We start from the raw sequence: 115,343 nt of genomic DNA on the forward strand, positions 1-115,343 counted from the left end.
GATGGGACGATCAGGAAATAGTAGTGTGCTGTATAGTTCCACGGTGATCCATAATCTTCGAAATATCTGCACCAACCGTTTACTTTCTTTATCCTTTACCGTTCCGATGGGACGACTCATGGGTAGCCAATTGTTTAATTGGCGTTTTCGTTCCATAGGAACGTTTGGTGATTAATCGATCATATCATTACCGCCCTGGCTACCTAAACCACTGCCCGTTGCAGGCGATTGGAACGGAGGCCGATTTTCCTTCAAAATTGGCAGGAGGGAAAGCGGGGCTGAAGATACCAAGTGCTCAGAACCGCTCATTTTCTAAACCTGAAAATCAATAAATATTCCCATTGTGCTGTCAATTTTTATCAAATTGACCGACAACGCATCAAAAAGCGATCGAATTGCTAAATATTTTCTACATTTGCCCCATCATTAGGGGTGCCTTGTTTGAATAAACACAAAAACAGGCTGAGATCATACCCATTTTATAGGTGAAAGGTAGAAGGCAAAAGGTAAAGGGTAAAACCCTAAGCCCTAAACCCTAAACCTCTTAGCCTTATAAATGCACCTGATCCGGGTAATGCCGGCGTAGGGATTGGAGTTATGGAAGTTTAACTGAAATCGGGGAAACCCCTTTTTCCGATGGGTTTAGCTAAAAACAATCAGATTGAAAAATTTACTTTTTGCAGCACTTGTTGCAATGTTGCCTTTCTTAGCATCGGCACAAATTTCTGTTACCGGTAAAGTAACAGATCAAAACCAGCAGGCCCTTCCAGGTGCTACGGTTAAATTGAGAAATCAAAAAACGGCTGTAGTTAGCGACGCGAATGGGAACTACACGATCACAAATTTAAATAATGGAAAATATACCATTGTGGTGAGTTATGTAGGTTACAAAACAACCGAAAAAACGATTGAGCTTAATCAGAATACGACAGCAGATTTTAGCCTTTCGCCCCAAAATTTCCTGGCTGATGAAGTGGTGGTTAGCGCAACAAGGGCGTCTAAAAATTCGGCAACTACTTTTCGGAACTTAGATAAGGCCGAACTTGCGAAGAACAATTTAGGACAGGATCTTCCATACTTATTAAACCAAACGCCTTCCGTTGTGGTGAGTTCTGATGGAGGAACAGGAATTGGTTATACTGGAATGAGGATCCGCGGTAGCGATGCGACCCGGATTAATGTAACCTTAAACGGAATCCCATTAAATGATGCGGAGAGTCAGGGAAGTTTTTTTATCAACCTGCCAGATTTGGCATCATCCGTTGATAACATACAGATCCAACGTGGGGTAGGTACCTCAACAAATGGAGCGGGTGCATTTGGCGGAAGTTTAAACATTCAGACCACTACGCGCAGAGATTCTGCCTATGCCGAACTGAACAATACTTATGGCTCTTACAATACCTGGAAAAATACGGTTAGTGTGGGTACAGGTTTAATCAATAATAAATTCACCTTTGATGGCCGCTTATCGCGGATCAAATCTGATGGTTATGTAGACCGTGCATCATCGGATCTAAAATCTTTCTTTTTTTCTGGTGCTTACTACGGTAAAAAAGACATTCTCCGCGCCAATGTTTTTAGTGGGACAGAAAAAACATACCAGGCCTGGAATGGCATTGGTGAGGTAACGCTTGATACCAATCGCAGGCATAACGATTTCACCTACGATAACCAAACCGATAATTATCAGCAAGATCATTATCAATTGTTCTATACCAGAAATTTAACCGATAAACTGGTTGCCAACGCGGCACTTCATTACACTTACGGAAGAGGTTACTATGAGGAGTTTGTTGCGGGTGATAGTTTGAAATTTTATAACATAAATCCTGTGGTGGTTGGGACTGAGCGGAAAGAAATCTCTGATATTGTGCGCCGGTTATGGCTGGATAATGATTTTTATGGCGTAACCTATTCTTTAAACTATACACCAAAAAACAACCTGAATTTTGCTTTGGGAGGTGCCTATAACGAATATAAGGGCAAGCATTTTGACGAGGTGATTTGGGCACAGTTTGCCAATTACGATGGAAGTGGGTCTATCCGTCACCGATACAACGATAACGATGCTTTCAAATCTGATTTCAATATTTTTGGAAGGGCAAATTACCAGATCGATCAATTTAGTTTATTTGCCGACCTTCAATACAGACGGGTTTATTATTCTTATTTTGGACTAGATCCGGATGGAACGCCAGCGCAACAAAATGCAGCATTAAATTTTTTCAATCCAAAAGCAGGTTTAACCTATAATTTTAACGAAAAGAGCAATATTTATGCCTCGGTTGCTGTTGGTAACAAAGAACCAAACAGAAACGATTTTACCGATTCAGACATCAACAGCAGGCCTAAACCCGAACATTTAACGGATGTTGAAGCTGGTTACCGTACCCAATTTTCAACTGTTTCTTTTGGTCTAAATGGTTTTGCCATGTTTTATAAAGATCAACTGATCAATACCGGAAAATTAAATGATGTTGGCGGACAAACACGCCAAAATGTTCCGGATAGCTACCGTGCAGGTGTAGAGTTTGATGGGAAATGGCAGATTCTTAAAAACCTTTCCTGGGCTGCAACGGCAACTTTAAGCAGAAACAAAATTAAAAATTTTGAAGAGTACATCTATGATGAAGATCCTAAAGCAGTTAATCCGGTAGTGGTTAATCAGTACAAGAATACCACCATTGCTTTTTCGCCTTCAATTATTGCTTCCAGCGAGATCAATTACAACGTATTGAAAAATGCAAGTGTTGCGCTGTTGACTAAATACGTAGGTAAACAGCACCTTGATAATACATCAGCAGATAGCCGTACCCTGTCGAGTTTCTTTGTTAACGATATCCGTTTAAGTTATAATACATCATTTGCTGCTGTAAAAAATGTTGGATTGAGTTTGCTGATCAATAATGTGTTTAGCACCTTATACGAAAGTAATGGTGGCACATATCCATACCTTTTTAATGGCGATTTAAGTCGTTCAAATTATTATTACCCACAGGCAACCCGCAACTTTTTATTAAGTTTGAATGTGAAATTTTAATCTGTTATTCAGAGTTGACAACTTTGCTAAGCAACCAGCCTGCAAAGTTGTCAACTCGAATTCCTAAAGCTAAAAAAGGATCGTCATTGCATCTCACGTTTGCAATGACGATTTTGTTTATATTGCCCTCCTAAAACCTTAAAATCCTTTAATCTTAATAATCCTGGCCCACGGCAGTCATGAAATACATCGAGAAACTTCAGTACATCACGCACGATATCCCTCATTTAAGCCATATCGAGCAGGCACAGCTGGCTTGCGAGGCGGGCGCCAAGTGGATTCAATACCACTGTTTGAGCAAAACCGATGAAGCACTCTTACAGGATATTAATGCCATAGCAGAAATTTGTGATGATTGGGGTACCACCTTAATTGTGACCGATCATGTGCATTTAAATGGAAAGGCCGACATACAGGGTTTTCACATCGAAGATATGGATGCCGATTTTATTGCGCTGCGCAAACGGGTTGGTAACGACATTACCCTAGGTGGCTCGGCCAATACCATCGAAAATTTAATCAGACTTTCAAATGAAGGCGCCGATTATGCAGGATTTGGCCCATATGCAGTAAGCGAAACCAAACCAAATAATTATATTCTTCTAGGAATCGAAGGTTATCAAAATGCCATAAGAGAATTGAAAAATCAAAATATCGATCTCCCTGTACTGGCTGTGGGTGGCATTAAAACCTACGATGTTGAAGCACTGATGCAAAGCGGTATGTATGGAATTGCCGTTTCTGGAGCGATCAATTTTGCAGAGGACCCAATAGAAACCTATCAGGATTTTTACAACTTAGTTAAAGAAAGTGCTGTTAATTAACATTTTATAATTTGAAGCCCGTTGGATATTTTATAGTTTTGGGATAAAACCCTAACGAACATGTCCGAAAACGCTCTTCAACCCAACACCCCCTGGAATATCTATAAAAAAATCGCTTTCAGATTTTTCTTTCTTTTACTGCCGCTCTTTATCATCCTGAACAATAACGGGGCTTTCCCTTTTGTCTCGGGCTTATTACAATTGCCAGGTTTGGTGCTGCACGATTTAATTCCATGGTTTTCCAAACATATTATCCATTACAATTACGACTTTACAATCACCACGAACGGCAGTGGTGATACCTCTTACGATTGGGTACTATTGCTTTTTATGTTTTTCATTTCGGTAATCGGCTGTATCATTTGGTCGGTATTCGACCGCAAGCGTAAAAGCTACAATACCGCATATTATTGGCTAGTAGTACTGGTGAGGTTTTACCTGGCCTTTACTTTAATGTTATATGGTTTAATAAAAGTAATCAAACTCCAATTTCCTGATCCATCGTTAAACAGGCTTTTACAACCTTTTGGCGATGCTTCACCTATGGGCCTGGCATGGACATTTCTGGGCTTTTCGAAAGGATACAATACTTTTATGGGCATTGTAGAAGTTTCTGCTGTTTTGTTATTGTTCCGCAGAACTGTAGTAGTAGGCGCCTTTTTATCGCTGGCGGCAACTGCACACGTGATGTCGATGAATTATTTTTTCGATGTCCCCGTAAAATTACTCTCTACCGCGCTTGTAGTGATGAGCCTTTTTATTCTGGCCCCTCATTTCTTAACACTGTACCGTTTCTTCATCAAATATGAAAGTCAGCAGCTCAATAAAATGTACCGCCCTACTTTTAAAAAGCGTTGGCTTTATATTTCGGCCTATAGCTTGAAATATCTCTATATCACCGCCGGGATTGTGTCTATGCTGTATACCTTTAACCAACAAACCAAAACCTATGGCAGTGCGGCACCCAAACCCTTTTTATATGGCATTTATAACGTAGAAGACATGCGGCTTAAAGACAAAACATTGCCACCGTTAACTACCGACAGTATCCGTTGGAAACAAATGGTGATCAGTTACACCGGTTATGCGAGGATAAAAAAGATGAACGATAGTACCGTTAATTTTACTACTGTTTTTGATCAGAAAAAGAAAGTACTGATATTAAAATCTACCGCTAAAGATTCATCAAAATATGTGTTAAACTACCATGTTATCAGAAAAGATAGGCTCGTTTTCTCTGGCTTGAGCGAGAAAGATTCGATATCAGTAAGCTTTAAACGAAAAGACCTGAAAGATTTTAGACTCATTAACAGGGGATTCCATTGGGTAAGTGAATATCCTTACAACCGTTAATCATTTTACCCGGTTCTGATTCTTGATGTATTTTACTTAATGCGAAATTTATATATTCGCAGTATGTCTTCACACCATATTGTAAAAGAAAAACAAGAGCCAGCTTTATATATAGATGAGCTGGGAAATTTTAACGAGGAGTTATTGGGCCAACTGTTAGAATGGAGCCCTACACTTTTGGTGAACGGGGAAAATTATGATAAAATATTTTCCTTAGGCTTAAAGGTAGATGTACTGGTAAATGGGAGTGGACAAGAAACGCAGGAGGATACAAAAGTGATCCAGGGCCCTGTTGATGCTTTAATGGTGGCAATCAATTATCTGTATGAAGAAAAATATCCTGCGGTAAATGTGATTGCAAGGAAATTCGATCTCGAAAAATTTGCAGGATTTGAAGACCAGATCAACCTGGTGGTATTTACAGAAAAGGCCAAACACTATCCGATTAAATCGGGATTTTCGGTTTGGAAACCTGCCGGAAGCGAGTTCCTTATCCATGGCAACCGATATATGGAGGTAACCAACCTGATGCAGAATGAAGATGAAATTTTTATCGTAGTGAAAGATGGATTTGTAGAATTCACCTTTTCAGGACAACCAATTTATATTAGTGAGCCGATATGATTACCCTTAGAAAAGCAAAAGAAGAAGATATAGAAATTATCAGGGATATTGCGGCCGCCACCTGGCCTTCAACCTATCTTGATATTATAGGGCAGGCACAGATTGATTACATGCTGGATAAGATGTACAACAAAGGCGAACTGTTAAAACAATTTATGGAAGGACATATCTTCCTGATTGCCGAAGATGGTGAAAAGCAGTATGGCTTTGCAGGCTACTCCATTGTTGGGCACGACGAACGCATTTACAAATTACACAAGCTTTATGTATTGCCAACCGCACATGGTAAAGGTGTTGGCAAAATCCTGATCAACGAGGTTTTTAACCAGGTAAAGGATGCCGGAGGTAGCGCTTTACAGTTGAATGTGAACAAACACAATAATGCCAAAGATTTCTACCTCAAAGGAGGCTTTACCATAAAAGAATCGGTAAAACTCGATATCGGTGAAGGATATTTTATGGACGATTACGTGATGGAATATAAGTTTTAAGATTTATAACTATTCGTTCGCAAAGATTCTGGACAGCAGGTCGTATAAGACGGGACATAAGCTTCTTAAAAATTTGTCATCCTGAGCCTGTCGAAGGACCCGCCTAAATATATTGTAAGGTGTTTCGACAGGCTCAACATGACAGATCCTAACTGATTTGTCTCTTTTTTTACTTCTAATTCTTCATCCTTCCCTGCTCTGCTTCAGTACCCGTAGAGCGGCGGCGTGCAGGTTTAATCTCATTTTTACCAAAACGGTAGGTAAAACTGAGCCTCCCTACCTGACTTTCATTTTTCTGGCGCACCTCATAAGTTAAGCCGGAATAGATACTCGATAAATTCGTTTTATACGTGTTAAACACATCCGATAAGGCAAATTTCAAGCTCGCTTTTTTATTAAATAATGCTTTGCTTAAACCTGCATCAATGGAGTAGCGTGGTCTGATTGAAAAAGTACCATAATCAAGTGGCGACTCATAGCTGCCGCTCAGTTCTGCAGTAAATCCACTTACAATGGTAAAGGTTTGTTGCGTTTTAAACTGGAAAGATGTTTTCCCTGTCTTTAAGGCTCTCCCAGCTAAATCGGGTGCCTCAAAACTCAGGTAAAAAACATTTAAGTTGTTATTGGTCTGCCACCATTTGGTAATCTGGATAGGTACGTTCAAGTTGGCATTATAACTGATATTTTTGGCAAGATTGGCATTGGTTTGATACAAGGCTTTTTGAGCAGTATCGGGTAAAAGCACCTCCGTTATTACATCATTAACCCTGCTATAACCTATTGAAAGCATATATTTTTGCATTAAGGTATAACTCAATTCGAAATTATTGGTGTACTGTGGGTTCAAAAATGGGTTACCTTTATTATAGGTATACTGATCTAGATAATAGATAAAGGGGTTTAAAGCATCATAACTCGGACGATCTATCCTTCTACTATAGGAGAAACCCAATTGGTTGTTTTTAGAAAGCGTTTGTTGCACAAACAATGTTGGAAAGAAGTCCCAGTAACTCCGTTCAACCACTGTATTTGTCGTAATTAAATTCCCTTTGGAGTTGGTTTGCTCCACCCTTAAACCAATCTGCACGCTTGTATTTTTAAACTGTTTATTTAAATTGGTATAGGCGGCGTTTACATTTTCATCGTAAATGAACTGGTTACTGCGGTTTACATCATTCCGCCAGGTATTGCTTACAAATTCTTCAGCCTGAAGGTCGTTATCGGTTTTAACCCAGCTGCTTTTCACACCTGCTTCCAGTTTAACCGTTTTACTCAAAGCAACATTATAATCCACCTTAAAAGCTTTAATATCGATGATAGAAGGTGTATTGTTTCTGGTGTAAACTATTGGGCGGATCCTTTCGCCATTAGGGAACAGGTAATCATTATCGTATTTTGAACCATCGTTTCCATTGTATCTTGAATAATCAACATCGGCCGAAATTTCTGAACCAGCAGTATCCAAAACCGATTTATAGTTTAAATTATAAGAAAGATTGTTGTACTTATTGGTTTGCAAGGTATTCGAAACCAACATGGAATCTACCTTTTGAAAAGATGGGCCGATTAAGGTATTGTTTACCGAAGCTTCCGTTCCATGATTAAAGTAACCGTTTACCAAAACACCGATGGTATTTTTCTTATCGATAAAATAATCTAAGCCGACTTTAAAATTGTTGTTATTTTGTTTCCTGAGGCTGGAGCCCACCTGCATAAAATAGGTATCAGCAGTTTTACCGTTAGAAATCCGGTCGATATCAATCTGGTTCTCGCGTTCGTTCTTTCCATAATTGTAGTTCCCAAAAAGGTTTAATTTTTGTGTTCTATGGTTTAAGCTTAAACCTGCATTGCCCCTAAAATTTTTACCATAACCAGCCATTCCGTTTACACTGCCATTGGTTCCGCCATTTTTACTTTTCTTGGTTTTAATATTGATGATGCCCGAATTACCAGCAGCATCGTATTTTGAAGAAGGATTGGTAATCAGCTCTATGCTTTCGATGTCTGAACTTTGCATGTTACGGAGTAAATTCGCCACATCGGCACTGCTCATGTAGGTCTGTTTTCCATCCAATTGAATCAGCACGCCCTGTTTACCCATCATCGAAATATTATCGTTCTGATCTACTGTTACGCCTGGCGCTTTTTGCAAAACTTCCAGTGCGGTAGAGCCGCTCATGATCGAACTGCTTGAAACATTCATCACCACCCTATCCATTTTTCTTTCGATTAATGGTTTGGTAACCGCTACATTTACCTCTTTTAAGTTTTGCGTGCTTGCAGCAAGTTGTGCCGTTCCGAAATCTATTTTCTGGTTGTCTTCTGTTAAAACAATTGTTTTACTTTTAAGCGTTTTATAACCCATATTACTGGCTTTGTAATAATAGCTTCCTTTAGTGGGAACATTAAAACTGAATGTTCCGGTAGGATCGGTAAATGCCGTTTTAACCACGCTCGAATCGGATGCTTTGAACAATACAACCGTAACATAATCTGCAGGTTTTTTGCTTTCATCTAAAATTACACCACTGATATTGGGTTTAGGGGTGGTTTGTGCAAAAACAGTTGTAGCGGTTAAAAAGAAACAAAGGATAAGGGATATTCTGTATAAATTTTTCATTGGGATGTTTTATAATTTTAAAAAATTGGGCAAAAAAAATTCTATTGCGCATCATGCACGCTATCTATTAAATTGCTTGCTTATTTTAAAGTTTAGCCCAGAAACGAAAGGTTTCCGTTTGTTTAGTTGAAAATAAGACGACCGCTTTTTGAAAAGGTTACAAGGATTTTGAAAAAGTTGAGCATTTTTAGTTTGGAATTGCGAGTTATCGCCTTAAATCCTCAGTCGAAGTCAGTAATTTAGCACCTATTATTCTTTGACGCACTAGATGTGGCCCTGAGTTGAATTTATCTATAAAATCAATACAAATAACATTAGACATAAGTCCAAAACTATCCAAAAAAGAGGTGTTTTGGCTAACTGCAGGCAGGCAAGGTCGGCCCCGGCTCACCAAATAAAGGCCAAAAGCAGGCTCTGGCTTTACCTTTTAGGTAAGCAAAAGGTAGAGAATAGGTAACCAATAGGTAGAGAATAGGTAACCAATAGGTAGAGAATAGGTAAGCAAAGGGTTAACTTGGTACCTAGAAAGGGTAAACAAAAGGTACATGTGCCCAATATATTTCAAGTAAATTAACCGATTAACCAGTTTAAACAATTAACCCTTATCTAACGCAAAAAGCCACGAATCAACAAGTTTAACACCTGCAAGCCCGTGGCCTTAAATTCCTAAATCAGGAAATATTATTTTACACCAAGTACATCAACACCCTGTTCGAAAACAACATCTACCGGAATATTCTTTTTAGTTAACCTATCCAGATCTGTTTGAAGTTCGGGATGGATAACCGCTTTATCTTTTTGCGCCTTTTCTACTGCAACTTTATCGCCATTGCCCTGTAGGGTAATAATGAATGCACTTAAATCGTTCATTGCAGTAGCAAATTTTTCGAAGTTAACTTTGTAAGTACCTTTAGCTGTACGTTCAAAAGCGCCTTTCTCCTGAAAGTAATTGAAACATTGCATATTGGCTTTTCCATGTGCTTCAGAAACACCAAAGCGTACAGAGCGTAAAATGCCGGCCATAAATGTGGTATAATAATCTTTTATATCACCTTTTAATTCTCCTTTTTTAAGCAAACCAGTTACCATATACAAGCCTAAAATATCTGCTTTACCTTCTTCTAACCAGCTGTATTGTTCTTTTAATGCTGCACGCACAAAACCCTTTCCGGTGATGGTTTTTTTAATACCCAAACCATGCGCCACTTCGTGGAACATTACATTGGCAAAAAAAGCATCAAATTTAATGTACTGTTGCTGATCGGCATCTATTAATTCTTTTGAAATTGGTACCAAAATCTTATCAAATTTAGCCTGCATGGCATTTTTCAGTTGTGAGCGGCGGGTACCTTTTTCCTGCTGGATTTTTTCGTCGTTAGGAAGGTTAACGGCAATGGTTTTCGATCCCGCATTACAGTCTCCCGCATAATAAACCACATTATAAGCATTTAACTCCGAATCAGTTCCCGGAGTTTCGCTTTTATATTTTGCCGCAACGGGTAAGTTTTTTTGTAGTTCCGGGAGCATTTTTACATACTTGGCCAAACGCTTGCTCCATTCTTTATCTTTAATTAAAACGTAAGCTTCGTAACTGGTTCGGGCATTAAAAAGTTTATCCTCATAATTTTCTATCGGGCCGATAATAATATCCAAACCGTTGGTTTTCATATCCAACCATGCATAATCACTTGCCGTAAAATTATCCGTTACCAATGCATCAGCCCTTAAATTCAGGTATTTTTTTAAGCCTTTATCGTCAGCAATTAATGCGGCCTGTTTCAACAATGAACTTACTTTTTGTAGTTCGGAAGCGAATAAAACATGGTAAGGCACAGTAAATAACTTACCAGTGCTATCTTTCTGAACAACAGAATAGGCGCCAAATTTATCTGTTAGATCTGATTTTTCAATCGCCTCTTTAGTAATCCCATAAGGATAAAAAGATGCCCCTTCTGGTTTAGCGCCAACGCCCTCCACAAAAGCTTTGTCGTTATTTAACCTGTCCCATGGACCATAGTTAATAGTAACAAAATCGCGTGTTTTTTCATCTTTAATGGTGGCCAGCAAACTGTCTCTTTGTGGATAGGCCTGTTTCCAGTAAAGCTCATCCATAATTTCAGCCGCCTGAATCAACAAAGGCAAAACTTTGCGGTCATTAATACTCAGCTGATTGATATTGGTGGTGAGTTTAACCTTTTCGTAAATGGGCAAACGTTGTGCAACGTAATTGGTTAAACTATCATTTTTTATTACGACAGCCTTTTCACCGGCAGGTTTATTATTACCTGTACAAGATGCCAATGAGCCAACTGAAATTGCCAGGGCAGATAATAATAGGGATGATTTGTATAAATTCTTCATTATTAAAGTATATCGGTGCTAAATTAGCAAAATTTGAAAGCTTTGTATAAAGTTTGATGCATTGGGTGAAGTTTCACATAACTTTGTAACTTCAACTTGCTAACAATTCATGCCCATGTTATTTCCCAAATTATCAAATTCATTATCTGTTTCCGCTCTTTCACTTTTACTCATTTTATCTGCCTGTGGTAGCAGCAAGTATGCTGCAACCGAAAAAATCTATAAAGAAAAGGCAAAAGATTTTTCTAAAATAATAGGCACAACACCTCCCGTTGGTCAACTTTACGATTCATTAGAAGCAACAAATCAAAGCTGGGTTGGTTCTGTAAATTTTGGGATACGTAAACCAAATTTTGTAGTGATTCACCATACCGCACAGGATAGCCTGGCACAAACGATCAAAACATTTTTCTCTACCAAAGCAGGCACCAGTGCACATTACGTAATTAGCCGCGACGGGAAAGTGGTACACATGGTGAACGATTATCTGCGTGCAAACCATGCAGGCATAAGCAAATGGGGGAAAGATACCGACCTCAATTCTTCCTCTATCGGGATTGAACTGGATAATAATGGATTAACAGACCCCTGGCCTGATGCACAGATTAACAGTTTGATTAAATTATTGACTACTTTAAAGAAAACTTACAACATCCCAACAGCAAATTTTATTGGTCATGCCGATATTGCCCCAAAACGCAAAAATGACCCGAAAAACTTTCCCTGGAAAAAACTGGCAGATAAAGGTTTCGGTTATTGGTATGAGGATGTGCTAAAAAACCCACCAGTAGATTTCAATACAGAAATGGCCTTAAAATATATGGGTTACGATACAAGTAATCTTGCTGCAGCAATTACCGCTTTTAAGATCCACTTTATCCAGAGCGATATTACATCAACCTTAACGCCTGTAGATGTTTTGGTATTGTATAATGTGTATACGAAATATTAGAAAACAGGAAAAATATAAGATTGATAAGCGAATCAATCTTTATATTAACTTACAGCCCGGCATGTAACGCCAATCAAAAGGTTAACATCTATTTTGATGCTTCCGCAATAGCCCTCTCCAAAATTTCGTCGCGACCTTCTCTAATCCCTTTTATCGTCTGCTCCACAGCAATATTGGGTTTAATGCCAATGCCGTGATGCTGGGAGCCATCATGTTTTAGCACTTTCATCCCTGTAAACCACATGCTGTACCCTCCTGGCAAATTAATAAAATTAATGTTTCCGTTGGTGCCTGCAGTTGGCTGCCCGATTATTGTTGCCAGTTTATAATGCTCAATAAAACTCATATAACTTTCTGCATAACTGATGGCTTGCCCATCGATCAGAAAAAATATTTTAGCATCTAAATGTGGCGACTTCGCTTTTAATCCCCATTTCTCCTCTTGGTAACCAGTAATTTTCTCTTGATCTGGATAAATAATTTGCGGAATCTGCATCCATTTGGATGAGGTATCATCCTTAACCATGAGGTATTCGATTAACCCTGAATTATCCGTAGGATAGCCCCTCAGGTCGCAGATAATTGCTTTGCTCTTTTGCAGTAGCGGTAATGCATTATTAATCATTTTCATTTTTGCATTACTAATGCTGATGTAGGTAATATCATTCCCAAGCGATTTGATGGTATCTTGTTTCGGGGAAAACGAATAATATGTTGAAGCATATAAATTTCTTGAAAGTTTGACTTCCTCCCCTCGGGCCAATACCAGATTGAAAGGCGTGTTTTTCTCTCCCATTAGCGATTCTGTTTGGGCGCGATAATTTAAATAGCCAACTGTAGCTGCAGAAATATAACTATTAACCTTACTAAAATAGCTTTTGGCATCTTCACCGTTTATTTTTTCCACCACATCACCTATTTTCAATTTTGAGGTCGAATCCATTACTTTGGTAATTACCAAATTACCATCCAGCCATTTCCAGGCAAGTTGAGGCATATATTGGTTCTTGTTATTTGTACTGGACCATACACTGATATGGCCATCCTTTAATTTGGCGGTTAGTTTTTTTAGTGTATTGGTGTAATCCTGATCATTTTTATCCTGGTAACATTCATTTAATGCCAGGCTCAGGTCATTCGCCCAATCCGTTTTGGCAATATCGAAATATGGAAAAAAGTGCTGAAAAATGTTCCATGCATTGATGGTATTACCTAACCTAAAATACAAATCTGATCCATTCAGCAAGTAACCGGCATTGTTAATTTTCGCCAGTACAGGCGTTGTTTTCAAAGAATCTAGAACCGGGAAGGTATTTTTTTTTGTCCCGTAAACTGCAAGTGGAACAATTATTTTTAAACCTTTACCTATTGGCTTTTCAACATACTCGCCAAATGCAGCATGTTTTTCAAATGGTTTTTCATTTACAATCTGGACTTTTTCGGCATCTGCCGGACCTGTTAACGACAGGTACTTATTTCCATTTGCTTCATGTACAATAAAAGAATATTTACTTTTTTGATCGGAAGCACTTCCTGTACTAAAAGAGATCGATTTTGGTTCATTATCTACAGTTTCCGATTCAAAATTGGCGCTATAGATTTCATTTCCTTCAACTTTTACAGAAAGATCATCAATTAAAAAAGTACCTAGTCCAGATAGGAATGCGCCAAATACGATCTTTTCGGCTCCATCGTCAATTTTACCTTTAATGGTAAAGGTATTCCATTCTTTATCCCTTATCGGACGGCTATCCATATTATCAAAAAAGCCAAACTTACCGCTGGCCTTATCTACCCTAAACCAAAAGTGGCCATCGCCGCTGCCGCTTACCATTTTTGCCCTTCCGGTTAACTCAAAGGTTTTGCCCCCAATTTCCTTTGCATTTCTTTGTGCAGAAACATTACCAAAACCTTTAAACGTTGACTTGAAAATCTGTGGGCGGTTGGTTCGCGCACTTTTATATAGGGTGGGTTGATCTCTTACCAAACCAACACCTAAATGCTGCCAGGTAACCAGTTCATAGCCGTTTAAATCTTTTGGCGTCAATAATTTTGGATTGAAATTAAAAGTTTCCGAGGCATTTTTAATCTGTACTCCAGGCATCAGTTGTTTGATCAATCCGTTCAGACTGTCTCTTAGTTCGCCAGATGTTTTGCAGTTTTCGACCTGTTTAGCACCATAGATAGCGAATTTATCCCAATCAATTTTTGCCGCATCATCACCGGGATAAAAATATTTTATGTATCCGTAAAATTTAGCAAAGGCAATTTCATTTTCAACTTGCTGTGGTGTTTGTGCAAGTACGCCAAGAGATAAAAAGCAGAGAGCGGTAAATAGAATGTTTTTCATAATCAGTTTTTTATAAAACTAGTAAACATCTAACACTCCAATTGTTAAAAAATGCAAAAAGCGACTTTTTAGGGTCGCTTCTTTAAAAATGTATTGTTTAATTATTTTAGTTCGGTTTCTTAAAAGTATCCTTTAAAGTGACCGTTCTGTTGAAAACCAATTTATCGGCCGTAGAATCCCGATCTAAACAGAAATAACCTTTTCTGATAAACTGATAACGACCTTCTAAATCTGCATCGGCCAAAGCGGGTTCGATATAAACGTTAGGTAAAACCGTCAAACTTTCAGGATTCAGATAATCTTTAAAATCGCCTTCTTCCGCATCAGGGGTTTCTGACGTAAATAAACGATCATATAGACGGATTTCGGCAGTTTTAGCATGCGGCGCACTCACCCAATGGATGGTTCCCTTCACATTTACGCCACTTGTATCGTTTCCGCTTTTTGATTCTGGGATATAGGTACAACGGATTTCAGTAACGTTTCCATTTTCATCTTTAACAAAATCTTCGCACTTCACAATATAAGCGAATTTCAAACGCACCATTGCACCAGGCGCCAAACGGAACCATTTTTTTGCAGGTACTTCCATAAAATCTTCACGCTCGATCCAAAGTTCGTTGCTGAAGGGAATCACGCGAGTGCCACCACCATCTTCTGCCTCTGGATTATTTTCGCCAATTAAATCTTCTGTACCTTTTTCGTAGTTCGTAATCACCAATTTAATCGGATCCAGAACCGCCATTACACGGTTAGCCGTTTTATTTAAATCTTCACGGATACAGAATTCCAATAAACTGAGCTCGATTAAATTTTCGCGTTTGGCAATACCGATACGCTCACAAAACTCGCGCACGCTTTTTGGCGTAAAACCTCTTCTACGTAAACCACTTATTGTTGGCATACGCGGATCGTCCCATCCGTTTACTAAATTTTCATTAACCAATTGCAACAGCTTACGTTTACTCATTACCGTACTGGTCAGATTCAAACGTGCAAATTCATATTGTTTAGAAGGAAAAATCTCTAATTTTTCGATAAACCAATCGTATAGTTCGCGGTGCGAAACATACTCTAAAGTACAGATCGAGTGTGTGATGTTTTCAATACTGTCGCTTTGTCCGTGGGCAAAATCGTACATCGGGTAGATGCACCATTTATTGCCTGTACGGTGATGTTCAGCATGTTTAATGCGGTAGATAATCGGATCGCGCATCAACATATTAGGACTGGCCATGTCGATTTTGGCCCTTAAAATATAAGCCCCGTCAGCAAATTCACCATTTTTCATTCTCGTAAAAATGTCTAAATTTTCTGCAACGCTACGGTTACGGTATTCGCTATCCTGTCCGGGTTCAGTTGGTGTACCTTTTAAGGCTGCAATTTCATCTGCAGAACTTTCATCAACGTAAGCAAGGCCTTTTTCGATCAGTTTAACGGCAAAACCATACAAGTCATCAAAATAATCTGATGCATATAATTCATTTTTCCAGTTAAAACCCAACCATTTTATATCTTCCTGCTGGCTATTCACATATTCCGTTTTTTCCGTTACCGGGTTGGTATCATCAAAACGCAGATTGGTATAACCGCCGTATTTTTGTGTTAGTCCGAAATTTAAGCATATTGCTTTTGCGTGGCCGATGTGCAGATAACCGTTAGGCTCAGGCGGAAAACGCGTAACCAAAGTTTCATACTTACCACTATTTAAGTCGTTCTCAACAATCTCTTCAATAAAGTTCAATGACTTCTCTTCACTCATAAAAACCTGTAAATTAGGAATGCAAATGTAAAAAGATTGAGCGGATTTATACAATGATTATAGGTTTATTAGCCTATGGTTGATCGTTAATAGCCCAGAACTTCATTATAATACGATGAAAAGATTAATACGATAGTAATGTAAGCTAAATCGCTGCCGAAAACAACAGCTATAAACAATGAGCCATCAACCATCATCAACATCTATCCTATTTCTCAATTACCTAATAAATTCAATACATTTACATCAACTTAATATTCACTATGAGCAAAGTATTAAACCGGCCCATACGCGTTTTGGTGGCTAAAGTTGGATTAGATGGTCACGATAGAGGGGCCAAGGTAATTGCAACTTCTCTACGCGATGCAGGTATGGAAGTAATTTATACCGGCTTGCGCCAAACACCAGAAATGGTGGTAAACACCGCACTTCAGGAAGATGTTGATGCCATCGGGATTTCTATCCTTTCGGGTGCACACATGACCGTTTTCCCTAAAATTATTCATTTTATGAAAGAAAAACAGATGGACGATGTGTTGTTAACCGGTGGGGGGATTATTCCGGAAAGAGATCGGTTAAAACTTGCTGAAATGGGCGTTGGGGAATTATTCCCGCCCGGCACAACCATGGCCAGTATTGTAGAATATATTCAGAATTGGGTTACAGAAAACAGAAATTTTTAAAGCTATGGCATATCAGAATTTAATATCAGAAGTAAAAGAAAACATTTTATATCTTACCATCAATCGTGAAAAATCGTTAAATGCTTTAAATAGAGATACTTTGGCAGAACTGGCGGATGCCATTGCTTTTGCTGGAAAAACCGACGAAGTAAGAGGTGTTATTTTAACCGGCGCCGGAGAAAAAGCTTTTGTGGCTGGTGCCGATATTAAAGAGTTTTCTGATTATAGTGGTAAACAGGGAGAGGAATTGGCTAAACATGGCCAAGATCTGGTTTTTAATGCCATCGAAAATTCCCCAAAACCATTTATTGCGGCAATTAACGGCTTTGCCCTGGGCGGCGGACTGGAACTTGCCATGGCCTGTCATATGCGCATTGCATCAGACAATGCGAAGCTAGGCCTACCTGAAGTTACCTTAGGACTCATTCCAGGATATGGCGGTACACAACGTTTAACGCAGCTGGTTGGAAAAGGCAAAGCGATAGAAATGATTACTACAGCAAACATGATTACAGCTACAGATGCTGAAAAAATAGGCCTCGTGAATTATGTTGTTCCACAAACAGACCTCATCGGCAAAGCACAGGAGATCCTAAACGTAATTAAGCAACGGGCACCTTTAGCCGTTTCGGCCGCCATAAAATCGGTCATTGCATCGGTAAATAACAATAATGGCTATGCTACGGAAATTGAAGCCTTTGGTAAAAGTTTTGAAACTGCCGATTTTAAGGAAGGTGTAAGCGCATTTGTTGAAAAAAGAAAAGCAATATTTTCAGGCAAATAGCGGCCACGTAGTATTAATTCTATTTCTTTAGTATTAAAAAATAGAAAATATTTTTCATTATAGTATTTTTTGAGTAATTATGTATGATCTAAAATGCTTATTTCAATCATTTTGACTCATCCCACTTAATTATTCGGGGTTCTTTTTAGGGTTAAAGATCCTATTAATGAAAAACAAGATACTGATAATCGACGATGAAATAAATATCGGCTTATTGCTTTCTAAATTTTTAACTAAAAATGGTTTTGAGGTATTAAATAGTACCACAGGCATTGCCGCACTAGAAATTCTGAATAAAGAAAAGTTCGATCTGATTTTATGCGACTACCGTTTGGGTGATACAGATGGTAAAGAAATTTTAGCGTACATAAAAGAAAACCACCCTGCAACAGGCGTTATTATTATCACCGGTTATTCGGATATTAAGCTTGCTGTCGAACTCATAAAACTTGGTGCTTACGACTATATTGTTAAGCCCTTATATCCTGATGAGATATTAAATACGATTAATAAAGCGTTGGAAACCCCACAAATAAAAAGTACCGGCAACAAAAACGAAACGGTTGATTTATTTCCTCAATCTCAATATATTAATGGCAAGAGTAGTGCCTCAAGAAATCTTTTAATCCAGATTAACTTAATTGCTCCTACAAATTATAGTATTATTATAACCGGAAAAAGTGGTACAGGAAAAGAATGTGTAGCTAAAGCCATCCATTTAAACAGTTTACGCAAAGCCGGAAGCTTTGTTGCGATGGATTGTGGCTCTTTAACAAAAGAATTGGCTGCAAGTGAATTTTTCGGACATGAAAAAGGGGCTTTCACCGGTGCGTTATCTACAAAAATAGGGCACTTCTAACAGGCCAATGGCGGAACATTATTTCTTGATGAAGTGGGTAATTTATCCTACGAGATTCAGGCTATTTTGTTGAGGGCAGTTCAGGAGCGAAAAATTAAACGGATCGGCAGTACAAGGGAGATTGATTTGGATGTCAGGATTATTATCGCAACGAATGCAAATTTGACAGACTGTATACAAAAGGGAACATTTAGGGAAGATTTATATCACCGCTTTAATGAATTTTCTATCCATGTGCCTTCTCTAAAAGATAGAGGTAAGGATGTGCTCACGTTTGCAATTTTTTTTCTAACAGAAACAAATGAAGAGTTAAATAAAAACATTAAATCTTTTTCTAAGGAAGTTAAAAATAGTTTCTTAAATTACGACTGGCCTGGTAATGTACGCGAGCTCAGGAATGTAATTAGGCGGGTTGCCCTACTTACAAAGGGGAATCAGATTGAAGCCAATGTTTTACCTTTTGAGTTAGAAACAGCTCATTATTCAAAAAACCAACATCGGGAAAAAAAACTGCCCCAACCTAAAACCAAACCTGGCAATAAACCAAAACACTTAAAAAGTACCACTCAGGAGGCTGAGTATCTGACTATTTTAAGCGTTCTGAAAGAGGTTAATTTTAATAAAACCAAGGCTGCAAAAATTTTAAATATCGACAGAAAAACACTTTATAATAAAATCAAAGTGATCAAATTTGGTGAGGAGACATAAATTAAAAATTACTGCAAACAAAATCGGTCATTTTAGCATTTAAAGTATATCCCCAATGATCTAAATAACATGTCAGTATTCTCCTATAAACAGCGTAATAACATCAACCTTGTGATTATTATTGCGCTTGGGGTATTAATAGCCTACTCTTTGCAAGGTATTTTTAGCGCCATTTTAAGCACTTTGGTGCTGTATACCATTATGCGTCCGGCCTATATTCATTTCGCCGAAAATAAAGGGTGGAATAAAAGGCTTGTCGCCATTTTGCTGATTAGCGTAAGCATTATTCTAATTGTACTGCCATTTTATGCACTAAGTAGCATGGTGATCAGCAAAATATCAGAACTAAGGAGCAATGAGATCTTTTTTAAAAATCTGTTGGTGAAATTACAGCATCTGGTTCCCGTTAAAATCAATCAGGAGCTTATTCAAGACGGTTTAAACCGTATAGGTAATTGGGCTACGCAATTGTTCCCCTCGCTCATATCAAGTGCTGTAAATATTGTATTGAGTTTGTTGGTGATGTACTTTTTACTCTACTTTATGTTGATTGAGCGGAAGAAATTCGAATTTTCGCTGGTAAAATATGCCCCTTTTAGAGAACAGAATGCGCTACGTTTTGGCGATGAAATGAAAAATACCACCTATGCAAATGTTTTGGGCCAGGGATTGATCTGTTTGGTACAAGGATCGCTGGTAAGTCTTTCATTTTATGTACTGGGCTACAAAGATCCAATTTTTTGGGGTGTAATAACCACTTTTATTTCATTTGTACCTGTTTTGGGCCCACCCGTAGTTTTTGTTCCGGCGGCCATTTTACAAATTGCAAATGGCAATAACTTTGCTGGCTGGGCCATGCTTATTTTCGGTTTTGTGGTCATTATTAACATCGATAATGTACTGAGGTTTATCATTGCGAAAAAAGTTGGCAACATTCACCCTATAATTACAGTAATTGGCGTAATTATTGGTATTCCTTTATTTGGAATATTGGGACTTGTTTTTGGTCCGTTATTATTATCTTATTTTATATTGCTCGTTAAAATTTATGAGACGAGTACGCTTGCATCAGAAAGATTGGAAAGAATTAAAACAAATACTGAGCATAGCGAGTTATAAATATAGCTTAACAATAAAATAATGTAGTAGTTTTATACTGTAATAATTGTTAAACCCCTTAAAATACATAATTATGAACGATAACTCAAAAGTTGTAGTTGCGCTTTTAGCAGGATTAGCTGCAGGTGCTGCGCTAGGAATTTTATTCGCACCAGATAAAGGTGATGAAACACGCGATAAATTAAGCCAATCTTTAAAAGATTTGGGCGATTCTATCAAAGATAAAGCTGCAGACGAAATTAATAACCTTGCCAGTTTAAAAGATAAAGTGGTAAGCTCAATCAAAACAAAATTAAGAAGCGTAGAAGAAGAATATAGCGACGACGTAGAGCACGCTTAATCAATAAATTGTATAGCCGGGTATTTTGCCCGGTTAAACCTCATCTGAATTATGCAGGAAAATAAAGATAAAAGTATTGAAGATCTGGTAGATGATGCGAAAGGCTTTTTGGAAGCCCGCGTTGAATATACCAGGCTTTATCTAGTAGAAAAAGTATCGAAAATTTTTGCCGATTTAGTAACCAGCACGGCAGTTATTGTCTGTTTTATCCTGGCCTTTTTATTTGGCTCGGTAACATTGGCACTTTACCTATCGGATGTTTTGGGCAGTTATGCCGGAGGCTTTGGCTGTGTTTCTTTGTTCTATATCCTTTTGGCCATAATCGTTTATTTAACCAAAGATAAGTACATCGAGAAAGCAATTATTAATGTTGCCATTAGAAAATACTTTGATAAACTTGCAGATAAGGAGGAAGATGAAAAGGTATAAAGACATCCGTAACCTGGAAGACCTGCAGGCTAAAAAACTAGAACTTAAGGTGGAGTATACGCTTAAGCAGAATATGCTTAAATCTGATGCAAAAACTTATTTCCACCAATTTACATTGGGGGCATTGATTAAAAGATATGCCACACCAAGTAATTTGTTTAAGGCCGACGACAAGTTAAATATTAGCGGCACAGCAATGTCATTACTCTTACCCATGTTTATGAATAAAACCATATTCAGGGGTGCGGGCTTTTTAACCAAAGCTGCCGTTGGTTTAATCTCAGGTAAAGTTGGTAAATCGCTGGATGCCGAACATCTTTCAGCTATTTTTAATTCGGTGAAAGGCTGGTTCGGTAAAAAGAAAGAGAAAAAAGACAAAAAATTTATCGATTATGGCATTCCGCCGGATAGCGAAACGTATTAGTTTTTAGTTCAATGGTCCACTAGCTATTGGTTCATTCGTTAGCAAGGTGACAAAAATCAAAAGCCTCAGGATTTTAAATCCTGAGGCTTTCTTATTAAAAGATTATAGTACACTTGTATATGGGAAGCGCTATATAGACATCCAGTCCAATGAACCAATGACCACTGAACTAATGAACCTATAAATCCGTCTTAATTTTAAGTTCTTTCAACTGTTTATCATCAATCGTACTAGGGCTATCAATCATTACATCCCTGCCTGAATTATTTTTAGGGAAGGCAATTACATCACGGATTGAATCCAAACCAGCAAAAATTGAGGTTAAACGGTCGAAACCGAATGCAATACCACCATGTGGCGGTGCACCAAATTCGAAAGCATCCATCAAAAAGCCGAACTGTTTTTGCGCTTCTTCAGCACTGAAGCCTAAATGTTTAAACATTAATGCCTGTAATGACCTATCGTGGATACGGATTGATCCACCACCAACTTCGGTTCCATTGATTACCATATCGTAAGCATTAGCACGTACATTTTTAGGATCGGTATCCAATAATGCAATATCTTCCGGTTTTGGCGAAGTGAACGGATGGTGCATGGCATGGTAACGTTCGGTTTCTTCATCCCATTCTAAAAGCGGGAAATCCAATACCCAAAGTGCAGAAAATGTATTCTTATCACGCAAGCCTAAACGGTTACCCATTTCTAAACGAAGTTCGTTTAACTGTTTACGCACTTTATCGGTAGAACCTGCTAAAACCAACAATAAATCGCCTTTTTCTGTTGCAAAAGCCTCGCTCCATTGTTTAAGGTCTTCTTCGTTGAAGAATTTATCAACAGAAGATTTAACGCTTCCATCTTCGTTATGGCGGGCATAAATCAAACCTGTAGCACCAATCTGCGGACGTTTGATAAAATCGGTTAATTCATCTAATTGTTTACGTGTATAACTTGCAGCACCTTTTGCATTGATACCCACAATCAATTCAGCATTATCAAAAACAGGGAAACCCTTTCCTTTTACCAAATCGTTAAGCTCTACAAACTGCATGTCAAAACGGGTATCGGGTTTATCAGATCCATATAAACGCATTGCATCAGCATATTGCATGCGCGGCACTTCTGGCAGATCGTAATTACGTACTTCTTTAAATAAAGTGCGGATTAAACCTTCAAAAGTATTTAATATATCTTCTTGTTCGATGAACGACATTTCGCAGTCGATCTGGGTAAACTCAGGCTGACGGTCGGCTCTTAAATCTTCATCTCTAAAACATTTTACAATCTGGAAATAACGGTCGAAACCGGATACCATTAACAATTGTTTGAAAGTTTGCGGCGATTGCGGCAAAGCATAAAACTCACCTTCGTTCATGCGGCTAGGCACTACGAAATCTCTTGCACCTTCAGGTGTTGATTTGATTAAAACGGGTGTTTCTACCTCGATAAAATCCAAAGCATCTAAATAACGGCGAACCGATTGTGCCATTTTATGACGTAAAACCAGGTTATTGCGAACCGGATTACGGCGCAAATCCAAATAGCGGTACTTCATGCGCAACTCATCACCACCATCGGTTTCATCGTCGATCATGAAAGGAGGCAATTTTGCAGCATTTAAAATCTCCAGACCAGAAATTTTTATCTCTACATCACCGGTTGCCATTTTTGGGTTTTTGTTGCTTCTTTCTACAACGGTACCAATGGCTTTAATTACAAACTCACGGCCCAACGAACGTGCGGCTTCGCAAAGTTCGCGGTTATCATCCATGTTAAAAACCAACTGAGTAATACCATAACGATCGCGGATGTCGATAAACGTCATACCGCCCAAATCTCTTGATTTCTGTACCCAACCACATAGCGTAACACTTTCGCCTAAGTTATTTAGGTTTAATGCACCACAAGTTACTGTTCTTAACATATATTGTAATCTAAATTGAGCGGCAAAAATACCGATTTTGTTTTAAAGTTGGCGCTATAGGCGAAGGTTTTTGAAGTAGCGTTTTAAGTAAGCAATAAAGTTTGCAAATTGAAAACTTTTAACTATATTTGATTAATGAAAATTTTAGTGAAGAAAACTATTCTGCATTATGTTAAAGTCTACCCTTTAGCGGAAATGCCATTATTAGTTTGGTTTCATGAATTCAGCAAGATACGGCTCGATAATTTTAATCAGCTTAAAAGTGTATATGGAAATGCAAGTATTGTAGCAAACAATCGGGTTATTTTCAACATTAAAGGCAATGATTTTAGATTAATCGTGTCTGTAAATTTTATACAGCAGGCCTGTTATGTGATCTGGTTTGGAACACATAAGGAATATGACAAAATTGATGTTGAAACGATTGCCTTTGACACGAAAATTTTAACGGATAATGATCTATAGTGATGAATTGGAAAATATTAAAAAACGAAACCGACTACAATAAGGCATCAATAAGATTGATGGAAATTTTTCATGCAGCACCCAACACTCCTGAAGGTGATGAGCTAGAATTATTACTCGTTCTGGTAAAAGATTTTGATGAAAAAAATTATCAATTGCCAGAATTGGATGCTTTAGAAGTAATTAAATATAAAATGAAAGAAATGGGGGTAAAGGCTAAAGATCTTGAGCCAATTATAGGAAGTAAGGGGCACGTCTCAGCAATATTATCAGGAAAAAGAGATATTACTTTAAAAATGGCACAAAAACTAAAAAACTATTTCAGCATCCCATCTGATGTATTTCTCCATTCTGCCTAATTAATATTTCTCCTCCAAAACGATTTCAATTGCTACAACCTTCCACTCCCCCTTAACATTTTTCCAATGGTAAATTTCTTCAGTTTGTATGGTCTGTTTTTTTGAGAAGATCAGCAGATTAGGTTTTAAAACAACCGATTTACGCGCAATTTTCTCAGTAAAAATTTCATCTTCAACAGAAGATTTAATGCGGTAATAGCTCGTATGGATTTCTTTAATACTTCCAAAATACTTTTTTAAATCGATTGTATAATCGCGTTTATTAAGCGCTATACCTTCAGCAGGTGTAAAGGTAAAACCTTCGTCGAATATTGTGGTGTAAGCCGTTACATCTTTATTTTCTAAAGCCTTATCGGCTTTTTGGTGTATCTCGTTTATTGCTGAAATGATTAAATCGGTTTCCATGGCATGAAGTTAATTGTTTGTTTCAGAGATTTCAAATTTATGATGATCAGGCCGCTGATTTTCCACAAATGCGAAAAGCATAAAACTGTCTGTTTTCAATTATAAATTATTTCTGATTTTTAGAAAAGAATGCCGGCACTTCATCGGTGCTACAGTCCTGCCATTCGCTTTATCCCGATTGAAACCTGTGGAACAAGCAAACACACCGGAAAACAACAAAAAACAGTATTTAAAATCGGAATGCCGGCTTCTGTCAGGTTTAGTTAAGATCGGAGTTTCCCATATTGATTCATATTAAAAAACCCGATCCGATAGCTATTGGATATCACTTCTGATCCTTCATCGGAACGCGTACCAAAAACGGGACTGAAATTGCTAAAGGCACGGAACTCTACATTTCCCAATCATTATCAATTTTTCATCAGAAAACGAAAGTACATCTTCATGAGAAGAGATATGCTTTCTTTACTCACCACGACAGCATATTTGATCAAACCTTAAAATTGCATTCATATATTTTAATTTTTTTCTACCTTGATGCAACGTTTTAAAATCCCTTATGTCTTATAATCAGAATATTCGAAATTTTGGAAGCCGTATACATCGATAAAAACCTAGAACTCGTAAAAAAATGCATGCAGGGTAGCCGCGCAGCACAGTTTGAATTGTACAAGCTGTATGCAAAGGCCATGTATAATGTGGCGCTGCGCATTTTAAATTACGAGGAAGAAGCCGAAGATGTTTTACAGGAAGCATTTTTGGATGCTTTTACCAGAATTGTAGATTTTAGGCAGGAAACCACTTTCGGGCTTTGGCTAAAGCAGATTGTGATCAACAAATCCATCAATTATCTGCGTAAACGCAAAATGGAATTTGTAAGTACCGATGAAATATCGGAAGTGCCTGATGAGGATAGTTTTGACGACAGCGAAGTGCGGTTGCAGGCTGATGAAGTTAGAGCTGCCATTACCCAATTGCCAGATGGCTATAGGGTGGTATTAAGTTTGTACCTTTTAGAGGGCTACGACCATGAAGAGATTGCACACATTTTAAAAATAAGCGAAAACACGAGCCGCACACAGTATATGAGGGCTAAAAAGAAGTTAAAAAGTATTTTAGAACAGAAAGGGATGAGAGATGAATAATAGATTAGAAACCTTTGTAAAGGAAAACCGTAAAGCCTTTGATGTAATGGAGCCATCGGCAGCACTTTGGGCAAAGATTGAACTGGAATTAGATACAAAAAAGAAAAAAAAACCGCTAAAGCTATATTTATGGATGAGCGCGGCTGCCGCTATCGTGGTGGTTTTCGGTTTAGTTTGGTTATACGCCGGAAGGTTGCAAAACAAAGATTTAGAAATAGCCGACGTTAGTGCTTCGTACGCCAAGAAAGAAGTCCACTTTGCAGGTTTAATTACCGAAAAAAGAGATAGCCTGGCCATTTTTGCTTCTGCAAATCCAGAACTGTACAAAAAATTTACTGCAGATCTGAGAAAGCTTGATGAAGATTATGAAAGATTAAAAGCAGAACTGCCAACTTCGCCCAACCAAACTTTTGTGGTAAAGGCGATGGTTAAAAACCGCGAAATACAACTGCAGTTATTAAAACAACAATTATTAATTATAAACCAGGTTGACGACTACAAAAGGGTTAACCAGATTTAAGCTGAAAGTAGCAAATGCTAAATAAGTAGTAAGAAAACTAGTCTTGATACCCGATTCGCACTACTTGATACTTGATTCAACATACTTGATACCATTAGGAGAACGCTCACCACATTAAGTTGCTTATCGCCAGCCGGCAGGCTTTAAGCCATAAAATGTTTAACAATTAACAACATGAAAACAATAAAAATATTTTTAGCCTTTATGGCTTTAATCGCCGTAAAAACCCACGCGCAAGAAGCGGTGCTAAATAGTCCGTCAGAGCAAGTAATTGCGGAGAGTGCAGAGAAATCGTCGACACTGGCGATGGTGAACACCTCGAAATACAAACAAACAGGAAGCGATGCCGAACGTTCTAAATCTTTCAGCAAGAGTTTTAGTGTAGATAATAACGACAAAATTAATCTGAGCAATCAATACGGATCAATCACCATTAAAACCTGGGATAAAAAAGATGTACGTGTTGATGTAGACATTAAAGCCTATAGCAACTCAGACAATGATGCGCAAAAATTGATTGATGGCGTAAGTATTGACGCTTCTAAAAACGGTGATGTGGTTAATTTCAGAACCAATATGGGTGATAGAAACGGACGTTATGGCCGTGGCGTGAAAAATGGCGTAACCACCTGGCGAAGGGAAGTAAAAGTAAACTATGTGGTGTATATGCCAGCGGTAAACCCACTTACGGTTTCGCAAGAATATGGCAATGTAGAACTCGGCAATTTTTCTGGTCCAACTTCATTAAAAGTAGAATATGGTAATCTGGTTGCGGGCAATTTAAGCAATGTAAACAACTACATCAATGTGCAGTATGGCAAATGCGATATTCAGGATCTGAATGCTGCTGTGGTAAAACACGAATATAATGGCCCGGTAACCATTGGCGCTGTTGGCACCTTACAGCTTGATGCAGAGTATGTTGCTGTAAATATCAATACCATCAGGAAATCGGCTGATATTAAAATACAATATGGTAAAGGTTTAACCATTGGTACCATTGGCGGCAACCTGCTTTTAAATTCAGAATATGCCAAAGTAAACATCAATACGGTTAGAGGAAATACGGTTGCTAAACAGGCTTATGGCGATTTAAATATTGCATCGGCAGGCAAAATAGCCGTAAATGCAGAATATTCGAACGTTACTTTAGGCACCCTGAATGGTGATGCCAACATCAACATGGATTATAACCGCTTAAGCGTAAATGAAATTACTCCAGCCTGTAAAAACTTCACCTTTGGTGGTGAATATGTAAGCATCGGTTTGGGTTTTGCAGACCGTTATAATGCCAACTTCAATGTTTCTACATCTTATGCAGGTTTTAAATACGGTTCGAACGTAACCTCGAACATGGTGAGTAAAGATGATGAAACCAAAAAATACTCAGGTAAAATTGGGAGCGGGGGTGGAGCAAACGTATCTATTAAAACAGAGTACGGTTCAGTTACCTTTAAATAAGAATTTCCAAGCTAAACAAACCCTAAAGTCCTGCCGTTTTGGTGGGACTTTTTTTATATTTAGCCCCGATGAAAATTTATCTGATCATTTTGCTTTCTGTTTTTAGCCTACCCTTATTGGCGCAAGATGCCCCGGTTAAATGGGCTACACAAGAAACTTTTTTTGAAGATTTATCAGAAAAAGATCTTCCTGCGTTTAAGGGACTAACCATCAATAAAAAGTCATTCTCCAATGCAGATCTAAAAAACCAGATTGTAGTAATTAATTTTTGGTTTGAAAAATGCCCGCCATGCATCGCCGAAATGCCTGAATTAAATAAATTGGTAGCGAAATATGGGACAAATGGAGCGAGATTTATCGGCATCACGCATGATTCCCCTGCAAGTGCAAGGCGCTTTCAAAAAAGAAATGGTTACAGATATGAAATCGTATCCTTAAGCAAGGATGAAATCCGAAAACTAAATATCAATCATGGTTTTCCATCAAATGTTCTGGTTGGGAAGGATGGAAAAATTGTTTTTGCGACGGCCAATATTTCATTCTCTGATCCTCAATTTAAAGCTAAATCGATACTGTTTGAGGAAAAATTAAAGGCGATAATAGCTGGCGGGTAATACATCTGAAAAAAGGAGAATAAAAATAGCTGAACTGGAAATAAAGTCCGCTAAATTTAATTCATTCCTATTAAATTCTTAATTTTCTGTCACACTGAAGTTAACCGAGTGTGCGCTTATGGATTTAAAAGAAAATTTCAGGCCTTTTGTAATTTGTGCAGCCATTCTGGTATGGTTTTCCTTAGGGCTACAATTTGGGGTGAGCTTAGCGCTTTCAGGCGGAGATTATCCTGCGACAATAAAGGTATTTTTATCTTACTTTACCATAACCACGAATATCATTGTGGCCATTTGTTTTACCCGGCTATCTTTTTTTAAACGGGACCAAAGCAATCATTTATTTTCAAAAGCGTCTACCTTAACAGCCATAACCGTTTATATTGTAGTGGTGGGGTTAATTTACAACGTAATGCTCAGGGGGCTGATTTTACCAACAGGCTGGGCAAGAGCGGCTGACGAACTTTTACATGTGGTAAGTCCTTTGGTTTTCCTGCTCTTTTGGATATTTTTTGTTAAAAAGGCCAGTCTACTATATAAACAGGCCATCACCTGGCTTATTTATCCATTGCTTTATGTTGTTTTTGTCGTGATCAGGGGCTACCTCATCAATAAATATCCTTATCCATTTATTGATGTGGCACAGCTGGGTTATCCTAAAGCCATTCTGAATGCCATTATAGTAATCTTTATCTTTTGGCTCCTATCTCTCTTGTTCATCTTTATCGGAAAGAAAACAGCTAAAGCTTAGAGAATATATTCATCATTGATTGGTTTAATTGGCTCCGGAATATTGTCTTCTTCCAGCATCTGCAAAAGATTAATCTCTATGGTTCTGGTAATCTGATTAAGGGGAACACCTGCCGAATTATTTTCGAAGGGATTAACCAGGCTCATGCCATTAATCTGAGTAGATACAAATACAAAACCGATTAACCAACCCAAAAATATAGCTGCAGGACCTGCATCCTGACTGATAACCAGGGTAAAGGTGACTACAAATAACCAGATAAACACCTTGGTTAGATAGGTATAGGTTGTGGGGAATATGGTGTTTTTGATCCTTTCGCTCATTCCCATCGAATCAGAGAAACGGGTTAACATTTCGTTGATCTCAATAAAGCGGAAGCCATCAATTGCATTTGCTTTCGACAGTTTTTGCAAATCCCTGGATTGGATATTTAAAATCGCATTGTGCGCGTTGTTGTGTTTTCCGATTTCCTTTAAATCTGCTTCAGATAGGTACTTGGTATAAATTTCGTCGACAGTGCCTCTCAAATTGGCCTTTAGCGCATATAAAAAAGCAATATGTCTGTAGATCATGCGTTTTATACTTTCTTCATCCTCATCAACATAATTGATCAAAGCCCTTGCAAAAGAGCGGGAATCGTTTACAAAGGCGCCCCATATTTTTCGGGCTTCCCACCACCTATCGTATGCCTGGTTGTTATTAAAACCAATAAAAAAGGCAATTGCTGTACCCAATACGGTTGGAATAATTGACGGGATAGAGAAATGATGGGCAATTAAATACTCACGGACAAAATAAGCCGCAGTACAAGAGGCGATCATAATCAGATCAACATGCCATGTATTTCTTAAAATTCTACTTAACCTGATATTTTGTATTAAAAGCATATAATCTGAATGGAAAACAAATAAGTTACGGTTGAAAATACAAAACTAAAGTCGAAATGTTTGAGATTGTAACAAATTAAATCACAGACAGTACAGGTTGCCAATTGTGATGCAAATGTTTATCTTGGGAAACCAAATATTCTTTTTCTTATGAGCGAAACCTTACCCAAGAACAATATCTTTAAAGTAATCGGGGCATCATCTTTAGGTACACTGATCGAATGGTACGATTTTTACATTTTTGGTAGCCTCGCGGTTATTATCGGCCACCAATTATTTCCTGAGGATGCAGGCGCATCGGCCTTAATTAATACCCTCGCTATTTTCGCCGCTGGTTTTATCGTCCGACCATTTGGTGCATTGGTATTTGGCAGGCTTGGCGATTTAATAGGCAGAAAATATACTTTTTTACTCACGCTGGTATTGATGGGTGGATCGACGTTTTTTATCGGTTTAATTCCCTCTTATAAAAGCATTGGTTATGCTGCCCCGATTTTGGTTTTAATACTGAGACTGATCCAGGGTTTGGCTTTGGGCGGGGAATACGGTGGTGCTGCAACCTATGTAGCGGAGCATGCACCTAAAAATAAACGGGGCTTTTTTACAAGCTGGATCCAAACAACCGCAACCCTGGGGTTATTTCTTTCGCTGGGTATTATCGTGATTACCAAGAATATTTTGGGCGCTGAAACTTTTGGCGATTGGGGCTGGCGGATTCCTTTTCTATTGTCGATCGTATTGGTTGTGGTTTCGATTTACATCCGTATGAAAATGCACGAATCGCCAATGTTTTCAAAGCTCAAGGCTGAAGGAAATGTTTCAAAAAATCCTTTAAAAGAGAGTTTTAATAATAAGGCGAACTTTAAAATGGTGCTACTGGCTTTATTTGGGGCAACCATGGGGCAAGGCGTAATCTGGTACACCGGGCAGTTTTATGCCCAGTCTTTTTTGGAGAATACCTGTAAATTGGATTTTAACGACTCACGGTACATTTTGCTTTGGGGAATTGCCTTTGCTACGCCATTTTTTGTTGTATTTGGGGCCTGGAGTGATAAGGTGGGCAGGAAATGGATCATGTTAACGGGAATGCTTTTGGGAATCCTTTTTTATCGCCCCATTTATCAAACTTTTTTGGACAATACGGATTACACTAAAATCGAGCAAACAGATATTTTATCGTCAACGCCAGCACCGGTAAACTCCGTTTTGATTGCGAATTCGACAGATAGTTTAATGACGGTTTCTACCAAGATCATGCTTAAAAACGGTGCCTCTTTTAATAGAGTTCAAACCGACACCGTTTCTGCAACAAAAGGTATTCTTTTAGGCAAAGAAATATTGAAGGATAAAATTTTGCCAACCCCGGTTTTCTGGAAATTCGTCGGTTTGATTTTCTTCCAGATTTTATTGGTCACCATGGTGTATGGACCGATTGCGGCTTTTCTGGTGGAATTGTTCCCAACTAAAATCAGGTATACTTCAATGTCTTTACCATATCATATCGGCAACGGTGTTTTTGGTGGTCTTGTTCCGTTTATTGCGACTTTGATAGCCAGTTTTTCGGGTTCTACCCCACTTTCAGGGCTTTGGTATCCGATAGGTATCGCAACCTTAAGTTTAATTATCGGAACAATTTATTTATCGAACAAAAGAGACGAAAACATTAACGACTAGATACCAAGAAAATGAATACGTTAAAGAAATTTTTAGGATTGGTTTGGATGGTTTTAGGCCCATTAACCATGACTTTTCTGTTTATCCAGGCGATAGACAAAGTGGGATTGACCCATACTGATATTGAACGCACAAACACCATTCTGCAGTGGGCAATCATCCTCTTTATTTTCCTTCCCATTAGCCTTGGGTTGATGATTTTCGGCTTTTATGCATGGAAGGGTGAGTATGAGCGGTTGCCGGAAAGTTCGGAGGAAATTTAGTGGTTTATGTCGCAAAGGCTACAGGAATATTTTTGACCACAAAGGCACGAAGACACTAAGATCCTTCGAATACGCTATCATTGGCAGACACCAGTAAAGCGATCGTTATCCGATAGCTATCGGATGACTATACTTTGAGGCGATTTACCCCCAAATCTTTTCTCTCATTTATATCGATTTATACAATAAATTACCCCTCAGGACGACAAATCGAGTTAAAATATTTCGTGTTCATCCGTGGCTTAAATAAATTATTGCTTGTGGGTTGCACACGTCAAGGGAGGTAGGTTCTGCACCATGCCAACCAATGAACAAATGACCAGTGAACTAATGAACCATCTTTTACTACAAAACCCTTAACAACAATCCTTTTAAGTATTCCCCTTCCGGAAAAGAAATCCTAACCGGGTGATCTTCTGGTTGGCAGAACTGTTTAATAATCTGAACTTCTTTACCTGCATCAAGCGCGGCCCAGGCAATAATCTGTTTAAAGGTTTCGATATCAACGGCTCCTGAGCAAGAGAAAGTAGCTAACAAACCGCCATTCTCTAACAGCAACATACCTAAACGGTTTAAATCTTTATAAGCTCTGGCAGCACGGTCCAATGCCGAACGCGATGGTGCATATTTAGGTGGATCCAAAACAATTACATCAAATAATTCTCCAGATTCTTTAAACGCGCGGAGTTGTTTGTTTACGTCAGATTGAATGGTGGTTACCTTTTTTACATCAAAATTATTTAAGGTTACGTTTTGTTTTAGCGTTTCGACGGCTAGGCACGAACTATCTACACTGGTGATGCTTGCCGCTCCGTTAGCCAAACTGTTTAAGCTAAAACCACCACTGTAACTGAAACAGTCTAAAACTTTTTTACCTTTTGTATAGCTGGCTAAAATATGCCTGTTATCGCGTTGATCGCAATAAAAACCAGATTTTTGTCCTTCGGCAATATTGATGTTATAAGTGATCCCGTTTTCTTTAACCGCTAAAAATTCTGGTGGATTTTCGCCCCAAAGCAAACCGTTTTCGATGGGTAAACCTTCGTGGGTACGAGCTGTGGCATCACTTTTATCGAAGATTCCTGTTGGTTTTAATTCGGCTTTTAGTATTTCTACAATCGCTGTTTTTACTTTTTCAATCCCAGAACTTAGAATCTGTAGCGATAGGAAATCGGCGTATTGATCAACAATTAAACCTGGAAGAAAATCAGCCTCACTAAAAACCAAACGGCAAGTATTGGTTTGTTCACTTAAAATAAACTGGCGTGAAGCAATGGCTTGTTTTAAGCGGTTCTCATACCAACTCTTATCGATTGTTTGTGTTTCATCCCATTCTAACAAACGGACTGCGACACGTGAATTGCTGTTGTAATAGCCATAGGCCAGAAATTCATTGTCGAAAGCAAAAACTTTTACCACATCACCATCTTCGGGTTTTCCCTTAACTTTTTCCAGTGCACCGGAAAATACCCATGGATGTCTTTGTAATGCTGCTTTTTCTTTGCCTTTTTTTAATGTGATTTCTACCATAGTGCAAAGGTAATAATTAGTTTGGAGTTGGGGGTTGGGAGTTTGGAGTTCATTCATCAGCCTGCACTGCTAACGCTAAATACCCTGTGCCGGAGGATAAGTTTGGAGTTGAGCGCTGGGAGTTTGGGGTGCTGCGCATCAGCCCAACCGTCATACGCTTAGCGCTACTGCTTCGCTATCTTCACCAGTTCGGTGTCCAAAACTTTAGTTTCAAATTCCGCGATGGGTCTTTTGGCTTCGATCATCGAAATCAATAATTCGGTAGCTACCTGCCCCATTTCGAAAGCAGGCTGTTTAACTGAAGTTAGCGACGGCGAAAATAATTCGACCAGATTAGAGTTGGTAAAACCTGCAATGGCAATTTTGTGGGCTACTTCAGGATTGGTTTTCTTTAAAGCCATAATACAACCTGTTGTCAGGCGATCGCTTGAAATAAAAATCCCGTCAGGTTGTAAGGGTAGGAGTTCTTTAACAGCCTGCTCCAGTTCTGCGCTATGCATGCCACCATGCTGGCAATATTTAACCAGTTCGGGTCTGAATTCGATATGATATTTACCCAAAGCTGCTTGGTAGCCTTTAAGCCTTTCTCTCGTTATCGAAAGATTTTCGGAATTGGTTAGGTGAGCAATGGTTCTTTTTCCTGATAAAATCAGATGCTCTGTTGCATCAAAAGCACCTTTGAAGTTATTTGCGATTACCTTATGGGTTTCAAAATCTTCCGGTACGCGGTCGAAAAAAACAATTGGCAGGCCTTTGGCATACAAACTTCTTAAGTATTCAATATCCTGTGTTTCAGAAGAAAGGGCAATCAACAAACCATCGATAGAGCGCGAGGCTAAGTGTTCAACATTCAGTTTTTCCTGTTTATACGATTCGTGACTTTGAGAGATAATTACATGGTAATCTTTATCGTATGCGATCGATTCAATCCCGTTGATCACCTGAGAAAAAAAGTTGTTGGCAATTTCACTTACAATAATACCTATAGCGTAACTGCGGCGTTCCTTTAAGCTTCTGGCAATGGGATTGGCACGATAATTTACCTTTTCCGCGTATGCCAAAACAAGCTTTTTAGTCTCTTCACTAATTTCGTAACGGTCTCTTAAAGCCCTGGAAACTGTAGAGGTAGACAGCCCTAATGCTTTAGCAATATCTTTTATGGTAGATGTTTCAAATCTCATTTTCGCGGTGCGTACAAGTTACAAAAAATATCTCTTTAAGGGTGTTTAATCACCAACATTAATAAACGTCTAATTAACGTTTTTGGGAACGTTTGCACACTTTTTTAGTTAAATCTGGTTTCATTTGCTTTTTAGTTTGTAAAATTGTTATGCCAACATAACCAAATATAAACCAACTATAACATCCCGAAATAGAATTATATTCTATCTGCAAACCATTGCAGTATCTAAATAACCAAATCGTTTCAAACAAATTAATAATTATGAGCAAAGTTTTACTCTTATTTACATTTCTTTCTTTTCTCGCATTATCCGAAGCTCAGGCACAGAACAGACAGCTTACCGGAACGGTGAAAGATAAAAAAGACAGCCAGTCTTTGGTTGGCGTTAGTGTAACTATCGCAGGTTCAAAAAATGGAACCAGTTCCGATGCAAATGGTGTTTTTAAAATCACTATACCTGCAAAGGGAACGGTTTTAACTTTTACTTACATTGGTTATAAAACCAAAAATGTTACGGTAACCAACGAAACGAAACTTTCTGTTTCTTTAGATGAAGATGCAAATAATCTTGAAGAGGTAACGGTAAACATCGGTTATGGTACCGTACGTAAAAAAGATTTAACCGGGGCAGTAGGTTCAGTAGGGGCATCGGTAATTGCAGCAGCCCCTGTTTCTTCGGCATTGGAAGCCATACAGGGCCGGGTTGCAGGCGTAAGTATTGCATCAACTGAAGGTTCGCCAAATGCAGAATTAGTGGTACGCCTTCGGGGAGGGGGTTCAATTACCGGCGATAATACTCCACTTTATATCGTTGATGGTTTTCCTGTCAACTCCATCGCAGATATCGCTCCACAGGACATAGAGAGCATCGATATCCTAAAAGATGCATCATCGGCAGCCATTTATGGCTCAAGAGGAGCGAATGGCGTAATCATGGTGACTACAAAAAACAGCAAGGATGGTAAAACGGCCATAAGTTTAAATGTGTTTGGCGGAGTAAGAAATCTTGCCAACAAACTGGATGTACTTACACCTTATGATTATGTAACCTGGCAATATGAGCGTTCACTTCTAGACAAATCGCCAACAGACTACACCAAGTATTTCGGCAACTACCAGGACATCGATTTATACAAAAATGTTCTTGCGAATGATTGGCAGGAACTTGTTTTTGGACGTACGGGCAACACTTTCAACTCCAACTTAAGCATTAGCGGTGGTGGGGAGAAAACCAAATATAGCATCAGTCATAACTTTGTTAAAGACAAAGCAATTATGCAGCTTTCTGATTTTGAAAGACAGAATCTGAACTTTAAATTGAACCATAAGTTATTCAAAGGACTTACCCTGGATTTGGGCTTTAGGTATTCTGATGCGAAAACCAACGGCGGGGGGACCAATGAACAGAATGAAGTTTCCTCTGCAGATTCACGCTTAAAATTTGCGATGATTTACCCGCCTTTTCCTGTGCCTGGATTAACAACTACTACTGAAACTGATGATGAGTTTAACCTTTACAATCCTTTGGTTTCAATTTCCGACAATAACCAATTCACCCGTCGCAAGGCATACAATATTAATGGTGCCCTGAGTTACGATATTATTGACAATTTAAGATTACGTTCTGAAGTTGGAATTGATGATGTTAGAAGTAACCAGGACCGTTTTTATGGCACAACAACCTATTATGTAAGAAATGTTCCTTCGGCAGAAAACCAGAATCTACCTGCCATTATTTTCACCAACGCAAGCACCAATACCTTTAGAAACTCGAACACCTTAAATTATAATTTTAATAAAATCATAGGCAACAAGCACAATTTAAATGTAATGGTGGGACAAGAGTACATGACAACGGAATCGGGCACACTCAGTAATGTTGTGCACGGATTTCCTAAAACATTTACTTTCGAACAGGCCAGGGTTTTATCTACCCAGGGAAAAGCAAACACGATCGACAACAATTTTTCTAACGACAACAATCTGTTCTCGTTTTTCGGAAGGGCCAATTATGATTATGCAGGCAAGTATTTAATTAGTGCAACCTTCAGGGCCGATGGATCATCTAAGTTCTCTCCAGGAAACCAATGGGCATATTTCCCATCTGTTTCTGCCGCATGGAGGATCTCGCAAGAGGACTTTATGAAAGGAACAAAATCATGGCTCAGTGATTTAAAATTGAGGGCGAGTTATGGTAGCGCAGGTAATAACAATATTCCAGTTGGACAAACGGTTCAAAGTTTCCAGAATTCTGTTACTACCTGGGTAAATGGCTTTAACAATTACTGGGCTGCATCTAAAGTGATGGCTAACCCTGATCTTAAATGGGAAACCACCATTACCCGGAATATAGGATTGGATTTTGCCTTGTTTAATTCTAAAGTTACCGGTACAATAGATGCATACTCAAACAGGACCAAAGATTTATTAATCCTTTTCCCTGTGGGCGGAACGGGTTATGATAACCAATACCGGAACCTTGGGTCTACACAAAATAAGGGTTTAGAATTTTCTTTAAACTGGAATGCTTTGCAGAAAACCAATTTTGACCTCTCATTTAACGCAAATATCAGCTTCAACAGAAATAAGGTACTTTCATTGGGTTCGGTTAAAAACATTAACGCCTCATCTGGCTGGGCTTCAACAGAGGTAGGTGTAGATTATTTAGTTGAAGAAGGCGCATCTGTAGGAAGAATATATGGTTATCGCAGTGCCGGCAGATATGAAGTATCTGATTTTACGGGTTACAATGCAACAACAGGCAACTGGACATTAAAACCTGGTGTAGTAGATGCTACTTCATTTATCGGAACAATCCGCCCAGGTTCTATGAAAATCGAAGATATTTCCGGCGATGGAAAAATTGATTTATCAGACAGAACAATTATAGGCAATGCGAACCCATTACACACTGGCGGTTTCTCTGTAAATTCAAGAGTTTATAACTTTGATATCGGGGCCTATTTTAACTGGAGTTATGGAAACGACATTTACAATGCCAACAAAATAGAATATACCTCTACAAGTAAGTACAGTTCCAGAAACATGATATCGGAAATGGCAACAGGAAACCGATGGACCAACCTGCGCGCAGATGGCACCATTAGCAACGACCCTGCAGAACTTTCGGCTATGAATGCAAATACCACATTATGGTCGCCATACATGAAAACATTTGTGCTGAGCGATTGGGCAGTTGAAGACGGTTCGTTCTTGAGGTTATCTACCCTAACATTGGGTTACACCTTACCGGCAAAAATATCGGAAAAACTAAAAATGAAAAAGTTTAGGATATATGCCTCTGCTTATAATTTATGGTTGCTAACAAACTATTCGGGCTTTGATCCGGAAGTTTCTACGCGTCGCAAAAACCCGTTAACACCTGGTGTAGATTATTCTGCTTATCCAAAAAGCAAATCGTTCGTTTTCGGTGTAAATGTTAATTTCTAAGTATATCGTTTAATATAAAAAGATGAAAAAGATTATATATACAATGTTTATCCTTACGGCCATTACAATTGTAAGCAGCTGTAAAAAAGCCTTAGATGCTCCAACAAAATCTTCCTTAGATGAATCAGTTATTTTTTCTACCCCATCTCTGGCAGAAGGAACAATTCCGGGTATTTTACAGTCGTTCGGAGAAACCAATTCTTACCGTGGACGCTTTTTGGTTTACTATGGGCTGAATAATGATGCTGAAGTCTATAACGGTTTAAAAACAATAGATGATAAGGCTAAATTATCAAATTACGATGCCAATGTTAACAACGGCCAGATGAATACCGCTGATAATGCCTGGGCTAAATTTTACGAAGGTATTGAAAGAGCTAACCTGGCCATCAGGGGGTTGAGAACTTACGGAAATATTAGCAGCAACCCACAGATGGCTCAGATTCTAGGGGAAATTTTGACATTAAGAGCCGTGTTATATAATGACCTAATTAAAGGCTGGGGAGATGTTCCGGCCCGTTTTGAACCCATTACAAGCGAAACATCATATGTGCCAAAAAACGACAGGGATATCATTTACAAGCAATTATTGGCCGATTTAAATGAGGCAGCAGGCTACTTGCCATGGCCGGGCGAGAACAGCACAACAGCTAAGGTGGAACGAGTAAGCAAGGCTTTTGCCAAAGGCTTAAGGGCACGTCTGGCATTGGCAGCTGGTGGTTATGCCCAACGCCTGGATGGAACTGTGAAATTGAGTGCAGATCCTGATCTCTCGCGTGATAAAATGTATGCCATTGCCAAAAAAGAATGTGTTGAAATCATAAACAGCAATAAATTAAGGTTATTGGGTTTCGAAGAGGTGTTTAGAAAACTGAATGAAGAAGGTGGAGCGGCAGGATTAGAATCGATGTGGGAGATTCCTTTTAGCGAAGGCAGAGGAAGGGTTATTTTCGATTTAGGTGTTAAACATCTTAAAACTGATAAATACACAGGGCAGAATAAAGGGGGCACCGATGGGCCAAACCCGATAATGTTATATGAATTTGATAGGGATGATGTGAGAAGAGATGTAAGCATTGTTCCTTACGAATGGGATGGTGGCACAGGCGATACCGGCGGTTACCAGGTACCTTCGGCCTTAGGGCGTTTATATTTTGGCAAATACCGTTACGAATGGATGAAACGACGTGTTACCTCTACCAATGATGATGGTTTAAACTGGATGTATATGCGCTACTCGGATGTTGTTTTAATGGCAGCAGAAGCCATTAATGAATTGGACGGACCAGCTGCAGCTGCACCGTACCTCAAAATGATCAGAGACCGCGCTTTCCCAACAAATCCAGCAAAAGTAGCTACGTTTATGGCTGCTGTAACGGCATCAAAACAAACATTCTTTGATGCAATTGTAAATGAAAGAGCATTGGAATTTACAGGCGAAATGTTAAGAAAGAACGATTTAATCCGTTGGAACTTATTAGCTGTAAAAATCGCGGAGGCCAAAACCAAACTTCAGCAATTGGAAACCCGACAGGGTAAATACGCAGCTCTTCCAACCAAAATTTATTACCGAACGGCTGCAAATGGTGAAACTGTAGAAATTTATGGTTTAAACTTCGGCGATACCGATGCGCAGGGTGTTGCATTAGGATATACATCAAACAAGGCATGGACAATGGCCGCCAGCGGTGATGCAATTACCTATTGGGACGCCCTTGCCGTTAAAGATCCAAACAAACAGCAGTTCTGGCCCGTATGGCAAGTCTTTTTAGATTCATCTAACGGATTGTTAAACAACAAAAATTTAGGATTATAAACTTACCGGCAATGAAAAGAAATAATATATCTATAATCGTTTTCTTTCTAATCACCTTAATTGGGTTTTCAGCCTGTAAGGATAGTGATTTGGAAGAAGTTACCAAACTACAGGTCGACAGGGCATTTTCACCAACCGATCTTGCAGCGAGTATTGTAAATAAAACAGGCATAAGGTTATCGTGGAAAGCGGTAAACAATGCAAAAACATATACTATTGAAGTTTTTGAAAATGTTGATTTTTCAGGTACCCCTATTAAATCGGTAAACAATATCACTTTTGCTCAGCTGCCCTATACAGTTACCGGTCTTGCCGGCGATACGCAATACTCGGTTAGGGTAAAGGCAGTAGGCGAAAGCATTACCGACTCTAAATGGATCACGGCAATATTAAAAACAGATGCAGAACAAATTTTCCAAACTGTTAATGCAGCTAAATTAACATCAAATACTGTTGTATTAAATTGGCCAGCTGGCGAAACGGCAACAACAATTACACTGACCCCCGGCAACATTACCCATACGGTAACCGCCGCCGAAATTACTGCTGGAGAGGCAACTATAACAGGTTTAACAGGTGAAACATTGTATACGGCAAAACTATTTAACGGAGCAAAAATCAGGGGTAACACTACATTTACCACTTTACTTGATCTTGGGGGTGCCATAGCAGTAATGCCAACGGATAACCTGGCTACTTTAATGGCCAATGCAAAAGCTGGGGATGTATTTGCACTTTTCCCTGGTACCTATACCATTAATGCCGACGTAGCAGTAAGTGCTTCCATTTCGTTAAAGGGTGCAAAACCAACGGATAAGCCGATTATTAAAGGTATGGTGATAAGGTTAAAAGCCAATGCTGGCCTGGGTTTAAAAGATCTGGAAATAGATGGTACAGGTGCATTAAACGGAAATCAGGCCATTATATATGATGAGGCTTCTGATAATGCATATGGCAATCTTTCTGTCGAAAACTGTACAATCAAGAACTATGTTAAAGGTTTGATGTATGTAAACTTAAAAGCAATGATCGAATCCGTTACCATTAAAGGAAATGTGATCAGCAATATAGAATGTAATGGCGGAGATTTTATTGATTTTAGATCAGGTTTAACTAAAACATTAAATTTTTCCAACAATACCGTTTATGCTTCGGTGCTGTCGAGAGATTTTTTCAGAATGGATCCAACAGGTTCTACTAACTTTCCAACCGTTACCTCGGTAATTACAGTTTCAACCAATACACTTAACGGCATCTGTAATGGCGCTGGAAACAGGTTATTTTATGTTCGTTTAGCTAAACATGAAATTTATTTTTCAAAAAACATTGTAGCCAATTCTGGAGGTATTTTAAGCAATCAGGCATCTACCATTATTGTAGCTGCAAATTTTACAGGAAATAATTATTTCAATGCCCCAACATATCTCTCGGGAAGTGCAACATCAGGTGCTAAATATGATACAGGAACTTCTACCACTTTAAATCCTGGTTTTACTGACCCTGCAACTGGTAACTTTACCATTAGCCAAACCGATTTAAGGAGTAACGGAATAGGTGATCCACGGTGGAGAAACTAATTTATATTTATTAAAAAGGGCAGATTTTTATCTGCCCTTTTTAATGAACTTTATACTGCAGATTTAATAAACCAAAATGAAAAGAACCCTTTATATTAAGTTGTTTACCCTTTTCTTTTTAAATGTCTTTTCCATACATTACGCCCATGCCCAGGATACCAAATACCCTTCAACAATCACTGTTGCGCAAGATAATAGCGGGAATTACAAAACCATCCAGGAAGCACTAAATTCGGTAAGGGATTTAGGCGAGAAAGAAGTTAAAATTTATGTCAAAAATGGCATTTACAAAGAGAAACTGATTATTCCTTCGTGGAAAATTAACATCTCGATTATTGGCGAAAGTAGGGAGAATACAATCATCACTTTTGACGATTATTCGGGAAAGCCTAATCTGCTGGGTAAAGATGCCTTTGGCAATGCAAAATTCAGTACCTATACCTCATTTACCGTGCTGGTACAGGGCAGTGATATCCGTCTCGAAAATCTAAGCATCGTTAACGCATCAGGCCGGGTGGGGCAGGCGGTGGCCTTACATGTAGAGGGTGATCGATTTATAGCTAAAAACTGCAGATTTTTGGGCAATCAGGATACGCTATATGCCGCGATTGAAAATAGCCGTCAATATTATCAGGATTGTGATATCGAAGGTACAACCGATTTTATTTTTGGTAAGGCGACCGTGGTTTTTCAACATTGTACCCTAAAAAGTTTAAGTGACTCATATATTACTGCAGCTTCAACCTCCGCCCGGCAAAAGTTTGGATTTGTTTTTATAAATTGTACGCTTATTGCAGATCCATCTGTAACGAAAGTTTATTTGGGCAGGCCCTGGCGACCTTATGCCAAAACAGTATTTTTAAAGTGCAATCTGGGCAAACATATTTTGCGCGAAGGCTGGAATCCGTGGAAAGGCGACAAGATGTTTCCGGATAAAGAAAAAAGTGTTTTTTATGCAGAATATAAAAATAATGGCGATGGCGCATCGCCAAAAACAAGATTACCCTGGACGAAGCAACTAACAGACATAGAGGCGAAAAATTATAATTTAAAAAATATACTGGGTGGAACAGATCATTGGAATCCATTTCATTTATAACATGCTCAATGAGATATGGACAAAAATTTATTTAAAATTTTATCAGTAAGCGTTTTGGCCGTTTTACTTTCTTTTACCATCATCCCAAAGAAAACTAAACTGTATATCATCGGCGATTCTACTGCTGCCAATAAAGAAGAAAAAGCCTATCCTGAAACAGGTTGGGGTATGGCATTACAGTCTTATTTTAAAACAGATGTTACCGTTGATAACCGGGCATTGAACGGAAGGAGTACAAAATCTTTCAGGGCCGAAAAACACTGGGAACCAATTTTAGCGCAACTAAACCCAGGCGATTATGTATTTATTGAGTTTGGCCATAATGATGAGAAAGTAGATAAACCCGAAGTTGGCGTTTCCTTAGCTGATTTTAAAATCAATCTGGTGAATTACGTAAAGGAAAGCAGAAGTAAAAAAGCCTTTCCTGTTTTACTTACACCAATTTCGCGCAGGAGTTTTAAAAATGGCGTTCTGATGGATTCTCACGGTGACTATCCACGTATTATCCGCCAGGTTGCCGATTCTTTAAACGTTCCTTTGATCGATATGCTGGTGAAAACTGAAAGTTTGTTAAACCGCTTGGGTGAAGAACCATCAATCAAATTATTCAATCATGTTGATTCGGGAAATGTGAACTATCCTAACGGCAAGAAAGACAATACGCATTTAAGCCCTGAAGGGGCCAAACAAGTTGCAGGTTTGGTAGTGAAAGGGATCAAGGAGTTAAAGCTAAGTTTGGTAAAGAGTTTGAAGTAAAAAATATGATTTATCATCCTGAACGCTGGGAAGGATCTTTTTGTTAAAGCAATATATTATCTTACAGTAATAATTGATCTGGGGTTCTGCCTTTTATCGCCTGGAGATTCTTCACGGCGTTCAGAATGACAGTAACTTATATTGTCCTCGTTTGTCACAAGGTGATTCCTAGGGAACAATGAGGATGCATGAAAAAGGCGATTGAATCGCCGATTTAGCTTCTTTAACGCATTACAAATGCGGACCTCAACAGTCCTCGTTACAAACGAGGACTATAACACAAAACAAAAAAGCCGCAAATTCATAGCTGTTAATCTGCGGCTTGGTTTTTATAAAATTTCTACTTAGAAAATATACTTCGTACTTAAGAAATTTGAATCATTTCCGTTCACAATTTCGTTTAATAACTTCTTGTTATCCTCCGTAAATTTGGTGGCTACCAAAGATCGGATCGAGAACGAACGCAAGGCATCGACAACAGAAAGTGTTCCTTCGGCACTGTCTTTACGACCCGTGAAAGGGAATACATCTGGTCCGCGCTGGCATTGACAGTTAATGTTTACACGGCTTACCTGGTTAACCAAAGGATCGATTAACGAAGAAATTACCGCAGCATTGTTGCTAAAAATACTCACCTGCTGGCCGTGAGGCGAACCGATTAAATATTCGATAGGTTCTTCTAAATCATCAAATGGAACAACAGGAACAATCGGCCCAAACTGCTCTTCGCGGTATAGTTTCATGTTGCTGTTTACCGGATATACAATTGCCGGATAAACGAATGTTTCTAAGGTTTGACCGCCGTTTTTGTTCACCACTTTCGCTCCGTGAGCAACAGCATCATCAATACATTCTTTTAAGTATTCTGGCTTGTTCAACTCAGGTAGTGGCGTAAGGTTTACTCCTTTTACCCAAGGCATACCAAACTTCAGTTTTTCCACTTCAGCAGATAAACGTTTCAAAAATTCCTGTGCCAGACTACGGTGAACGTACACGATTTTTATCGCAGTACAACGCTGTCCGTTAAAAGAAAGTGAGCCTAAAACGGTTTCAGAAACGGCTAAATCCAGGTCGGCATCTTTGGTAATGATGGCTGCATTCTTTGCATCTAAACCTAAAATTGCCCTCAAACGGTTTACTTTAGGGTGCAGTTTTTTTAGTTCGTTGGCCACTTTACTCGACCCAATTAAGGTAAGTACATTAATTTTTCCCGATTTCATCAAACCCGGAACAATGGTATTACCGCGGCCGTAAATGGTATTGACCACGCCTTTAGGAAAGCTAGAACGGAAGGCTTCCAACAATGGGTAGTGTAATAAAGTACCGTGTTTAGGTGGTTTGAACAAAAGGGTATTGCCCATAATCAAGGCAGGGATCAAGGTGGTAAACGTCTCGTTTAAAGGATAATTAAACGGACCCATGCAAAGTACCACACCTAGCGGAGAACGACGCACCTGGGCCACAATACCCTGCTCTATTTCAAAACGTGATGATTGTCTGTCGATATCCTTCAATGCATCGATAGTGGCATAGATATACTCAACCGTACGGTCGAACTCTTTTACAGAATCGGCATAAGATTTTCCAATCTCCCACATAATCAATTTCGCAACGATTTCTTTTTGCTCCAGCATTTTGTGGGTAAAATTTTCTACGCAGGTTATTCTGTCAGCCACGCTCATAGTTGGCCATTGCCCGCGCCCATTGTCGTAAGCGGCCACAGCTGCATCTAAGGCTTCTGTCGACTCCTTCTCCGTACAAACAGGGAAACTACCAATGCGCTTTCGTTTAAAGCCTTCAGGGGTTTTTACGCATACCGGAGAAAACACTTCGTTAAATGGTCCGTTCCACGGTTTCATTTCTCCATTTGAAAGAAACTCCTTTTGATTGATTTCTTCCGTGAGCCTAAATTCATCTGGAATCTGGCTCTCTTCAACGAAAATACTTTCGAGGTTTAGCGATGTACTCAATTTGGGTTGGTTGTTAGGGTTTATAACTGTGTTAATCTATGGTTTAAGTATAGATTAACCTTGTTGCAAATATACCAATACGCAGATCATTTAACTTTACCTGCGTATTAAATCTGCAATTATTTTAGTTCGATCACTTTATATTTTGGCACTAAGGTTTTCATTACGGTCCAGCCGATTAAGTAACATACTGCACAGATGGAAAAAATGATGAAATAGCCTGCTTCTTCACCTTTAAAACCCATAAAAACAATCTCATTTTTGCCCGTATAATCGAACAATAAACCAGAGCCTTTATTGATGATAAAAGCACCTATACCACCGGCCATGCCACCAATACCAGTAATGGTGGCTATCGCTTTTTTAGGAAACATATCGCCAACGGTTGAAAATATATTTGCCGACCAGGCCTGGTGCGCTGCACCTGCAATACCGATAATGATTACGGGAATCCAATACGTAATATGGCCTAAAGGCTGTGCTGCTAATGCTAAAAGTGGGAAAAAGGCAAAAATCAACATGGCTCTCATCCGTCCTTCGTAAGGGTTCATGCCTTTTTTATCAACGAAATAGGTTGGTAACCATCCGCCAACAATAGAAAGTAGGGTAATCATGTAAAGTACAAATAACGGAAGTGCACTTTGTGTAGAATCCATTCCATAAACTGATTTCAAATAGGCCGGAGTCCAGAACAAAAAGAACCACCATACACCATCCGTCATAAATTTACCAAAGGCAAAAGCCCAGGTTTGTTTGTATTTGAAACAATCAATAAACGAAACCTTCTCTTTAGTTTCTTCGACATAATCTGCCAACTTACGGTCGTTGATTACATCTTGTTGAATATAGGCCAATTCTTCGGCACTCACCCTTTTATGTAGTTCTGGCTTGTTGTACACAAAAACCCATAAGCCCATCCACAGAAAGCCCAAAGCACCGATGATAATGAACGACATTTCCCAACCATAAGCTTTGGCAATAAAAGGAATGGTAATAGGTGCGGCCAATGCGCCAACGGTTGCCCCTGCATTGAAAATACTGGTTGCAAATGCCCTGTCTTTTTTAGGGAAATATTCTGCTGTGGCTTTAATCGCTGCCGGAAAATTTCCAGCCTCGCCAACCGCCAATACAAAACGGGCAAAAATAAATAAGGTAACACTTACTGAAACGACCATCCCGGTATCGTTAACGCGGGAAATGATTTCTTTAGCACCTTCAAAACCTACAAACCAGTTGCCGTTGATGATCCCTGCGGTTGCAATACCACAAAAGGCATGTAAACAGGCACCAACCGACCAAATACCAATGGCCCATAAAAAGCCTTTTTTGGTATCCAGTTTATCAACCAAACGGCCGGCAAAAAGCATCGATATCGCGTAGAAAATAGAAAACAGCGCCGTAATGTTTCCATAGTCATTGTTGTCCCAGTGAAACTCTGGCTTAATAAAATCTGTCCAGGTTAGCGAAAGTACCTGCCTATCTAAATAATTTATGGTCGTAGCTAAGAATAACAGCAAACATATGGTCCATCTGTATTTGCTTGTTTTGTGTTGGTTCATTTGGTTAGATTGTGTTAGGTGTTTATTTGCTTTGCTGAATGAGATTAAGCGCTAATTTTGTATTGTCGAATAACTCTTCGTAAAGGCCTTTGCTCATCACCTCTTTGCTGATGAGTTTGCTACCCATTCCAACAGCGCAGACGCCAGATTTAAACCAGGTTTTTAAGTTATCGGCATTAATTTCTACACCACCGGTTGGCATAAATAACTGTCCGGCGAAAAGATCTTTAATTGATGAAATAAATTCAGGACCTAAAATGTTGGCAGGGAAAATTTTGATCAGCATAGCCTTGTGTTCCTGTGCAATGCTGATTTCAGTTGGTGTCATACAACCTGGGATCCAGAGCATACCGATTTTATTGGCAATTTCGGCAACTGCGGGATTAACGATCGGTGCGACAATAAAATCTGTTCCCGCTTCGATAAAGGCATGTGCATCTGCAGGGGTTTTAATCGTTCCAATACCCAGATAAAGATCGGGCATTTCGGCATCGCGTATTTCCTTTAACTTTTTAAAGTTGGGTAAAGCCGACTTACCGCGGTTGGTATACTCGAAAACACGCACGCCCGCTTTATACAAAGTGCGTAATATTTCTACGCTACCCTGTTCGCTCTCCTGATAAAAAAGGGGTAACATGCCCTGCTCTAAAATGGCATCTAAAATTTTGTGCTTGTTATTAATCATTGCGTATTATTCTTTTTTCTATATCTGCTACTGTACTGGTTGTAGCATCACTTGGAATGTATAATTTATCGTATGCTGCTGCGGTGGCAAAGTTTAAAGTTTCTTTGGCCGATAACTGGTTATAAAAACCATAAATCAAGCCTGCCATAAAACAATCGCCACTACCCACTTTATCTAAAATCTCTTCAGAAACATATTCTTCAGAAACGGTTAATTCATCAGCAGTATAAATAGCCGTATAATACCTGATTCCTTTGCCATGATCGAACCTAAAGGTATTGGCTACCGCCTTACATGCCGGAAACAAACTTAATATTTCTTTAGAAGTATCGGTTGCCTGTTGCAGTAACGTTTCCTTTGCATAACCCTCGGTCGCTGTTAAGTCTTCGTGAAGTGCAGTACCCAACATTTTATTTGCCGCCCATACATTGCCCATAATCAGCGTGCAATATTGCGCCAGTTCAGGCAAAATATCAATCGGATCTTTACCGTATTTCCAAAGTTTTGCACGATAGTTTAAGTCTAAAGAAATGGTAATATTTTTTGCATTGGCTACTTTTAAAGCTTCCAGGCAAACATCCGCAATAGATTGATTGATTGCGGGGCATATTGCACTGAAGTGAAACCAGCTCACGCCTTCAAAAACCTCATCCCAGTTAATTTGCCCAACCTTTAAACTAGCGTAGGCTGAGTTTGCCCGATCGTAAATTACCCCGGCATTTTTAAGGTCTTTCCCTTTTGGAAGATAATATAAACCCAAACGCTCTCCATGGTAAACCATTGGTGCAGTGTCTATGTTTTTGGCATCCAGATAATCTACGATTTCGCGGGTTACCGAATTATCAGGCACAGCCGATAAATAGGTAGAAGGTACATCCCAAAGGGCCAGTGCAGTAGCTACATTCAGCTCTGCACCGCCAACATAAAATGGAAGTTTGTTTTCTTTTAACCATTGGCCATCCATATCGGGGCAGATGCGTAAAAGTATTTCACCAAAGCTTAAAACTTTTTCTCCTTTTTTTGATGAAGCGAATATTTGGCTGCTCATTTTTGTGTCTAATCGGCGTAATTCATGTTGTTTTCTGCAACGGTATGAAAATGGAAGGAAAACGATTGAAATGATTAGATTCCAACGAAATACCTCTTTAAAGCCCTATTTTGGTTAAAATTTAAAGTAATTTTTTGCGTTAAAGTACGAAATATCCTGAACAATCTTGCCAACCCACTCCAGGTCGTTAGGCAATTCGCCATTCTCAATATCTTCTCCAAAGAGGTTACAAACAATTCTTCTGAAGTATTCGTGACGGGGAAAAGAAAGGAAACTGCGCGAATCGGTAAGCATACCAACCAGGCGGCTTACCAAACCCATGTTTGATAGTGCATTTAATTGTTTGATCATGCCATCTTTCTGATCCAGAAACCACCATGCCGAACCGAACTGTACTTTACCAGCAATAGAACCGTCGTTAAAGTTTCCGATCATGGTTGCAATTAATTCGTTATCGGCGGGGTTAAGATTGTAGATAATGGTTTTTGCCAATTTATCCTGATTATCCAAACGGTTTAAAAATTTAGAAAGCATTCTGGCCTGACTAAAATCGCCGATCGAATCCCAACCGGTATCAGGGCCCAACTGCCTTAACATCCTTGCATTGTTGTTGCGCAATGCCCCCAGGTGATATTGTTGTACCCAGCCCTTCTCGTGATCCCACTCTGCAAAATAAACCAGCATGGCCGATTTAAATTTAAGGTTCTCCTCTTCAGAAATACCTTGTTTACCACGGATTTTATCAAAAATACCTGAGATATCTGCTTCGGTATAATCTTCAGCATAAATTTGCTCCAAACCATGATCGGAAACCGAACAGCCATTTGCGGCGAAGTAATCGTGACGGCTTTTTAAAGCATCAATATAATCCTGGAAACTGCTGATCGTTTTATCTGCTACACCTTCCAGTTTGTTGATATATTCGTTTAAACCTTCAATGTCGTCGCTGTTCATCGCTTTATCAGGGCGGAAAGCAGGTAACATTTTAAGGTTAACACCTTCCCTTGCCAATTGCTGATGAAAGTTTAAACTATCCAGCGGGTCGTCGGTAGTACAAACGGTCTCTACATTCATTTTAGCCAGCAAACCGCGTACAGAATATTCAGGTGTTTGCAGTTTCGCAGAACATTCGTAGAAAATTTTCTGCGCGGTTTTGCCCGAAACCAAATCATTTATACCAAAATAACGCTGAAGCTCTAAATGCGTCCAGTGGTACAAAGGATTACGCAGGGTATAAGGAACGGTTTCTGCCCATTTCTCAAATTTCTCATAATCTGATCCTACACCCGTAATGTATTTTTCATCCACGCCATTGGCACGCATGGCTCTCCATTTATAATGGTCGCCTGCAAGCCAAACCTGACTGATATTTGCAAATTGCATGTTATTGGCAATTTGCTCCGGAATCAGGTGATTGTGGTAATCAATAATCGGCAATGGTTTTGCAAAATTATGGTAAAGTTTTTCAGCTGTTTTGCTTTGCAAAAGAAAATTTTCGTCTAAAAAAGGTTTCATGTTATGTAATTTGAGACATTAGATAGTAGGTTTGAGTTGATCAAAACAACTATCTATTAGCTTTTATTTATCCCCCGGTCTGTGTCCTCACAGATCGGAATTCCATTTATATTTTATCTATCGTGGTCTGTGAGAACACCGACCCCGGAATTTGACTTAGCATCTAAGACTTCAGACTATGGACTAAAGACTAACCCCCCGTTTCCAGGGAATAAAATCATCCTGATTAAGCAATACTGCTTTAGGTATTACTTCGCCACTGGCTGCTTTAATGCAATATTCCAAAATATCCTCACCCATCTGTTCGATGGTTTTTGCGCCTTCGATTACCGGTCCGCAGTTGATATCGATGATATCGCCCATACGTTGGGTTAATGCATTATTGGTGGATACTTTGATTGTTGGGCAAACTGGATTTCCGGTAGGCGTTCCCAAACCTGTGGTAAACAAAATCAAGGTTGCCCCAGCAGCTGCTTTACCTGTAGTAGCTTCCACATCGTTTCCTGGTGTGCAAACCAGGTTTAATCCAGGTTTTGTTGCAGGTTCAGTATAATCTAAAACATCTTCTACTGGCGATGTTCCACCTTTTTTGGCGGCTCCGGTACTTTTAATTGCATCGGTAATTAAACCATCTTTTATATTTCCAGGGGATGGATTCATGAAAAACCCCGAACCTACGTTTTCTGCAGATTGATTGTAAGCCGTCATCAACTGAATGAACTTACGTGCCGCAGTTTCGTCTTTGGTACGGTCGATCAATTGTTGTTCGGCTCCGCAAAGTTCAGGGAATTCGGCAAGCAATACCGTTCCGCCCAAAGCCACCAATAAATCTGAAGTATAACCTACTGCCGGGTTTGCGCTGATTCCACTAAACCCATCGCTACCACCACATTTGACCCCTAAAACCAATTTGCTTAATGGTGCGGGCTGGCGTTCGATTTTATTGATTTCGGTTAAACCGATAAAGGTTTTTCTGATCGCTTCTTTTACCAGTTGTTCTTCACTCTGGGATTGTTGCTGCTCGAAAATAAATAAAGGTTTATCAAAATTTGGACTACGGTGTTTTAAGTCGTCCATAAAATCTTTCACCTGTAAATTCTGGCAGCCTAGGCTCAATACTGTTACACCTGCAACGTTCGGATGATCAGCATATGCGGCCAATAATTTACTCAACACGGCAGCATCCTGACGGGTACCGCCACAACCGCCCTGGTGATTTAGAAATTTAATGCCATCCACATTTTTAAAAACACGGTTGGCCGATGGATTTGTCAGTCCGATTGAACTCGGATCAGCCTCTTCTAAAATTTCGCCGTTTTTATAAGCCTCAACCAGCTGGTGGGCATAAGATTTATATTTATCGGTTACGGCATAACCCAATTCGTTGTGTAAAGCCTCACGGATGACATCTAAATTGCGGTTCTCGCAGAAAACAGTCGGAATAAATAACCAATAATTTGCCGTTCCCACACGGCCATCGCTACGGATATAACCGTTAAAAGTTCTGCCTTCAAATTTAGAAACATCAGGTGCATGCCATTCGTAATGGTATGGGCGGAATTCATATGGATCTGAAGCATGTTTAGTGTTTTCAGTATCCATTAAACCACCTTTAAGAATAAAATGCTGCGCTTTACCTACCAGTACGCCATACATCATGATGTGATCGCCTGCATTCATGTCCTGCATAAAAAACTTATGCTTGGCCTGTATATCATCCTGCAAAATATATTCCTGTCCATCATAAATAACGGTTTCGCCTTTTGCCAGGTTTTGCAGGGCAACAAGTACGTTATCGTTTGGATGGATTTTTAAAATTCTAGTAACCATTTTAAATTGTTCTTTCTGAATGCAAGTTACTTAAAGTTTCTTTTGCACCCTTGTTCTGTAATAAGTCAACGTAAGATTTTACGGCCGCATTAAAGCCTGGATAATTGTTCAGGTTTTTATCCCAAAGGCGTCTGTCGCCAAGGGTATTGTTCACCACCGTTTCAGGATTTTTCCAATATTCGTATAAGATTTCTGCAAACTCATCCTGAACCGGATAGGTTTTTCCGTTTGCATTTGCAGTGTAATTATCACCCTCTTTATTCACATTCATAAAAAGGATATAAGCCGCAACGCCTAAAGTAGTTAATTGAGGTGCTTCGTTTTTTAACGCATAATACCTCCTGATTAATGGCATATTACGCATTTGCATTTTTGACGTAAAGTTGAGCGTAATGGCCTGCCATTGGTGTTCTAAAGCAGGGTTGCTGAAACGATCAATCACACTTTCGGCAAAAGCAATCGCCTCCTCATAGGTAATATCTTCATTTACCACAACAGGTGCGATTTCATCTTTCATAAGTTTTAACACATTATTCGCGAAATCCTCATTCGCCATCGCTTCTTTTACGGTATTGAAACCCGCTAAAATGGCCAGTCCGCAGCTGATGGTATGTGTACCGTTTAACAAACGGAGTTTTAACTCTTTAAATTTATCGATTGACGGAACAATAAAAACACCTTTATCAGCTTTTGCAAAAGACAAAATTTCCTTTACTTTTTCGCTCGATGATTCAATGGCCCAAAGCCTGAAGGGCTCGGCCATAATCATCAGTTCATCTTCATAACCCAGTTCGCTTTCAATGGCTTTTTGTGCTGTCTCAGGGAGTTTTCCAGGCACGATCCGATCAACCAATGTCTTGCAAAAATAATTGGCCGTTTTTAACCAGTTCTCGAAATCCCAGCCCAATTTGTTCTGGATGGCCAGGTCCAATACAATTTCTTTCAGCTTGTCGGCGTTATCGCTGATCAACTCTGTGGGCACAATCACCATACCGCTATCAACAGCGCCATTAAAAGCTTTATATCTTTCGTGCAGGAAAGCCAGTAACTTACCCGGATAGGATTGAGGTGGATTATCGCTGATCTTATCTTCGCTTTTAACAATACCCACTTCGGTTGTATTTGAAATTACAACCTGCATTTCGGGCTGATGGGCAGCTTTTAAAATTTCGGGCCAATCTAGCGAAGCCGACAATACACGGCTGATAGATGAGTTGATTGAATTCTCCTCTACATTAACGCCATCTTCAATACCTTTTACACAAAGTGTATATAAATTGTCCTGTTTAGAAAAAGCATCTGAACCGCCTTTTGACGTAGATTTAACCACCAAAACACGGCCATTAAAAATACCCTTCTGGTTGGCTTTATCAATAAAATAATCAGGCAGGCCACGTAATAAAACACCTGTTCCAAACTGAATTACTTTTTCTGGTAAGGCCAGAATTTCGGCTGTAGGTTTCGTAACCTTATCGCCGTTAATGTTTGCTAAATTTTCTTTGTTTAAAATCATTGTTCTTACGATTTCTGTCATTGCTTTGTACCTCGCAACAACATTTATACTTTAGTTATTTCCCGTTGGCGATTAACCACTTCGGATATTCTTTTTCAATTAATTTCTGCCCCCAGTTGCCATACCAGGCATAACCGTTTCTTCGCTCGGGGCTTAACTCTTCTAATTTTGTTTTGATTGTATTGTCTCGGTCGCCGAAAATAGGTGTGTTTTTCTCCAGGTCGTAAAAACGTGCCCAGGTCATGCTTGCCTGATCGGCCACCAAAGCCGAAACGTTCTTATTGCGGTCGAACCGATAACCTGCAATTTTATAGGTATCGAACCATTTTACCGCTGCCGCAACGGCAGTTTTTATTTCTGCTGATGGATTTTTAATCCGCATTAAAAAACGGATAATTCCTGCCGATTCGCTTGTACTCAACGATGCTGGTTCGAATGCCCTGGCTTTTGCTGGCAACATCGAATCTTTATCATATTGAGCTGCCCAGATAGTTAAAGCGCCATGCTGCCTTACCTGCGTTTTGAGAATGCAATCGATACCCTTTGACACCGCTTTTTCTGCCTTATTAAGGTAAGCAGTGTTAACCACTTCGAAGCCATTCTGCTGTGTTGCAATATCCTGTAAGATATTGAGTACATTGATCATCGCATCATCGTTGTAGGTAATTTCTGAGCGGTACAAGGCTTTATCCGGATAATACTGCGGCCAGCCACCGTTACCATACTGAGCGGATAAAATATAACCCAATCCTTTTTCTGCTGCTGCTAAATACGTTTTTTTATTTGTTTTTTTATAGGCCTGAACAAGGTATACCACTTCTCTGCTTGTGGCTTTGTTATCGAAGGTGGCATGCAGGTCTTTGGTGGCTTTGATCTTTGCCAAAAGATCTGGTGTTATGGTTGCACCATAGTTAACCACACTTTTATCTTCCAGCTGCTTTGGCCAACCGCCATTGCCCAACTGATAAACGAGCATTTTATCTGCTGTAGAATCGGTAGGCTGCTGAGCATAACACGATAACAGCAAAGTGCTACAGATCAGGGTTAATAATATTTTTATTTTCATTATATGTCTCTTATTTGTTTTACCAGGGAGACACGGATTAACACGGAGGATTTTCACTCCATAACCATTAGCTAATCTTCTGTGTTTCCGTGGCTATATTTAATTTTCCAATGTTACTTTTTCCCCGGAACCTGTTTAATCAGCCAGTTTACCAGATCATTGGTAGCTTTAAAATTTTCAAATTCTGCCGGCAATTTTCTACCATCGGTATACTCATTGTAAAACCATGGATCACCTACTGCGAAAACAGTTCCTTTACCATATTTCGCCGTTGCAACGATCACGTCGCCTTTATCGGTTAAAGCAGAAACTGCAGGGCTTTTGACTGCAATTGTGGAAATCTCCTTGATATAAACTTTCTTTGCTGTTTTAAAAATTGAATTTTCCGTAGGAATATTTACTGCACCCTGTTCAAAATTTGCACCCTGAACTTTGTTGCGGCTATCTTCGTTAAAATGGATTCCGAAAGTTTCTGGCAGTACGTTGAATTTCGATATTTCACAATTGCCCACATCATTTAACAAGAGCACCAAAACACCTCCTGCTTTAACCCAATCGCCAATCTGTTTAGCATGCGCAGCATTCATAAAATTAGGATTGGCCGTTTCTTTCTCGGTATCGGGATCAACAATGATATAAATGTTACTTCCTTTTAAATTTGCTGTGGTGGGCGCCATTTTAAGCGTAGAGGTTTTTACGCCTGCATCGTTAAATATTTTTCCGAATAGCGAAAACCCATTGTTATCATCTTCTGCCCAAACATAATGGAAAGGAATCTTTTCTCCGGTAGGACCTGTAGTGTATTCGTTATTAAAAAAATTATCAACGGCAACGGTTAAGCCTTTGCCTGGTTTTGGCAACATGTCGATTTCCATTTCGGCAGCAGCGCAAACAAACGCTCCCATACCTTTTGGATCGTTGGTGATTACTTTTTCACTGATGTAATAGTCGAAACTTCCATCGCGGTATTTAGGCTTTCCACCCAAACCCGATACCGAAACGGTTTTGGTCAGGTTTATTCTTTCATCTCCTGCCTGTTCAACAAATTCTTTCTTTAAACCGGTATAACCTTTATTGGCAGCTGTCATAAAAGAAGGAGATAACCAACCTTTGCGTACGCCTTTAGCCAAGCCGTACACAAACATGCTCGAAGCCGAACTTTCCAGATAGTTTCCTTTTCTGGCAGGCATATCTAAGATATCAAACCAAACACCCGATTTTGGATCCTGGTATTTTACCGCTGCTGTTGCCGTACGGTTTAAAATGGCGATCAATTCTTTTCGCTGTGGATGATTGGCTGGAAAGTTATCCAATACATCTACCAATGCCATAATGTACCAGCCCATCGCCCTAGCCCAAAAGTTTGGCGAGCGACCGGTTGTTTTATCCGCCCATTGTTCAGCTTTGCTTTCATCGTAACCGTGATAAAGCAGGCCTGTTTTGGCATCGCGCGAATTCTTTTCCATCAGGATGAATTGTTTGGCGATATCATCAAAGGCCGCATCTTTTTTCATCAGCTTCGCATACTCTGCATAAAAAGGCTCACCCATATACAAACCATCCAACCACATCTGGTTGGGATAAATTTTCTTATGCCAGAATCCCCCTTCTTTGGTTCGCGGTTGTTTTTGCAGCTGATCATATAATTTAGTTGCCGCTAGCAAATATTTCTGTTGTCCGGTAACTTGGTACAACAACAATAACGAACGACCATTTTTTACGTTATCGATATTAAAATCTTCAGCTTTGTAAGTGGTGATATTTCCTTCTTTATCCAAATAGGCATCCATAGAGTTTTGGATGTACTTAAAATACTTTCCGTCACCTGTATTACGCCAAACCGCTGCAGCGCCTTCCAAAACTACCCCCATATCATACGACCATCTCGGTCCTTTTTGACCTTTTAAAACGATGGTATCCTGCCAAAGCTTTTCCATCGCAGTTAGCGTTAACTGTTCTGATAATTTCTTTTGGGCAAATCCACTTTGTGATAAAATGGAAAAACCAATGAGGGCAGCTGTTGTATATAGAATTAATCTCTTCATGTTTGTTATTTTGAAATTTCCAATGCTTTTTTATTCACTTCTGCACCTAAAAGCGAAGTTGTTTTGGCTTTGGAAACATCTGTTCCGCTAATCTTTACGCCATTTGATTTTTCTCCACTCACATCAAACAGCACTTTACTATTAATTGGATAGGTGAGATTACTGATATTGATATCCGATCCATTCTGGATCATCACAACCGGACTGGTATTATCAGTAATTACGTTTATATTTTTCAGGAAAATTCCGGCAGCTTCAATAATTTCAATCCCTTTTTTGGCTTTAATCGTTACATTCTCCAGATGGATGCCTTTGATATTCATCTCTGGCAAACCCCTAAAAAATATGGCCTTCTCGGCGCCATTGGCCACTACATCTTTAATATAAAAATTTTTAAACTGAGGTGTAGCTTCAGTAACCGGAACGGTAACGGTTTTAATGGCTTCACGTTTTTCGCCAGCCAAAGGAACCGGATCCACGGCGGCATAGTACATATCGAACAAAATGGCTTCGCCCGGAATATCAATCATGTTGATGTTGTTGATGTAAATATTTTCTACCACACCACCACGGCCACGGGTAGTTTTAAAACGCAGGCCAATATCGGTACCGATAAAAGAGCAATCGTACACCCAGATATTTTTCGCCCCACCACTCATTTCGCTTCCAATCACAAAACCGCCATGTGCGTGGTAAACCACATTATTTCTTACAATAACGTTTTCCGTAGGTACGCCACGTTTGCGGCCAGCTTCATCTCTTCCCGATTTAATGCAGATCCCGTCATCACCAACATCAAAAGTACTGCCTTCAATTAATACGTTTTTGCACGATTCTACATCAACTCCATCGCCATTCTGCGCAAACCAAGGGTTTTTTACCTGTAAATTTCTTAAGGTTAAATCTTCACATAATAATGGGTGTAAGTTCCAGGCAGGCGAATTTTGAAAGGTAACGCCTTCCAAAAGTATTCTTTTACAGCCGGTTAATACCAGTAAATTCGGACGGAGGAAATCTTTAATATCCTCATAATCAGCAGCGGTTTTGCCGGCTTCAATTACACCTGCATTTTTGGTATTCGAACCTTTAACGGTTTTTTCAGATGGGTACCACATTTTTCCATCGGCCCTAACCAAACCACCAGAGGCCACCAAAGTTTTCCACTGTGTTTCGCTAAGTTTATCTTTTTTAACCATACGCCAGGCACCACCATTTCCATCGATAATCCCTGTTCCGGTAATGGCGATATTTTCGAGGTTAACACCCGAAATCGGGCTCTGGTTCCGCCACGCAGGCTGTCCTTCCCAGTTTCCTTGCACCAGTTTATATTGGGTAAAATCGTTGGTAAACTGAAGGATGGCATCACGTTTCAAGTGCAGGTTTACATTACTTTTTAATTCGATGGGTCCGGTTAACCATAAGCCGGAAGGAATTAACACCACGCCACCACCTTTTTGACTCACGCTTGCAATGGTTTTATTAATACTTTGTGTATTTAAGGTAATGCCATCGCCCTTTGCACCAAAGCGCACAATGCTCGTGGTATCTTTTTTAAATTCAACCTGCTCGATTACGGGTAGGCTTTGCTTTTGTTGTGCCACAGCAGTTGCAGAAGATAAGATCAAACATGCCAGAGCTACTTTAGTACGGCATAAACCACCAGAAATATGTTTCATTATTTGCGCTGTTAAATTATACTTGGTTATTGTAATAACAAGTGTACGTTGTTTGCATCTAAAATAGAAGAGAAATCTATGCAATCGTTGCCGGAACTTAAAGCAAAAATGCCTCATTAAAACGAGCGCTAACAACTGAATATCATATATTTACCTTACTTATTTTACCCCCGGATTCCATCCACGGAAAACGTTTTCCAAAATATAAGCCTTATACTCCTCGCTTGTTAATTGGTGCGACCAATTTGCCCTGTTTTTCGGATCGGCCCCTTTTCCCATGCTTTTATATTCAGCATAATAAGCGGTTTTCTCATTGCTCTCTTTGCCCCAGCTGTTCCAGCCTTCGGGGCGGATAAAATCGGGCAATTCACAGTGGAGATAGGCAACTTTTGCATAAGGCCTCCAGGGGCGGCCCAAATAGAAACTATTGGCTGTTGCATCGCCTTTTACTTTGCATTTATTGAACACATAACCGAACTTTGTGGTATCGGCCGTTGAGGCTGCAGTAATGTAACCTGCCCTTTTGCAGAAAATCGTGCAGCTTTCGAACCAGGCCGTAGAAGCACCAAAAATAAAATCTACCGTTCCCTCTATGTAGCAATTTTTATAATATTGACGGTTGTTGCCGCCATAGGTATAAAGCGTATCCTGAAAACCCAGGAACCGGCAATTGGTGAAAATCAGTTTATCACCTCCAGCCCAAACGGCCACCGCTTGCCCTACTGGGCCAGATGAATTTTCGAAAGTAATGTTCTCTGCCGAAAAACCTTCCCCATAAATATAGAAGCTAGAAGAACCTGAAGTGCCTTTATCTTCACCAAAAGGATTTTTCTTCTGGGCATAATCATCGTAGGTTAAAATGGTTTCATTTAAACTTTCGCCAATAAACTTTACATTCTTTTTAGAAGCAGCCAATATCAATTTCTCTTTATAAATGCCCTTTTTGATCAAGATTACGGTTGTTTTATTTCTGAAATCTGGCACCGCATGGATGGCTTCCTGTACGGTTTTAAAGTTTCCACTTCCATCGGCGGCCACAACAAAATCGGGTTTAACCTCAAAAGCATTTGCCGCAAATGAAATGACTAAAAGAAAAAATAAAATACTTGCTTTCATATCAATTTGGTTAGGCTTAAATTAAAATCGGCCACGTAAAGTATAAACTTTGTAACGCAGCCGTGTTTTAAAATATATGATGAGCAATTTTAAACATTAATATTCGTCTGAAAGAAATTTTGATCAGATTAAACGTTGCAAACGATGTCGGGAACGATTGCACAATAAGCATTTGTCTTAAAATAAAAAAAAAGCTAACCTTGTTGGCAACCCAGGTGGCATCATGCTGATCCGAGCTATCGGATTTGTTTCAGCATCCTGGTCCTAAGCTATTATTGACCAAATATTAATAAAAAATCATTGTAAGATGAAATATCTCTACAGTTCAATCCTAATTATAAGCTTTAGTATAAATGCCTTTGCACAGCAATTGCCAGATAACCGATACATTTCTAAAGTTTGGGTATCCGATCAGGGCAACGGTACTTACAGAAACCCGGTAATTAATGCCGATTATTCCGATCCCGACGCGATCCGCGTAGGGGATGATTTTTATATGATCGCCTCGAGTTTCGATGCCATACCCGGATTGCCGATCCTACATTCGAAAGACCTGGTGAACTGGAAAATAATCGGTCACGCCTTAAACCGACAGCCACCATTCGTTCATTTCGAAAAAACACAGCATGGCAATGGTGTTTGGGCACCAGCTATCCGTTACCACAATGGCGAATTTTACATCTATTACCCAGATCCCGATTTTGGCATTTATTTAACTAAAGCAAAAACGATAACGGGTGAGTGGTCTGCACCGAAGTTGGTTATCTCTGGCAAAGGATTGATCGATCCTTGCCCTTTTTGGGATGAAGATGGCAAAGCTTATCTGGCCTATGCTTATGCAGGTAGCCGGGCAGGAATTAAAAGTGTATTGGCCGTTATGGCATTAACCAACGATGGCTTAAAAGCAAGAGGAACAGGCCAGATTGTTTACGATGGACATGAACTTGATCCAACGATTGAGGGGCCAAAATTTTACAAACGCGATGGCTATTATTATTTATTTGCACCGGCAGGAGGCGTTTCCACAGGTTGGCAACTGATTTTAAGAAGTAAAAGTATTTACGGCCCTTATGAAAGAAAGGTAGCTATGGATCAGGGGAAATCTGCTGTAAACGGACCGCACCAGGGTGCCTGGGTAAACACGCAGACCGGCGAAGATTGGTTTCTTCATTTTCAGGATAAGGATGCTTATGGCCGCGTGGTACACCTCCAACCAATGAAATGGATAAACAACTGGCCAGTTATTGGGGTGGATGCAGATGGCGATGGAAAAGGCGAACCGGTTATCACCTACAAAAAGCCAAACGTAGGTAAAGTTTATCCAATAGAAACTCCTGTAGAAAGTGATGAATTCGGAACTTCAAAATTAGGTTTGCAATGGCAATGGCAGGCCAATCCACAATCAACATGGTTATTTACCGATGCTGCCAAAGGTTTGTTAAAATTATACACGGCGAAAGTGCCTGATGGGGCTAAAAATCTATGGGATGTTCCGAACTTATTGCTACAGAAATTCCCTGCTGATGAATTTATGGCTACAACCAAGCTCAACTTTAAACCCAACCCGAAATTGGAAAATGAAAAAACCGGCTTGGTTGTAATGGGAAGAAGTTATGCGCAGATCAGCATCAAGGGTAAAAAAGATGGGTTCTACCTCATGTATGGTGTTTGCCAAAATGCCGACAAAGAAAAAACCGAAAATGAAAAGGAAATTGCAAAGCTTAAAACAGGTTCGGTATATCTTAAGGTTAAAGTTTTGCCAGGTTCGAAATGCCAGTTTAGCTATAGCGAAGATGGAATGAGTTTCATCAATGCCGGCGATGAATTTCAGGCTACTGCAGGGCAATGGATCGGTGCAAAGATAGGGATATTTGCCATTAGAGATACGCAAACAAATGATTCCGGAATTGCCGAATATGATTGGTTTCGCGTTCAAGCTTTAAAAGAATGATGAAGAATCAAGATGATTCATTTTTAACAGACACTAAGTATTTTTTTAAATAGACCTTGCAGGTTTCGGAAACCTGCGAGGTCTGAAAGATTTACCCTACCATCACTTTGGCGGTAATCGCCAATCTGTTCCAGGCATTAATCGTTACAATGGCCATAATAATCTGTGCCAGTTCTTGTTCGCTGAAAAAGCTTGCTGCTTTTTGATAAACAGCGTCTGAAACGTGATTGCTAATTAAAGTTACCTGCTCTGTTAAAGCCAAAACGGCCTGTTCCTGCTCAGTAAAAATTGTTGTTTCTCTCCATGCGTTTAATAGATACAAACGTTTTTCAGTTTCGCCAATTTTACGGGCATCTGTAGAGTGCATATTTAGGCAAAAAGCACAACCGTTAATTTGAGAGGCACGCATTTTAATCAGTTCTAAAAGGATTGGATCTAACTTGCTGCTTGATAAATATTTCTCTAAACCATACATGGCCTGGTAAGCTGCAGGTTCTACTTTTGGGATATCAATTCTACTTTCCATTTTATTTGTTTTTTGATTACGATGTAAAGTTCGGCATCCTTAAAATCAAAAAACTTAATGTAGTTTAAGAAATGATTGCCTAACACAAAGGGCATATTTTTTTGCCACGGAAGCACGGATTAACACGGAGTGGTTTCGTAGCCTGTGCCCTCATTAATGTCGTTAAATTATGTTTGCCTGTAACTAGGGCTTAACTTAATAGCATTGGTGTCCTCATAAACCATTTGTTTTCTTTTTCAATACCCGTACGATATTTATCCGTACCTTCTGTGTTTCCGTGGCCCATGTTAAACAAAACTAAGGCTGTGGGCTCCGTGGCTTATATCTTCTTCGCCCTGATCTTACTTAGAAACTCCGGCGTAAAACCCAGATAGGAAGCCAGCATATACTGTGGCACCCGTTGCACAAATTCAGGGAATAAACTATTAAAATGGCGGTATCTTTCTTCGGCAGTTTGGCTATATAAAAATTTGATCCTTCGCTGCGAAGCCTGATGATTCTTTTGTAAGATCAACCTGAAATACCTTTCCAGTTTCGGTAATTTATGGAACATTTCATCATAGTGATGATGCTCAATGGCAATCACTTCAGTAGCCTCCGCAGCCTGGATATAAAATTCTGAATGTTCCTGAAACAGAAAACTGGTAAGATCGGTAATCCACCAGTTTTCTATAGCAAACTGCGTGGTTTGTTCAGCACCTTTAATATCGATAAAATATAGCCGTAAACAACCCTTTATTACAAAATAATTGGCCCTGCAGGTTTGTCCTTCTTCCAATAAAAAGGCTTTCTTTTTAACCGAAAAAGATTTGAGCAAAGGAGCAAGAATCTCTTGTTCATCATTACTCAAATCTATAAATCTATTAATATGCTGATAAAGTGCAGTACTCATTGTTATACCATTTGATTTGCTAAAATAGGCATAATTATAGAAACGAAACTTACACCATCTAAAGCGAAAAGGCCTTATAAATGGGATGCGCGTATTCGCCCCAGTTTTTCATCGCAGACAATAATATGGCCTTTAAACCTTTATTATCGGTGGGTTTCCCTTTTGTTGGTGCGGTTAAATCCTTTTCAGGCACCGCAATTTCGGTTACTTTGGTGGCAAACCAGGTTACGTTTTCGTGTGGTAAAGCCAAACCTAATATCATCCCAGGTAATCCCGTAAATGATTCAGGCCCGCCCGAAACAGCAATCTGGTTCGAATAATAAGCCACCACATAAACCGAATCCATAATAATTGCATTTGCCCTTCGGCATTCATAGCCGGCAATTTCCCGCGTTTCGTCGGTAATTTTCCAGTTGATTTTACGTATGCTATCCTTTACCAGATAAGTATCCTCGTAAACACTCTTTTGCGTAGTACTGCTCTGCAAGTCGAAATTTGTGGCAATGGTATTTTTTAGATCGGCCAGCACATCTGTCGACAGCCAGTTATTGTTCATGGTTTCTTCTACCGTTTGCCATTTATACAAGCTTTTATCCTTGGTAAAACTCAGTGTGCTTTTGGCTGCTTTAAACTGGGGGTTATTCTTTTTATATTGATCAAAGGCATCATTCATATAGGTTTCGTTGTCCTTATTGATTTTCTTTTTAATGATGGCGTACATATTCGATCTTTTCTCAAATTCGATCACTCCATTTTGAACAAAGTGTATATTTTGGGCAAAAAGATCGCTGCTGATGAAAATAACAGCAAATAGGATGATATATTTTAGTGTAGTTTTCATGATAAATTATTTTTGTGTTTTAACGCCGCCGCCCATTTTGCTGAAATCCCATGATAGTGAGAACATGAAATACCTTTGTATCGTAGTGTAACTGCTCTGACTAATGGTGGTATTGGATGCCGAACGGTCGAAACCAACATTTTGGTTTAAAATATCGTTAACACTTAACGAAAATTTCAAATTCTCTGATTTAAAGAACTTTTTGGTCAAAGCCGCATTCCAGATAAAACGTTTAAAACTTTCAGTAAGCACCTGGGTTTTTCCGTTATACTGATAATCGCCATCTGTAGAAATTTCAATTTTCCCTGGCAACTGCACATTTCCTGATATATAACCAGCTAATCCCCATCCATCACTGTTGCGGCCAACGCTTACCCTGCTCATGTTATAGGTTGGACCAAAGCGGGAATAAAAACTATAACTTTTCTCTTTATATTTCGAAATGTTAAGTCCACCACCGTAAGTATAGTTTTTGGTATTGTTTAAATTCCGAACAAGATCTGTAGTAATAAAATTATAAGACGAATTCCCGTTGGCATCAACATTTAAACCAACGTTCATATCAAGAACTTTTATTTTTCTACTGATCTGGCCATACAGATAAAAATTCGTCTGCATCTTATCGTTAAAGTTGACATATTTAAAGGTACTCTTACCAACATTGTCTGTTGTTACATCACTCACAATCGGATTTGAGGTAAAACTATAAGAACCGCTCAGCCAGATCGACTGGTTGGTTAATACTTTATAAGAATTGTAATTCGCATTGATATTGCTTCTGAACGAAGGCCTTAAATCCTGGTTTCCTATTACCACATTAAAGGGATCATTATTTACCCTAACCGGCTGGAGCTGATCGAGTGAGGGTTGGTTGGTATTGCCATTGTAACTAAGTCTGAACGATTTTTGTTGAGAGAAACGGTATTGATATGATGCCTGCGGCATATAATTAACAAAGTTTCTTATATACGTTTTGTTATGGTAAACATCTTCTTGTTTAAAATTTACCCCGCTAAATTTAGAGCCGAAATTGACTACCGTTTTACCTTTTTTATAGTTGAAAATAGCACCACCCTGATTGATCAATTGGTTCAGCTCAAAATTATTACTGTATAAGGTATCTAAAACATCATAATTACCGCTACCAGATTTATTGAATGACCTGCGGTCTGATTTTCCATTCATGGAAGTTAAACCATAGTTTAGAATTACGGTTAACGTTTTTGAAAGTGGTTCGGTGTAAGCTACATTTAATTTGAATGCATTATTGGTAATATCGTTAACCTTGCGCTGGTTGGTTAAACTATCTACTATTACACCAGTTTCTACAATACGCCGTTTATTTTCAGAATTTAAATAGCCTTCGGTATTATTTTTATTAATCGATTGGTTTAAATTCAATGATAGTGTACGACCTTTTTTCTTCAGTTTTTTGGTGAGCAACACATTCATATTAAAGTTCTGATCATCTGCCTCGTTGCTGATCGTTCTATCTGATGAGTTTAACAAAATGTCGTTTTCTCCAGTAGTAGATGTTTTAAAACGGCTTGAAGTATTGCTTTTTTTCAAGGCCCCATCTATATTAACTTTCATGGTTAGAGTCGTATCGATCTTTATTTCATAAGTCGCATCCAGCTTTTGCTTAAACATATCGTTATCATAAGATTCATCCGAATTGCTGTTCTGGATACCTGACGTTAAATTGTTCTGACTGATTGAATTCCGGTCACCTTTTACTCTGATCGATCCGATTTTGTAATTGGTATTTAACGATTCTTTGTCTTTATTCCACTTATTATCGAAATGTAAACCACCTGTTCTGGCCACAGGTAAACCTTGTCCGTTGTAACGCCCATCGTAGCTGTCGAAATCATCTCCGCCACCGTAGCTAAAATACATGCCGCCATCATCCGTCATCGTCATCCCGCCAGAGCCACCATATTTATCGCGGTCGTCCCAGCCTAAACCTACCGTTCCGTTATTGCCCAGAATTCCATAAGCAGAGAATTTTTTCTTGCCCCAGAATTTATTGAACATCGCCTGCCCCTGGTAAAAATCTTTAGTGCCATAACCACCCTGTACCTTACCGAAGTAACCATTCTTTTTATCTTCTTTTAGTTTAATGTTCAGTGTTTTGGTTTTTTCGCCATCATCAATTCCGGTAAAACTCGCCTGGTCGCTGGCCTTATCATAAAGCTGAACTGATTCGACCATATCTGCACGGAGGTTTTTCGTTACCAACGTAGGGTCGTCGCCAAAAAACTCTTCCCCATCTACCAAGACCTTCGGTACGGTTTTGCCCTGTGCCGTAATTTTACCATCTTTATCTATCTGGAAGCCCGGAAACTGTTTAAGTAAATCTTCAACTTTCGAATTTGGTTCAATATTATAAGCTTTAGGATCAAATTCAGTAGTGTCACCTTTAATTTTGATTGCTGTTCTGTTCCCCTTGATAATGACATCAGCCAGGATTTTTGCCATACCGGTAAGGTTGATCTTTCCATAATCCTTAACCTGAGTGGTAGAATCTAAGGTAAAATGATCTACAAAGTCCGCATATTTTGGATAGGAAACCAAGAGGATAAACTTTCCATTTTTAATACCGCTAAGTTCAAAAGAACCATTTTCTGCAGTTCGGGTAAATTTTACAAGCGTAGAATCTTTTGCATTTAAAACGGCAACCGAAGTACCGGATAAGAGGGTGGTAGATGCCGTGTCAATCGTTCGGCCTTTAATTGTGTGGAGGTTCTGTGCTTTCGAATAGGAGGAAATAAAAACAAGAAGGCACAACGAAAGTAACAGACGTTTCATAGAAGGATTTGGTTTTGTTTCCCGAATATAAAACTAATCCGTTAGTTATTGGTAATGCTTTAACCTTTTTTAACATTAATACTTAATAATCAGTAAACTTCATTTTTTTTCGCACACAACCAATACCTTTTCGTATAGGTTATTTTGGCGTTCGTCTATAAATACAAGTCCATGGTATAATAGCGGAGAATGGGCTGAAACGTTTTACACCAATCGTAGTCTTAATTACAAAACCACCTAATTATTAGGGATTTAAAACAAAAGATTTATACAACATAAAATATTAAAGTCATGAAAACTTCTATTAAAAATTTATTCGCAGCTGCATTGGTAATGGTTACTTTAAGTAGCGCAACAGTAGTAGCAAATGCTACAGAAAACAGTTCAAACTACACAGCTTTAACAAAGGTTAAAAACATCAGCAAAATCGTAGTATCGGGAAACGTTAAATTGATCCTGGTTCAGGATGCCAAAGAAAGTGTTGAGGTTTACGATCAATACTATACCAAAAATGCTTTGGTTCAACAACAGGGTGCCGAACTTAGAATCAGTTCTTTTGAGAAAAATACCTTAACGGTAATTGCCCATGTAAATAATCTAACCAGTATCGAAGCGCAGAACACCGCAACAGTAACTACTGCCGGAAAATTCAATTTATTAAACTTAAATATTGTTTTGGGTGACGATGCCTCGGCAGATATGAATGTTAATACCGTTAACCTTACTACTGACGTAAAAGATTCAGCATCCTTAAAGCTTGAAGGTTCATCAGAAACACACTTATCCATCAGCGGCATAGCTTCCAAAATCGAAGCAAGCAAATTTACTGCTCAGGCAAGTAGTATTAAATGGGTTGCCAAATCTGCCCTAGCACGTAACAATAAATCGCGCTATGATGACTTACAAGTAGGTTTATTAGAAAAACTATTCTAACTCCATCATATATTTTACCACAAAGGCGCCGAATTTAAAGTTCAGCGCCTTTTTTTATTTTAATAAGATGGTCCTCGTTTGTCACAAAGTGATTCCTATAGAACAATGAGGGCCTATGTGATCTGAATTTGTAATGCAGGTAAAAATTAATGGCGATAAAACCGCCTTTCTCATGCATCCTCTTTACAAACGAGGAAGATATTACAAATCAAATTTTATACCCTGTGCTAATGGTAAAGTATTCGAATAATTGATGGTATTGGTCTGTCTGCGCATATAGGCTCTCCAGGCATCCGATCCACTTTCCCTACCGCCACCTGTTTCTTTTTCGCCACCAAAAGCACCACCAATTTCAGCGCCCGATGTACCAATATTTACGTTCGCAATACCACAATCTGATCCTTTAGCTGAAAGAAATTGCTCAGCTTCCCTTAAATTTAAGGTCATAATGGCCGACGATAAACCTTGTGGCACGCCATTTTGCAAAGCGATGGCTTCATCCAAAGTTTTGTATTTGATCAGATATAAAATCGGCGCAAATGTTTCGTGCTGAACAATCTTAAAATCATTCTGAACTTCGGCAATACAAGGTTTTACATAACAGCCGCTGGTGTAGGCATCACCAGATAATACACCGCCTTCTACCACAAAAGAACCTCCCTCGGCTTTACATTTTTCAATCGAATCTAAATAGGCTGCAACCGCATCCGTATCAATTAATGGCCCCACATGGTTGTTTTGATCTAAAGGATCGCCGATACGCAGTTGCCCGTATGCCTTAACCAACTTGGCTGTAAAGGCATCATATACACTTTCGTGAATGATCAACCTTCGGGTAGAAGTGCAACGTTGGCCTGCAGTACCAACAGCGCCAAAAACAGCGCCGATTAAACTCATGTCCAGATCGGCATGTTCTGAAATAATGATGGCATTATTACCACCGAGTTCCAGCAAACTCTTTCCTAAACGGGCACCAACTGCAGCACCAACCGCTTTACCCATACGGGTAGATCCGGTTGCAGAAATCAATGGAATACGTCCATCATTGGTCATCAGTTCGCCTACAGTTCTATCGCCTAAAATCAAACTACAAACGCCTTCAGCTACTTCATTATCTTTAAAAACCTTTGCAATAATATGTTGACAGGCAATAGCGGTTAAAGGTGTTTTTTCTGATGGTTTCCAAATGCAAACATTACCACAAATCAGCGCCAAAGCTGTATTCCAGCTCCAAACCGCTACAGGAAAATTAAATGCAGAAATAATACCTACAATACCCAGCGGATGCCATTGCTCGTACATGCGGTGACTTGGGCGCTCGCTATGCATGGTTAAGCCATACAACTGTCGCGATAAACCAACTGCAAAATCGCAGATATCGATCATCTCCTGCACTTCGCCAAAACCCTCCTGTAAACTTTTCCCCATCTCATAAGAAACCAGAGTACCCAATGCATCCTTATTTTCACGTAAGGCATCCCCAAACTGACGCACAATTTCCCCTCTTTTGGGTGATGGAACCGTACGCCATTCCTTAAACGCCGATTGCGCTTTTAATACCACCGCTTCGTAATCTGCACTGCCTGCAACTTTTGCCGAAGCAATCAGTTTACCATCAACAGGAGAAAAACTTTCCAATGTATCTGTATTCGATTCTCCGCCCCAAATGCTGCCTGTACTGTAAGCTGCATTGCTGGCTTTAATGCCCAATTTGTTTAAAATGGATTGAATATCTGTAGTCATATATCTAACGATTTACACAAAAAAACAAAAAATTAACATAAAGGAGGTTAGATTTAAGGTCTTTAATTGTCACAATGTTTAATATCTTGCTTTAAAGTTAATTAAACCAAAAAAGCTGGCTACAATTATTTTTTTTACCATGAACCGTAAATGTGTAGTTTCACAAACCAATAATTACGGCGAATAAAATCCACTCTTTATCAAATAACATGAAAAATATTAAAATATTCCTTCTCCTTTTCTTAGGTTTCAGTTTTGTACTACATGCACAAACGAAAAAGGCGACCAACACGCTTTTATGGGAAATTTCAGGAAATGGATTAAAAAAGCCTTCCTATCTATTCGGTACACACCATTTAATCAGCAAAAAATTTGCTGATACGATGAAGGTTTTGCAGGAAAAATTAAAATTGGCCGATGCAGTAGTTGGCGAAATTATAACGGACAGCAGCACACAAAAGAAAATGGGTCCATTTTTAATAATGAAAAACAATACACTGGATAGTTTATTAACAAAAACAGAATACAAAGAGGTAGAAGATTATTTTAAAAGCAAACAACCGGATTTTGAATTAAAACAACTGAACAATTTTAAACCTGCAATGGTTTCTTTAATGATCACGTTATTCGATAATCCGGAATTAATGGACAATGTTGGAAAAGAAGGAATGGATGATGGCTTTCAGCAAGATGCTAAAAAAAATGCAAAAGCATTATATGGATTAGAAACCGCCGAATATCAGGCCTCACTATTATTCGACAATGATCTTCAGAAACAAAAAAAAGCTTTGCTAAAAGCCGTTAGAGAGGTAGATAAAAGCAAGCTTAAAATGGAAGAGTTAAAATCCGATTATCTAAATCAGGATATGGATAAACTTACAATACTATTTAAGATCCAGGATGAAGAATTTAAAGAATTTATGACCGAACTCTTAAAAAACCGCAATAAGAGATGGCTGGATCAGTTGCCTGCCATGATGCAAAAGCAATCGCTGTTTATCGCGGTAGGCGCCGGGCATTTAGTTGGCGATGAAGGCTTAATAAAAGGTCTGCAAGCAAAACATTATATTTTAAAACCAATTGCAACGAACTAAAATAAAAGTAGATTACATTTGAGCCTTTAATTATCACAATTCTTAATATCTTACTTTTGAAGATAACTGACTTATTAAATCTTAAAAAATGAATAAAAAATTTATGGCCTGTGGCGTAATTTTGGTCTCAGCTTTTATGGCTAATCCACTTTTCGCACAGGAACAACCGGTAGAAAAATCAAACAATCTAAATGTTTACCGCGTAACGGCAACAAAAGTGAACGATCTGGTCCATACCAAACTTGATGTATCATTTGATTACGCAAAGCGCTACCTGTACGGAAAAGAATGGGTTACCTTAAAGCCACATTTTTATCCTACCGATTCGCTAACGCTCGATGCTCAGGGCATGGTCATTAAAACCGTTGCTTTGGTTGGCGCAAAAGGAAATATGCCGCTTAAATATGTTTACAACGACAATAAACTCTACATTACCTTAAATAAAAAATACACCAATACCGAAAAATACACCGTATATATTGCTTATACCGCAAAACCCGACGAATTGAAAGTGAAGGGAAGTGCAGCCATAACCGATGCAAAAGGCCTTTATTTCATCAACCCGGATGGTACCGATAAAAACAAACCAACACAAATCTGGACCCAGGGCGAAACCGAATCATCGTCTGCATGGTTCCCTACCATTGATAAACCCGATCAGAAAACTACCGACGAAATTTCGATGACCGTAAAATCGAAATACACCACTCTTTCTAATGGTAAACTGGTAAGCCAGAAAGCCAATGCTGATGGCACCAGAACGGATACCTGGAAAATGGACCTGCCACATTCGCCATATTTATTTATGATGGCCGTGGGCGAATTTAAGGTGACAAAAGATACGTATAAAGGCAAAGAAGTGAGTTATTACCTTGAACCAAAATTTGCTCCTTATGCCAAACAGATTTTCGGAAAAACACCTGATATGATCCAGTTTTACAGCAATTTGCTTGGTGTGGATTATCCATGGAACAAATATTCGCAAGTGGTGGCCAGAGATTACGTTTCGGGTGCCATGGAAAATACTTCGGCAACTTTGCATGGCGAACAGGTACAAAAAACAGACCGTGAGTTGTTAGATGGCAACGAAGAAGGAACCATTGCACACGAACTTTTCCACCAATGGTTTGGCGATTATGTAACGGCCGAATCATGGTCTAACTTGACTATGAACGAATCTTTTGCCACCTTTGGCGAAGTGATCTGGCATGGGCACGATGCTGGTCAGGATGCAGAAGATAAATCGCGTTACGATAAACTGCAATCCTATATCGGTTCGACAAAAAAAGGCGAAAGCCCTGTTTTAGCACGGTTCTATTATGGCGATAAAGAAGACATGTTCGATAACATCAGTTATGCAAAAGGATCGATCATTCTGTATGCACTGAAAAACCAGATGGGCGATGCCGCTTTTTTCAAATCGCTTAACCGTTATTTAACTACCAATGCCTTCAAAAATGGCGAAACGCATCAATTGCGTCTGGCCATGGAAGAGGTTACCGGTAAAGATTGGAGCCCTTATTTTAACCAATGGTATTATAATGGCGGTCACCCGATTTTAAGTATAGATTATGGCTACGAAAATGGTAAAGCCACTATTAAAGTAAAACAGACACAGGATTCCAGTGTTCAAACTTTCATTTTACCGATCAAAATTGATATTTATGCAGGCGGTCAGAAAATCAGGAAAGAAATACTGATCAATAGCCGCGAACAGAATTTTAGTTTCGATATAACCACTAAACCCGACTTAATCGATTTTGATGTAGATAAAATTTTGGTTGGTGAAACAAACGACAATAAAACTGCCGAAAACTATTATTTCCAGTATAAAAATGCCCCTAGTTATGCCAATAGGATCGAAGCGCTTCAATTTATCATGCAGAGCAAAGCCAACAGCGGACAACAAGTGCTTTTAGAGGGTCTAAAAGACAAATCAGCCGATTTACGTGCTTTAAGTATTGATGGCATAAATCTGGATGATGCCAAGATCAAAGTAGCGGCTTTACCCATCTTGCTTCAGATCGCCAAAAGCGACAAAGACACCGAAGTAAGATCTGCAGCTATTGTAAAATTAGCTGAAACAAACGATCAAGCTTATAAAACTTTAATGAGCGAAAGTTTGAAGGATAGATCTTATAAAGTAATTGCAGCAGGTATTGGTGGCCTGGCTAAACTGGCGCCACAGGAAAGCCTATCCGCTTTATCTACGTTAGATGCGGATACAAAAGAGCATATTGCCCCTTCTATTGCAGCCTTGTACATCAGCGATCCGAAAGATGAACATCAGGCATTTTACGAAAATATTATGCTAACCGGCGACCGCAATAAAATCTTTGCTGTAATTGGCCAGTATTTTCAGTATTTAAGGGCAAATACAAATCCTGCTATTACCGAAAAAGGGATAAGCAACATCAGCAATGCCATCGAAAGGCTAAAATTGCAATCGTATTTAAATAAACAATTGGCAGGTGCCTACACCGCAACTGCCCAGGCTAAAACGCAACAGGCCGCAGCAGTAAGTGGCGATGTGAAAGCCAACTTAAACAAGCAGGCCGAACTGTTTAAAAAAGGCGCTGTAGATTTAGGAAAAGAATAATATTTAAACCACATTTTTAAAGGGGTTGGCATGGTAGAACATAACCAACCCTTTTTATTTTAACCCAATCCCAGTTTTGCAAACACCAAACGTTCCTAGGAAACGAAAAAATATGTAAACATTATTTTTTCTACCTATGAAGCGTTCCGATGGAACGGCTTTTGAGTTGACAAATAGCAACGCTGACGAATAAAATCTGCTGTGTAATAATGGTATTGTAGTGCCAGCTCCCGATTAATAAAAATTGGGTCTATAATGTTAAGCCCGAATAACAATAATTAAACTCCATGCTTTGCTTTTCAAAACCATAATAACTTACCTGTAAATCACTAATTACACTTATCCTTTCTCCTCGTATCGATGATGTAAACAATCTGCCAGCCTTTATCTCCTTTTACCAATTGGAAGGAATTTACTCCACAATGGCTAAACTTTTCGCCCAGATAAAATTTATAATCTGTCCAAACCGAAGCCAGAGGGCCATCAATTAAAATTTTGGTAAAAACGATACGTTCATCGTATTTCTCCTGATGTGGCGTACCGATAAATTTAACAAAATCGTTCACGGATTCTGTACGTACATTTACTTTACCGCCCTTGTCAACAATGGTTTGCATTATGGCTCCCTGTGCAAATGTCGAAGCGGTTAATGTACTGTCGCCGGCCTTCATCCCTTCAAAAAGATTATTTACGGCTTTTTTAACAGCATTTTCTTCATCGCTCTGCGCAAAGCTTTGAGTAACAAAACATAGTAAAAACAGGGCAAAAATGATTGATCCTTTCATGACTTCTTGATTACGTATATCCCATAAATTTATAGTATTTTTGTAAAAGAAGGAGAAAGAAACCGCGATGTTGCAAAAAAATCTATCGATTATCCACACATCTTAATCAGGGGTAATACAGTTTATATTCAGCTATTTACACTGTTTTAAGCAATTGATGTTAATAATTATTTTAAAAACGGATAATTAAAATCGGTAAACTTATAATGTGTTTTTCTGCTAATTGGCACGGTTCTTTAATAGTATAATATATGGAAGAAGAATTCTTTTTTGAATCCAACGAAGACGCACAACGCTCAGTAGAACGTTACGAAGAAATGCTCCGCAATCAGGATCAGTATTTTTTCGATGCAGGCGCATTCGAATACATTGTAGATTTTTACATTGAGAAAAATGATCCGGTCAAAGCTTTGCAGGTAGTTGATTTTGCAATCAGTCAACACCCTTATGCAACTGTATTTTTAATTAAACAGGCTCATCTTTACATTTTAACCAACAATAACGAAAAGGCGTTTATTGCTTTGCAAAAAGCCGAGCTTCTGGAACCGTCGGAACCGGATATTTATCTGCTGCGCGGTAATATTTTTCAAAATACCGAACGTTATGATGAGGCTTTGGAAAATTATGAAAAAGCTTTGGGCCTTGCCGAAAGCACCGACGAGATTTTATTGCAGATGGCTTACGTTTACCAGAGCATGAGCGATTATGAAAGTGCCATTACCTATATTAAGCTCAGTTTAGAGCAAAATATGGAGAACCAGGACGGCTTGTATGAGCTGGCTTTCTGTTATGATGTGTTAGACAAACAGGAAGAAAGTATTAAATTTTATCAACAGTACATCGATACCGATCCATATTCGTATGCGGCATGGTACAATTTGGGGAATAGTTTCCACAAATTAAATCTTTTCGAAAAGGCTATTGATGCTTATGATTATGCGATATTAATTAAAGAAGACTTCAGCTCTGCTTATTTTAACAAAGGTAATGCCTTGGTTCAGTTAGACAAATATGATGAGGCCATTGATGTTTACAAACAGACTTTCGAATACGAACAGCCCAATGCCGATACTTATTGTGCCATAGGCGAGTGTTACGAAAAGCTGGAAAAAATGGACGAGGCCCGTTCTTACTATAAAAAATCGGTAAAAATGGATCCTAAAATGGGTGATGCCTGGTTTGGGATCGGTGTTACACTGAATTTTGAAGAACGTTACTTCGAATCGCTTCATTTTTATAAAAAAGCGATTGACTTAGAGGCAGAAAATCCAGACTTCTGGTTTGCGATGGCCGATGCGTATTATAAATTGGGTCAGATTGAAGAATCAATCGAAGCTTACGAGAAAGTGCTGGAGTTTAATCCATTGGATATCGAAGCCTGGTTAGATTTTAGTACTGTGCTTTACGAGCAGGGAAAATTGTTGGAAGCTTCGGAAACGATGGCTGAAGCGATTAAGAATAATCCGGAAGCTGCAGAATTGTATTACCGCATGGTAGCTTACCTTTTTGCCTTAGGAAATTATAGCGATGCGCTCGGATATTTAGAAACGGCTTTAACAACTGACCCTGATAAACACTATATTTTATTCGAATATTTACCGCAATTGCAGGATAATAGTGCCATTTTGAACGTTATAAACCGATATATTAAGTAACGAGCTTGTGAGAAAAATTTAACAAATAAATCTCAAAATTTTTTTCACTTTTGTACCCATATGAATTATCCATTATTAAACGTTCCCGAACGTCCAGCTAAACCACGCCAAAAAGGCTTAACAATGGTTATGGATAAGGGATTGAGCCTACGCCAGGTTGAAGATTTTATTGAAGTTGCCGGCGTACATACAGATATCGTAAAATTAGGTTGGGCTACATCACACGTAACGCCAAAACTTAAAGAAAAATTAGCTTTATATAAAGATGCAGGTATTCCAACCTATTTTGGAGGAACACTATTTGAAGCATTTATTATCCGTAATCAATTTGCAGATTACCAACGCATTTTAGATCAATACGGAATGGAATACGCAGAGGTTTCTGATGGTTCTATCGAGATTGAACACGATAAAAAATGTGAGTTCATCCGTGAACTTTCGAAACAGGTAACCGTTATCTCTGAAGTTGGGAGTAAAGATGCAGCCAAAATATTTGCCCCATATAAATGGATTAAATTAATGCAGGCAGAAATTGAAGCCGGTTCGTGGAAAGTAATTGCCGAAGCCCGCGAAGGGGGTAACGTAGGCATTTACCGTGGAAGCGGCGAGGTACGTGAAGGTTTGGTTGATGAGATTTTAACCCAGATCCCCGAAGAAACCATCATCTGGGAAGCGCCTCAAAAAGAACAACAGGTTTGGTTTATTAAATTAATCGGCAGCAATGTAAACCTTGGTAATATTGCACCAGCGGAAGTAATTCCTTTAGAAACCATTCGTTTAGGGTTGCGTGGAGATACTTTTGATTATTTCCTAAACCAGGTAAAATAAATTCGTAATCGAATAATAAACCTTACAGGCGCGAAACCTGTAAGGTTTTCGTTTTTAATTAAATATGAAAACATACGGCTTAACCGGGTATCCGCTATCTCATTCTTTTTCCAAAAAATACTTCACCGAAAAGTTTTTGAATGAGGGCATAGCCGAGCATCAATACGAACTTTTCCCAATTGAGGATATTAGATCTTTGCCAGATCTGTTAAGCAAAAATCCATCACTCTGTGGATTAAACGTAACCATTCCGCATAAAGTTAATGTACTTTGTTATTTAAACGAAGTAGATGAAGCCGCCGATAAAATCGGGGCGGTAAATTGTATTTCGATCAAAAGTTTTGAGGGTTCAACCTATTTAAAAGGTTATAATACCGATGCCTATGGTTTCGAAGAATCGTTAAAACCTTTACTTGGCCCACAACATAATAAAGCATTGGTATTTGGTGATGGGGGAGCCGCTAAAGCAGTAAAATACGTACTGGAAAAGTTAAATATCCAATATCAGGTAGTGGTGCGTAACCCTGTTCCGGGAGCAATTTTATATTCAGAAATTACTCCGGAAATTTTAGCTTCGCACCTGCTATTAATCAATACCACCCCTTTGGGGATGTCGCCAAATGTAGATACCTTTCCTGAAATTGATTATAGCCAACTTGGCCCCAATCATTTGGCCTACGATTTGGTGTACAATCCTTTGGAAACAACATTTTTAGCCAAAGCAGCCGAGCATGGCGCCGGTATCAAAAATGGTTTGGAAATGTTGTACAAACAGGCCGAAAAAGCCTGGGCAATTTGGAATAAATAATCCCAATTTTGGGAAAGCAATCATCATAATATGAAATTTAAACAACTGGTCTGCCTTCCCTTCTTATTGCTTTTGTTTCTAACCGCTTGTCAGAACCACGATTATAGCCCTAAACCAAGGGCATATTACAGGATCAACTATCCAGAAAAAAAATATCAAGTTTTTGAAGGTATTGCCCCATACAGCTTTAAATACCCTGTTTATTCAAAAATTGAATCTTACAAAGGATCAGATGCCGGCAATTACTGGTATAACCTCCATTTCCCTCAGTTTAATGGTTTTATTCACATTACCTATTACGATGTTAATGGGAAAAATGAGTATAATAAATTAGTAGAATATGCCAGAGAACTTGCCTTTAAACACACCATAAAAGCAAGTGCAATTGACCAAAGGCTAATCAATTACCCCAACCATAAGGTTTATGGCATCTACTATGCCATAGAGGGAAATACGGCGTCTTCTGTTCAATTTTTCCTCACTGATAGCGCAAAACACTATTTCAGAGGATCGTTATATTTTAATGAGCGGCCACAATACGATTCTATTGCACCTGTGATTAATTTTATCAAAAAAGATATCGACACGCTGATTTCTACCTTCAGGTGGAAAAATTAATTTATTATTTGTTAACCTGAACAACTCAAATTTGGTCAGGATTATTTAAAAACTTATGATTACCGTAAAAACCTTCACCTTTAATGCCTACAGCGAAAACACCTACATCCTTTACGATGAAACTAAAGAATGTATCATCATCGATCCGGGGATGTATGAGGGTTTTGAGCAAAACGAACTGGCTGCCTTTATCAAACAAGAAGGACTTAAACCTGTTTTATTGTTAAATACACATTGCCACATTGATCATGTTTTCGGCAATAAATTCGTTTTCGAAACTTATGGATTAAAACCCCAGTTCCACGAGGGTGAATTGGCGATTTTAAACGCAGTTCCGGGTTATGCACCATCTATGGGTTTTACCCGCTACGATGTTTCCCCTCAACCCGATACTTTTTTACCTGATACAGGGACTATATCTTTCGGCAACAGTACTTTGTCAATAATTTTCGCTCCAGGCCATTCGCCGGCACATTTGTGCTTTTACAGCGAAGCAGACCATATTTTAATGGGTGGCGATGTGCTTTTTTATGGCAGTATTGGCCGTTCCGATTTACCAGGAGGCAATCATCAACAATTAATTCAAAACATTTCTGATAAACTTTTTGTATTACCAGACGAAACCAAAGTTTATCCAGGTCATGGCCCGGCAACCAGCATTGGTTTCGAAAAACAACATAACCCGTTTTTTTAATATTAAAAATTGTTAGAAAGGTAATTTTAAATTAGAGGCTACAACCTTATGCCTTCTACCTTTAAACCCTCAACCTTTTAATTATCTTTACCGCTGTGAATACATCGTTTTATATTGCCAAAAGATATCTTTTTGCCAAAAAATCAACCAATGCCATTAACCTGATCTCGGGGATATCGATGGTTGGCGTAATGGTGGGCAGTGCAGCATTAATCATTATTCTTTCGGTTTTTAACGGTTTAGAAACAGTTGTGCTCAACATGTTCGATACCATTACTCCCCAGATTGCCATCACCCCGGCAAAGGGGAAAACTTTCGATCCGAATACCACCTATTTTAATCAGCTTAGAAAAAATAAAGATATTGCCGCTTTTACAGAAGTACTGCAAGAAAATGCCTTGTTAAAGTACAACAATAAACAGGCTGTTGGCATGGTAAAAGGGGTGAGTTTAGATTATTTAAAAAACACTAAATTAGATAGCACCATTAAAGAAGGTCGTTTTATCCTGCACAATAAAAGTGGGGATAATGCCGTAATCGGTTCGGCTTTACAGAGTTATTTGGCCGTGAATACTGTTGATCCCTTTACCGAACTGGAAATTTATTCACCCAAAAAAGACATATCGGCCAGTAGTTTAAATCCCGCCGATGATTTTGTGGCAAAAAGCATTCGGGTAAGTGGTGTTTTTGAGGTACAGCAGGACTTTGATAATGGCATCATTGTTCCCCTTGGCTTTGCCCGTGAACTGTTGGGCGAAGAGAAAAATGTGTCTTCAATAGAGATCAATTTACAGCCTGGTATTGATGTAGACGACTTTCAGAAAGAAGTTATCGAAAAAGCAGGTAAAGATTATGAGGTACGCAACCAGGCCGAGCAGAACAAATCGCTGTATCATATCTTAAACACCGAAAAATGGGCTGTTTATATTATTCTTACTTTTATCCTGATTATTGCTATATTTAATATCATAGGGTCGTTAACCATGTTAGTAATAGATAAGGTAAAAGATGTTGCCATTCTGAGCAGTTTGGGCGCAGGGAAAAAATTAATCAAACGGATATTTTTATTTGAGGGCATGATGATTACCATGTCGGGCTGTGTGCTTGGCTTAATTATAGGCCTCATATTCTATTATTTTCAGCATACTTATGGTTTCATCAAAATGGGCGAAGAAAATAAAACCCTTGTCACTTCTTATCCAATAGGCTTAAAATGGAAAGATTTCGTTTTAGTTTTTGTTACCGTAGGTATCTTCTCATTTTTGGCATCTGCTTTGTCATCCAATCTGAGTGTTAAAAAGATAGATCAAATTAATCAATCCATATAAAATGAAATTATTTAAACAAGCAATTGTATTTGTTGTGCTCCTTGGCGTAGCCTTTACCGCTTGTAGAAACGATAAAGCCGAGGGAGAAAAAAGTAATCTGAAAACTGTTAAAGGTTTATATACTTTTGGTCCTGAAATGAAATCTTTTACCCTTTGCGAAGACGGACGGGAATATTGGGTTAGAGACAGTGTAAAAACCTTAGAACTCTCGTACAGTAACCTGGGATTCGAAAAGCCTTACGAGCCCGTATATGTAGAATTAGAGGGCTATTTTGCCAAATCGGATACGGCTATCATTTCCTCAGATTTCGATTCTACCTTAGTGGTAACCAAAGTAATTAAAATCAGCAAAGAAATTCCAGACGGGCCTTGCGCGCAGTAAAACGCCAAAACACCTTGGTTCGTGTCTCCACGAACCAAACCTAAATATCTTATACCTATTGTAGTTTTATCGCTCGCGTTTTTAAATGTTTTATTTTTTTTGGAGCACTTTGCAGCCTCAATCGGTTATAGCAGTCCTGCTTTCCGTTACAAGTCCTCGCTACGCTGTGGGCTTTACACTTCAATCAGGGCTATTTTGAACGGCTTTTGCTATTATTGAAGGTAAACAGCAAGGCGCCTAAAATTCCTTACGCCTTGGTTCGTGTCCCCACGAACCAAACCTAAATATCTTATACCTATTGTAGTTTTATCGCTCGCGTTTTAAAATGTTTTATTTTCTTTGGAGCGCTTTGCAGTATTAATCTGATAAAGCAGTCCTGCTTTCCGTTACAAGTCCTCGCTACGCTGAGGGCTTTACACTTCAATCAGGGCTATTTTGAACGGCTTTTGCTACTATTGAAGGTAAACAGCAAGGCGCCTAAAATTCCTTACGCCTTGGTTCGTGTCCCCACGAACCAAACCGATTTGATAAGTAAATATTCTTTTGCTATTATTTAAAGCTTGGCTCTTTTCAAATATGCTATCTTTTTTGGAGCGCTTTGCAGCCTCAATCGGTTATAGCAGTCCTGCTTTCCATTCCTGCCGATGCTAATTTAGTGCCGATTAACCGGCAAAGAATCGGCATACATTTCAATCAGGCTATTTAAAGTGGCTATAGCTGCTATTAGGAGTAAACTACTTTTATAAAAAAAATCATTTTTGTACGCCTTGCAACCACAAATAATAGCACTACTCCTGCCAACTAAACCTGATCGAAGTGGTTCTGATCCTTCATCAGAAAGAACGGCGAGCAGGGCTGTATTTACCTCATTACTACAGCACCTGCTTTCCAAAAAAGACAACTAGCATTCATGGATGTTTAAATAACCAAGCAATAAAATACGCCTAAACAAAAAAAGCTTTCTGGTTCTCCAGAAAGCTTTTAAAATATGTAAGAATATGTTCTACCAGTAGATACCGTAAAGGGCTACCAGTAAACCGATAATAATCAATGCACCCACAGCAAAACTTGTTGTGGTTTTGAACATTTTCGAATCGATTTCCAGTCCTTTTGGATTAACACCATTTTTATTTTCGAATAAACTGATAGTCACCATACCGATGATACAGAATACGAATACAAAACCCATTCTATCCAGGAAAGGAATTTCGTAAATGCCCATTGCATTTTTAACCGAGAAACCCATTCCGGATAACCAGGAAAGATCGGTCCAGCCTGGAAGGAATTTTAACAATAACGACAATCCGAAACCGCCAATGGTTGCAAAAAGTGCCGCATTTGAAGTGGCTCTTTTCCAAAAGAAACCAAGAATAAACATGGCAAATATACCTGGCGATACAAAACCTGTATATTCCTGTATGTATTGGAATCCGCCTTTTTTATCAATACCCAAATGTGGCGCAATTAAAACACCCAATACCATGGCAACAACCACTGCAATTTTACCCGTAAAAACGAGGTTCTTTTCAGAAGCCTCAGGTTTTAATACTTTTTTATAAATATCCAAAGTAAAGATGGTTGCAATGCTGTTTGCCTTGCCAGCTAATGAAGCCACAACGGCTGCAGTTAATGCGGCAAATGATAAACCTTTCAAACCTGCAGGCAATAAATTCAACAATACCGGGTAAGCACGGTCTGGATTAACAGATCCATCCTGTAACATTTCCGATTGAAAAGCACCATCTTTATACAATACATAAGCCGCAATACCTGGCAATACCACGATAATCGGCATCAGCAATTTTAAAAAAGCAGCGAACAAAATACCGCCACGGGCCGTTTTTAAATCTGCCCCTAAAGCACGTTGTGTGATGTATTGGTTGCAGCCCCAATAATTTAGGTTTACAATCCACATACCACCTACCAGCACGCTTAATCCTGGCAAATCGATATAGTTTTCGTTTTCGGGTTTTAAAATCATGTGGAAATGTTCAGATGCCTTTGAAGTCATTAAACTATAACCTTCAAATATACCTGAGGTGCCATAATGTGTAGAAACCAGGTTTAAAGCCAGGTAAGTGGTAGCTAAACCGCCCAGAATTAAGAAAAATACCTGGATAACATCTGTATAACCGATTACTTTCATTCCACCCAACGTAATGACGATGGCGAAAGCGGCAATGGCATACATACAGAAAGTTAAATCAAAACCAGAAATACTGCTTACCGCCAAGGCACCTAAATAAAGGATTGAAGTTAAGTTTACCACAACGTATAATAATAACCAGAACACAGCCATAATCATGGCCACGGTTCCGTTGTAGCGTTGGTGCAGAAACTGCGGCATTGTAGCAATTTTGTTCTTCAGGTAAACCGGAATAAAGAAAACGGCAACAATAACCAGGGTAAGAGCAGCCATCCATTCGTAGGTTGCAATTGCCAGTCCCATCTTAAAACCCGATCCGCTCATGCCGATAAACTGCTCTGCAGAAATGTTCGATGCGATTAAAGATGCACCAATTGCCCACCAGGTAAGTGAACCCTCAGCCAGGAAATAGTCTTTTGAGCCTGTGGATGCGGATTTTTTCTTGTTGTAGATGTACAGACCGTAAGCAGCCACAATAACGAAGTAGACTGCAAATACAATGTAATCCTTCGTGTCCAGTAAGTTGTGTTTCATTAATGTAATAGTGGTTATTTGGTTTAGAAACCTAAATGTAGTAAAATCATAAATTAATCTCCGCTTTTTTTTAAATTAAAAAATGTTACTATGACGTTTATTAATTTGCTTTCTATTCAAAACCGCTAAAGGTGTCGTCATGGCGAGCGGAGTGCAACGTAGTCGAAACACAATTTTTTTTTAATGAAAAGGTCTTCGATTACGCTCAGACTGACAAAAATGGCAACCAATCAAATATTGGTGGTCTGTGAAGACACAGACCACGGAGAAATAGATTTAAATATACCTATTGATCAAATTTTCTAAATATTCTTGCTTTCCACTGCAAACTTCTGGTTCACCATTTTCTGCGGCATAGTTTCTTAAATCTTCTAAACTTAATTTGTCCTGTTCAAATTCTGCACCCTTTCCGCTATCAAAAGAAGCATAACGATCGGTTCTTATTTTTTTATAATCAGATTTTTGAAGAATGGCATCCGCGGTAATCAATGCTCTTGCAAAGATATCCATGCCACCAATGTGCGCATAAAACAGATCTTTTGGATCGGTAGAATTGCGGCGGATCTTCGCGTCGAAGTTTACACCTCCACCTTGCAGGCCACCACCCTCTAAAATAATCAGCATGGTTTCTGTCAATTCATTAATATCATTAGGAAACTGATCGGTATCCCAGCCATTTTGATAATCACCACGATTGGCATCAATGGAGCCCAATAAACCGTTATCTACCGCAACCTGTAACTCGTGCTGGAAAGTATGACCGGCTAAAGTGGCGTGGTTCACTTCTAAATTTAATTTAAAATCGGCCAACAGGTCGTATTGTTGCAAAAAGCCTTTTACCGTTGCCGCATCGTAATCGTATTGGTGTTTAGATGGCTCGCAAGGTTTTGGTTCGATAAAGAAGGTGCCTTTAAAACCTTGCTTGCGTGCATAATCTTTGGCTGTATGTAAGAACTTCGCCAAATGCTCCTGCTCGCGTTTCATATTGGTATTCAACAAACTCATGTAACCTTCCCTTCCTCCCCAGAATACATAATTTTCGCCACCAAGTGCAATCGTAGCATCCAAGGCAGCTTTAACCTGTGCAGCACCATGGGCCAATACGTGGAAATCGGGATTGGTAGATGCACCATTCATATACCGTTTATGGCTGAATAAGTTGGCCGTTCCCCAAAGCAATTTTACACCGCTATCAGCTTGTTTTTGTTTGGCGTATTCGACAAGGGTTTGCAACCTACGCTCGTTTTCAGCTACATCATTACCATAATCAACCACATCTACATCATGGAAACAGTAATATGGAATCTGCATTTTGGTAATGAATTCGAAAGCGGCATCCATTTTATCTTTTGCCCTTTCCACTGCATCTGTCTTGTCATCCCAGGGGAAAACATGTGTTGGGCCACCAAAAGGATCTGCACCGTTGCCATTGAACGAATGCCAATAGGCACAGGCAAATTTAAAATGCTCGTTCATGGTTTTGCCTGCCACAGTCTTATTGGCATCATACCATCTAAAAGCTAATGGATTATCGCTTGCTAAGCCTTCAAACTGAATCTGATCAATGCCTTTGAAAAATTCCTTTGTTCCTGTTACTACTTTTGTCATGTTTTTTATTTTTGATTGATGGTCTGTTAGCTCATAGTTGATAGCCAAATGAGGCTCTTAATTATCATTTATGAACCAATGGATAACTGTTTCTCTAATATTTTTTTCCAATCCTGATAAATTGGCTCATATACTACTGAATGTTTTGGGCTTAAAGTTTTAATTATTTCGTGGTTGGTAAAAGCCTCTTCGGCACTTTTAAAAATCCCGGCACCTATACCTGCTCCTAAAGCCGCACCAACACTGCCATCGTTTTCGTAAAACTCTACCGGGATACCCGTAACATCAACGAAAGTTTGTGCAAAAACCTCACTTAAGAATAAATTTGCCCTGCCTGCACGGATTACTTTGGGCGACATGCCGTTTTCACGCATAATATCCAGTCCATAGCGGAAAGAAAATGCAATGCCTTCTTGCACAGCCCTGAAAATATCTGATGGGTTGTGTGTATTTAAATCGATTCCCAAAAACTGGGCACCAGTGTATTTATTGTTCAACATCCGTTCTGCGCCATTACCGAAAGGAAGAAGCTTTAAGCCATTGCTACCGATTGGCGCTTCGGAAGCCAGCTTGTTCAATTCTGCGTAAGTAGCTAATGGTGCAAAATTATGTTTTGCCCATCGGTACATGCTACCAGTGCCATTGATGCAAAGCAGCACACCTGTATGTTTTTTCTCTTCTGAATAGGTTACATGGGCAAAAGTATTTACCCTCGATTGTTTATCGTAGGTAAGATCGTTGCTCACCCCATAAATTACACCTGATGTTCCGGCTGTTGCAGCCACTTCACCCGGCCTAAGTACATTTAATGAAAGTGCATTATTGGGTTGGTCGCCAGACTTATAGGCCACCGGAATACCACTTGTTAAACCCAACGCAGTGGCAACATCGGTTTTCAGATGTCCGTGCGCCGAAAACAAAGGTCTTACTGCTGGAATAAGATGCTCATCAATGCCGTAATAATGGAGCACATCATTTGAAATTTCATGGTTTTTAAAATCCCAGAAAATACCCTCCGATAAAGCGGAAATGCTGGTGGTAATCTCTCCTGTTAATTTCATGGCGATGAAATCGCCAGGTAACATCATTTTATCGATACGGCCATAGATATCGGGTTCGTTTGCTTTTACCCAGGCTAATTTTGAGGCCGTAAAATTTCCCGGAGAATTTAAGAGGTGTTTTAACGCTTTCTCTTCGCCGATGGCCTCAAAAGCCTGATTACCCAAATCTATAGCTCTACTGTCGCACCAGATAATGCTATCTCTTAACACTTGTTGATTTTGATCTACCACAACCAATCCGTGCATTTGATAAGCAATGCCGATGGCTTTAATTTCTTTGGGATCGAATAAAGCTGTAGCATTTAACTTCAGTATAGCCTGTTGTACATTAAACCACCAATCGTTTGGCGATTGCTCTGCCCAGCCAGTCTGTAAAGATTTAATGGCTGTTTCCTCTTCGGGATATTGGGCTGTAGCAATATTTTGTTGTGTAGCCACATCAACAACTGCAACTTTTATAGATGAAGTACCTAAATCGATCCCTAATAAATACATGCTTTTATTTATTTAATATTTGGTTATGCAAACGGTTGCATAAAGATAGTTTTAAAAATATAAAACGCAAATTTTTTATAAAATTGGCTTGATTCAAGGCCATTGGTTAAACTGCATTAAATATAATTTGGTCGCTAAGCGAATTATTTAATCATTTATATTTGCCAGATAAATTAAAATTAAGCTATGGAACAGATTACCTGGGATGATTTTGAAAAGGTAGAATTAAGGGTGGGAACCATTTTGGAGGCATTCGAATTTCCTGAAGCCCGCAGACCGGCCTATAAAGTTAAAGTAGATTTTGGTGAGTTCGGAATTAAAATGAGCAGTGCACAGATTACCAAACATTATGCTCTGGACGAACTACCGGGAAAACAAATTGTTGGGGTAATCAACTTCCCGAAAAAACAGATTGGTAAGTTTATGTCCGAATTTTTAGTTACCGGTTTTGCTGATGAAAACGGCGACATCGTATTAACTACAGTGCAAGGCAAAGTGCCTAATGGAAGCAAGTTGGTTTAACCCACTTCCAAAGTTTGCCTGAGCCTTGGCCATGTAAACTTCGGAATTTTCACAAGTCATTTCCCGCAGATTTAAAGGATAAGAAACGCAGATCAAAGCAGATTTCTTAAGCGAATAAAATCTTTTAAATCTGCGTTATTTATCCGCAGCAATCTGTGGCATAATAAGCAATCTATTTACCGTGCAGTTTTCTTATTAAGCACATCCCCTGCAAAATAGCCCCGATTGAAGTGATTCCGATCCTTTACAGATCAATCGGCACTAAATTAGCATCGGATTAACGTAAAGCGGGACCGCAGCAACCGATGAGCACCACAATTGCGCTCCAAAAACCTAATCAGAAAAATTTACCTACAGACTTCAGAAGTTTCGGCCGCCTATTACCCTGGTAAACTTCGGAAGTCTTTGACCTCTTAAAACCCTATATTTGCCGCATGAGTTTTTACAATTTCGAAAATACCGACCCTGAGGACGAAGACATCCACTATATGAAATTGGCTTTGGAAGAAGCAAGAAAGGCCTTAAATGAAGATGAGATTCCGATCGGCGCGATCGTAGTGAGTAAAAACAGGATCATTGGTCGCGGCTATAATTTAACAGAGCGCTTTAATGATGTAACTGCACATGCAGAAATGCAGGCCTTTACATCAGCTGCACAAACCATCGGCGGGAAATATTTAAGAGATTGCACTTTATACGTAACCATCGAGCCTTGCGTAATGTGTGCAGGAGCGAGTTATTGGACACAAATTGGTCGCATTGTTTATGGCGCCCGCGAAGAAAAAAGAGGTTTTATTTCCAAAAACGCCAATTTGTTGCATCCGAAAACAATATTAAAAGGAGGTGTAATGCCTGAAGAGTGTGCAACATTGATGCGGGATTTTTTTGCGAGAAAGAGGCAGTAGTTCATCTGGTTGATCTTTAGTAGTTGATGGTCTATAGCTTAATAGTCTACAGATATTTTGACAATCAAGCCATAAGTAAAACCCATGAGCCCTAAAAAGCCACCAAACCACTGACAACTAGCTCTTTTACCCCTAAACCTTTCAACACTCAAACCAACAAAACTTCCAACACCCAACCCTTCCAACTTACAACAGCAGAACAGAAAACGATTTGATGATAATAACATGAACAAATCTTAACGTTCTAATGTTATATTTGCTACAAGAAACATTTTTAAATCTTTAAACATAAAACATTATGGCTTTTGAATTACCTGCGTTACACTACGCAACCGATGCATTAGAACCGCATATTGATAAAACTACCATGGAAATCCACCATGATAAACACCATCAAGCTTACGTTACCAACCTAAACAAAGCGTTAGAAGGTAAACCAGAGGCGACTTCAAGCATCGAGGAAATTGTAAAACACATTTCAAAATTCCCACCTGCTGTTAGAAACAACGGTGGTGGTCATTATAACCACTCTTTATTCTGGAACATTTTAGGCCCAAATAAAGGTGGCGAGCCAACCGGCGATTTAGCTAAAGCAATTAACGAAACTTTTGGTTCGTTCGCTGATCTTAAAACTAAATTACAAGAAGCTGGTGCTACCCGTTTTGGTTCAGGTTGGGCATGGTTATCAGTTGGTGCTGATAAAAAACTTCAGGTTTCTTCTACGCCAAACCAGGATAACCCATTAATGGATATCGCTGAAGTAAAAGGAACACCAATTTTAGGTATCGATGTTTGGGAACATGCATATTACTTAAAATATCAAAACAAACGCCCTGATTATTTAGCGGCAATTTGGAATGTAGTAAACTGGGATGCAGTTGCTGAACTTTACAAAAAAGCTTTGTAAGCTAAAAATCCAATAAAATTTTAGAAAGTCCCGGTGCAAATCGGGACTTTCTTGTTTTAAGATAATTAAGTAACTTCGCAGATATAAAATGTTCGACATGAAAAGGCTTGTAATTTTACTTTTAATTGTAGTTGGTGTAAATGGATTGGTGCGTGCACAGCAAAATAAAGTACCCACCCCTTCCGAAATTGCGCAAAAGAATGTGGATGATCTGGATAAAAGATTAAAATTAAATGGCACGCAAAAAAGTGTGATTTATAGTTTCACATTTAACCAGGCGAAAGAACAGGCCGATTTAATTAAAAGACAACAGGCAGGCAACTCCCGCGAAGAGGATGTAGACAAATTTTATAAACTGCAGAACGAAACCTCAAAGAACATTCGTAACGTATTAAGACCTGAACAACAGACTGAATATGACAAAGTGATAGAGGAACGTTTAAGTGGCAAAGGCTTAAAAGCAAAAAACAAGAAAAAGAAAAAAGGCGAGGAAGAAGAAGTGGAGAGCGATATTAAAGGATTGTTATCTGCACCCCCAGTAGAAAAGCAAAACCAGTAATCACTCCTGATATCACTGGGCAAGATTTTTATTCAAAGTAGCCATGCCAGAAATCATCTTAGGATCACTTGTACTCGGACTGCTGCTTTCGCCACAGCTACTTGCAGGTTTTTTGGCAAAAAGAACAGGCCGGAATTTTTGGTTCTGGTTTTTCATTTCCTTTTTAATCCCAATCATTTCGCTGATTATCCTGATCTTTTTAGAAGATAAAAATCCCGCTGCACAAAGTTATCAATTGGCTGATCATGTGGATAAAGACCGGGAGTTAAAAAGCGAATCTATTTACGAAGTTTCGTAAGCCTGTGTGTCGGAAAACTTCGGGAATTTTGGCAAAACTTAAATGTGATCAGAAACTTGCGAAGTTCTCCATCATTTTGCCCCCCCTTAAACTTCGCAAGGAAGCTAAATCCCTACAATATCTTTTTTCTTTTTTTGCTTCATTGCCTTGGGAATAATTTCCAGGATCTCATCCTTCAAAGCATTAAGCATGCGTTTTTTAATAAAATTTTTATGGGTTACCAGGCTGATTTCGCGTACAGGTTCCGGGGATTTAAAATGACGGATTTTACTGGTTTGTTTTGCGTTTAATTCCGCAATGGCCAGTTCAGGAAGCAATGTTGCACCTCCATTTAAATCAACCATACGAACCAGGGTTTCTACGCTACCCGTATTATATTCCAAACCTTGTAGCCTGTTATTTTTGGTAGAGCGGCAAATGTTCAATACCTGATTGCGCATACAATGACCTTCATTTAAAAGCCAGATGTTTTCGTCGTTTAAGTCTTCTGCATCTACTGCTTTCTTTTTATACAGCTTGCTATTTTTACTGATGTAACTGACAAAATTTTCGTAGTACAAAGGTGTTTCCGTAATGTTCGGATCTGTTAACGGAGTTGCCAAGATGCCGCAATCCAGTACGCCTGTTTTTAAGTGGTGGATAATATCTTCGGTGGTATACTCCCAAATTAAAAGTTTTAATTCGGGATATTTCTCCAGCATGGCTGAGATGACTTCAGGCAATAAATAAGGGGCAACAGTTGGAATAACACCAATTCTTAATTCACCTAAAACATCCTGTTGCTGACTGCTGATCAGTTCTTTAATTTTTCCGCTTTCCTGTAAGATAATCCTGGCCTGCGCAATAATCTGTGCGCCAATTTCTGTCGGACTTACAGGTTGTTTACTCCTGTCGAAAATTTTAACGCTGATTAATTCTTCCAGTTTTTGGACCTGCATACTTAAAGTAGGCTGGGTTACAAAACACTTATCTGCAGCAGTTACAAAACTTCTATAGGTATCAACGGCAACAATATATTCAAGCTGAACTAAAGTCATATAGGTAAAATTGATTTATATTTTCAAAGATATAAATTCTAGCTATAATAAATTAGTGAATGATTGAATTTTGAATGAAAGCCTGTCAAGCTTCATAAAACATTCATTTTATCATTCACTCACCCTATCATTCTCTCACTCCCTCATTCTCTCACTCCCTCATTCTGTAATTCAATCATTAAATCTAATACCTGCTTTCGAAATCCTGATAGGCCAGGGCAATGCCTTCGGGCAATTCAATTTTATGTTTCCAGCCTAAATCGTGAAGTTTGCTTACGTCCATCAATTTACGGGGGGTACCATCAGGTTTGCTGGCATCAAATACCAATTCACCTTCAAAGCCCAACACCTCTTTGATTAATAACGCTAGGTCTTTGATGGTTAAATCGTGTCCGGTACCTACATTGATCAAATGCGGTTCATTATAATTTTGCATCAGGAAATAACAGGCGTCGGCTAAATCATCTGCAAATAAAAATTCGCGCATTGGTGAGCCTGAGCCCCACACCACAACTTCCTTTTCGTTGTTCATTTTTGCTTCGTGTACCTTACGGATTAAAGCGGGCAAAACATGGGAGTTTTGTGGATGGTAATTATCGTTAAAACCATATAAATTGGTTGGCATTACCGAAATAAAATTACAACCATACTGATCGCGGTAAGCATCGCACATTTTAATGCCTGCAATTTTAGCAATAGCATACGGCTCGTTGGTGTGCTCTAAGGTTCCGGTTAAAAGGTAATCTTCTTTTAAGGGCTGCGGAGCCATTTTTGGATAAATACAGCTCGAACCTAAAAACATCAGTTTTTTGACGCCAGTTACATAGGCATTGTGGATTACATTGTTCTGAATAGCCAAATTCTCATAAAGGAAATCGGCCCTATAAGTATTGTTTGCCACAATCCCACCAACTTTGGCAGCAGCTAGGAATACGTAATCAGGTTTTTCTTCAGCAAAGAAATCGGTAACAGCCTGTTGGTTGCGTAAATCCAGTTCACCTGATGTTCTGGTCATGATATTTTCGTAACCTTCTTTTTGCAGTTTACGGTAAATGGCCGAACCTACCATACCACGATGGCCTGCAACATATATCTTAGCGTTTTTTTCCACGGTATTTTTTATAGGTTACAAAAATACGATTCCTAAGCAAGAATGGCATTAATCTTTCTGGCAAAAGAAACATCGGTTATTGATTTAATTGTATTTTTGCAGAAAAAAAACTTTTGGGTAAAGATAAACTTAGGCGTTTTGCAGAAATCGAAACATTTGCAAACGTATATCAATTAGAAGAAGGAAAAGCTTTAAAAGGGACCTGGGCTTCTGAACATTTTAAAAATACGAATCCTATTGTGCTCGAACTGGCATGTGGCAAAGGCGAATACTCGGTCAATTTGGCCCGTTTATTCCCTGAAAAAAATTTTATTGGCATTGATTACAAAGGCAACCGCATTTGGCGAGGAGCTAAAACAGCGATCGAAGACGGGATCAACAATGTTGCTTTTTTAAGGATTCAGATTGAAAACTTGCTGGATTATTTTAATGAGGGTGAAATCGACGAAATCTGGATCACCTTTCCTGATCCGCAGCCACAAGATAGCCGGGAGAAAAAACGTTTAACTTTTCCTGCATTTTTGAACCGCTACAAACTCGTTTTAAAACCAGGTGGTAACGTTAACCTGAAAACAGATAACGATCAACTGTATGCTTATACCTGCGAAAAGGTTGAGGAGCTGGGATTGCCTGTACACAAAAACACCGATCATCTGTATACTTCTGATCTGGTTGACGACGTTTTATCAATCAAAACCTATTACGAGAAAAAATATCTGCTACACGATAAAAATATTAATTATATTCAGTTTTCCTTTGACTAATGGATACCAACTTTTACGAACAGGTTTATGAGATTGCCCGTTTAATCCCGAAAGGGAGGGTTACCTCTTATGGAGCCATCGCTAAAAGTTTGGGAGCCGCAAAATCGTCGAGAATGGTTGGGCATGCCATGGCTTATGCCGGAACAGCCCATCCAAAAGTACCCGCACACCGGGTGGTAAACAGCAGTGGTTTGCTTACCGGAAAGTTTCATTTCAGTCCACCGGACTTAATGATCGAACTCTTAAACAAAGAAGGCATAGAAGTGAAGAACGATAAAGTCCTTAACTTTAAAAAGGTGTTCTGGAATCCACTCGAGGAAATTACAATATAACAGGCAGGCTCCGTTTATAATCGGTAAGTGTAAAAATAATCAAAATCAACAGGCCGAGGCAGGCGTAAAATATTTCATCGGTTAAGTTCCCCTTGAATAAAGTAAAAGCCAAAACAACTAATACAATACTTACAAAAAACTCGATTATTCCGTGCAGCTTAAGGTTGACTATTTTAAATATGCCTCCGCTGAAATCGGTACTTACCGTTAGTAAAAAATGAATAATACCAAGTGCATAGGCCAATGTTGATGCTGTTTTAGAAAGGCCAAAAACATCAGGAGAAGCCAATAAAAAAATGACTAAAATGTAATCTAAAACAGCGTGGAATTTTGGGGATATCATTTTCATCATCAAACATTTATATCTCTAACAAATAATAGTTGAAAAAGATTTTTAATTTTAAGATATGGGAAAATTAGTTGAAGAATTTAATGGCTATCGCGAAAAAATGAACGATAGGATTATGGAAACGGCGAACACTAACATTAAACGGTTTTTCGCCCTCGATACCACTTCTTATGCAGATGGTGCCCTGGATGTTAAAACAAAAGAAATGTTGGGCTTGGTGGCCTCCATGGTTTTACGTTGCGACGGCTGCATTAAATATCACCTTGGCAAATGCTTCGATGCAGGTGTAAACAGCGACGAAATGAATGAAATCTTCATGATTGCGAATCTTGTAGGCGGTAGCATTGTTATTCCGCACTATAGGAGAGCCGTTGAATATTGGGATGAGCTTTGTTCTAGTCCTCAGTCTTAAGTCCATAGTCAGAAGTCTATAATCCAACCAAATTATTACATTAGTTAAAAAAACGATGGGGAAGTTTAGAGAATTAATAGCCTATAAAAAAGGATTCGCTCTTCTGATGGACATCTTTACCTTAACTAAAGACTTTCCTAAATCAGAGCAATACAGTTTGGTAGATCAGATCAGAAGATCTTCGAGGTCTGTATGCAGCAGTATTGGCGAAGCTTATAAAAAAAGAAGATATCCAAATCATTTTATTAGCAAGCTATCAGACGCAGATATGGAGAATGGCGAAACGCAAGTTTGGTTAGATGTAGCGCTTGCTTGTAATTATATTTCTGAAGAAAAGTTCAGTCACTTGGATGCCCAATGTGAAGAAATAAGCAAATTATTAAACTTTATGATTAGCAACCCTGCAAAATTCTCATAATATGACTCAAGACTCTGGACTAAAGACTAAGGACTTAATTATCCGCTGCTCATGGGCCGGCACCGATCCACTTTACATTAAATACCACGATGAAGAATGGGGAAAACCCGTTTACGATGATAAAATTTTATTTGAATTTCTCATATTGGAAGGAGCACAGGCAGGTTTAAGCTGGATAACCATCTTGCGTAGGCGTGAAAATTACCGTAAAGCTTTTGCCAATTTTGAGGTGAAAAGGGTAGCTGCTTTTACTGAAAAAGATGTGGAGCGATTAATGAACGATGAAGGTATCATCCGGAACCGTTTAAAAGTTAACAGCGCCATTACCAATGCCAGGCTCTTTATCGAAATCCAGCAGGAATTTGGCAGTTTCTCCAAATACATGTGGAGTTTTGTTCCAGGCGGTAAACCAATACAAAACCACATCGAAAAAATGAGCGATGTTCCACCAAGAACAGAGCTCTCCGACCGCATCAGCAAGGATATGAAAAAACGAGGTTTTAAGTTTTTCGGCACCACCATTTGTTATGCCCACATGCAAGCCACAGGAATGGTTAACGACCATCTATTAAACTGCTGTGCAAGATAAAACCTAATCATTTGGATTAAAATATTCTAACCGAAACAATCCCATAATCGCTTAGTAACCCTACGTTAAACTATTGTGCAAGATGATTTATGCAAAACGATCCTGCAATCCTATAATCGTAATAATCCTATTTACTTTTTAGTCGCGTTATACTCCTTCACCCACTCTATTACCTCTCTACTGTTAAAATCAGTTCCAACTTCTACCTTGGCTTTTAAAGCAGGTTGATCGCCCATTTTTTGCAACAGGATATTTTTGACCTCAGCTTTTTTGCCATCTTCGGTTATTGCTTTCATCGGCACCTCCTGTAAAGGTCCGGCGCCAGGTTTTTCAATAAAGTAGCGAACAACTGGTGCACCTGCAGGCCTCTCCGGAGCAGAATTTCGTCCACCACCGATACTTATGCCACCGCCCATACCCATGCCGCCATAGCCACCTGTACCAGTTCCAATGCCTATTGAGGGTCTGAATTTTACTTTTTTCTCTTTTACCTCTGGTACCAAGGTACCACCACCAAAAGAATAAAGATTAACGGTACCCATTTCTATTACCTTCACAAAACGGTATTCGAAATTGCGGCCATTTGCAAAACCTTTGCTTACGAAACTATTGCCGTTCCAAAAGAAGTTTTTAACATCCTTTGCAGGTAAAATCACATCAGCTTCATCGTTAGCACTGATAAAAACAGAAAAATAATCAGTTCCCTTTATGGTGCCGCGGATTACATCATCATTGTTTTTAACGATGAAATCCTGGGCTGAAAGTTGATTCAGGAAAAACGAGAAAATAAAAACAGATAATAGAAATTTCATATGATCAATTGCTTTTCACAAATAACGGAACTTAATTCCAAAACATACTAATTCAGATTGATTTTGATATTACCTGTTTCTATACCTGGATGTTCTTTTTGAAAGCTGCCGAAGGATTCTTTCATTTTATTTAAGGCGTAAGCTTTCGTATTGCTGATGTTTTTGCTCAACGCATAAAATTTATTGACGATGTAGATCTTAAAAAGATATTCTTTTATTTCTGCAGAGGCCTGCGTATCTGTCATCACTTTGGCTAAATTTTCCCGATCAACAAAATTAATAAGCCCAGCACGCGAAGCGATATAGTTGGCAACTTTGTTCAGACTGTCCACTTTGGTTCCAAAAGCATCTTTTCCCGTATTGATATTCTCAATAGCTTTTAATTGTGGGGCAATTTCCCTGGCTAAAACTTCTTTGTTAAGTGCAATCAGCCCTTTAGGCACAAAGAAAGCAGAATCTAATTTATAGGGATCAACAAAAAGAAATATGGTATCTTTTAAATTAGGGTTTATTAAAGTATACCGATCCACTATCCCTGTAGCCGAATGTTCACTTTTTCTTTTGGTAAAATCAATCCTTGATCCATCCGGCCAACGGTAAGAATTTTCCAGTTTGGCCATCCTTAAGCTTAAGTAACCTCTATCTATTAAATTTTTAAATGCACCAGTACCTATTGGCCGGTTAATAGATGCACCATAGCCATCATCGTTACCTTTCAGGTTTTCAAAAGTAATATAGGTAAGCAAAGTATCAGATGGAAGCTGGGCTTTAATCAAGCCAGTAACCAAGCAAAAGATTAGTGTACAAAATATTTTCATAGCGCGTTTTATTTAATGATGATGAAAGTTAAAGAATTCAATAATTTAATTTTATTTTTTTGTTGATAAAGCATTTTAGCGATATGATTAACTTTGGTTACTTTTATCATCCGATAAATCCATTTATCGGTGTAATCATTAAATCGGTGTAACCACATGAATAAAAAACTCTTTCTCCTCGACGGTATGGCGCTAATGTACAGGGCGCATTTTGCATTAAGTAAAAACCCCCGTTTTACCTCAACAGGCATCAATACATCAGCAGTTATGGGTTTTACCAATACTTTGCTGGATGTTTTGAAGAAAGAAAAACCAACGCATATTGCCGTTGTTTTTGATACCGAAGCACCTACCGAAAGGCATACTACGTTCGAGGCCTATAAAGCCCAACGCCAGGCCATGCCCGAAGACCTCGCTGCTGCAATGCCTTATGTGATTAAACTCATTACCGGATTTAATATTCCCGTAATCACTTCTGATGGTTACGAGGCTGATGATATTATTGGTACGCTGGCTAAAAAAGCAGAACAAAAAGGCTATCAGGTATACTGTATGACGCCGGATAAGGATTTTGCGCAGTTGGTTTCTGAAAATATTTTCATTTACAAACCTGCCCGTATGGGTAACGATATGGAAATATTGGGCGTAAAGGAAATATTGGCCAAATGGGAAATCGAAAATGTATTGCAGGTAATCGACATTTTGGGTTTGTGGGGCGATGCAGTTGATAATATCCCGGGTATTCCGGGCATCGGCGAGAAAACCGCAAAGGCTTTGATCAAACAATATGGTTCTATGGAGAACATTATTGCAAATTCACACGAACTAAAAGGTAAACAACGCGAAAATGTAGAAAACTTTGCAGAACAAGGTTTACTCTCCAAAAAACTCGCTACCATTTTATTGGATGTTCCTGTTGAGCTTGATGAAGCCAGTTTAGAACTCTGCGATCCAAGCCGCGATTTACTGGAGCCTTTATTTACGGAATTAGAATTCAGAACCTTAGGCCGCAGGGTGTTTGGCGATGAGTTTTCGGTTACCACCGCCCGCTTTCAGGAAGGCACGCAAACTGATTTATTTGGCAATCAGACTGGTGAAGCCATTCAGTACACGAACACGCTGGAGGAAGAACCTGCAGAAAAGCTTCCTGCTAAAACCATCGAAAATACAGCACACGATTATCAGCTGGTAGATACCGCTGAGCAACGTGCTGATTTAATTAAATTATTACTTGCCGAAAAACGGATCTCATTCGATACCGAAACCACAGGCACCGATGCAAACATGGCCGATTTAGTGGGCTTATCGTTCTCGGTGAAACCCGGCACAGGCTATTACGTTCCTGTTCCGGCCGATAGAGCAGAAGCGCAAGCTATTGTTGACGAATTTAGAGTGGTGTTGGAAAATGAAGACATCGAGAAAATTGGTCAGAATACCAAGTACGATATTTTAGTGTTAAAATGGTACGATGTTCAGGTAAAAGGAAAACTTTTCGACACCATGCTGGCCCATTACCTGATCGATCCGGATACCCGCCATGGCATGGATGTTTTATCAGAGAACTATCTTGGGTACTCGCCCATCTCCATTACCAAACTGATCGGTGCAAAAGGCAAAAACCAGGGTACCATGCGTGATGTTCCGGTGATTGATGTGGTAGATTATGCTGCTGAAGATGCTGATGTAACGCTACAGCTGGCACACATCTTTGAACCAAAATTAAAAGAACTAAACGCGGCCAAACTGGCCGAGGAAATAGAGAATCCATTGGTTTATGTATTGGCCGATATCGAAAAAGAAGGCGTTCGTATTGATATCGAAACCTTACAGGCTTACTCTAAAGAATTGGAAACCGAAATTATCAAGTTCGAACAGAATGTTTATGATAAAGCGGGGATCAAATTCAACCTGGCTTCGCCGAAACAATTAGGCGAGGTATTGTTCGATAAACTTCAGCTCGACCCTAAAGCGAAAAAGACCAAAACCGGTCAATACCAAACAGGCGAGGATGTTTTAACTGCATTGGCCAGTAAAAGTGATATTGTACAGGATATTTTAGATTTCCGCCAGTTACAGAAACTTAAATCAACCTATGTTGATGCATTGCCTTTAATGGTTAATCCTAAAACGGGCAGGGTACACACCTCTTATAACCAGGCTGTTGCTGCCACAGGTAGATTAAGTTCTAACAATCCGAATTTACAGAATATTCCAATCCGCAGCGAAAGGGGCAGAGAAGTGCGTAAAGCCTTTATTGCTAGGGATGAAAACCACATCCTGTTATCGGCCGATTATTCGCAGATCGAATTGCGCATCATTGCCGAAATTAGTAAGGAAGAGAATATGCTTGATGCCTTTAGCAAAGGTATCGATATCCACACGGCTACAGCAGCAAAGGTATATGGCATCAGCATCGAACAAGTAGATGGAACACAACGTAGAAATGCCAAGGCGGTTAATTTTGGAATTATTTATGGTCAGTCTGCTTTTGGCTTATCGCAAAACCTAGCTATCCCACGTAAAGAAGCCGCAGAAATTATAGAGCAATATTTTGCGCAATATCCGGGTATTAAACGTTATATGAGCGATACAATGAACTTTGCACGTGAGAATGGCTTTGTAGAAACTATAATGGGCAGAAGACGTTATTTAAGAGACATTAACTCTGCCAATCAAACGGTAAGAGGTTTTGCAGAAAGAAATGCCATCAACGCACCCATTCAGGGCTCTGCGGCGGATATGATCAAGATTGCCATGATCAATATCCATAAAGAAATGAAAGTACAACAAGTGCAATCAACCATGACCATGCAGGTACATGATGAGTTGGTGTTTGATGTATTGAGGTCGGAAAAGGATTTAATGAAAGCAATCATCCAGGATAAAATGGCCAATGCCATTAAGTTAACCGTACCTATCGTAGTAGAGATTGGGGAGGGTGATAACTGGCTGGCAGCGCATTAATATGAAAACGTTCTTCTTATTTATCGTAAGTTGCTTTATAACAATCGGATGTATGGCGCAAAAAAGCGATACATTGATTACCTATAATTTTGGTGGCAGCCCGGCGAAAAGGGAAAATGTAAACATTTATAAAATTAACAGGAGAGATACTTTAGCATGGATTAAAACTACTGCAGATAAAAACTTTATTCTCCTAAAAAAAGAGACTTTTGCTGACGAAAAACTGCAGGTACATGATGGAAACTACCAGGAATTTTTGAATGGCAAACTCTTTATCCACGGACATTACGATAAGAATGCTAAAGTAGGAAAATGGATCATTTATGATTCTTTGGGCAACACGGCGCAAGAAATCCATTTCCTGAACAACAAGTTTGATGGCTTATTCAAATCATTTTACGATAAAGACCATATAAAAGATGAAGGTTATTTTAGCCGCGGCCTAAAAACTGGTGAATGGAAAATCTTTTACCCCAACCAACAATTGGCAGCCAAAGAGTTTTATAATACAACAGGCGATTTAACAGACAGCGCTTATTTTGATCAAAACAATCTGCCAACAGCAAAGAAAAATGTCTTAACCGAGCCGATTTTCAAGGGTGGTTATCCAAGATTTTATAAATTTTTGGCAAAAACTCTTCGTTTTCCCGATCCAGACCTGACTGGTAAGGTAGTTTGTTCTGTAACGGTAAATACCGATGGCCGTTTATCCAACATCGAAATATTTTCTTCACCGCACGATCGTTTAAGCCAGGAAGCCATCAGGATACTCAAACTGTCGCCACCATGGTTACCTGGTACATTGTTTGGCCAAACCATCAGCATGCAAACTAAAATCACAATCAACTTTGTCATTAACTGATCAGTCCATTGCAATAAACGAAAGTTCTTAACAATAGCATGTGAAGCAATAAATTATTAAAAAAGCTTAAATTTCATTATCTTCATTAAAACTTCATTCCGTTTAACCAATTTTATATCAACAAATAAACGAGTAAAACAAAAATCGAAAAAACATGAAAAAGTTATTGAGTTTAATCGCAATCGCAGCATTTGGTTTAACAACAGCATTTGCTCAAACACCGGCAATAGCGCCAGCAGCCAAAACCAAAATGGTTGCCAAAAAAGAAGTAAAAACAACAACAGCACCTGTTAAAGCAGGCGCAAAACAAGAGGCTAAAAAAGTAGAAACTAAAACCACTACTACAGCTGCTAAAGTAAAAGCAGATGGTACGCCTGATATGCGTTTTAAAGAAAATAAAGCAAAAGCGGTAACTAAAGTTGCTGGCCCAACTAAAAAAGACGGCACAGCAGATATGCGTTATAAAGCAAATAAAGCTCCTGCTAAAAAGAATTAGGTTCAGGTTTATAATTTGAAGGGTCTCCGATGAAAATCGGAGGCCCTTTTTTGTTTTGGTACGTGTCCTTACAGGCGGGGAGAGATTTATCTTGTTAAATTTCTCCATTCCGTTGGTCGTGATTTGTAATCACGTCCGTTAGCGCTGCGGATTTGTAATCCGCAGCATTTTATAAGTTTATGGTCTCACCAATTTCTGGTAGTAACAAGGTTTTCTGTTCACGTGCAAATTTATCCAATGCTACCTTGGTATCAATTTCAATTACAGGGAAGGTATTATAATGCACGCCAATTACTTTATCACAATCAAAATATTTTGTGGCAATTAGTGCATCATCAACATCCATAGTGTAATTTCCACCAATAGGTAAAATGGCATAATCTAAATTGTAAATATCAGCCAGAACCTTCATTTCGATGGTTAAACCGGTATCGCCAGCAAAGTAAATCTGTTTGCCATCCAGCTCAAGCACGAAACCTGCAGGATTACCGCCATAACTTCCATCAGGTAAACCCGAAGAATGCGTAGCGGGTACCATGCGTACAGTTCCCCAATCGAAAGTAAATTTACCGAAGTTCATTCCATGTACTTTTTCTACGCCCTGCCTCGCAGCCCAATCAGTGATCTCCGGCATGGCAATAACCGTAGCCTGGGTTTGTTTAGCTAACGCAACTAAATCAGCAACATGATCGCCATGACCGTGACTAACCAGGATATAATCGGCCTCGATGGCTTTAATATCGATATTTTTGGCCAGTGGATTGTGCGATATAAAAGGATCGAACAATAATTTTTTCCCAGCAGCTTCTAACAAGAAACAGGATTGGCCATAATAGGTGTATTTCATAATTTTAGTATCGAGATTTATAGTAGTATAGTATCAAGTAGCGAGATCTGAGTAGCAAGAGTATCAAACAGCGATATCCAAGTATCAAGTAGCGAGATTTGAGTAGCAAGAGTATCGAACAGCAAGATCCAAGTATCAAGTAGCGAGATTTAAGTATCAAGTGTATCAAACAGCAAGATCCAAGTATCAAGTAGCGAGATCTGAGTATCAAGAGTATCAAACAGCGAGATTCAGTATCAAGATGGATTTAATGATGCTATTGCCCGAACATGCCGCCCAGGCCACCCAGCATATCTTGAGCTGAAGCTTGCATTTCGGCAGCGCTTACCTGTTCGGCACTCGCCATGGCTTTATTGATCGCAGTTAACAATAATTCTTCCAGCTCTTCTTTGTCGGCATTTTTCAAGAATTCCTCATCGATAGCAATCCCGGTAATGGCCTTATTTGCTGTTGCGGTGATTTTTATAGCACCATTCTCTACCTCACCATATACTGATATGGTGTCGAGGCGTTTTTTAATTTCTTCGGCTTTTTGTTGCGCCGCTAATAATTTATCGAACATAATAGATGTGTTTTTATATTAAAACTAAATTCTGCCTAAAATCGTATTTGCTTCATCAATAAAAAGGTCGATTTTTTTTGTACCTATAAAGTTTTTAAGGATTAAGGTGATTACTTTCCTTTTAGCAGGCACTTCTATCTCCGCCCTAACTTCGGTACCAGAATAAATAAGATTTGTTGTTTTACGGATAATCTGGAAACGGATCAGGTCGTCGAAAGCGTATTCTTTTACCACGCGACCGGCAAATGTAGAACGGATTATTTTCTGCCTAGCCTTATCAAAACGGATATTGGAAGTTGCCGCAAAGAGAAGGGCCAAACCAATGGCAGCAGGAAGATAACTTATAAATATCCTTTTAAAGGCATTTTCATCAACCATAAAACCCGGATTAAGTAATATGGCAACGGTAATGCCGATCAAAATTAATCCAAAGATTAAACTGCCCATTTTGTTATCACGCAATAGATATACGCCACCTTCTTCTTTAAAAAACTGAAAGTCATAAATGGTTTGTTTGGGAATAACCGGAGCATTGGCAAAAACCAGTTCATCAATTTTCGGCAATACTTCCTGTTGAAATTGAATGAGATTGGCATTGGTGGCCTTATTGTAACCCGCCGACACAATTAAGCCTTTTCCGTGCCTGTTACTCTTTTTAAACAAGCGATAATTATAACCGCTTCCAAGTATCTCGTATGGCTGAACCGAGGCAATATCATCAAAGGGGATTGAACCGATAGGCAAAAAACCAATCTTTTTATATAACCGCCGACTATTGCCATCAAAAATAACTTTGCTTTCGGCAATAAAAATTAACAGTATAGGGATTAACAATAGCAAACCATAATATCCGATGGTAAAGCTTGCTGAATAGCCTTGCAGCGATCTGGATAGAAAAAAAATAAATCCCGCAATGAGTGCGAAAAAAATAATGCCAACGATCCTTAAATTTCTTTTAGGATAGATGGTTAACGCACCTGGTTCAATAATCCACTTTGTTTTTGCCATAAAATTAATCTTCGTCCGAGCCTGGCAAACTTCCGTTGCCATGGTAAGCACCCTTACGGATAATTGGCATATCGAAATGTTTGTACAGATCATCGAGATGCATTAAACTTCCGTTGGTGAGGTTGCCTAAAAACACAATAACAATGTTTTTGTTTAAATCTCTCACATAAATGTGGCGGAAACCATGCCACCAGCCAGTATGGTAAACCACTTTGTCCATTTTTTCGCCATCAAACATCCTCCAGCCATAACCATAGTTAAAGTGGCCATTAATAGGCTTATTGTGACCGGTATAGGCAGAATCGAGACTTTTTTTACTTAATAATCTACCATTTTTCAAATATTTATCAAACAATACCAAATCGTGCACCGTACTATAAATGCCTTTATCGCCAACTGGCCCATCTAAAAAATTCTGTGCAACAGAATATCTAAAACTATTGCGGTCATGACCAACCACATCAACCGGGATTTTTTCGTATTCGGTTGTGCTGTACACGTGCGTATGTTTTAATCCGGCTGGTTTAAACACATGTTCCATCATGTATTGCGAATAACGCTGTCCGGTTACTTTTTCTATAATGGCACCCAAAACCATAAAGTTTGAGTTGTTATAGTGGAAACGGTTATCTGGTTTGGTATAAGGATTTGGCTTGCGTTCGGCAATCACATCCATTACTTCCTGGTTGGTCACACCTTTCTTCATGTTCCGCTTTTCTTTGCGCCAGATATCGTCGATAAAGTAAACATAGTTCATCATACCACTGCGGTGAGAAAGCAACAATTTCACCGTGATGCCATCATATGGAAAATTGGGATAAAACTTTTTCACATTATCGTTTAACGATAGTTTGCCTGCTTCTACCAATTGCATAATGGCGGTTCCGGTGAACGTTTTGGTAATGGAAGCCAGCTCAAACTCTGAGTTAATGGTTAAACTATCACGGTGCAGGTAATCGGCCCAGCCAACTGCTTTCTCGTAAAGGATCTTACCATCTTTGGCCACAAGCATATTTCCGTTGAAATTGAATTTCCGGTGTAGGTTATCAACAAAATCAGCAATCCATTTATCGCCCTTTTTGGGGTCGTAGGCAATTAGCAGGCTATCGGCTTTATCGTCTTCTTTGGTACGGATTTTTTTTTCAGCGGCCTTTTTCTCGTCAGATTTTTTGCTTGAACATGCAGTTAGTAAAGTTACAGAGAGGGCTAATGCTGAACATATATATCGAAAATTCATTAATATCGGGGATAGTGTATTTAAAACCCGAAAATTAAAGAATTTTAGACGGTTAAAACGAAAGAGTTTTACACATTTTCGCAATTTTGGTTGTACCAGCACTCAAATAAATGTCCTTTACTCCCATAAACAGGGTCGCTATCTGGATTTTTCACATTAGCAATGTCCTCATCCGCTTCTGGTCGCTCTTCAGCTTTGCCATATTTCATATTATATTCAGCTCCATTTGGGTATGCACCCACAACCGTGAAGTCATCACTTGAGTTTAGTTTTTTGTGTGCAACACCAGCAGGGATAATAATTACATCCCCTTTATCCAACTCAATGCAAACACCATGATCGCCACCAAACTGTACATCCGCCTTACCACAATATACGCCCATTACTTCATGTGTATTACTATGGTAATGGTGGTAATCAAAAATACCATCTACCCAGGCATTGGTATAACCATTCTGCGCGAAAACCCTTTTGATCACCTCCTCAGTATCATCCGGATGCAGCCTGAAAGTTCCTTTATAGATCATTAGTGGCAAATTTGGGTTATTCGGGAAATTGCCGTTCTCCTCTATTTTATGCGCAACTAAATAAGCTTCTTGTATCAGTTTTTCTTTGTCCATGATTGAGGTCTTTTAATATTAACAAAGTAATTGATGAAGGGTTTTTTTTATTCGGATGTGGTTTAAACTAAACTGGCTGTTAGCACATACAAATCATTTTGAACATTCTGTGATTTAGTCAAATATAGGTGCCAATTTTTATCTGCTTTCTTCAAAAATCTCTTCCAGTTTTAAAGTGAGACTTTTACCCGTCAGGTTTCTCGCTATAATTTTTCCATTAGGATCTATAAGTAAAGTGCTTGGCACGCCTACTATACCAAAATATTGCGCAATTTCATTTTGATGTCCTTTCAAATCTGATACCATAACCCATGGCATTTGATCTTGCGTTAAAGCACGCTTCCAATCCTCTACATTATCATCAATAGACACCCCAATAACGTCGAATTTTTTATTTTTAAAGCGTTTATAAGCACTCAACACATTTGGATTTTCTGCTCTACAAGCAACGCACCAACTGGCCCAAAAATCTATAAATAAATAACTGCCTCTAAACGATGTAAATTTTACAGGCTTACCATTTAAACTGTTCTGAACAAAATCTGGAAGTTCGGATCCTAATCTGCTTTTTTTAAGAACTTCAAAATTTGCGGCTAATGCTTTTCCCTCCTCTGATTGTTTTAAAGAATCACTCAAATCATTAAATAATTCCATTCCTGCATCATACCCTTCTAATACTCCCTTTGTCTCAATTAAGGATAATGCGAGTACCGGTGCTGGATTACTTCTTAAAAACAGATGCTCCTTTTCGTTAATTTCCTTTTTTATTGCTAAAAGATTTACACGAATGGGAGCCCGTTCCTTAAACGCTTTCTTCTCTAACTGAGTAAGAAGGTCATCCTGCTTTACTGTTAATTTTTTTAAAGAGGAATAAAATGCCTTTCCCTGATCATCTGTTGTTGAACCAGTAACCCAATAATTATTTGTGGCTACATCTCCACCAACATCTATATTACCTGGTTCGATGTAAAATACAAAGCCATAATCAGGAAGTCTCAACATCGCTTTTTGAGGCGATTTTATATGTTCAGACCAGTAAAACTCTCCATTCTTGACACTTATTGTATCTTCATAAAGATTCTTTCCATTAAGGCGAATGAGCGAAATTTTATCCGCTTTTAAGCCTAAAATCTTACCCTTTAAATTTACTTCTTGAGCTGCGGCGGTAATGGAGCATACCAGCAAAAACAAGAGTATTTGTTTTTTGTATAAATATTTCATTCGAGGTTAATTAGATATAATTATTTCCAGAGATTTATTTCTGTCCAATGGCCCAGGCATCCATTTTATTTTCGAAAACCGATAAGGGTAAAGAACCATCTTTTAAAACTTCTGTATGAAAAGCCGCGAGTTTAAATTTAGGCCCTAATTCTTTTTCATATTTTGTTCTGAGTTCCCTTATTTTCATGGCGCCAGTCTTGTAACCCAAAGCCTGCGCAGGGATGCCCATATAACGTTCAATTTCTGCTGTGGCACCTTCAATGCTGATGGCTTCATTATCTGTCATGTATTTTATGGCTTCTTCTCTACTCATATTTTTAGTGTGAATAGCTACGTCAACCACCAGGCGTATTGCCCTGTGCATTTCATCGCCCAAGGCGCCCATATGCTGATAAGGATCTTGATATAAGCCCAATTCTTTGCCAAGCGATTCGCAGTACAATGCCCAACCTTCTACATAAGCGTTATGCCCGCCAAAACGGCGGAAGTTGGGCAATGATTTATTTTCCTGTGTTAAAGAAATCTGGTAATGGTGACCAGGGATGGCTTCATGAAGAAAGAGTGATTCCATGCCTGAAGTGATGTTAAATGTTTTGGCATCTAAAATAGGTACATAAAAGATTCCTGGACGCGATCCGTCTGCCGAGCCCTGATTATACTCTGCACTGGCCGATGCTGCCCTGAAAGCTTCTGTTTGGCGGATTTCGAATGGTGTTTTAGGCTCAACATCAAACATCTTTTTCAGATTAGGCTTCATCCGTTGGTGGATATTCTCAAAAGCAGCCAAAACCTCTTCGGGTGTTTTATAGGGCATAAATTTTTTATCCGTTTTCATGTACTCGAAAAAAGCTTTTAAATCGCCCTTAAAACCAACCAGGTTTTTGATGCTGTCCATCTGCCCTTTAATCCTTGCAACTTCTTTTAAACCTGTTTGATAAATTTCCTCAGGTGTTTTATTGGTGGTTGTTTGTTGTTTAACCAGATAGGTATACCAGGCCAAGCCACCCGGCATGGCAGAATAACCAGATGTTGTTCGGGCTTTTGGTAAATATTCGTTCTGGAGGTAATCATCCAGTTTTTTATAGGTAGGGATAATCACATTGGTGATGGAGTTGCGATAGGCTGCTGTTAACTTATCTTTATCAGCCGCAGAAAAGCTGTTTGGCATTAATTTAATAGGGCCATAGAATAAACTCTCTTCGGGTTTAGCCACAACCATGCTTTGCATTTGGGGGATCATTTTCACCACCAATGCCTTAGGCAATACAATACCGGTAGCTGCACCTTTTTTGAAATTGCCGATGGCCGTATCCGCCCATACCGAAAATGCATCCACACGCTTTAACCAGTCTTCGTAATTTTTAACGGTTTTGAAAGGTTGAATCCCTGTTCCGGAGCCAAACTGACCAATGGTTAAAGGCAAAGCGAACATTTGGTTAAATGGCAGGTATTCTGAATGGTATTTTAAGCCCTCTATATTGATCTCCAGTTGATCCTTCAAATAATCGAAAGATAATTTGTCGTTTGCATCCAGACTTGCCCGGTCGTATTTGCCCAAACTATCCAAATAACGCTGGTTAAAGTTTTTATATTCTTTAATATAGGCCTGCGATCCATCATTGGCCAAAAGATCGTTATAACGTTCGTCGCCAATGTAAGTAGCACTAATTGGGTTTAGTTTTAATCCATCCTGATAGTACTGCTCGCACATGGCGGCAAAAGCTTTATTTTCGGTACTGTTATCCGAGCTGCTTTTTTGCTTACAGGCAATTAGGGCAGTAATACAGGCTGCAAAAAGAAATATTTTTTTCATTTAGTATGGTTTAAGGAGTTAACCAAAAATAGTAAATTCAAATTGCTAAATGATCTTTCTAAATTTTATACTTTTTAGTATTTCAGGTACTGATATTGTTTCGCATAAAAAAGGCTCCCAATGATTGAGAGCCTGATTATATAATAATTTGGATTAATCGTTATCCGATTTAAAATATGGGATTACATGGTTTTTATCAATGTATTCTTCAACAATACCTATCTCATCAATGTCAACAAATTCGAGAAAATCAGAATCCCGGATTTGGGTCCACATTAAATGATTTTTATCGCTTTTGTTTAAGTATGGCTCTCTTCCCAGGATAAAATATTTACCATCTTTTTGACCTTCCAATTCTAAAGCTTTAGTTAAAGAAATAAATCTGGTTACATCGTTTTCGAGATTATAATGTTTCTTTTCAAAATCAAATGCCTGGCCAGCAACAGGGATGCCGTTTATACCGATAAAATTAACTTCAACCGGCGCAAATAAGTTTTCAAAATCATCAGCGGTAAGTGTTCTGTCTATATTTACTTTTCCCTTAATTTTAGGGTATAGTTTTGCTTTTACTTTATCATAAATATTCTGTGTTCCTTCAATTAGGGGTAATTCATCATACTGGAAAATATACTTTTCGAATACCCTTTTAAAAGTTTCACCACTTAACTCAATATCAATAGTTTTAGTTTCTGAAAACTGCACAAGATTATTTGAGTATTTAGATAAGTAACCAATATAAGATTCATTAACCCAGTTTGGTTTTGTTGTGAGATCAAAACTTAATCGCGCATCTGTATTATACACAGTAGTATTTATTTCTTTCTCTAATGTTTTTAGGTAGATTTTTATAATATGATACCGCTCGTTAACTAAAAGGCCTTTAACAGCTTGAAGCTTATTTGAGGCAAATTTAAAAAAACACCTTTCACCATCAAACATTATTAACCCAATACTTACTTTTTCATCAAGTGTATCGTTAATTGGAATATATAATATGGAAAATAATGTTTTCATTTTAACTTAAAATAAAAGAATGTACAAAAGTTCTGAAATTCATAACACAATGCTTCTTCCACTCATCTGTAAACAAGGTTTGTTGAATTTTGATTCTAATATCAACAGTATTTACCGCCCAAGAATATGGAACAAGGGCAAGTATACTATCTAGCTTGGCTTCGCATTCTTCTGTACAAAGATAAAAATTTTTAACTAGCTTATCCATAAGCTCCCCTAATTTCCTGTTATTCGAAAATAACAATTTTGCAAGTTCTGTATTTATAATGGTATCATCCTCTGTTAATTGACTTAACCCATAATCTAGTGAACTACTGTTAAATATGTTTACATGATCAATCGCATAAAAAGTATAAGTGTTGTTTTGGGCATAATGGAGTAAAAGATTATTGTTATTATGGTTTCTGTCTTCGTTAGCTAACCATATATCAAATAACGCAATATTTAGGAAATCTGATTTATGCTGTATTTTATCCCTAAAACTTTTCTCTTTGAATAATGGAAGGAAAGATAAATCGATCTCTTTGGTGTTTTTGATATACAATGAACCAAAACATTCTTTTCGGAAAAAATACGGTTGAAGTGTTGGGTATTTATCATAAGGAACATGCTCATCCACAACAGTTATAAATGCTGTTTCCGGAATGTTGATATGGCAAAGCTTTCCAAATTCGGAAGAAAGTAATTCATTTAACAGATATTGAGGAAATTTATCGTACTTACACACCCAGTCTTTAAAATCATTACAGGTAACCAATAAAGGGCTACTGCCAGCAGTATCAAACATTTTATGAGCTTGTTGAATTGTTCTGAGCGATTTCATTTATTAATTTGGTAATCAATACAATATATAAATATTAGTCAATAACGCAAAAAAGCCATCCTGAAAGGATGGCTTTAATTATATTGATCAGTATAACTGAAAACTGAATATTGCTAACTGATTATGCTAATAACCTGATTGGCTCTTCTAACAAACCTTTTAACGTTTGTAAGAACTGTGCTCCGGTTGCACCATCAACCACACGGTGATCGCAACCTAATGTTAATTTCATTACGTTTCCAGGAACAACCGCGCCGTTTTTAACCACAGGAACCTGTTGAATGGCACCTACTGATAAAATTGCACCATCAGGTGAGTTGATAATTGAAGTAAACTCATCAATACCAAACATACCCAGGTTAGAAACCGTGAAAGTAGAACCTTCCCAGTCTGCTGGTTGTAATTTCTTAGCTTTTGCTTTACCACCGAAATCTTTTACTTCTGCAGAGATGTGAGATAAAGATTTACCATCAGCAAAACGTACTACCGGAACCAATAAACCATCTTCAACAGCCATAGCTACACCAATGTTGGTATGTTCGTTAAATCTGATTTTATCTCCACCCCATGATGAATTAACAGCCGGGTGTTTTTTCAATGCAACAGCAACCGCCTTAATTACGATATCGTTGAAAGAAACTTTAACCGGAGCAACTGCATTAATCGCTGTACGGGCAGCCATTGCGTTGTCCATATCGATACTGATGGTTAAATAGAAATGTGGAGCGGTAAACAAACTTTCTGCTAAACGTTTTGCAATTACTTTACGCATCTGCGAAACCGGAGCTTCAGTAAATTTAACTTCACCAACATATTGAGGAATAACCGGTGCCGGAGCAGCAGCTTTCTCAGCAGCCGGAGCTGAAGCCGATTCTGCTTTAGCCGGAGCAGCAGATGGTTTAAAGTTTTCGATATCTTTTTTAATGATACGGCCACCTTCTGCACTACCTGCAACCTGTGCTAAATCAATGCCTTTATCTTTCGCAATTTTCTTCGCTAAAGGTGAAGCTTTAACACGGCTATCCGACGAACTTTCTGCAACCGGAGCAGATGCACTTGCATCAGCGGTGGTAGCTTGTTTTTCTTCTTTAGGTGCTTCAGCACTTTCTGCTTTTGGAGCCGGGGCAGAACCGCCAGCCAAAATTCCGCTAACATCTGTTCCTTCCGGACCAACAATAGCGATAATTCCGTTTACTTTTGCAGCAGCGCCTTTTTCAACACCAATGTGTAATAAAGTTCCGGTTGCATAACCCATTACTTCCATAGTTGCCTTATCGGTTTCTACATCAGCAAGAACATCATCATCCTTTACTTTATCGCCAACTTTTTTATGCCACTCGGCAATTACGCCTTCGGTCATGGTATCACTTAATAAAGGCATGCGGATAACCGTAACACCTTTAGCAGCTAATTCTTCTTCGCTTAAGCCACCACCTTGTGCAGGTGCAGCTTCTTCTTTTTTATCTTCAGCTTTTGGCGCTTCAGCACTTTCGGCCTTTGGTGCTTCTGCACCTTTTTCAGCTTCCAAAGCAGCTTTATAATCTTCGCCTTCTTTACCGATAACGGCCATGATGGCATCAACAGGAACAGCTGATCCTTCTTCTACACCTATGTATAAAATAGTGCCATCCCAATAAGATTCCATATCCATTGTTGCTTTATCAGTTTCTACTTCTGCTAAAACATCGCCGCTTTTCACTTTATCGCCCACTTTTTTATGCCACTTCGCCAAAACCCCTTCGGTCATGGTGTCGCTCATTTTGGGCATTTTAATTACATCAGCCATTATATCTAATTAATTGAAATCTTATTAATATTAGTCCATTACGTAAGGGTAGTCCTGTTGCATATACACATCTTTGTATAATTCAGATGCATCAGGAAAAGGAGATTCTTCAGCAAATTTCACTGCCTGATCTACAGTTGCTTTTACTTTAGCTTCTACTTCTTCGATCCAGGCCTGATCTGCATACTTTTCTTTCAGAATAGTTTCTCTTGCATGCTCAACCGGATCTTTTGCTTTATAATCTTCTAACTCTTCTTTAGTACGGTATTTTGCCGGATCAGACATCGAGTGACCACGGTAACGGTAAGTTCTCATTTCTAAGAAAGTAGGTCCTTCACCTTTACGTGCACGTTGGATCGCCTCGTCCATCGCATTGTGAACTGCAACCGGATCCATACCATCAACTGGTGCACATGGCATATCAAAACCTAAACCGATTTTATAGATATCGGTCATGTTGGTAGTACGTTGTACTGAGGTACCCATTGCATAACCATTGTTTTCGCAAACAAAAACAACAGGCAATTTCCAAAGCATGGCCATGTTAAATGTTTCGTTTAATGCACCCTGGCGCACCGCACCATCGCCCATATAACAAATGTTAACATTATCTGTTCCTTTATATTTTTCTGCAAAAGCAACGCCAGCACCTAATGGAATCTGACCGCCAACAATTGCATGACCACCATAGAAGTTATGCTCTTTACTAAACATGTGCATCGAACCACCTTTACCTTTAGAGCAACCTGTAGCTTTACCGTACATTTCTGCCATAATACTATCGGCACTAACTCCTAAAGCTAAGGCATGGGCATGATCACGGTATGTTGTAATCATTGAATCACCTTTTTGCATTGCAGATATTGCACCTGCAACTACAGCTTCTTGTCCAATGTATAAATGACAAAAGCCACGTATTTTTTGTTGTCCGTATAACTGGCCAGTTTTTTCTTCGAACTTGCGCATAAGCAACATCGACTCAAACCACTTTAACCAAGTATCTTTATTTATTTCTACTGCACTCATTTTAGGATATTTGTTTTTTGCGACAGCAAATCTAATTTTTTTATTGTAATTTTTGGCACTTTCTAGTGTAAAAACATCATAGTATAAGGGTTAAAATCAGATTTAACAGTTGTTTTACAATTAAATACAATCCTTAACCGGGCTTTACAATCTTTCGCCAGTTTAAGTGCGATTTCCCATAATTAAATCTATACCCTTTATCATAATATGGAATCAATTTATTCTAAAATTTAATTTTGTTTAAATCCCGATTTACATAATTAAAAAATAAGGCTTTTTTTATTCATCGATCAGAATCTTAAAATGAAACTGCCCATAAGACAAGATATTTTTTATTAAAATTTTAACGGAAAAACGTGGATAAAAAATAAAAATGTTAATAACTTTCACTTTTTATAAGATTACATTTGGATAACATTTGTATAATCAATACTTTTGACAACCAACAATAAGCCCATGTGGTGTACGTTAATGTGTAAGTGAATACCCAAACATAACTGTATAACATGATTAAAAAATTTTTGTTTTCAACCTTAATCGCTATCTGCACGCTCTCAACCGCATTTGCGCAAACAAAAACAAAAGAATCTGGTAAAGAACTAAATGATCCCGACAACCTTGCATCGCAGTATTTCTCGCAGGTAATGGGTGTTGCAGTAGATGCAACTTCGAATTTGAAACTGTATAAGTTTATTTACGAATGGATCGGAACGCCATATAGTTATGGTGGAAACAGCAAAAGAGGCATCGATTGCTCGGCTTTTACTAAAGCGATTTACGACAAAGTTTTCAACACTACCATCAGAAGAAATTCACGTGATATTTTCAGCATGGTAGATCCATTATCTAAAGAAGATTTAAAAGAGGGTGATTTGGTTTTCTTCAAGATTAAAAGCAGAAGTATTTCTCACGTTGGTATTTACCTTGGCGATAACAGATTTGCACACGCATCGAGTTCTCGTGGTGTGGTTATCAGTAACCTGAACGAACCTTATTATAGCCGTTACTTTTATAAAGGCGGGCGTGTTTTAGAATCGTTTAAGAAAGAATTTGAAGTAGAATAGACAGTATACAGTTGACGATTTTCAGTTAACAGTTAAAAACATACACAATCCTCCTAAAGAAATTTTGGAGGATTTTTTTATACCGCTTAAATCAATAATGAAGTTCATCAATACACTAATGATATCCGCTCTTGCACTAATTATTTTGATTAGCTGCACCAGTAACAATGCCCAGATTACCACCCCGGCTGCCAAACAGGATACCGTGATCAGAAAAATAAAAGATACCATATCCATCACTGCTGTGGGTGATATCATGTTGGGCTCGGCATTCCCCTCAAAAACCAATCTGCCACCTGATGATGCGATAAATAGTTTCGAAGCGGTAGATAGTCTGTTAAAAGGAGATATTGTTTTTGGAAACCTGGAAGGCTGTTTCCTCAACTCGGGCAATTCTAACAAATGTAATGGCATTAACCCGAACAACTGTTATGCCTTTAGAATGCCGGAGCGTTATGCCGGAATTTACAAAAACGCAGGCTTTAATGTTTTAAGCATAGCGAACAACCACGTTGGGGATTTTGATGCCAAAGGACGAAAAAACACCGCCAGGATTTTGGATTCCTTACAGATCCATTACGCCGGACAGGTAAACAAACCTTTCGAGATATTTGAAAAAGACAGCATCAAATATGCCTTCTGTGCTTTTGCGCCGAATGAGAATACGGTATCGATCAATAAGGTCGACAGTGCAAAAGCTTTGGTGGCCCGGTTAAAATCGATGGCCGATATTGTAATCGTTTCCTTTCATGGCGGTGGTGAGGGGGCTAGATTTGAACATGTTCCCCGCAAAAATGAGATCTTCTATAAAGAGAACAGAGGAAACGTTTATGCTTTTGCCCATGCGGTGATTGATGCCGGCGCGGATGTGGTATTGGGCCATGGTCCACATGTAACCCGTGCGGTTGAAGTATATAAAAATAAATTCATTGCTTACAGTCTGGGTAATTTTTGCACCTATGGCATGTTCAGTTTAAAGGGAAATAATGGCATCGCTCCGTTGCTACAGCTTAAAATAAACGCAAGGGGAGATTTTCTATTTGCAGATATCGTTTCTGTTAAACAGGATAAAATTAACCGTTTAACTTTGGATGATAATCACAGTGCCTTTAAAAGGATTAAAGAATTGACAGATATTGATTTTATTGGCCATCAGCTGAAATTTGCGGATAACAGGATCAGTTTAAAAGATTAATCTTCTACGACATCAATCTCAAATTATTTAAGAATATTTGTGCCATGAAAACGGGACTAATACATCACTACATTATCGGTATCGCAGCAGCCATTTTAGTTTTAGCGGCAGCATATTACATTAATCAAAATCCTAAAAATATATTATCTGCAGGAATTATCATTTTAGCTGGCTGTCTGGTTGCCTTTGGCCAATATCAGGTCATTAAACATAAAAAGAAGCAAAAATGATTGTTGTTATTTTAGAAGTTGCCAAGGCCGAAAATTTTAAAGACAGGTTTATCTTGACTTGACAATCGACACAGCTGTTGTGCTTTTTCTATTATCAAAAAAGTTAGGAGGAAGGGCTAACTTAATCATTCAATAACTCTTCAAAAGGTATATTCAAAATCTCACAAATCTGGATCACTCTTTCCAAAGGTATATCTTTCATATTCCTTTCATTTATCGAATAAACATTCTGTGAGATTTCTAACTTTCGTGCCATGTATTCTTGGCTATAGCCCTATGCTGCTCTTGCAATCCTGATTCTTTTATTTATTCTATGGCTCTTATTGTTATCCATTTATTTAAGAGCTTAAAAGAGTACTTTGGTATGACAGCCTATTGGTTATCATGTCCAAATAAGTATAAATCAGATTAAAAAGTTAATTATTACCTTAAGCATCTATAATTACTAAATACAAATACTTAGTTAAAAACCCATCTATAATCCCCTACACTACCCTAATCATGCTTTCTATAATTTAAACAAATAGCGGTTAGGAATACCGACTTACATACTATATCTTTAGTTATTGCTTCGCGAGTAATGAAAGTAAATAACTTTTTAACTTAAAATTTAAACAAATGAAAAAATTAGAATTAGTGCAATTGGAAAATGTACTGGGGGGAAAAGATGCATTTTGGACGGGGGCAGCTTGTGCGGGCACTCTAATATTGGCTGGTGCTTTTATTTATGGGACAGCAGGTACAGGTGCGGTTATTGGGGTGCATGCTGCTGCAGTTGCCTGTGG

99 protein-coding genes and 2 pseudogenes (1 of these 101 running past the window's edge) are annotated in these 115,343 nt (G+C 38.9%); 55 read left to right on the forward strand and 46 right to left on the reverse strand.

Annotation, left to right across the window (positions count from 1 at the left end):
* Positions 1 to 661 precede the first annotated feature (661 nt).
* From R2S57_RS09050 to R2S57_RS09070, 5 genes are all read left to right on the forward strand, one after another.
* Positions 662 to 3,043, forward strand: a complete 2,382-nt coding sequence (locus tag R2S57_RS09050) for a TonB-dependent receptor (RefSeq protein ID WP_316844725.1) — start codon at positions 662 to 664, stop codon at positions 3,041 to 3,043.
* 179 nt (positions 3,044 to 3,222) lie between these two features.
* The gene (locus R2S57_RS09055) at positions 3,223 to 3,867 is read left to right on the forward strand and encodes a thiamine phosphate synthase (protein ID WP_316844726.1); all 645 of its coding nucleotides are present in this window, start codon (positions 3,223 to 3,225) and stop codon (positions 3,865 to 3,867) included.
* A gap of 60 nt (positions 3,868 to 3,927) precedes the next feature.
* Positions 3,928 to 5,220 (forward strand): hypothetical protein, encoded by a 1,293-nt coding sequence (locus R2S57_RS09060; protein WP_316844727.1) that lies wholly within the window; start codon positions 3,928 to 3,930, stop codon positions 5,218 to 5,220.
* A 63-nt stretch (positions 5,221 to 5,283) separates the two neighbouring features.
* Positions 5,284 to 5,844 (forward strand): thiamine pyrophosphokinase, encoded by a 561-nt coding sequence (locus R2S57_RS09065; RefSeq protein WP_316844728.1) that lies wholly within the window; start codon positions 5,284 to 5,286, stop codon positions 5,842 to 5,844.
* Complete coding sequence (locus R2S57_RS09070) at positions 5,841 to 6,335, forward strand: GNAT family N-acetyltransferase (protein ID WP_316844729.1); 495 nt, start codon at positions 5,841 to 5,843, stop codon at positions 6,333 to 6,335. The genes R2S57_RS09065 and R2S57_RS09070 overlap by 4 nt, the downstream gene beginning before the upstream one ends.
* Positions 6,336 to 6,510: 175 nt before the next feature.
* Here the strand turns inward: R2S57_RS09070 and R2S57_RS09075 are convergent, their stop codons facing one another.
* Entirely contained in the window at positions 6,511 to 8,955 is a 2,445-nt protein-coding gene (locus R2S57_RS09075) for an outer membrane beta-barrel protein (protein ID WP_316844730.1), read from the reverse strand.
* A gap of 681 nt (positions 8,956 to 9,636) precedes the next feature.
* Positions 9,637 to 11,316 carry a dipeptidyl-peptidase 3 family protein gene (locus R2S57_RS09080; RefSeq protein WP_316844731.1) on the reverse strand — a complete coding sequence of 560 codons (1,680 nt, stop codon included), beginning with the start codon at positions 11,314 to 11,316 and terminating at the stop codon, positions 9,637 to 9,639.
* 115 nt (positions 11,317 to 11,431) lie between these two features.
* On the opposite strand from R2S57_RS09080, the gene R2S57_RS09085 reads away from it, so the two are divergent.
* Positions 11,432 to 12,268 (forward strand): N-acetylmuramoyl-L-alanine amidase, encoded by an 837-nt coding sequence (locus R2S57_RS09085; protein WP_316844732.1) that lies wholly within the window; start codon positions 11,432 to 11,434, stop codon positions 12,266 to 12,268.
* A gap of 88 nt (positions 12,269 to 12,356) precedes the next feature.
* Here the strand turns inward: R2S57_RS09085 and R2S57_RS09090 are convergent, their stop codons facing one another.
* Together R2S57_RS09090 and R2S57_RS09095 are read right to left on the reverse strand one after the other, a co-directional pair.
* Complete coding sequence (locus tag R2S57_RS09090; RefSeq protein WP_316844733.1) at positions 12,357 to 14,618, reverse strand: S41 family peptidase; 2,262 nt, start codon at positions 14,616 to 14,618, stop codon at positions 12,357 to 12,359.
* A 106-nt stretch (positions 14,619 to 14,724) separates the two neighbouring features.
* Entirely contained in the window at positions 14,725 to 16,380 is a 1,656-nt protein-coding gene (locus R2S57_RS09095; protein ID WP_316844734.1) for a glutamine--tRNA ligase/YqeY domain fusion protein, read from the reverse strand.
* Positions 16,381 to 16,643: 263 nt separating this feature from the next.
* On the opposite strand from R2S57_RS09095, the gene R2S57_RS09100 reads away from it, so the two are divergent.
* The 7 genes and pseudogenes from R2S57_RS09100 (at position 16,644) to R2S57_RS09135 (ending at position 21,726) form a co-directional block, all read left to right on the forward strand.
* The gene (locus R2S57_RS09100; RefSeq protein ID WP_316844735.1) at positions 16,644 to 17,063 is read left to right on the forward strand and encodes a cobalamin B12-binding domain-containing protein; all 420 of its coding nucleotides are present in this window, start codon (positions 16,644 to 16,646) and stop codon (positions 17,061 to 17,063) included.
* A 4-nt stretch (positions 17,064 to 17,067) separates the two neighbouring features.
* A complete protein-coding gene (locus tag R2S57_RS09105; RefSeq protein ID WP_316844736.1) occupies positions 17,068 to 17,847 on the forward strand; it encodes an enoyl-CoA hydratase/isomerase family protein in 780 nt (259 codons plus the stop codon).
* Between the two features lie 166 nt (positions 17,848 to 18,013).
* Positions 18,014 to 19,414, forward strand: a pseudogene (locus tag R2S57_RS09110) (sigma-54-dependent transcriptional regulator).
* Between the two features lie 69 nt (positions 19,415 to 19,483).
* Positions 19,484 to 20,533 (forward strand): AI-2E family transporter, encoded by a 1,050-nt coding sequence (locus R2S57_RS09120; RefSeq protein ID WP_316844737.1) that lies wholly within the window; start codon positions 19,484 to 19,486, stop codon positions 20,531 to 20,533.
* 73 nt (positions 20,534 to 20,606) lie between these two features.
* Complete coding sequence (locus R2S57_RS09125) at positions 20,607 to 20,873, forward strand: YtxH domain-containing protein (RefSeq protein ID WP_025142262.1); 267 nt, start codon at positions 20,607 to 20,609, stop codon at positions 20,871 to 20,873.
* A 51-nt stretch (positions 20,874 to 20,924) separates the two neighbouring features.
* The gene (locus R2S57_RS09130) at positions 20,925 to 21,302 is read left to right on the forward strand and encodes a phage holin family protein (protein WP_316844738.1); all 378 of its coding nucleotides are present in this window, start codon (positions 20,925 to 20,927) and stop codon (positions 21,300 to 21,302) included.
* Complete coding sequence (locus R2S57_RS09135) at positions 21,289 to 21,726, forward strand: hypothetical protein (protein WP_316844739.1); 438 nt, start codon at positions 21,289 to 21,291, stop codon at positions 21,724 to 21,726. Before R2S57_RS09130 ends, R2S57_RS09135 begins: the two co-directional genes overlap by 14 nt.
* 178 nt (positions 21,727 to 21,904) lie before the next feature.
* Here R2S57_RS09135 and aspS read toward each other — a convergent pair whose 3' ends face one another.
* Positions 21,905 to 23,650 (reverse strand): aspartate--tRNA ligase, encoded by a 1,746-nt coding sequence (gene aspS, locus R2S57_RS09140; RefSeq protein ID WP_316844740.1) that lies wholly within the window; start codon positions 23,648 to 23,650, stop codon positions 21,905 to 21,907.
* A gap of 135 nt (positions 23,651 to 23,785) precedes the next feature.
* Between aspS and R2S57_RS09145 the strand changes: the two genes are divergently transcribed.
* Positions 23,786 to 24,115 carry a type II toxin-antitoxin system HigB family toxin gene (locus R2S57_RS09145; RefSeq protein WP_316844741.1) on the forward strand — a complete coding sequence of 110 codons (330 nt, stop codon included), beginning with the start codon at positions 23,786 to 23,788 and terminating at the stop codon, positions 24,113 to 24,115.
* Between the two features lie 2 nt (positions 24,116 to 24,117).
* Positions 24,118 to 24,474: a type II toxin-antitoxin system HigA family antitoxin gene (locus R2S57_RS09150; protein ID WP_316844742.1), complete on the forward strand. Its 357-nt coding sequence runs from the start codon at positions 24,118 to 24,120 to the stop codon at positions 24,472 to 24,474.
* Here R2S57_RS09150 and R2S57_RS09155 read toward each other — a convergent pair whose 3' ends face one another.
* On the reverse strand, positions 24,475 to 24,879 hold the full coding sequence (locus R2S57_RS09155) for a hypothetical protein (RefSeq protein WP_316844743.1): 405 nt from the start codon (positions 24,877 to 24,879) through the stop codon (positions 24,475 to 24,477).
* Positions 24,880 to 25,514: 635 nt separating this feature from the next.
* Between R2S57_RS09155 and R2S57_RS09160 the strand changes: the two genes are divergently transcribed.
* The 5 genes from R2S57_RS09160 to R2S57_RS09180 all read left to right on the forward strand — a co-directional run bounded on the left by R2S57_RS09160 (position 25,515) and on the right by R2S57_RS09180 (position 29,367).
* Entirely contained in the window at positions 25,515 to 26,024 is a 510-nt protein-coding gene (locus R2S57_RS09160; protein ID WP_410479070.1) for an RNA polymerase sigma factor, read from the forward strand.
* The gene (locus R2S57_RS09165; RefSeq protein ID WP_316844745.1) at positions 26,017 to 26,544 is read left to right on the forward strand and encodes a hypothetical protein; all 528 of its coding nucleotides are present in this window, start codon (positions 26,017 to 26,019) and stop codon (positions 26,542 to 26,544) included. Before R2S57_RS09160 ends, R2S57_RS09165 begins: the two co-directional genes overlap by 8 nt.
* Positions 26,545 to 26,718: 174 nt before the next feature.
* Positions 26,719 to 28,005, forward strand: a complete 1,287-nt coding sequence (locus R2S57_RS09170) for a hypothetical protein (protein WP_316844746.1) — start codon at positions 26,719 to 26,721, stop codon at positions 28,003 to 28,005.
* Positions 28,006 to 28,073: 68 nt separating this feature from the next.
* The gene (locus tag R2S57_RS09175; RefSeq protein ID WP_316844747.1) at positions 28,074 to 28,619 is read left to right on the forward strand and encodes a TlpA disulfide reductase family protein; all 546 of its coding nucleotides are present in this window, start codon (positions 28,074 to 28,076) and stop codon (positions 28,617 to 28,619) included.
* 118 nt (positions 28,620 to 28,737) lie between these two features.
* Positions 28,738 to 29,367, forward strand: a complete 630-nt coding sequence (locus R2S57_RS09180; RefSeq protein ID WP_316844748.1) for a Pr6Pr family membrane protein — start codon at positions 28,738 to 28,740, stop codon at positions 29,365 to 29,367.
* Here R2S57_RS09180 and R2S57_RS09185 read toward each other — a convergent pair.
* The gene (locus R2S57_RS09185) at positions 29,364 to 30,254 is read right to left on the reverse strand and encodes a bestrophin family protein (RefSeq protein WP_316844749.1); all 891 of its coding nucleotides are present in this window, start codon (positions 30,252 to 30,254) and stop codon (positions 29,364 to 29,366) included. The genes R2S57_RS09180 and R2S57_RS09185 overlap by 4 nt on opposite strands.
* 150 nt (positions 30,255 to 30,404) lie before the next feature.
* Here R2S57_RS09185 and R2S57_RS09190 point away from each other — a divergent pair, with 150 nt between their 5' ends.
* Positions 30,405 to 31,928: an MFS transporter gene (locus tag R2S57_RS09190; protein WP_316844750.1), complete on the forward strand. Its 1,524-nt coding sequence runs from the start codon at positions 30,405 to 30,407 to the stop codon at positions 31,926 to 31,928.
* An 11-nt stretch (positions 31,929 to 31,939) separates the two neighbouring features.
* A complete protein-coding gene (locus R2S57_RS09195; RefSeq protein WP_316844751.1) occupies positions 31,940 to 32,191 on the forward strand; it encodes a DUF6814 family protein in 252 nt (83 codons plus the stop codon).
* 345 nt (positions 32,192 to 32,536) lie between these two features.
* On the opposite strand, the gene R2S57_RS09200 is transcribed toward R2S57_RS09195, so the two are convergent.
* Positions 32,537 to 33,721 carry a class I SAM-dependent rRNA methyltransferase gene (locus R2S57_RS09200; protein ID WP_316844752.1) on the reverse strand — a complete coding sequence of 395 codons (1,185 nt, stop codon included), beginning with the start codon at positions 33,719 to 33,721 and terminating at the stop codon, positions 32,537 to 32,539.
* Between the two features lie 164 nt (positions 33,722 to 33,885).
* On the reverse strand, positions 33,886 to 34,902 hold the full coding sequence (locus R2S57_RS09205; protein WP_316844753.1) for a LacI family DNA-binding transcriptional regulator: 1,017 nt from the start codon (positions 34,900 to 34,902) through the stop codon (positions 33,886 to 33,888).
* 263 nt (positions 34,903 to 35,165) lie between these two features.
* On the opposite strand from R2S57_RS09205, the gene R2S57_RS09210 reads away from it, so the two are divergent.
* From R2S57_RS09210 to R2S57_RS09230, 5 genes are all read left to right on the forward strand, one after another.
* The gene (locus R2S57_RS09210) at positions 35,166 to 38,354 is read left to right on the forward strand and encodes a TonB-dependent receptor (RefSeq protein WP_316844754.1); all 3,189 of its coding nucleotides are present in this window, start codon (positions 35,166 to 35,168) and stop codon (positions 38,352 to 38,354) included.
* A 22-nt stretch (positions 38,355 to 38,376) separates the two neighbouring features.
* Positions 38,377 to 40,170, forward strand: a complete 1,794-nt coding sequence (locus R2S57_RS09215; RefSeq protein WP_316844755.1) for a RagB/SusD family nutrient uptake outer membrane protein — start codon at positions 38,377 to 38,379, stop codon at positions 40,168 to 40,170.
* Between the two features lie 11 nt (positions 40,171 to 40,181).
* Positions 40,182 to 41,747, forward strand: a complete 1,566-nt coding sequence (locus R2S57_RS09220) for a DUF4957 domain-containing protein (RefSeq protein ID WP_316844756.1) — start codon at positions 40,182 to 40,184, stop codon at positions 41,745 to 41,747.
* Positions 41,748 to 41,823: 76 nt separating this feature from the next.
* Entirely contained in the window at positions 41,824 to 42,846 is a 1,023-nt protein-coding gene (locus R2S57_RS09225) for a pectinesterase family protein (protein WP_316844757.1), read from the forward strand.
* Positions 42,847 to 42,861: 15 nt separating this feature from the next.
* A complete protein-coding gene (locus R2S57_RS09230) occupies positions 42,862 to 43,602 on the forward strand; it encodes a rhamnogalacturonan acetylesterase (RefSeq protein WP_316844758.1) in 741 nt (246 codons plus the stop codon).
* Between the two features lie 344 nt (positions 43,603 to 43,946).
* Here the strand turns inward: R2S57_RS09230 and R2S57_RS09235 are convergent, their stop codons facing one another.
* From R2S57_RS09235 to R2S57_RS09285, 11 genes are all read right to left on the reverse strand, one after another.
* The gene (locus R2S57_RS09235; RefSeq protein ID WP_316844759.1) at positions 43,947 to 45,572 is read right to left on the reverse strand and encodes an NADP-dependent glyceraldehyde-3-phosphate dehydrogenase; all 1,626 of its coding nucleotides are present in this window, start codon (positions 45,570 to 45,572) and stop codon (positions 43,947 to 43,949) included.
* Positions 45,573 to 45,691: 119 nt separating this feature from the next.
* A complete protein-coding gene (locus tag R2S57_RS09240; RefSeq protein ID WP_316844760.1) occupies positions 45,692 to 47,131 on the reverse strand; it encodes an MFS transporter in 1,440 nt (479 codons plus the stop codon).
* Between the two features lie 22 nt (positions 47,132 to 47,153).
* A complete protein-coding gene (locus R2S57_RS09245) occupies positions 47,154 to 47,816 on the reverse strand; it encodes a bifunctional 4-hydroxy-2-oxoglutarate aldolase/2-dehydro-3-deoxy-phosphogluconate aldolase (protein WP_316844761.1) in 663 nt (220 codons plus the stop codon).
* Complete coding sequence (locus tag R2S57_RS09250) at positions 47,809 to 48,864, reverse strand: sugar kinase (RefSeq protein ID WP_316844762.1); 1,056 nt, start codon at positions 48,862 to 48,864, stop codon at positions 47,809 to 47,811. Before R2S57_RS09250 ends, R2S57_RS09245 begins: the two co-directional genes overlap by 8 nt.
* 114 nt (positions 48,865 to 48,978) lie before the next feature.
* Positions 48,979 to 50,379, reverse strand: a complete 1,401-nt coding sequence (gene uxaC / locus R2S57_RS09255) for a glucuronate isomerase (protein ID WP_316844763.1) — start codon at positions 50,377 to 50,379, stop codon at positions 48,979 to 48,981.
* Positions 50,380 to 50,562: 183 nt separating this feature from the next.
* Positions 50,563 to 52,209, reverse strand: a complete 1,647-nt coding sequence (locus tag R2S57_RS09260; protein WP_316844764.1) for an altronate dehydratase family protein — start codon at positions 52,207 to 52,209, stop codon at positions 50,563 to 50,565.
* A 1-nt stretch (position 52,210) separates the two neighbouring features.
* The gene (locus R2S57_RS09265) at positions 52,211 to 53,743 is read right to left on the reverse strand and encodes a tagaturonate reductase (RefSeq protein WP_316844765.1); all 1,533 of its coding nucleotides are present in this window, start codon (positions 53,741 to 53,743) and stop codon (positions 52,211 to 52,213) included.
* 34 nt (positions 53,744 to 53,777) lie between these two features.
* Positions 53,778 to 54,788 (reverse strand): pectate lyase, encoded by a 1,011-nt coding sequence (gene pelA / locus R2S57_RS09270; protein WP_316844766.1) that lies wholly within the window; start codon positions 54,786 to 54,788, stop codon positions 53,778 to 53,780.
* Between the two features lie 113 nt (positions 54,789 to 54,901).
* Positions 54,902 to 56,833, reverse strand: coding sequence for a glycoside hydrolase family 88 protein (locus R2S57_RS09275; protein ID WP_316844767.1), 1,932 nt, complete (start codon positions 56,831 to 56,833; stop codon positions 54,902 to 54,904).
* A gap of 5 nt (positions 56,834 to 56,838) precedes the next feature.
* The gene (locus tag R2S57_RS09280; RefSeq protein WP_316844768.1) at positions 56,839 to 58,509 is read right to left on the reverse strand and encodes a glycoside hydrolase family 28 protein; all 1,671 of its coding nucleotides are present in this window, start codon (positions 58,507 to 58,509) and stop codon (positions 56,839 to 56,841) included.
* Between the two features lie 159 nt (positions 58,510 to 58,668).
* The gene (locus R2S57_RS09285) at positions 58,669 to 59,625 is read right to left on the reverse strand and encodes a pectinesterase family protein (RefSeq protein ID WP_316844769.1); all 957 of its coding nucleotides are present in this window, start codon (positions 59,623 to 59,625) and stop codon (positions 58,669 to 58,671) included.
* A 307-nt stretch (positions 59,626 to 59,932) separates the two neighbouring features.
* Here R2S57_RS09285 and R2S57_RS09290 point away from each other — a divergent pair, with 307 nt between their 5' ends.
* Positions 59,933 to 61,576: a glycoside hydrolase 43 family protein gene (locus R2S57_RS09290; protein WP_316844770.1), complete on the forward strand. Its 1,644-nt coding sequence runs from the start codon at positions 59,933 to 59,935 to the stop codon at positions 61,574 to 61,576.
* A gap of 91 nt (positions 61,577 to 61,667) precedes the next feature.
* Here R2S57_RS09290 and R2S57_RS09295 read toward each other — a convergent pair whose 3' ends face one another.
* The 4 genes from R2S57_RS09295 to R2S57_RS09310 all read right to left on the reverse strand — a co-directional run bounded on the left by R2S57_RS09295 (position 61,668) and on the right by R2S57_RS09310 (position 66,646).
* The gene (locus tag R2S57_RS09295) at positions 61,668 to 62,102 is read right to left on the reverse strand and encodes a carboxymuconolactone decarboxylase family protein (protein WP_316844771.1); all 435 of its coding nucleotides are present in this window, start codon (positions 62,100 to 62,102) and stop codon (positions 61,668 to 61,670) included.
* A 319-nt stretch (positions 62,103 to 62,421) separates the two neighbouring features.
* The gene (locus R2S57_RS09300) at positions 62,422 to 62,994 is read right to left on the reverse strand and encodes a Crp/Fnr family transcriptional regulator (protein ID WP_316844772.1); all 573 of its coding nucleotides are present in this window, start codon (positions 62,992 to 62,994) and stop codon (positions 62,422 to 62,424) included.
* 58 nt (positions 62,995 to 63,052) lie between these two features.
* The gene (locus R2S57_RS09305) at positions 63,053 to 63,835 is read right to left on the reverse strand and encodes a GLPGLI family protein (protein ID WP_316844773.1); all 783 of its coding nucleotides are present in this window, start codon (positions 63,833 to 63,835) and stop codon (positions 63,053 to 63,055) included.
* A gap of 6 nt (positions 63,836 to 63,841) precedes the next feature.
* Complete coding sequence (locus R2S57_RS09310) at positions 63,842 to 66,646, reverse strand: outer membrane beta-barrel family protein (protein WP_316844774.1); 2,805 nt, start codon at positions 66,644 to 66,646, stop codon at positions 63,842 to 63,844.
* 291 nt (positions 66,647 to 66,937) lie between these two features.
* Between R2S57_RS09310 and R2S57_RS09315 the strand changes: the two genes are divergently transcribed.
* Positions 66,938 to 67,579, forward strand: coding sequence for a GIN domain-containing protein (locus tag R2S57_RS09315; RefSeq protein ID WP_316844775.1), 642 nt, complete (start codon positions 66,938 to 66,940; stop codon positions 67,577 to 67,579).
* A gap of 201 nt (positions 67,580 to 67,780) precedes the next feature.
* Here the strand turns inward: R2S57_RS09315 and R2S57_RS09320 are convergent, their stop codons facing one another.
* Positions 67,781 to 69,322, reverse strand: a complete 1,542-nt coding sequence (locus R2S57_RS09320) for an aldehyde dehydrogenase family protein (protein ID WP_316844776.1) — start codon at positions 69,320 to 69,322, stop codon at positions 67,781 to 67,783.
* A 209-nt stretch (positions 69,323 to 69,531) separates the two neighbouring features.
* Between R2S57_RS09320 and R2S57_RS09325 the strand changes: the two genes are divergently transcribed.
* Positions 69,532 to 70,416, forward strand: a complete 885-nt coding sequence (locus tag R2S57_RS09325; protein ID WP_316844777.1) for a TraB/GumN family protein — start codon at positions 69,532 to 69,534, stop codon at positions 70,414 to 70,416.
* Between the two features lie 88 nt (positions 70,417 to 70,504).
* Entirely contained in the window at positions 70,505 to 73,015 is a 2,511-nt protein-coding gene (locus R2S57_RS09330) for a M1 family metallopeptidase (RefSeq protein ID WP_316844778.1), read from the forward strand.
* A gap of 329 nt (positions 73,016 to 73,344) precedes the next feature.
* Here the strand turns inward: R2S57_RS09330 and R2S57_RS09335 are convergent, their stop codons facing one another.
* A complete protein-coding gene (locus R2S57_RS09335; protein ID WP_316844779.1) occupies positions 73,345 to 73,800 on the reverse strand; it encodes a nuclear transport factor 2 family protein in 456 nt (151 codons plus the stop codon).
* Positions 73,801 to 74,051: 251 nt separating this feature from the next.
* Here R2S57_RS09335 and R2S57_RS09340 point away from each other — a divergent pair, with 251 nt between their 5' ends.
* The 7 genes from R2S57_RS09340 to R2S57_RS09370 all read left to right on the forward strand — a co-directional run bounded on the left by R2S57_RS09340 (position 74,052) and on the right by R2S57_RS09370 (position 80,113).
* Complete coding sequence (locus tag R2S57_RS09340; RefSeq protein WP_316844780.1) at positions 74,052 to 75,455, forward strand: tetratricopeptide repeat protein; 1,404 nt, start codon at positions 74,052 to 74,054, stop codon at positions 75,453 to 75,455.
* Between the two features lie 60 nt (positions 75,456 to 75,515).
* Entirely contained in the window at positions 75,516 to 76,283 is a 768-nt protein-coding gene (locus R2S57_RS09345) for a phosphosulfolactate synthase (RefSeq protein WP_316844781.1), read from the forward strand.
* Positions 76,284 to 76,347: 64 nt separating this feature from the next.
* On the forward strand, positions 76,348 to 77,091 hold the full coding sequence (aroE, locus tag R2S57_RS09350) for a shikimate dehydrogenase (RefSeq protein WP_316844782.1): 744 nt from the start codon (positions 76,348 to 76,350) through the stop codon (positions 77,089 to 77,091).
* A gap of 30 nt (positions 77,092 to 77,121) precedes the next feature.
* Positions 77,122 to 77,709, forward strand: a complete 588-nt coding sequence (locus tag R2S57_RS09355; protein ID WP_316844783.1) for a gliding motility lipoprotein GldD — start codon at positions 77,122 to 77,124, stop codon at positions 77,707 to 77,709.
* 55 nt (positions 77,710 to 77,764) lie between these two features.
* Entirely contained in the window at positions 77,765 to 78,403 is a 639-nt protein-coding gene (locus R2S57_RS09360; protein ID WP_316844784.1) for an MBL fold metallo-hydrolase, read from the forward strand.
* Positions 78,404 to 78,498: 95 nt separating this feature from the next.
* Positions 78,499 to 79,731 carry an ABC transporter permease gene (locus R2S57_RS09365; RefSeq protein WP_316844785.1) on the forward strand — a complete coding sequence of 411 codons (1,233 nt, stop codon included), beginning with the start codon at positions 78,499 to 78,501 and terminating at the stop codon, positions 79,729 to 79,731.
* Between the two features lies 1 nt (position 79,732).
* Complete coding sequence (locus R2S57_RS09370; RefSeq protein WP_316844786.1) at positions 79,733 to 80,113, forward strand: hypothetical protein; 381 nt, start codon at positions 79,733 to 79,735, stop codon at positions 80,111 to 80,113.
* Between the two features lie 1,003 nt (positions 80,114 to 81,116).
* Here the strand turns inward: R2S57_RS09370 and R2S57_RS09375 are convergent.
* The 3 genes from R2S57_RS09375 to R2S57_RS09385 all read right to left on the reverse strand — a co-directional run bounded on the left by R2S57_RS09375 (position 81,117) and on the right by R2S57_RS09385 (position 85,957).
* Positions 81,117 to 82,793 carry a sodium/sugar symporter gene (locus R2S57_RS09375; RefSeq protein WP_316844787.1) on the reverse strand — a complete coding sequence of 559 codons (1,677 nt, stop codon included), beginning with the start codon at positions 82,791 to 82,793 and terminating at the stop codon, positions 81,117 to 81,119.
* 276 nt (positions 82,794 to 83,069) lie between these two features.
* Positions 83,070 to 84,401: a xylose isomerase gene (gene xylA, locus R2S57_RS09380; protein WP_316844788.1), complete on the reverse strand. Its 1,332-nt coding sequence runs from the start codon at positions 84,399 to 84,401 to the stop codon at positions 83,070 to 83,072.
* A 68-nt stretch (positions 84,402 to 84,469) separates the two neighbouring features.
* The gene (locus R2S57_RS09385) at positions 84,470 to 85,957 is read right to left on the reverse strand and encodes a xylulokinase (protein WP_316844789.1); all 1,488 of its coding nucleotides are present in this window, start codon (positions 85,955 to 85,957) and stop codon (positions 84,470 to 84,472) included.
* Positions 85,958 to 86,143: 186 nt separating this feature from the next.
* On the opposite strand from R2S57_RS09385, the gene R2S57_RS09390 reads away from it, so the two are divergent.
* The 5 genes from R2S57_RS09390 to R2S57_RS09410 all read left to right on the forward strand — a co-directional run bounded on the left by R2S57_RS09390 (position 86,144) and on the right by R2S57_RS09410 (position 89,148).
* Positions 86,144 to 86,479 carry a tRNA-binding protein gene (locus R2S57_RS09390; protein WP_316844790.1) on the forward strand — a complete coding sequence of 112 codons (336 nt, stop codon included), beginning with the start codon at positions 86,144 to 86,146 and terminating at the stop codon, positions 86,477 to 86,479.
* A 434-nt stretch (positions 86,480 to 86,913) separates the two neighbouring features.
* Positions 86,914 to 87,384: a nucleoside deaminase gene (locus R2S57_RS09395; RefSeq protein ID WP_316844791.1), complete on the forward strand. Its 471-nt coding sequence runs from the start codon at positions 86,914 to 86,916 to the stop codon at positions 87,382 to 87,384.
* A 298-nt stretch (positions 87,385 to 87,682) separates the two neighbouring features.
* Positions 87,683 to 88,291 (forward strand): superoxide dismutase, encoded by a 609-nt coding sequence (locus tag R2S57_RS09400; protein ID WP_316844792.1) that lies wholly within the window; start codon positions 87,683 to 87,685, stop codon positions 88,289 to 88,291.
* A 97-nt stretch (positions 88,292 to 88,388) separates the two neighbouring features.
* Positions 88,389 to 88,850: a hypothetical protein gene (locus tag R2S57_RS09405; RefSeq protein WP_316844793.1), complete on the forward strand. Its 462-nt coding sequence runs from the start codon at positions 88,389 to 88,391 to the stop codon at positions 88,848 to 88,850.
* Positions 88,851 to 88,893: 43 nt separating this feature from the next.
* The gene (locus tag R2S57_RS09410; RefSeq protein ID WP_316844794.1) at positions 88,894 to 89,148 is read left to right on the forward strand and encodes a hypothetical protein; all 255 of its coding nucleotides are present in this window, start codon (positions 88,894 to 88,896) and stop codon (positions 89,146 to 89,148) included.
* A 104-nt stretch (positions 89,149 to 89,252) separates the two neighbouring features.
* On the opposite strand, the gene R2S57_RS09415 is transcribed toward R2S57_RS09410, so the two are convergent.
* Complete coding sequence (locus R2S57_RS09415) at positions 89,253 to 90,185, reverse strand: hydrogen peroxide-inducible genes activator (protein ID WP_025141452.1); 933 nt, start codon at positions 90,183 to 90,185, stop codon at positions 89,253 to 89,255.
* A 184-nt stretch (positions 90,186 to 90,369) separates the two neighbouring features.
* Positions 90,370 to 91,296 (reverse strand): GDP-L-fucose synthase, encoded by a 927-nt coding sequence (locus R2S57_RS09420; RefSeq protein WP_316844795.1) that lies wholly within the window; start codon positions 91,294 to 91,296, stop codon positions 90,370 to 90,372.
* 113 nt (positions 91,297 to 91,409) lie between these two features.
* On the opposite strand from R2S57_RS09420, the gene trmB reads away from it, so the two are divergent.
* Positions 91,410 to 92,060, forward strand: a complete 651-nt coding sequence (gene trmB / locus R2S57_RS09425) for a tRNA (guanosine(46)-N7)-methyltransferase TrmB (RefSeq protein WP_316844796.1) — start codon at positions 91,410 to 91,412, stop codon at positions 92,058 to 92,060.
* A complete protein-coding gene (locus R2S57_RS09430; protein ID WP_316844797.1) occupies positions 92,060 to 92,392 on the forward strand; it encodes an MGMT family protein in 333 nt (110 codons plus the stop codon). The genes trmB and R2S57_RS09430 overlap by 1 nt, the downstream gene beginning before the upstream one ends.
* Here the strand turns inward: R2S57_RS09430 and R2S57_RS09435 are convergent.
* Entirely contained in the window at positions 92,382 to 92,741 is a 360-nt protein-coding gene (locus R2S57_RS09435) for a hypothetical protein (RefSeq protein ID WP_316844798.1), read from the reverse strand. The two genes, R2S57_RS09430 and R2S57_RS09435, sit on opposite strands and share 11 nt — an antisense overlap.
* A 58-nt stretch (positions 92,742 to 92,799) precedes the next feature.
* Between R2S57_RS09435 and R2S57_RS09440 the strand changes: the two genes are divergently transcribed.
* From R2S57_RS09440 to R2S57_RS09450, 3 genes are read left to right on the forward strand one after another with little or no spacing between them, the layout of a single operon-like run.
* Positions 92,800 to 93,153 (forward strand): carboxymuconolactone decarboxylase family protein, encoded by a 354-nt coding sequence (locus R2S57_RS09440; RefSeq protein WP_316844799.1) that lies wholly within the window; start codon positions 92,800 to 92,802, stop codon positions 93,151 to 93,153.
* 55 nt (positions 93,154 to 93,208) lie between these two features.
* Positions 93,209 to 93,571 (forward strand): four helix bundle protein, encoded by a 363-nt coding sequence (locus R2S57_RS09445; RefSeq protein WP_316844800.1) that lies wholly within the window; start codon positions 93,209 to 93,211, stop codon positions 93,569 to 93,571.
* Between the two features lies 1 nt (position 93,572).
* Complete coding sequence (locus tag R2S57_RS09450; protein ID WP_316844801.1) at positions 93,573 to 94,160, forward strand: DNA-3-methyladenine glycosylase I; 588 nt, start codon at positions 93,573 to 93,575, stop codon at positions 94,158 to 94,160.
* Positions 94,161 to 94,291: 131 nt separating this feature from the next.
* On the opposite strand, the gene R2S57_RS09455 is transcribed toward R2S57_RS09450, so the two are convergent.
* Together R2S57_RS09455 and R2S57_RS09460 are read right to left on the reverse strand one after the other, a co-directional pair.
* The gene (locus tag R2S57_RS09455; protein ID WP_316844802.1) at positions 94,292 to 94,972 is read right to left on the reverse strand and encodes a hypothetical protein; all 681 of its coding nucleotides are present in this window, start codon (positions 94,970 to 94,972) and stop codon (positions 94,292 to 94,294) included.
* Positions 94,973 to 95,019: 47 nt separating this feature from the next.
* Positions 95,020 to 95,790 carry a hypothetical protein gene (locus R2S57_RS09460; protein WP_316844803.1) on the reverse strand — a complete coding sequence of 257 codons (771 nt, stop codon included), beginning with the start codon at positions 95,788 to 95,790 and terminating at the stop codon, positions 95,020 to 95,022.
* Between the two features lie 156 nt (positions 95,791 to 95,946).
* On the opposite strand from R2S57_RS09460, the gene polA reads away from it, so the two are divergent.
* From polA to R2S57_RS09475, 3 genes are all read left to right on the forward strand, one after another.
* Complete coding sequence (gene polA, locus R2S57_RS09465; protein ID WP_316844804.1) at positions 95,947 to 98,754, forward strand: DNA polymerase I; 2,808 nt, start codon at positions 95,947 to 95,949, stop codon at positions 98,752 to 98,754.
* A 52-nt stretch (positions 98,755 to 98,806) separates the two neighbouring features.
* Positions 98,807 to 99,616, forward strand: coding sequence for an energy transducer TonB (locus tag R2S57_RS09470; RefSeq protein WP_316844805.1), 810 nt, complete (start codon positions 98,807 to 98,809; stop codon positions 99,614 to 99,616).
* Between the two features lie 154 nt (positions 99,617 to 99,770).
* A complete protein-coding gene (locus R2S57_RS09475) occupies positions 99,771 to 100,112 on the forward strand; it encodes a hypothetical protein (RefSeq protein WP_316844806.1) in 342 nt (113 codons plus the stop codon).
* 169 nt (positions 100,113 to 100,281) lie between these two features.
* Here the strand turns inward: R2S57_RS09475 and R2S57_RS09480 are convergent, their stop codons facing one another.
* From R2S57_RS09480 to pdhA, 11 genes are all read right to left on the reverse strand, one after another.
* On the reverse strand, positions 100,282 to 100,959 hold the full coding sequence (locus R2S57_RS09480; RefSeq protein ID WP_316844807.1) for a metal-dependent hydrolase: 678 nt from the start codon (positions 100,957 to 100,959) through the stop codon (positions 100,282 to 100,284).
* 256 nt (positions 100,960 to 101,215) lie between these two features.
* On the reverse strand, positions 101,216 to 101,521 hold the full coding sequence (locus R2S57_RS09485) for a YbaB/EbfC family nucleoid-associated protein (protein ID WP_316844808.1): 306 nt from the start codon (positions 101,519 to 101,521) through the stop codon (positions 101,216 to 101,218).
* Positions 101,522 to 101,545: 24 nt separating this feature from the next.
* Entirely contained in the window at positions 101,546 to 102,529 is a 984-nt protein-coding gene (locus R2S57_RS09490) for a hypothetical protein (protein WP_316844809.1), read from the reverse strand.
* Between the two features lie 4 nt (positions 102,530 to 102,533).
* A complete protein-coding gene (locus R2S57_RS09495) occupies positions 102,534 to 103,766 on the reverse strand; it encodes a serine hydrolase domain-containing protein (RefSeq protein WP_316844810.1) in 1,233 nt (410 codons plus the stop codon).
* A gap of 68 nt (positions 103,767 to 103,834) precedes the next feature.
* On the reverse strand, positions 103,835 to 104,386 hold the full coding sequence (locus R2S57_RS09500) for a cupin domain-containing protein (protein WP_316844811.1): 552 nt from the start codon (positions 104,384 to 104,386) through the stop codon (positions 103,835 to 103,837).
* A 138-nt stretch (positions 104,387 to 104,524) separates the two neighbouring features.
* Positions 104,525 to 105,607, reverse strand: a complete 1,083-nt coding sequence (locus R2S57_RS09505; protein WP_316844812.1) for a TlpA disulfide reductase family protein — start codon at positions 105,605 to 105,607, stop codon at positions 104,525 to 104,527.
* 34 nt (positions 105,608 to 105,641) lie between these two features.
* Entirely contained in the window at positions 105,642 to 107,420 is a 1,779-nt protein-coding gene (locus R2S57_RS09510) for a DUF885 domain-containing protein (RefSeq protein ID WP_316844813.1), read from the reverse strand.
* Between the two features lie 153 nt (positions 107,421 to 107,573).
* Entirely contained in the window at positions 107,574 to 108,434 is an 861-nt protein-coding gene (locus tag R2S57_RS09515) for a hypothetical protein (protein ID WP_316844814.1), read from the reverse strand.
* Position 108,435: 1 nt separating this feature from the next.
* The gene (locus tag R2S57_RS09520) at positions 108,436 to 109,257 is read right to left on the reverse strand and encodes a HipA family kinase (RefSeq protein ID WP_316844815.1); all 822 of its coding nucleotides are present in this window, start codon (positions 109,255 to 109,257) and stop codon (positions 108,436 to 108,438) included.
* A 121-nt stretch (positions 109,258 to 109,378) separates the two neighbouring features.
* Positions 109,379 to 111,043, reverse strand: a complete 1,665-nt coding sequence (locus R2S57_RS09525) for a pyruvate dehydrogenase complex dihydrolipoamide acetyltransferase (protein WP_316844816.1) — start codon at positions 111,041 to 111,043, stop codon at positions 109,379 to 109,381.
* A 30-nt stretch (positions 111,044 to 111,073) separates the two neighbouring features.
* A complete protein-coding gene (pdhA, locus tag R2S57_RS09530; RefSeq protein WP_316844817.1) occupies positions 111,074 to 112,069 on the reverse strand; it encodes a pyruvate dehydrogenase (acetyl-transferring) E1 component subunit alpha in 996 nt (331 codons plus the stop codon).
* A gap of 506 nt (positions 112,070 to 112,575) precedes the next feature.
* Between pdhA and R2S57_RS09535 the strand changes: the two genes are divergently transcribed.
* The 3 genes from R2S57_RS09535 (at position 112,576) to R2S57_RS09545 (ending at position 114,558) form a co-directional block, all read left to right on the forward strand.
* Entirely contained in the window at positions 112,576 to 113,133 is a 558-nt protein-coding gene (locus R2S57_RS09535; RefSeq protein ID WP_316844818.1) for a C40 family peptidase, read from the forward strand.
* A gap of 97 nt (positions 113,134 to 113,230) precedes the next feature.
* A complete protein-coding gene (locus R2S57_RS09540) occupies positions 113,231 to 114,328 on the forward strand; it encodes a CapA family protein (RefSeq protein WP_316844819.1) in 1,098 nt (365 codons plus the stop codon).
* Between the two features lie 44 nt (positions 114,329 to 114,372).
* The gene (locus tag R2S57_RS09545) at positions 114,373 to 114,558 is read left to right on the forward strand and encodes a hypothetical protein (protein WP_316844820.1); all 186 of its coding nucleotides are present in this window, start codon (positions 114,373 to 114,375) and stop codon (positions 114,556 to 114,558) included.
* A 121-nt stretch (positions 114,559 to 114,679) separates the two neighbouring features.
* On the opposite strand, the pseudogene R2S57_RS30505 reads toward R2S57_RS09545, so the two are convergent.
* Positions 114,680 to 114,820, reverse strand: a pseudogene (locus tag R2S57_RS30505) (helix-turn-helix domain-containing protein); the annotation flags it as partial.
* A 356-nt stretch (positions 114,821 to 115,176) separates the two neighbouring features.
* Between R2S57_RS30505 and R2S57_RS09550 the strand changes: the two are divergent.
* Positions 115,177 to 115,343, forward strand: the 5' portion of a protein-coding gene (locus R2S57_RS09550) for a hypothetical protein (protein WP_316844821.1). 43 nt of this gene lie beyond the right edge of the window; the window shows 167 of its 210 coding nt (coding positions 1-167); the start codon lies at positions 115,177 to 115,179; its stop codon lies off the right edge, out of view.

Origin of the sequence: Pedobacter psychrodurus (genome assembly GCF_032678585.1) — a bacterium.
In the GTDB taxonomy this organism is placed as follows: Bacteria; Bacteroidota; Bacteroidia; order Sphingobacteriales; family Sphingobacteriaceae; genus Pedobacter; species Pedobacter psychrodurus_A.

Coding starts and splice junctions, on each gene's coding strand:
- R2S57_RS09055 (WP_316844726.1), top strand. CDS start 3,223: ATGAAATACATCGAGAAACTTCAGTACATCACGCACGATATCCCTCAT.
- R2S57_RS09060 (WP_316844727.1), top strand. CDS start 3,928: ATGTCCGAAAACGCTCTTCAACCCAACACCCCCTGGAATATCTATAAA.
- R2S57_RS09065 (WP_316844728.1), top strand. CDS start 5,284: ATGTCTTCACACCATATTGTAAAAGAAAAACAAGAGCCAGCTTTATAT.
- R2S57_RS09070 (WP_316844729.1), top strand. CDS start 5,841: ATGATTACCCTTAGAAAAGCAAAAGAAGAAGATATAGAAATTATCAGG.
- R2S57_RS09075 (WP_316844730.1), bottom strand. CDS start 8,955: ATGAAAAATTTATACAGAATATCCCTTATCCTTTGTTTCTTTTTAACC.
- R2S57_RS09080 (WP_316844731.1), bottom strand. CDS start 11,316: ATGAAGAATTTATACAAATCATCCCTATTATTATCTGCCCTGGCAATT.
- R2S57_RS09085 (WP_316844732.1), top strand. CDS start 11,432: ATGTTATTTCCCAAATTATCAAATTCATTATCTGTTTCCGCTCTTTCA.
- R2S57_RS09090 (WP_316844733.1), bottom strand. CDS start 14,618: ATGAAAAACATTCTATTTACCGCTCTCTGCTTTTTATCTCTTGGCGTA.
- R2S57_RS09095 (WP_316844734.1), bottom strand. CDS start 16,380: ATGAGTGAAGAGAAGTCATTGAACTTTATTGAAGAGATTGTTGAGAAC.
- R2S57_RS09100 (WP_316844735.1), top strand. CDS start 16,644: ATGAGCAAAGTATTAAACCGGCCCATACGCGTTTTGGTGGCTAAAGTT.
- R2S57_RS09105 (WP_316844736.1), top strand. CDS start 17,068: ATGGCATATCAGAATTTAATATCAGAAGTAAAAGAAAACATTTTATAT.
- R2S57_RS09120 (WP_316844737.1), top strand. CDS start 19,484: ATGTCAGTATTCTCCTATAAACAGCGTAATAACATCAACCTTGTGATT.
- R2S57_RS09125 (WP_025142262.1), top strand. CDS start 20,607: ATGAACGATAACTCAAAAGTTGTAGTTGCGCTTTTAGCAGGATTAGCT.
- R2S57_RS09130 (WP_316844738.1), top strand. CDS start 20,925: ATGCAGGAAAATAAAGATAAAAGTATTGAAGATCTGGTAGATGATGCG.
- R2S57_RS09135 (WP_316844739.1), top strand. CDS start 21,289: ATGAAAAGGTATAAAGACATCCGTAACCTGGAAGACCTGCAGGCTAAA.
- aspS (WP_316844740.1), bottom strand. CDS start 23,650: ATGTTAAGAACAGTAACTTGTGGTGCATTAAACCTAAATAACTTAGGC.
- R2S57_RS09145 (WP_316844741.1), top strand. CDS start 23,786: ATGAAAATTTTAGTGAAGAAAACTATTCTGCATTATGTTAAAGTCTAC.
- R2S57_RS09150 (WP_316844742.1), top strand. CDS start 24,118: ATGAATTGGAAAATATTAAAAAACGAAACCGACTACAATAAGGCATCA.
- R2S57_RS09155 (WP_316844743.1), bottom strand. CDS start 24,879: ATGGAAACCGATTTAATCATTTCAGCAATAAACGAGATACACCAAAAA.
- R2S57_RS09160 (WP_410479070.1), top strand. CDS start 25,515: ATGCAGGGTAGCCGCGCAGCACAGTTTGAATTGTACAAGCTGTATGCA.
- R2S57_RS09165 (WP_316844745.1), top strand. CDS start 26,017: ATGAATAATAGATTAGAAACCTTTGTAAAGGAAAACCGTAAAGCCTTT.
- R2S57_RS09170 (WP_316844746.1), top strand. CDS start 26,719: ATGAAAACAATAAAAATATTTTTAGCCTTTATGGCTTTAATCGCCGTA.
- R2S57_RS09175 (WP_316844747.1), top strand. CDS start 28,074: ATGAAAATTTATCTGATCATTTTGCTTTCTGTTTTTAGCCTACCCTTA.
- R2S57_RS09180 (WP_316844748.1), top strand. CDS start 28,738: ATGGATTTAAAAGAAAATTTCAGGCCTTTTGTAATTTGTGCAGCCATT.
- R2S57_RS09185 (WP_316844749.1), bottom strand. CDS start 30,254: ATGCTTTTAATACAAAATATCAGGTTAAGTAGAATTTTAAGAAATACA.
- R2S57_RS09190 (WP_316844750.1), top strand. CDS start 30,405: ATGAGCGAAACCTTACCCAAGAACAATATCTTTAAAGTAATCGGGGCA.
- R2S57_RS09195 (WP_316844751.1), top strand. CDS start 31,940: ATGAATACGTTAAAGAAATTTTTAGGATTGGTTTGGATGGTTTTAGGC.
- R2S57_RS09200 (WP_316844752.1), bottom strand. CDS start 33,721: ATGGTAGAAATCACATTAAAAAAAGGCAAAGAAAAAGCAGCATTACAA.
- R2S57_RS09205 (WP_316844753.1), bottom strand. CDS start 34,902: ATGAGATTTGAAACATCTACCATAAAAGATATTGCTAAAGCATTAGGG.
- R2S57_RS09210 (WP_316844754.1), top strand. CDS start 35,166: ATGAGCAAAGTTTTACTCTTATTTACATTTCTTTCTTTTCTCGCATTA.
- R2S57_RS09215 (WP_316844755.1), top strand. CDS start 38,377: ATGAAAAAGATTATATATACAATGTTTATCCTTACGGCCATTACAATT.
- R2S57_RS09220 (WP_316844756.1), top strand. CDS start 40,182: ATGAAAAGAAATAATATATCTATAATCGTTTTCTTTCTAATCACCTTA.
- R2S57_RS09225 (WP_316844757.1), top strand. CDS start 41,824: ATGAAAAGAACCCTTTATATTAAGTTGTTTACCCTTTTCTTTTTAAAT.
- R2S57_RS09230 (WP_316844758.1), top strand. CDS start 42,862: ATGGACAAAAATTTATTTAAAATTTTATCAGTAAGCGTTTTGGCCGTT.
- R2S57_RS09240 (WP_316844760.1), bottom strand. CDS start 47,131: ATGAACCAACACAAAACAAGCAAATACAGATGGACCATATGTTTGCTG.
- R2S57_RS09245 (WP_316844761.1), bottom strand. CDS start 47,816: ATGATTAATAACAAGCACAAAATTTTAGATGCCATTTTAGAGCAGGGC.
- R2S57_RS09250 (WP_316844762.1), bottom strand. CDS start 48,864: ATGAGCAGCCAAATATTCGCTTCATCAAAAAAAGGAGAAAAAGTTTTA.
- uxaC (WP_316844763.1), bottom strand. CDS start 50,379: ATGAAACCTTTTTTAGACGAAAATTTTCTTTTGCAAAGCAAAACAGCT.
- R2S57_RS09260 (WP_316844764.1), bottom strand. CDS start 52,209: ATGGTTACTAGAATTTTAAAAATCCATCCAAACGATAACGTACTTGTT.
- R2S57_RS09265 (WP_316844765.1), bottom strand. CDS start 53,743: ATGACAGAAATCGTAAGAACAATGATTTTAAACAAAGAAAATTTAGCA.
- pelA (WP_316844766.1), bottom strand. CDS start 54,788: ATGAAAATAAAAATATTATTAACCCTGATCTGTAGCACTTTGCTGTTA.
- R2S57_RS09275 (WP_316844767.1), bottom strand. CDS start 56,833: ATGAAGAGATTAATTCTATATACAACAGCTGCCCTCATTGGTTTTTCC.
- R2S57_RS09280 (WP_316844768.1), bottom strand. CDS start 58,509: ATGAAACATATTTCTGGTGGTTTATGCCGTACTAAAGTAGCTCTGGCA.
- R2S57_RS09285 (WP_316844769.1), bottom strand. CDS start 59,625: ATGAAAGCAAGTATTTTATTTTTTCTTTTAGTCATTTCATTTGCGGCA.
- R2S57_RS09290 (WP_316844770.1), top strand. CDS start 59,933: ATGAAATATCTCTACAGTTCAATCCTAATTATAAGCTTTAGTATAAAT.
- R2S57_RS09295 (WP_316844771.1), bottom strand. CDS start 62,102: ATGGAAAGTAGAATTGATATCCCAAAAGTAGAACCTGCAGCTTACCAG.
- R2S57_RS09300 (WP_316844772.1), bottom strand. CDS start 62,994: ATGAGTACTGCACTTTATCAGCATATTAATAGATTTATAGATTTGAGT.
- R2S57_RS09305 (WP_316844773.1), bottom strand. CDS start 63,835: ATGAAAACTACACTAAAATATATCATCCTATTTGCTGTTATTTTCATC.
- R2S57_RS09310 (WP_316844774.1), bottom strand. CDS start 66,646: ATGAAACGTCTGTTACTTTCGTTGTGCCTTCTTGTTTTTATTTCCTCC.
- R2S57_RS09315 (WP_316844775.1), top strand. CDS start 66,938: ATGAAAACTTCTATTAAAAATTTATTCGCAGCTGCATTGGTAATGGTT.
- R2S57_RS09320 (WP_316844776.1), bottom strand. CDS start 69,322: ATGACTACAGATATTCAATCCATTTTAAACAAATTGGGCATTAAAGCC.
- R2S57_RS09325 (WP_316844777.1), top strand. CDS start 69,532: ATGAAAAATATTAAAATATTCCTTCTCCTTTTCTTAGGTTTCAGTTTT.
- R2S57_RS09330 (WP_316844778.1), top strand. CDS start 70,505: ATGAATAAAAAATTTATGGCCTGTGGCGTAATTTTGGTCTCAGCTTTT.
- R2S57_RS09335 (WP_316844779.1), bottom strand. CDS start 73,800: ATGAAAGGATCAATCATTTTTGCCCTGTTTTTACTATGTTTTGTTACT.
- R2S57_RS09340 (WP_316844780.1), top strand. CDS start 74,052: ATGGAAGAAGAATTCTTTTTTGAATCCAACGAAGACGCACAACGCTCA.
- R2S57_RS09345 (WP_316844781.1), top strand. CDS start 75,516: ATGAATTATCCATTATTAAACGTTCCCGAACGTCCAGCTAAACCACGC.
- aroE (WP_316844782.1), top strand. CDS start 76,348: ATGAAAACATACGGCTTAACCGGGTATCCGCTATCTCATTCTTTTTCC.
- R2S57_RS09355 (WP_316844783.1), top strand. CDS start 77,122: ATGAAATTTAAACAACTGGTCTGCCTTCCCTTCTTATTGCTTTTGTTT.
- R2S57_RS09360 (WP_316844784.1), top strand. CDS start 77,765: ATGATTACCGTAAAAACCTTCACCTTTAATGCCTACAGCGAAAACACC.
- R2S57_RS09370 (WP_316844786.1), top strand. CDS start 79,733: ATGAAATTATTTAAACAAGCAATTGTATTTGTTGTGCTCCTTGGCGTA.
- R2S57_RS09375 (WP_316844787.1), bottom strand. CDS start 82,793: ATGAAACACAACTTACTGGACACGAAGGATTACATTGTATTTGCAGTC.
- xylA (WP_316844788.1), bottom strand. CDS start 84,401: ATGACAAAAGTAGTAACAGGAACAAAGGAATTTTTCAAAGGCATTGAT.
- R2S57_RS09385 (WP_316844789.1), bottom strand. CDS start 85,957: ATGTATTTATTAGGGATCGATTTAGGTACTTCATCTATAAAAGTTGCA.
- R2S57_RS09390 (WP_316844790.1), top strand. CDS start 86,144: ATGGAACAGATTACCTGGGATGATTTTGAAAAGGTAGAATTAAGGGTG.
- R2S57_RS09395 (WP_316844791.1), top strand. CDS start 86,914: ATGAGTTTTTACAATTTCGAAAATACCGACCCTGAGGACGAAGACATC.
- R2S57_RS09400 (WP_316844792.1), top strand. CDS start 87,683: ATGGCTTTTGAATTACCTGCGTTACACTACGCAACCGATGCATTAGAA.
- R2S57_RS09405 (WP_316844793.1), top strand. CDS start 88,389: ATGAAAAGGCTTGTAATTTTACTTTTAATTGTAGTTGGTGTAAATGGA.
- R2S57_RS09410 (WP_316844794.1), top strand. CDS start 88,894: ATGCCAGAAATCATCTTAGGATCACTTGTACTCGGACTGCTGCTTTCG.
- R2S57_RS09415 (WP_025141452.1), bottom strand. CDS start 90,185: ATGACTTTAGTTCAGCTTGAATATATTGTTGCCGTTGATACCTATAGA.
- R2S57_RS09430 (WP_316844797.1), top strand. CDS start 92,060: ATGGATACCAACTTTTACGAACAGGTTTATGAGATTGCCCGTTTAATC.
- R2S57_RS09435 (WP_316844798.1), bottom strand. CDS start 92,741: ATGAAAATGATATCCCCAAAATTCCACGCTGTTTTAGATTACATTTTA.
- R2S57_RS09440 (WP_316844799.1), top strand. CDS start 92,800: ATGGGAAAATTAGTTGAAGAATTTAATGGCTATCGCGAAAAAATGAAC.
- R2S57_RS09445 (WP_316844800.1), top strand. CDS start 93,209: ATGGGGAAGTTTAGAGAATTAATAGCCTATAAAAAAGGATTCGCTCTT.
- R2S57_RS09450 (WP_316844801.1), top strand. CDS start 93,573: ATGACTCAAGACTCTGGACTAAAGACTAAGGACTTAATTATCCGCTGC.
- R2S57_RS09455 (WP_316844802.1), bottom strand. CDS start 94,972: ATGAAATTTCTATTATCTGTTTTTATTTTCTCGTTTTTCCTGAATCAA.
- R2S57_RS09460 (WP_316844803.1), bottom strand. CDS start 95,790: ATGAAAATATTTTGTACACTAATCTTTTGCTTGGTTACTGGCTTGATT.
- polA (WP_316844804.1), top strand. CDS start 95,947: ATGAATAAAAAACTCTTTCTCCTCGACGGTATGGCGCTAATGTACAGG.
- R2S57_RS09470 (WP_316844805.1), top strand. CDS start 98,807: ATGGCGCAAAAAAGCGATACATTGATTACCTATAATTTTGGTGGCAGC.
- R2S57_RS09475 (WP_316844806.1), top strand. CDS start 99,771: ATGAAAAAGTTATTGAGTTTAATCGCAATCGCAGCATTTGGTTTAACA.
- R2S57_RS09480 (WP_316844807.1), bottom strand. CDS start 100,959: ATGAAATACACCTATTATGGCCAATCCTGTTTCTTGTTAGAAGCTGCT.
- R2S57_RS09485 (WP_316844808.1), bottom strand. CDS start 101,521: ATGTTCGATAAATTATTAGCGGCGCAACAAAAAGCCGAAGAAATTAAA.
- R2S57_RS09490 (WP_316844809.1), bottom strand. CDS start 102,529: ATGGCAAAAACAAAGTGGATTATTGAACCAGGTGCGTTAACCATCTAT.
- R2S57_RS09495 (WP_316844810.1), bottom strand. CDS start 103,766: ATGAATTTTCGATATATATGTTCAGCATTAGCCCTCTCTGTAACTTTA.
- R2S57_RS09500 (WP_316844811.1), bottom strand. CDS start 104,386: ATGGACAAAGAAAAACTGATACAAGAAGCTTATTTAGTTGCGCATAAA.
- R2S57_RS09505 (WP_316844812.1), bottom strand. CDS start 105,607: ATGAAATATTTATACAAAAAACAAATACTCTTGTTTTTGCTGGTATGC.
- R2S57_RS09510 (WP_316844813.1), bottom strand. CDS start 107,420: ATGAAAAAAATATTTCTTTTTGCAGCCTGTATTACTGCCCTAATTGCC.
- R2S57_RS09515 (WP_316844814.1), bottom strand. CDS start 108,434: ATGAAAACATTATTTTCCATATTATATATTCCAATTAACGATACACTT.
- R2S57_RS09520 (WP_316844815.1), bottom strand. CDS start 109,257: ATGAAATCGCTCAGAACAATTCAACAAGCTCATAAAATGTTTGATACT.
- R2S57_RS09525 (WP_316844816.1), bottom strand. CDS start 111,043: ATGGCTGATGTAATTAAAATGCCCAAAATGAGCGACACCATGACCGAA.
- pdhA (WP_316844817.1), bottom strand. CDS start 112,069: ATGAGTGCAGTAGAAATAAATAAAGATACTTGGTTAAAGTGGTTTGAG.
- R2S57_RS09535 (WP_316844818.1), top strand. CDS start 112,576: ATGATTAAAAAATTTTTGTTTTCAACCTTAATCGCTATCTGCACGCTC.
- R2S57_RS09540 (WP_316844819.1), top strand. CDS start 113,231: ATGAAGTTCATCAATACACTAATGATATCCGCTCTTGCACTAATTATT.
- R2S57_RS09545 (WP_316844820.1), top strand. CDS start 114,373: ATGAAAACGGGACTAATACATCACTACATTATCGGTATCGCAGCAGCC.